The sequence below is a fragment of the Cellulomonas sp. Leaf395 genome (assembly GCF_001424125.1).
Classification (GTDB): Bacteria; Actinomycetota; Actinomycetes; order Actinomycetales; family Cellulomonadaceae; genus Cellulomonas.
In genome coordinates this window covers 740,262-855,604 of sequence record NZ_LMQI01000001.1, presented here as the reverse complement: position 1 = coordinate 855,604, position 115,343 = coordinate 740,262, and the positions used below count along the sequence as shown (strand labels likewise).

Below are 115,343 nucleotides of genomic sequence, written 5' to 3'. Positions count from 1 at the left end.
GAGCCCGACCCGCACGGGAGTCACCCCGCGAGCGCCCTCGAACAGTCCGCCGGTGGTGGTCTCACGGTCGACGTCGAGCTCTTTGCCCAGCGTGTCCGCGAGGTCGAGGGCGATCAGCGCGCCGGTGGCGGCGCTGTCGGCGACGAACAGGATCGCGTCGCCGATCGTCTTCACGACGCGCCCCCCGTTGGCGGACACGATGTCGCGGGCGGCGGCCTCGAACCGCTGGACGAACTGCGAGAGGTCGGTGGAGCCGAGCCCCGCGGTGCGACGCGTGAAGGAGACCATGTCGGCGAACCCGACCGCGCGGGCCAGGGGCAGGGCGGAGCGGTCCGGTCCGGGGCCGCGGAGCTGGCCGAACTCCCCGGCGTAACGGCCGGCGATGGCGGCGAGCTGGCGCCGGTAGGAGTGCACCAGCTGCGCCTCGAGCACGGGCGCCAGCGACGCGAGCCGGTCGAGGACGAGCAGCCGGGCCGAGGTGTCGTCGAGCTCGTACCGGCCGGCCATGTCCTCCACCAGTGCCTCGACCTGCCACAGGGCGAGCCGGTCGGAGGTGTGGCCCAGGGCGCGCGTGACCGTGATGACGGTCCGCAGGTCCAGCCCGTGCTCGCGGACCAGGGCGGCGGCGCGGTCGATGGCCTCGGCGTCTCGCTCGGTGTACACCGGCTCGTCCGGGTCGGCGTGCGGCAGGCCCATGGTGGTCCAGAAGCCGCGGACGATGTCGATGTCGATACCGGCACGCTCGGCCAGGTCGCGTGCGCTGAGGGTGCGGGGGCCGCCGAGCAGCTCGGCGTCGAGCTCCCCCACCGTCGACTCGAGGAAGTGGAGGTCCTGCGATCGGTCGTCCGGCACGGGAAGAGGGTAGTTCACCTGGCCGGGCGGACGTGGCGTACGTCACCCGCGAGCACGCGGTGGGACACCCCGTCGTCGGCGACGACCACGAGGGCGCCGTCGTCGTCGAGCCGCGCCGCCACACCGCTCACCGACGCGTCCCCCGGCAGCTCCACGCGCACGCGCGCGCCCAGGGTGCTGCACACCGCGGCGACCTCGTCGGCCAGCCCGGAACCGACGGCGTCACCACCGGACTCGCGCCAGCGCTCCGCCACCTCGAGCTGCGCGGCGACCAGCGCCACGAGCATCCCCTCGCGGTCGACGTGCTGCGCGCCGGCGAGGGCGAGCGACGTCGCGCTCGGCACCGGGAGCTCGTCGGCGCCCTGCAGCACGTTGATCCCGATGCCGATGACGACGGCAGGCGGTTGCCCGGCGGGCAGCGCGACGACCTCGGCGAGGATCCCCCCCACCTTGCGCGCCGCCCCCCAGCCCTCGACCTCGGTGTCCGCGGGCACGAGCAGGTCGTTGGGCCACTTCAGGGTCGCGGGGACGCCCGCCGTGGCCCGCAGGGCGTTCACAGCGGCAAGGCCGGTGAGCAGCCCGATCCAGCCGAACGACGCGGCCGGGACCGGCGGGCGCACGACGAAGCTGCAGGTCAACGCGGTCCCCGCCGGCGTCTCCCACGTCCGCCCGGCTCGTCCACGCCCACCCGTCTGGTGCTCCGCGACGAGCACGCTCGCGTCCGGCCAGGAGCTCGGGTCGGCGCGCAGGGCATCGGCGAGGTCGCTGTTGGTGGAGGCGGTCGCGTCGACGACCTCGACGCGGGTCAGCGGTCCGGCGGGAGCGAGCAGGAGGTCGCGGAGCTCGGCGACGCGCAGCACCGTAGGCATGGAGGGCACAGCGCCCATGATGGCGGTCCTTGTGGGAACCCGACACCCCGACGCGGGCAACACCGTGACCCGCCTGCACGTGCATGGAGGGCTCCGACAACTAGCCTCGGTCGAGTGACTGACACCCAGCAGCCCGTCGAGACGGCCCCCCGCACCACGGCCGCCAAGCTGGCCGACCTCGCCGACCGCTACGCGGCGGCCGAGGCCGCCGAGCAGGGAGCCGTCGACAAGCAGCACGCGCGCGGCAAGCGGTCCGCCCGCGAGCGCATCGAGCAGCTCCTGGACCCGGGCTCGTTCACCGAGCTCGACGCGTTCGTCCGGCACCGCTCCACCAACTTCGGCCTCGACAAGAAGCGGATCCCGGGTGACGGCGTCGTCGTCGGGCACGGCACGGTCGACGGTCGCCCGGTCTGCGTCTACTCGCAGGACTTCACGGTCTTCGGCGGGAGCCTGGGCGAGGTGCACGGCCAGAAGATCACGAAGGTGATGGACCTGGCGCTGCGCACGGGCGTCCCGCTGATCGGGATCAGCGACGGCGGTGGCGCGCGGATCCAGGAGGGTGTGGCGGGGCTGACGCAGTTCGCGGAGATCTTCCGTCGCAACGTCGCCGCGTCCGGGGTGATACCGCAGATCAGCCTCATCCTGGGCCCGTCGGCCGGCGGTGCCGTGTACTCCCCCGCGCTGACGGACTTCATCGTCATGGCCGACGGCACCTCCAACATGTTCATCACGGGTCCCGACGTCATCCGTGCGGTCACCGGTGAGGACGTCGGCTTCGAGGAGCTGGGCGGCGCGACGACGCACAACACCCGCTCCGGCGTCGCGCACTACATGGCCTCGGACGAGGACGACGCGCTCGACTACGTGCGCTCGCTGCTCACCTACCTGCCGCAGAACAACCTCACGGACCCGGTGACGTTCGACCACCACACCGACCTGGAGGTCAGCGAGGCCGACGAGGAGCTCAACTCGCTCCTGCCCGACTCAGACAACCAGCCGTACGACATGCGCACGGTCCTGGAGCACGTGCTCGACGACGGGGTCCTGCTCGAGGTCCAGCCGTTGTACGCCAAGAACGTGCTGATCGGCTTCGGGCACGTCGAGGGGCACCCCGTCGGGATCGTCGCCAACCAGCCCCTGGCGATGGCGGGCACGCTTGACATCAACGCCGCCGAGAAGGCCGCGCGGTTCGTGCGGACCTGCGACGCGTTCAACATCCCGGTGCTCACGTTCGTCGACGTCCCGGGCTTCCTGCCGGGCACGGACCAGGAGTGGAACGGCATCATCCGGCGCGGCGCCAAGCTCATCTACGCGTACGCCGAGGCCACCGTCCCGCTCGTCACCGTCATCACCCGCAAGGCGTACGGTGGCGCGTACATCGTCATGGGCTCCAAGCAGCTCGGCGCCGACGTCAACCTGGCCTGGCCCACCGCGCAGATCGCCGTGATGGGTGCCGGCGGCGCGGTGAACATCCTGCAGCGCGGCGCCCTGAAGTCCGTCGCGGCGGCGGGCGGCGACGCGGAGGCGGAACGCCGGCGGCTGACGGCCGAGTACGAGGAGGCGATCGTGAACCCGTGGGACGCGGCCGACCGCGGGTACGTGGACGCGGTCATCGCACCGGCGCAGACCCGCGCGGAGATCACCAAGGCCCTGCGGCTGCTGCGCACCAAGCGCGCCAGCCTGCCGCCCAAGAAGCACGGGAACATCCCCCTGTGAGCGAGCACGAGCACGACGAGCGCGATGAGCATGGCGGCCACGACGACCCGGCCCACGGCCCCGAGCCGCTGGTCGGGGTCGACGCGACGGACCTGCACGCGGCGGTCGCGGCCCTGGCCGACGCGTTGCACGGGTACGTCGACGCGGCAGTGGGCGTCCGCGCGGAGTTCGGGTCCAGGGAGGCCGACGAGGATCCCCGGATCCTGGTGCTCGAGTCGGAGATCGGCGGCCTCAACGCGCAGCTGTACGACCTGCTGCACGAGCGCCTGGGACTGCACGCCGACCTCACCGGGATGTCGTGGGGCGACGACCAGCACGGCGACGCGGACGCCCCGCGCAGCGACGCCGAGATCGACACGTTCCACCTCGGGTTCGTCGTCGGACCGCCGGCGGGAACGTCGGACCTGTCGCTGGAGTCCGTGCTGGACGTGGTCGAGCAAGGCGGCGCGGACCTGGCGCAGCGGCTGGTCGACGCCGGGTTCGAGGTCGGCGAGTGGGGCGCGTCCCGCGGGGCCGCGGTCGCGTTCGAGGAAGACGACGACGACGATGACGGGGACGAGGACGACGACGTGACAGGACGCTCGTGAGCGCGCGCGACCCGGACGTGCAGGTGGTCCGCGGCACCCCGGACGACCTGGAGCTGGCCGCCCTGGTGGCAGGCCTGATGGCCGCGGCCACCGAGCGCGCCCGCCTGGCCGAGGAGCAGGACCACGCGGTCGCGGCCCCCTGGGCCGACCGACGCCGGACCATGCGCGGCAGCCGCGTCGGGCTGCGACCGGGGCCGGACGCGTGGCGCTGGAGCCTGCGCGGCTGACCCGGAGGATCACCCCCGGCACTCGGGCTACTCGCGGGTAGGGTCGGGCTGGTGACGATGACGCCCACCACCCCGGACGCGCTCACTGAGCGCGCACCCTCCCCGATCGACACGATCGCCGAGGCGTACATGACCGCGTACGCGACCCTCGACCCCCTGGCAGCGACCAGCATGGGCATCGCGGGGCACGACCACGAGATGACCGACCACTCCCCGGCAGGTCTCGAGGCCCGTGCGGAGCTCACGCGAAGCACCCTGCTGTCCTTGGACGGCGCCGCCCCGACGGACGAGGTCGACCAGATCACCCTGGCCGCGATGCGCGAGCGGCTCGGCCTGGAGCTGGAGCTGCACGAGGCGGGCGAGTACCTGCGCTACCTGAACAACATCGCGTCCCCGGTCCAGAACCTGCGCGACGTCTTCGACATCATGCCGACCGACGACGTCGAGGCGTGGTCGAACATCGCGGCCCGGCTGAACGCCCTGCCGTTCGCGGTCGACGGCTACATCGAGTCGCTGCGGCTCGCCGCGAGCACCGGCGCCGTCGCCGCGGTCCGTCAGATCGAGGAGGCCGCCCGCCAGGCCGACGAGCTGGCAGACCCGGCGACGTCGTTCTTCACCACCTTCATCACCGGCGCCGGCGTGGACGCGGTGCTGGACGAGTCGGCCGCGTGCTCCCTGGTCCGCGCCGAGCTCGAGCACGGTGCCACGGCGGCTCGTGGGGCCTACGCGACGCTGGCTGCGTTCCTGCGGGACGAGCTGGCACCGCAGGCACCGCAGGCGGACGCAGCGGGCCGCGAGCGCTACGCCCTGTGGTCGCGCGCGTTCCTCGGCGCCACGGTCGACCTGGAGGAGACGTACCAGTGGGGGCTCGAGGAGCTCGCCCGGGTCGTCGCCGAGCAGGAGGCCGTCGCCGCGCAGATCGCCGGACCGGGCGCCACCGTCGCCCAGGCCATCGCGAAGCTCGACGAGGACCCCGCCGGCACCCTGCACGGCACGGCGGCGCTGCAGGCGTGGATGCAGGAGACGTCGGACGCGGCGATCGAGGCCCTGGACGGCACGCACTTCGACATCCCCGTCCCGGTGCTCGCCCTCGAGTGCCGCATCGCCCCCACGCAGAACGGTGGCATCTACTACACGGGCCCCAGCGACGACTTCAGCCGCCCCGGCCGGATGTGGTGGTCGGTGCCGCCGGAGGTCACCACCTTCAACACCTGGCGCGAGAAGACGACCGTCTACCACGAAGGCGTCCCGGGCCACCACCTGCAGATCGGTCAGGCGGTCTTCCAGCGCGCGACCCTGAACACGTGGCGCCGGCTGGCGTGCTGGACGTCGGGCTACGGCGAGGGCTGGGCGCTGTACGCCGAGCGGCTGATGGCGGACCTGGGCTTCCTCGACGACCCGGGCGACCGGTTGGGCATGCTCGACGGCCAGCGGATGCGCGCCGCCCGCGTGGTCTTCGACATCGGCGTCCACCTCGGTCTGGAGGCACCACAGGAGTGGGGCGGCGGGACTTGGGACGCCGACAAGGGCTGGGAGTTCCTCAAGGCCAACGTGAACATGCCCGAGTCGTTCATCCGGTTCGAGTGGAACCGGTACCTGGGTTGGCCGGGCCAGGCGCCCTCGTACAAGATCGGCCAGCGCCTCTGGGAGCAGACGCGGAACGCCGCGGCCGCTGAGGCCGAGGCGAAGGGCGAGGAGTTCGACCTGCGCGCCTTCCACGCCCGCGCGCTGAGCATGGGCTCCCTGCCGCTGGACGTGCTGAGGACGGCGTTCGCAGGCTGAGGACGACGACGGACCGGTGGCTCCTGCCACCGGCCCGTCGTGCGGGGGTCACGCGAGGATGATCGAGCCGTACTTCGCGAAGATCGCGACCGCGAGCAGCACGATGAGCGCGATGGTGACGAACCAGTCGTTGCCGTGGTCCACGAAGCGTCGAGCGGCGGGACCCCAGCGACCCGGGAAGTTGATCGCGCCTTCACGCACGTTCAACCGGGTCAGGCCCGCCCAGACCAGCGTCGTCGTGACCGTGATGAGCAGGCACCACGGGCACAGCGCGCCGATGACGACGTACGCCTCGTAGAACAGCCACCACGCGAACAGGAAGCCGAGCGTGTAGATCGTCTGCGCGCCGAGCATGAACCAGCGCGGGAACCGCACCCCACCGAGGACCGCGACGGCGACGGTGATCACGACCGCCTCGGCGGCGATGCCGAGGAACGCGTTGGGGAACCCGAAGAGCGAGGCCTGCCAGCTCTGCGCGACGACGCTGCAGCTGATCACCGAGTTGAGGTCGCAGCCGAACGACGCGTTCGGGTCCGCCGCGAGAGTGAGGGCCTCGATCGAGAGCACGAACGACGCGAGGAGTCCGAGCACCCCCGAGATGACCATCTCGATCGCGGTCCGCGCCCGCCACGCCTGCGACGGCGGCAGCAGCAGGTCGGGGTCCGGATCGACCTCGTCGAGCTCGTCGATGTCGTCGATGTCGTCGATGTCGTCGACGGCACCGTCGTCCGTCCCGGTCGCCGACGACCTCGTCGCGTCACCCACGGTGTCTCCTCGTCCCTCGTGACCCTCGGACCGGCGGGGTCGTCCGCCGCGCCGACCACAGCCCGCCCCATTGTGCCTTGGTGCCCTGTGCGCGGGGCACGGGTCGGAGGTCCCGACCCGTGCACGAACTAGGCTCGCCCGTCGTGACCCGTCTGCTGCTCGCCTCCGCCTCACCCGCCCGCCGCGCCACCCTCGTCGCCGCCGGGATCGAACCGCTGGTCGCCGTCTCGACGGTCGACGAGGAGGCGGTCCTGGCGTCCGCCCACGACCGGTTCGGGGCGCTGGACCCCGCGGACGCGGTGCTGCTGCTGGCCCAGTCGAAGGTGGAGGACGTCTCCCGGAACCTGCCCGCGGAGCTCGAGGACGCGGACGACCTGCTCCTGCTGGGCTGCGACTCGATGCTGGAGCTGGACGGGCAGATCTACGGGAAGCCCGTCGACGCTGCGGAGGCGACGACCCGCTGGCGCGCGATGCGCGGACGGTCAGGCGTGCTGCACACCGGGCACTGGCTGATGGACGAGCGCGGCGTGCCGGCGATGCTCGGGGCGACGTCGTCGACGACGGTCCGGTTCGCCGACCTGTCCGACGAGGAGATCGACGCGTACGTCGCGACGGGTGAGCCGCTGGCCGTGGCGGGTGCGTTCACCATCGACGGTCTCGGTGGCCCGTTCGTGGAGCGGATCGAGGGCGACCACCACGGCGTCGTCGGCCTGAGCCTGCCGCTGCTGCGCGAGCTGCTCGGCGAGGTCGGTGTGAGCATCCCGGACCTGTGGCGCAGCGTATGACCTAGGTCCCTAACGGGGGCGGCGGCGGTCGGGAACGATCATCGTGTGGGCCAGCCCGAGAGGCCCACCGGAGCCCGGGTAGGCCGGGCCCGCGCCGGGCACCCGAGGAAGAACTCATGTCCAACAACTCTGCTGTCCAGAGCAACCGCTTCGTCCGCGTCTCCGGCCTGCTGGCGATCATCGCCGGCGCCGTGTTCTTCATCGCGGGTGGCGTGACCTGGGGGGCTGTCTCCACCAACCTCAAGGCCGAGAACATCACCGTCTCGCCCGACGCGTCCGCCTTCGGCGGTCAGCTCGTGGACACCCCCTGGGAGGCGTTCTCGCAGGCGGACATCATCAAGCACCACGCGCTCGCAGCCACCGAGGGCAAGACGTATGCCGAGGTCAGCGGCGAGGCGAAGGCGCTCGGCGAGAAGCTCACGGCTGAGGGTCTGACCCCCGCCGAGATGGCTGCCGACCCCGACTACGCCAAGGTCAACGGCCAGAAGGCCACCGTCATGAACGGTTCGTTCCTGCGCGCGTCGCTGTTCACCTCGGTCGTCGCCTTCGGCGTCGCGGCCCTGGTGATGGGCATCGGCGTGGTCTTCGGCATCATCGGCTTCGCCCTGCGCCGCATCGCACCCGCGACCGTCCCCGTCGCACCGACGGCCGCTCCGGTCGAGGAGAAGGTCCTCGTCAACGCCTGACCAGCACCTTCACGAGCCCGGTCCCGCACGGGACCGGGCTCGTCGTGCTTGTGGCGACCGGACAACTCCCTCCGCGCAATCGGGTCGCCACGGGCACCGCACCTGAGGATCCCTACAAACGACCGCCCTGGACGGTTGGTCAGATCGACAGTCTTGCCGAGGCTCACGCCCTGTGCGGGGGTCCGGCACGCGCCGGGCGTTACGGTGAGCCGTGCCCGCCATCTCCAAGGTCCTCATCGCCAACCGCGGTGAGATCGCCGTCCGCATCGCCCGAGCCTGTCGCGACGCCCGGATCGGCTCCGTCGCCGTCTACGCCGACACCGACCGGGAGGCGCTGCACGTGCGCGTCGCCGACGAGGCGTTCGCGCTGGGCGGTGCCCGCGCGGCCGAGACGTACCTCGACATCCCCAAGCTGCTCGACGTCGCGCGGCGCTCCGGCGCCGACGCCGTGCATCCCGGCTACGGCTTCCTCGCCGAGAACGCCGGCTTCGCCCAGGCCGTCCTCGACGCCGGCCTGGTCTGGATCGGTCCCCCGCCCGCCGCCATCGACGCGCTCGGGGACAAGGTCAGCGCGCGCCACATCGCGCAGCGCGCCGGTGCACCGCTCGTCGCCGGCACGCCCGACCCGGTCGCCGGGGTCGAGGAGATCCACGCGTTCGTCGCGGAGCACGGGCTCCCGGTCGCCATCAAGGCGGCGTTCGGCGGCGGGGGCCGCGGCCTGAAGGTCGCGCGCGAGTCGAGCGAGATCGACGAGATGTTCGAGTCGGCGACGCGCGAGGCGGTCGCGGCGTTCGGGCGCGGCGAGTGCTTCGTCGAGCGGTACCTGGACCGGCCGCGGCACGTCGAGACGCAGTGCCTGGCGGACCAGCACGGCACGGTCGTCGTCGTGTCCACCCGTGACTGCTCCTTGCAGCGCCGGCACCAGAAGCTGGTCGAGGAGGCGCCCGCGCCCTTCCTCACCGACGAGCAGAACGCCCAGCTGGTGGAGTCGTCGAAGGCGATCCTGCGCGAGGCCGGGTACGTCGGCGCCGGGACCTGCGAGTTCCTGGTCTCCGCCGACGGCATCATCTCGTTCCTCGAGGTCAACACGCGTCTGCAGGTCGAGCACCCGGTGACCGAGGAGATCAGCGGTGTCGACCTGGTCCTCGAACAGCTGCGCATCGCGTCGGGCGAGCCGCTCGGGTACGACCACGTGGAGCCCCGCGGCCACTCGATCGAGTTCCGCATCAACGGTGAGGACCCGGGCAAGGGGTTCCTGCCGGCGCCCGGCCGCATCAGCCGGCTGCGGTTCCCGTCCGGCCCCGGGGTGCGCGTCGACTCCGGGGTGGTCGAGGGCGACAGCGTCTCCGGCCTGTTCGACTCGATGATCGCCAAGGTGATCGTCACGGGCGCCGACCGCCCGCAGGCGCTCGCGCGGGCTCGTCGCGCGCTGGCCGAGCTCGAGGTCGTCGGCATCCCGACGGTCGTCCCGTTCCACCGTGCGGTGCTCGACGCGGAGGCGTTCGCCCCCATCGACCCCGCGCAGCCGTTCTCGGTGCACACGCGCTGGATCGAGACGGAGTTCGCCGAGACCGTCGCCGCGCTCAGCGCCGCGCCCGAGGCGACGCAGGACGAGGACGACGAGCCGACCGTGCTCGAGCGAGTGGTCGTCGAGGTCGGCGGCAAGCGGCTCGAGGTCGTCCTGCCCGCCGCCCTGGCCCTGGGCCGCGGACCCGCCACCGGCGGTCGCGGCTCGGCCGGCCCGTCCGCACGCCGGCCCGTCCGCCGGGTGGCGCGCGCCGCGACCAGCGGGAACGGCACCACGCTGAGCTCGCCGATGCAGGGCACGATCGTCAAGGTCGCCGTGGCGGAGGGCGCCACCGTGGCCGAGGGCGACCTCGTCGTGGTGCTCGAGGCCATGAAGATGGAGCAGCCGCTCGTGGCGCACCGCGCCGGGACGGTCACCGCTCTGTCGGCCGGCGTCGGGTCCAGCGTGAGCGCGGGCACGGCTATCTGCGAGATCGTCGGCTGACCCCGGCGTGAGCGACGCGCCACCGTTCCACCGCCTGCGCCAGCCCGGCGACGGGTGGGTCGAGTGCGAGTGCGGTCGTCGGCACTGGGGTCTGCACGGTGCCTCGGGGCTGCTCCTGGTGCGTCGGGAGCCCGACGGCACCCCGGTCGCCGTCGTCCTGCAGCACCGGGCGTTGTGGAGCGATCAGGGCGGCACCTGGGGCGTGCCGGGCGGTGCGCGGATGCCGGGTGAGTCCCCCGAGGACGCCGCACTGCGCGAGGCCGAGGAGGAGGCCGGGATCGACCGCGTGAGCGTCCGGCTGCGCGAGTCGCGGGTGCTGCAGCACGCCGACTGGTCGTACACCACCGTGATCGCCGACGAGGTCAGTCCCGTCCACCCGACCGTCACCGACACCGAGAGCGTCGAGCTGCGCTGGGTGCCGGTCGACGAGGTCGCCGACCTCCCGCTGCTCCCCGCGTTCGCCGCCGCGTGGCCGGTGCTGCGCAACCGGATCGTGGCCCTCGGTGGTCGGTGACCCGCATCACAGGTTCACTCCGCGGATCGGGTCGCGCCCGGCTCGTCCCCGAGAGTAGTCTCCGCGAGGTGAGGTAAGGCTCGCCTCATCATTCCCCAGTCGAGAGACACTCATGGTCGCCAACTACCTGATCGGCCTGCGCGAAGGCCTCGAGGCCGCGCTGGTCGTCAGCATCCTCGTCGCCTACCTGGTCAAGACCGGTCGCCGGGACCAGCTGCCCGCCCTCTGGGCCGGCGTCGGGATCGCGGTCCTCGTCTCGCTCGGGTTCGGCGCCCTCCTCACCTTCGGCCCCTCGGGCCTGTCGTTCGAGGCGCAGGAAGCCATCGGCGGCACGCTGTCGATCATCGCCGTGGGACTCATCACCTGGATGATCTTCTGGATGGCCCGCACGGCCCGCCACCTCAAGGGCGACCTGCACCACCGGCTCGACCACACGGTCGGCCACGGGAAGCGCGCGGTGCTGGTGGTCGCGCTGCTCGCGGTCGGCCGTGAAGGCCTGGAGACCGCGCTGTTCCTGTGGGCCGGCGCGCAGGCGACCGGCGGCAACGCGGCGCCGCTGATCGGCGCAGCGCTCGGCCTCGCCACCGCGGTGCTGCTCGGCTGGCTCGTGTACCGCGGCGCGATCCGCCTCGACCTGCGTCAGTTCTTCGCGTGGACCGGTCTGTTCCTCGTGGTCGTGGCCGCGGGCGTGCTCGCGTACGGCGTCCACGACCTGCAGGAGGCCGGCATCCTGCCGGGTCTGAACAACCTGGTCTTCGACGTCTCCGCTGCCGTGCCGCCCAGCAGCTGGTACGGCTCCGTGCTCAAGGGCACCGTCAACTTCTCACCCGCCACGACCTGGCTCCAGGCGCTCGCCTGGACCGCTTACATCGTGCCGACGATGTACTTCTTCATCCGCACCACGTGGGGCTCCGCGCCCGCTCGGCCGTCTGCTCCCGCTGTCGCTCCCGCCGTGCGCGCGACCGCCGCCTGAACCCACCAGCCGCCCTCGCCTAGGAGATCCATGTCCCGCCGTCCCACGATCGCCGCCGCCCTGGCGGCGCTCGTCCTGCCGCTCGCCGCCGCGTGCGTCCCCAACGACCCGGCGGAGCCCGGTGCCTCCGGCAGCGCGGGCGCCCTCACGGTGACCTCGACGGCCGACGCGTGCGACGTGTCCGCGGTCGAGGCCGACTCCGGCACCGTGCGGTTCGCGGTCACCAACGAGGGCGACGACGTCACCGAGTTCTACCTGCTGGGCGACGACGGCCTGCGCGTGATCTCCGAGGTCGAGAACGTCGGCCCCGGCCTGACCCGTGACCTGGTCGTCCAGGTCAAGCCCGGCACGTACTACACGGCGTGCAAGCCCGGCATGGTCGGCGACGGCATCCGCGCGGAGTTCACGGTGAACGACAGCGGCGTCGAGGTGGGGCCCACGGGTGACACCGCGGACCAGCTCGCGGCCGCCGAGGCGTCCTACGTCGCGTACGTCAAGGACCAGGTGGGCTCGCTCATCTCCGGCACGGAGGCGTTCGCTGCCGCGTACACCGCGGGCGACGACGAGACCGCCCGGTCGCTGTACGCCGACACCCGCGCGCACTGGGAGCGGGTCGAGCCCGTCGCCGAGTCGTTCGGTGACCTGGACCCGCTGCTCGACCTGCGCGAGGCGGACGTCGAGGAGGGTGCCACCTGGAGCGGCTGGCACCTCATCGAGAAGGACCTGTGGCAGCCCGCGCCCGAGGCCAACGCTGGGGTGGTCTACGTGGCGCTCACGCCGGAGCAGCGGGCCGCCGCCGCGGCCGACCTGGTGACGTACACCCAGCAGCTGGTCGACGAGGTCAACTCCCCCGACTTCAGCTTCGAAGCCTTCCAGATCGCCAACGGCGCCAAGGAGCTGCTCGACGAGGTCGCCACCGGCAAGGTCACCGGCGAGGAGGAGATCTGGTCGCACACCGACCTGTGGGACTTCCAGGCCAACGTCGACGGCGCGCGCGTGGGCTACGAGGTCCTCGCAGAGGTCGTCGAGGCCGAGGACCCCGAGCTGGCCGACACCCTGGCCACCCGGTTCGAGGAGATCGACGCGCTGCTCGCCGAGCAGGGGTCGCTCGAGACGGGCTTCACCTACTACGACGAGCTGACGGATGCCGAGGTCAAGGCCCTCGCCGCCGCGGTCGACGCACTCTCCGAACCGCTGTCCCAGCTCACCACCACGGTGACCGGAGCCTGACCGAAGGAGTGCCCGTGTCCGCCCCCACGGACCCGAACGACGAGCCCGACGCCCGGGGCAGTGGCATGTCCCGGCGCGCCGTCCTCGGCCTCGGTGGCGGTCTCGCTGCCGCCGGGGTCGCGCTCGGCTTCGGCGTCGGGCGCGCGACGGCACCCGAACCGGCCGTCGCGTCCACGGCCGTCGGCACCTACCCGTTCACGGGCGTGCACCAGGCGGGCATCGTCACGCCCGCGCAGGACCGCCTGTACCTCGCGGCGTTCGACCTCACGACGACGTCCCGCGACGAGCTGGTCGCGCTGCTCCGGCGGTGGACCACGATCGCCGCGCGGCTCACCCAGGGGCTGTCGGCGGGGCCGTTCGGACCGGCGTCGGGACCTTACGACGCTCCCCCGGACGACACCGGCGAGGCCGCGGACCTCCCCCCGGCGGGCCTGACGATCACGTTCGGCTTCGGTCGGTCGATGTTCGTCGGCACCCCCAGCCCCGACGGGACGCCGGGCGAGGACCGGTTCGGCCTCGCAGACCGGCTGCCCGACGGGCTCGTCGCCCTCCCGCACTTCGCGGCCGACGACCTGGACCCCGCCCGCAGCGACGGTGACCTGGTGGTCCAGGCGTGCGCGGACGACCCGCAGGTCGCGGTGCACGCCATCCGCAACCTGTCCCGCGCCGCGTTCGGCAGCGCGACGATCCGGTGGACCCAGCTCGGGTACGGCCGCACGTCGTCCACGAGCACGGCACAGAAGACACCGCGCAACCTGTTCGGGTTCAAGGACGGCACGGCGAACGTCAAGGCCGAGGAGACCGACGCGCTGGACGAGCACATCTGGGTGCCGGCCGACTCCTCGCCCGCCTGGCTCGCCGGCGGCTCCTACCTCGTCGCGCGCCGGATCCGGATGCGCATCGAGACCTGGGACCGCACCTCGCTGCGGGAGCAGGAGAACCTCGTCGGCCGCACCAAGGGCGAGGGTGCGCCGCTCTCGGGCGGCACGGAGTTCACCGAGCCGGACTTCACCCAGGAGGGCCGCGACGGCGCACCGCTCATCGCGGTCGACTCGCACGTCCGTCTCGCGCACCCGTCGACCCACGACGGCGCACGCATGCTGCGCCGCGGCTACAACTTCACCGACGGAAACGACGCGCTCGGCAGGCTCGACGCCGGGCTGTTCTTCCTCGCGTTCGTGCGGGACCCGCGCACCCACTACATCCCCGTGCAGGCGATGCTGTCGCGCGACGACGTCCTCATGGAGTACCTGACCCACACCGGCTCCGGGCTGTTCGCGGTTCCTCCCGGCGTCCCCGACGGATCGCTGGTCACCGGCCCGGACGGCACACCGGTGACCACCGACGACAGCCCGTTCGTGGGGCAACAGCTGTTCGCCTGACCGCCCGGGGTAATCTCGCGCGCGTGACGTCCACCCCGCCCGCCGGCACGCCCGCCCGGACTCCCCCCGACGCCGGCACCCCGACGCGGGTCTGGCTCGTCGCCCTGCTGACGGTGCTGTGCGTCGAGATGATCCGCGCGAGCGGTCCGCTGCTGGACCGGGCGTTCGCCGCAGGCGTGGTGGACGCCGCGCTGACCGCGCTGGGCACGTACGCGGCCGCCGGGCTCGTCGCGGCCCTCCTGCTGCTCGCGGTCCGCCGCACGTCGGGCACGCCCGACGCCCGCACCCTGCTGGTCGGCTCCGCCGTGCTCGGGACGCTGCGCCTCGTCATCCAGGCCCTCGACGGCGGAGCGCTGTTCGTCGTCGGCCTGGTGACCGTCGCCGTGGCCGTGGGGGTGCTGACCCTGGCCGTCGCGTTCGTCGCCGGCCGCCCCGCGGGGGGCCGTCAGGCCGCCATCGGGCTGATGATCGGCTGCGGCCTGTCCGTCGGGCTCCAGCTGGTGCTGGGGACGTGGGACGCGGTGTCGCGCGACGGGTGGGGCGGCTGGGCGGTCGCCGTCGTCCTCGCGGTCGGTGTCGTCGTGACCGCCCGAGGACTGGTCGCGTTCACCGCCGCGTCGGCGGCGGAGGCGACCGGACGTCCGCGGCGGCTGTGGGTGCTCGGGCTGTTCCTGGCGCTCGCCGCGATGATCGTCGCGAACCCCGCGTTCGTGGCCTCGCAGTCGGGGGTCGCGCTCGGGTGGGCGGGGCTGGTGGTCGTCGTCGCCAACGCGCTCGGTGCCTGGACGCTGCTGCGGCCCGACCCGTGGCCGGGCGGGGTGCGCGTGGGTGCCGCGGTGCTGCTCGTCGCCGGGGTCGCGTGCGCGCTGTGGCTCACCGGGATCGCGGCGCTGGTGGCCGTGGTGGTGCTCCAGCTGACGCTCGGCATCGTGCTGTCCGCGGCGTTCAGTGCCCACCGGCCGGCGCCCCGCGGGATCGCGCGCACGGCTTCCGCGACGCTCGTGGTCGGACTGGGCACCATCGGTCCGCTGCTGCTCTACATGCTCGACTACGACGTCCCGCTGCCCGTCGACAACGTCTGGGTGATCGTCCTCGCCGCACTCGGCCTGGCGCTGTCCGGCCTGCGCCGGCGCACGCCGGGGGCGGTCCCCGCGATCACCAGCCCCGACCGGCTGCCCGCCCGCACCAGCTCGGTGCGGCTGCTGCTCCTGCCCGCGGTCGTGCTCGCGGCGATCGGGCTGGTGCCGTCGACCACGAGCACCACCGGCGCCGACGTCCCCGCGCGGGCTGCCGACGAGCCGCTGACGCTGGTCGACTGGAACCTGCACTACGGCGTCTCGCCGCTGACCGCCGTGGACCTGGAGGGCATCGCGGCGACCATCGAGGCGCAGGACCCCGACGTCGTCACGCTGCAGGAGGTCCAGCGCGGCTGGGTGTTCGGAGGCGGGTCCGACATGGCGACCTGGCTCGCGCACCGGCTGGACATGACCATCCACTTCGGCTCGGCGGCGGACCACCAGTTCGGGAACGCGGTCCTGGCGCGCTCGGAGCTCAGCCACGTCGTCGTGCACCCCCTCCCGTACGGCGCCGGACCGCAGAGCCGCAGCGCCTTGTCGACCACCCTGACCACGGCCGACGGCACCTCGCTGCGCGTCACGTCGATCCACACGCAGCACCGCGAGTCGAACACCCCGACCCGGCTGGAGCAGCTCGAGGCCCTGGCTGAGGCGGAGCCGGTGACACCGCCCGCGGTCCTGGCCGGGGACGTCAACGCGGAGCCGGGCTGGCCGGAGATCGAGCTGCTGGAGGCCGCGGGCTGGGTCCCCTCCGACTCCGAGCTGCTCACGTCCCCCGCGACCGACCCGGCCTACAAGATCGACTGGGTGTTCGGGCAGGGCGTGACGTTCGCTACGACCACCGTCCCGGCCACGACCCTCTCCGACCACCGGCCCGTCGTCGTCGAGCTCACGGTCGACTGAGACCGGCCGATGTGACCCTCCGCGCAGCCGAGGGCACACTCGACGCATGACGCCGCGCCAGCCCCTGCCCTCCCGCCCCGTCGCCGATCCCCGCGCCGTCGTCGTCGGCCCGACGTACCGCATCACGGTGCTCATGGACGGCCTGGTCCGGCTCGAGCACTCCGCGGACGGCGTCTTCGAGGACCGGGCGTCGACGTTCGCGCTCCACCGCCACCTGCCGGTGCCCGAGTTCCGGGTCATCGAGTCCGAGACCCACGTGGAGGTGGTCACCGACCGGTTCCACCTGGTCTACGACCGCCAGCCGTTCAGCACGAGCGGGCTGAGCGTCTCGGTGCTCGGCGGCATCAGCTCGTACCACTCGGTGTGGCGCTACGGCGAGGAGCCGTCCGGGCTCGGCGGAACCGCCCGCACGCTCGACCTGGCCGACGGCGCCATCCCGTTGGAGCCCGGGGTGGTGGCCCGGGAGGGGTTTGCCGTCCTCGACGACTCCGGCTCGATGGTCTTCGACGACGACGGCTGGGTCTCGCCTCGCGACGGGGCCCGCACGGACCTCTACGTCTTCGCGTACGGCCACGACTACCGGTCGGCCGTCCAGGCGTTCTACGCGGTCTCCGGCCCGACCCCCCTGCTCCCCCGGTTCGCGCTCGGCAACTGGTGGAGCCGGTTCCACCGCTACACCGCCGACAGCTACACGGCCCTGCTGGACCGGTTCAGCGCCGAGGGCCTCCCGTTCTCGGTCGCCGTGATCGACATGGACTGGCACGTCACCGACGTGGACCCGGCGCTCGGCAGCGGCTGGACGGGGTACACGTGGAACCGGGACCTGTTCCCCGACCCGGTGGCGTTCCTGGCCTCCGTGCACGAGCGCGGTCTGCGCGTGACGCTCAACGTGCACCCCGCCGACGGCGTCCGCCCCCACGAGGACGCCTTCCCGGCCATGAAGGCCGCGCTGGGCCGCACGACCGACGACGCGATCCCGTTCGACGTGACCGACCGCGCCTTCCTCGACGCCTACTTCGACGTGCTGCACCGCGGCCTGGAGGACGACGGCGTCGACTTCTGGTGGCTCGACTGGCAGTCCGGCCCGCACTCGCGCGTTGCCGGGATCGACCCGCTGTGGATGCTCAACCACTTCCACTTCCTCGACAGCGCGCGCGACGGCCGTCGGCCCCTGACGTTCTCCCGGTACGCCGGCCCCGGCAGCCACCGGTACCCCGTCGGTTTCAGCGGCGACACCGTCATCTCGTGGGCGTCGCTGGCGTTCCAGCCGTACTTCACGGCGACCGCGTCGAACATCGGCTACGGCTGGTGGAGCCACGACGTCGGCGGCCACATGTTCGGCGGCAAGGACGACGAGCTGGCCACCCGGTGGCTGCAGCTCGGGGTGTTCTCCCCGATCCTGCGCCTGCACTCGGGCGCCAACCCGTTCACGACCAAGGAGCCGTGGACGTTCGAGCCGGCCGCGCGCACGGTGATGACCGAGCACCTGCGCCTGCGGCACCGCCTGCTGCCGTACCTGCACACGATGAACCACCGGGCCGCGTCCGACGGCCGGCCCCTGGTCGAGCCGATCTACCACGAGTGGCCCGACGCGCCGGAGGCCTACGACCAGCCGAACCAGTTCCTGTTCGGCAGCGAGCTGGTGGTCGCGCCCCTGACCACCCCGGCCGACACGCACACCCGCCTCGCCGCCGTGCGCGCCTGGCTGCCGGCCGGCACCTGGGTCGACGTGTTCACGGGTCTGGTCTACGACGGTGGCCGCGAGCTCCTGCTGCACCGCGACCTGTCCAGCATCCCGGTGCTGGCGGCGGCCGGCGCGATCGTCCCGCTCGACGGCGCGACGGTGCCCGGCAACGACCCGGTGAACCCGTCGTCGCTCGAGGTCCTGGTCGTCGTCGGCGCGGACGGGTCGTTCACGCTGGTCGAGGACGACGGCACCACGGACGGGATCGCCCGCACCGTGCTGACGCTCTCCGGCGGCACCTTCACGGTGGCGCCGGCGTCCGGCCGCGTGGACGGCCTGCCCGCCACGCGCACGTGGACCGTGACGTTCCCGGCGTTCGACGGTGCACCGGTCGTCCCCGGGTTCGCCAGCCGGGTGGTGCGTCGCGACGGCGGCGTCTCGGTGACCGTCGACGACGTCCCCATCGGCGCCACGCTCACGGTCGAGCTCGGGCCGGACCCGCAGCTCGCCCCGAACGACGTGGCCGGCCGCCTGTTCGCCCTGCTGGACCGCGCCAGGATCAGCTACGACCTGAAGACCCGCATCCACCAGATCGCCACGTCGGACGCCCCCCTGTCGGTCCGCGCGTCATACCTGCAGGCGCTCCAGCTGGACGCCCCGCTGGGGGAGGCCGTCGGCGAGCTCCTGCTGGCCCGCGCGTGACCGGCTCGGTCGTGACGGTCCCGACGAGGCACGATCGCGGCACGTCGCGTCACGCTCGTCGGTGGCCGGATCAGAGACCGAGCAGTCTCCGGACGGCCTGCTCCACTCCCAGGACCACGAGCGGGTCGGCGGAGCCGAACCTCGACACGAGGCGCTCCGGCGAGACCGCCGCCGTGTCCTCGCACCGCGCGTAGCTCGTTGCCTTCAGCCCGGAGCGCCCCGGTTCGATCTCGATCCGCGTCGGCGACGCCCAGGGCGTCCTGGTGATCGGGACCACCGTGACCACGGGCGGGTTCGAGTCCAGCCACGGTTGAGCGCTGAGCACGAGGACCGGTCGGGTGCCACCCTGCTCGTGCCCGACGGGCTCTCCCAGGTCGGCGAGGTAGATGTCGCCGCGCCTCACCAGTCGCCCGCCGCGCTGATCCGGTCGTCGCTCTCGTCGGCGAGGTTCTCGCGGAGCGTGGCGATCCCCGAGTCTCGCTGGACCGCACGCTGCTCGTCCGTCAGGTCCGAGTTCGCCTGGTGCACCTGCTGCCAGAACTCCTGCTCGTCGGCCCGGTCGAGCGCGTGGGTCAGCGCGCCCGCGAGAGTCGTCCCCTCGTGGGCTGCAAGCGCCGCAATCCGGTCGCGCAGATCCTTGGGGACCTTGATGGTGGTGAAGGTCGACACGCTTCCAGAATACCTACAGGTATACCCCACTGGCTACATGAGCTGCTGCACGAGCGTGCCGGTACCCGACGAGTCGAGCGCCACCTCGGCGAGGGCGCCGTTGACCAGGGCGAGCTGGGGCGGGACGTGACCGATGTCCAGGTCGTACAGGACGGGAATGTCGAGCGGGCCGAGCGCGTGGCGCAGGGCGTCGAGGTGCGAGAAGCCTCGCGGGCCCGGCGCGCTGGTCCGGCCGACCAGGACGCCGGTCGCCCGGTCGAACCACCCGGCGAGCCGGAGATGGTGCAGCATCCGCGCGGCGGTGAACGCGTCGGCCTCGGCGACCTCGAGGTAGACGAGCAGATCGTCGCGAGCGAACGCGTCGAGGTTCCCGTACGGCGTGCCCGGCAGCATCGAGACCGTCTCCAGGCAGCCGCCGAGCAACCGCCCCCGGAGCGTCCCGACCTCGCGGTCCCCCAGCGTGCGCCAGCGCGTCGGCCGCGGGAGCACCTGTGCGCTCACCTCCGGATCGCTATGGAAATCCGGCCACTCCTCCTGGCAGTGGCTCGCCGCCCCCTGCGTCAGGGTTGCGCCTGCGGGGGCCGTCGCGACGTCCAGCCAGTGCAGGAGCGGCGACGGGACCCGGAACGGGGTGTCCATCAGCCCGGGACCGTGCAGGGTCGCCGTGCCCGTGAGCAGGGTCAGCGGGAGCAGCAGCGTGCTGGTGTCGGAGTAGCCGACGAGCCACGTCGGCTCCGCCTGCGCGATCGCGGCGAAGTCGAGCAGTGGCAGGAGGTCGATGGCCAGCTCACCGCCCCAGGGTGGGACGACCGCGCGGATGCGGGGATCGGTGAGCATCGCGGTCAGCTCGGCGGCGCGCTCGGCGGCCGGCGCGCTCGTCGGCCCCGTCCCGTCCATGCACTGGCCGACCTCGACCTCGAACCCGCGGCGGCGCAGGTCCGCGACGCAGAAGTCGAGCCGCGGCCGGAGCTCGTCGGAGACACCTGCGGACGGCGAGGTGACGCCGATGACGTCCCCCGGTCGCAGCGGGGCGGGAAAGCGCATCAGTCGCCTTTCTCGTGGTCCGCCTGATCCTCCGCTCCGCTCCGGGCGGGTGCCGCTCCGCGACCCCCACCCTGCGCTGCGCTGGGGATCAGTCGTCGATCCGATGGTGCAGGATGCGGGCCACCTCGGCGATCGTGCCGGACATCGACGGGTACACCGTCGCCGTCTCGGCCAGTTGGTCGGTGGTGAGACGGTGTGTCACGGCGAGCGTCAGCGGGTAGATCGACTCGCTCGCGCGGGGGCCCACCACCACCGCCCCCAGCACGGTCCCGGTGCCGGCGTGGGCGAAGACCTTCACGAACCCGTCTCGGACGCCGAGCATCTTGGCGCGGGGGTTGCGGGCCAGCGGCAGCATGCTCACCGAGTACTTCACGCCCTGCTCCTGCAGGTCCGCCTCGGACGGGCCGACGGTGGCGATCTCGGGTGACGTGAAGATGTTCGCCGACACCCCGCGCAGCGACAGCGGCTTCACGGCGTCGCCGAGCGCGTGGGCCATCGCGAGCCGTCCCTGCATGGCCGCGACGGACGCCAGGGGCAGCACCCCGGTCACGTCACCGGCGGCGTAGACGCCGCGCACGTTGGTGCGGGAGACCTTGTCCACCTCGATGTGCCCGGACGCGGTGAGCCGGACGCCGGCCTCCTCGAGGCCCAACCCCGCGGTGGTCGGGATCGAGCCGACCGCGAACAGGACGTGGGAACCCTCGATCACCCGGCCGTCGGCGAGGGTGACCTCGACGCCGTCGGCGGTCCGGCGGGCGCCCGCGGCGCGGGACCGGGACATGACCGTCATACCGCGGGTCTTGAACACGTCCTCGAGCAGCTGGGCGGCGTCGGCGTCCTCTCCCGGCAGCACACGATCGCGGCTGGAGACGAGGACGACGTCGGCGCCGAGCGAGACGTACGCACCGGCGAACTCGGCACCGGTCACGCCCGAGCCGACCACGATCAGCCGCTTCGGCAGGGTGTCGAGGTCGTAGAGCTGCGTCCAGGTGAGGATGCGCTCGCCGTCCGGCCGTGCCGTCTCGAGCGTGCGGGGGGTCGCGCCGGTGCAGACCAGGACCACGTCCGCGTCGAGCGTGAGGTCCTCGCCGCCGTCCTGCCGGGTCACGACCACGCGTGACGGACCGTCGAGCCGCCCGTGCCCGAGCACGATCCTCACGCCCTCGCGCTCGAGACGTCCGCGGATGTCTGCGGACTGCGCGGCCGCGAGCGCCTTGACCCGCGTGTTCACGGCGGCCAGGTCGATGCGGTGACGCAGCTCCTCGAGGGTGCCGCCCGAGAGCGGCGTGCCGTCGAGCCGGATGCCCAGCTCGGGAGCGCGGTCCGCGATCGTCATCCACTCGGCGGTGGCGATGAGCGTCTTGGAGGGGACCACGTCGGTCAGCACCGCGGCACCGCCCAGCCCGGCGGCCTCGACGACGGTGACGTCCGCCCCGAGCCGGCAGCCGACGAGGGCCGCCTCGTAGCCTCCGGGCCCACCGCCGACGATGACGACGCGGGCAGCGGGCGATTCGGGCGACTCGGTCGCAGCGGTGCTCACGACAACCCATTCTGCCGTTCTGCGGGCGGCCGGCCAGACGGACGGCGCGGGTTAGCCTCGGTCCATGAGCGACGTCACATCGGCCCCTGACCTCGACGACCCCGCGACCGACCCGTTCGACGTCGCCCGGGAGGCTGCCGCGTTCATCGCGCAGGCCACGGGCGTGGAACGCCACCACGTAGCCCTGGTGCTCGGGTCGGGCTGGGGCGGTGCCGCGGAGCTGCTGGGCGAGACGGTCGCGGAGCTGCCCAGCCACGACGTGCCGGGGTTCGCCGCACCCGCCGTCGTCGGGCATGTCGGCACCATCCGGTCCATCCGGATCGAGGGCACCGACCGCCACGCGCTCGTCCTCGGCTCCCGCACCCACCTGTACGAGGGGCGCGGGGTGCGCCGCGTGGTGCACGGGGTCCGGACCGCGGCCGCGACGGGGGCGTCGACCGTCGTCCTGACCAACGGCTGCGGCGGGCTGAACCCCCTGCGGGGTCCGGGCACCCCGGTGCTGATCACCGACCACCTCAACCTGACGGCGACCTCTCCGCTCGAGGGTGCGACCTTCGTCGACCTCACCGACCTGTACTCCAGCCGCCTGCGGGCCGTCGCGCGCGAGGTCGACCCGACGCTCGACGAGGGCGTCTACGTGCAGTTCCGCGGCCCGCACTACGAGACCCCCGCCGAGGTCAGGATGGCCGGGACGCTCGGCGGGGACCTGGTCGGCATGTCGACCACGCTGGAGGCGATCGCCGCACGGCACGCCGGGCTCGAGGTGCTCGGCATCTCGCTCGTCACCAACCTCGCCGCCGGCATCAGCCCCGAGCCGCTGTCGCACGAGGAGGTCCTCGAGGCGGGTCGCGCGGCAGGCCCGCGGATCAGCGCACTGCTCGCCCAGATCGTGCGCCGGCTGTAGGCCGGCTGTGCGACAGGGGAAACCCTTCGGTAACCGGGCGGCAGGCTGCGCGTAACGGACGCACCGCACCATCGACCGATGAGGCAGGATCTCGGGTCGCTCACGGTCGGACGGGTCCCCGACGCTGCCCGGACCGTCGCGACCCACTGCCCGTACTGCGCGCTGCAGTGCGGCATGGAGCTGTCGGTCACGCAGCGTCCAGGTCTCGAGCGGCCCGACGTGCGCCTGAGTCCGACGGACTTCCCGACGAACCGGGGCGGGCTGTGCGCGAAGGGCTGGTCGGCAGCCGACCTGCTCACCCACCCCGACCGGCTCACCGCTCCGCTGGTACGGACGGTGCCCGGTGACCGCTCGTCGCCGCTACGACCTGCGACGTGGGACGAGGCGCTCGACGCGGTGGCCGAGGCCGTCCGGGCGACGCAGCGCCGGTACGGGCGCGACGCCGTGGGCTGCTTCGGCGGCGGCGGGCTGACCAACGAGAAGGCCTACCTGCTGGGCAAGTTCGCCCGGACGGTGCTCCGCACGCGGTCGATCGACTACAACGGCCGCTGGTGCATGTCGTCGGCGGCCGCCGCGGCGACGCGCACGTTCGGGATCGACCGCGGGCTGCCGTTCCCCGTCGCGGACCTGGCGCTCGCGGACGTGCTGCTGCTGGTGGGTGCGAACCCGGCCGAGACCATGCCCCCGCTCATGCAGCACCTGGAGGCCGGCCGCGAGCGCGGCGCGCAGCACGTCGTCGTCGACCCGCGCACCACGGCGACGGCCCGCACGGCGCGCGTGCACCTGCAGCCACGACCCGGGACCGACGCCGCGCTCGCGAACGGCCTGCTGCACCTGGTGGTGCGCAGGGGGTGGGTGGACGAGGAGTACGTCGCGGCCAGGACGGTGGAGTTCGAGACGGTCCGGGAGTCCGTGACGGGCTACTGGCCGGACCGCGTCGAGCGGATCACGGGCGTCCCCGCGGCGGACCTGGAAGCCGTGGCGGAGCTGCTGGGGACGGCGTCGACGGCGATGGTGATCACGGCCCGGGGCGCCGAGCAGCACGCGTCGGGCACGGCCACCGCGCAGGCGTTCATGAACCTCGCGCTCGCGCTCGGTCTGCCGGGCCGGCCGGGCTCGGGCTACGGGACGCTCACTGGCCAGGGCAACGGCCAGGGAGGCCGGGAGCACGGGCAGAAGGCCGACCAGCTGCCCGGCTACCGCAAGATCACCGACCTCGCGGACCGTGCGCACGTCGCCGGCGTGTGGGGCGTGGACCCGACGCGGCTGCCCGGTCCAGGCGTCTCCGCCACGGAGATGCTCCGCGCCCTGGGCACCCCCGGCGGCGTGCGGACGCTGCTGCTGCTCGCGTCGAACGTCACCGTCTCCGCACCGGACGCGGGGTACGTGACGGACCGCGTCGACGCCCTCGATTTCCTGGTCGTCGCGGACCTGTTCCTCTCCGAGTCGGCCGCCCGTGCGGATGTCGTGCTACCCGTGGCGATGTGGGCCGAGGAGGAGGGCACGATGACGAACCTGGAGGGACGGGTGCTGCGCCGTCGTCGGGCGCTCGACCCGCCCGCGGGGGTGCGGACCGACCTCGACGTCCTCGCGGGCGTCGCCGACCGCCTGGGGCACGGGCACCTCATGACGACGGACGCGGGGGCCGCGTTCGACGAGCTCGGCCGGGCGAGCGCGGGCGGTGTGGCCGACTACGGGGGCATCACCTACGCCCGCATCGAGGACGAGCAGGGCGTGTTCTGGCCGTGCACGGACGCCGACGACCCGGGCACGCCGCGGCTGTTCGGAGAGCGGTTCGCCCATCCCGACGGGCTCGCCCGCTTCACCAGAGCCGAGTACCGCGAGCCCGCGGAGCGCACCGACCCGGAGTTCCCCTACGTCCTGACCACCGGACGGCTGATGCGGCAGTACCAGAGCGGCACGCAGACCCGGCGGGTCGCAGCGCTCGCCGGCGACGAGGTGGGCCCGGGCGGGACCGTCCTGCCGCACGCCGAGATGCACCCCGACCTGGCCCGCCGGTGCGACGTCGTCGACGACGAGCCGGTGCAGCTGCGCACGCGGCGGGGCGTCGCGGTGTTCCGCGCGCGGCTCACCACCGGTATCCGGACCGACACCGTGTTCGTCCCGTTCCACTGGTCGGGCGAGTCCCGCGCGAACACCCTCACGCACGACGCCCTGGACCCGGTCTCCCGCATGCCCGCGTTCAAGGCGTGCGCCGTGGCCGTCGCGCCGCTTCCCTCGACGATCCCCTCCCCCGCACGCAGCACACCACCGGCCGGCACGACTACGGAGCGCGTCCGTGCGCCGTGGCCCCCGGCCCGACCGAAGGGACTTGCCTTGGACAGTCACCCGACCTTCCTGCAGGGCGTCTACGCACTGACCGGCAAGGGCCTCGCCGCCCCGGAGCTGCTCGACCCGAGCCTGAGCTACACCGTGCCCGACGGCTCGGTGGCGCAGACGGTGTACTTCCGTGGCGGCAACAGCACCGACGAGCTCGTCGTCGTGGTGCTGGTGCGCGACGGGGTGCCGATGCGGTACTTCCCCATCGGCGCCAAGAGCGACGTCCACGTGCCGCTGCGCGTCGTCGAGGACCTGGAACCGGGCACCACGCTCGAGGTGCACGCCGCCGGTGCGGCGGGCGTCTCGGGCGTCCTGATCATCGACCTCGGTCTCGTGGAGGTGTGACGTGGCCCGCCGCGCACGCGACGCCGACGGGCGGCGCGACCTCGTCGTCGTCGGCAACGGCATGGCGGGCGCGCGCACGGTCGAGGAGATCCTCGAGCGTGGGGGCGCCGAGCAGTTCCGGATCACCATGTTCGGCGAGGAGCCGTACGGGAACTACAACCGGATCATGCTGTCCAACGTCCTGGCCGGGCTGGAGAGCGAGGAGGCCATCTTCCTCAACTCGATGGCCTGGTACCGGGAGAACGCGATCACGCTGCACGCGGGGGTGCGGGTCGGCCGCATCGACCGGCACGCGCGCACCGTGCGTGCCACCGACGGCAGCCGGACGCCCTACGACGCGCTCGTGATCGCGACCGGCAGCAGCGCGTTCGTCCCCGACATCCCGGGGATGCGCACGGTCGGGCGCGGCTTCCACCAGGGCGTGTTCCGGTTCCGGACGCTCGACGACACCCGGGCGATGATCCGGTACGCCCGCACCCACAAGCGAGCCGTGGTCATCGGCGGCGGCCTGCTCGGGCTGGAGGCGGCGCGCGGCCTGCAGACCCACGGCGTCGACGTCACCGTGGTGCACGGTCCCGGGCACCTCATGAACCAGCAGCTGGACGCCGCGGGCGGGTACGTGCTGCGGTGCGGCGTCGAGGCCCTCGGGATCGCGGTCCAGACGTCCGCCCGCACGGTCGGGGTGCTCGGCGACACGGAGATCACCGGCGTCCAGCTCGCCGACGGACGGGTCCTCCCCTGCGACATGGTCGTGGTGGCCGCGGGCATCCGGGCGAACTCGTCGGTGGCGGACACGAGCGGGTTCCTGGTCGAGCGCGGCATCGTCGTCGACGACCAGATGCACACGCTGGACGACCAGGGCACGCCCGACCCGGCGGTGTTCGCCGTCGGCGAGTGCGTACAGCACCGCGACCAGGTCTACGGGCTCGTCGCGCCGCTGTGGGAGCAGGCGCGGGTGCTCGCCGACGTGCTCACCGGCACCGACCCGTCGGCGCAGTACCACGGCTCCCGCACCGCGACGAAGCTCAAGGTCGCGGGCATCGACGTCGCGTCGATGGGCATCACGGCGCCCGAACGTCCCGACGACGACCACATCGTCATCTCCGAGCCGCGTCGCGGCCTGTACAAGAGCGTGGTGGTGCGTGACGACCGGCTCGTCGGCGCCACCCTCGTCGGTGACCTCGAGAAGGTCGCGCCGCTCATCCAGGCGTTCGACCGCGGCTCGCCGCTGCCCGAGGACCGCATCGCGCTGCTGTTCGACCTGGGCACCGCGCCCGCCGAGGTGGGCGTCGCCGAGCTGCCCGACGAGACGACCGTCTGTAACTGCAACGGCGTCAGCAAGGGGACGATCGCGGCGTGCGTCCGCGGCGGCGTCGCCTCCGTGGCGGGCGTCATGGACGCTACCCGCGCCGGCAAGGGGTGCGGGTCGTGCAAGTCCCTCGTCGCGCAGGTGGTCGAGTGGGCCGCCGACGGTGACCTGCAGGTCGACGAGTCCGCGTCCTGGTACGTGCCGGGCATCCCGTACGCCAAGCCCGAGCTCGTGGCCCTGGTCCGCGAGCACGACCTGCGGTCGGTGTCGGCGGTGTTCGCCGCCCTCGCGCCCGGCGGGGTCGAGGACGCCAGGTCGAAGATGGGGCTGACCTCGCTGCTGCGCACGATCTGGGGGTCCGACGTCGTCGACGAGCGCGACGGACGGTTCATCAACGACCGCGTGCACGCCAACATCCAGCGCGACGGGACCTTCTCCGTGGTTCCGCAGGTGCTGGGTGGCGTCACCTCCGCGGACCAGCTGCGCCGCATCGCCGACGTCGCGGACAAGCACAGCATCCCGATGATCAAGATCACGGGCGGGCAGCGCATCGACCTGCTCGGCGTGCGCAAGGAGGACCTGCCGACCGTGTGGGCGGACCTCGACATGCCGTCGGGCTACGCGTACGGCAAGTCCTTCCGGACCGTCAAGACGTGCGTCGGCACCGACTTCTGCCGGTTCGGTCTCGGCGACTCCACCGCGCTCGGCATCGCCCTCGAGACCCGGTACCAGGGTCTGGAGAGCCCGGCCAAGCTCAAGCTCGCCGTGACGGGCTGCCCCCGCAACTGCGCCGAGGCCTACGTCAAGGACATCGGGGTCGTGGCCGTCGACGGCGGACGCTGGGAGATGTACGTCGGCGGCGCCGCCGGGGCCCACATCCGCAAGGGCGACCTGCTCACCACCGTCGACACACCCGAGGAGGTCGTCATGCTGACGGGCCGGTTCATCCAGTACTACCGCGAGACGGCGAACTGGCTCGAGCGCACCTACGCGTGGGTGCCCCGGCTCGGGATCGAGCACGTCCGGGCCGTCGTCGTGGACGACGCCGAGGGTCTCGCGGCGTCGCTCGATGCCGCCGTGCAAGCCTCCGTCGACGCCTACCGGGACCCCTGGAAGGAGCGCGACGACCCGGCCGAGCCCGGCCAGTTCCGCACGGCGCTGCCCCTGACCGTCCTGCCGCAGGTCCCGGTCCGATGACGGCGGGAACCGAACGAGCGGTCGGCGTCGAGCACGTGCTGGGGCCGGTGTCCGAGATCCCGGCCGGCGAGGGCCGCGCGTACGGGGTCGCGGGCCGGCAGGTGGCCGTGTTCCGGCTCCGCGACGGAACCGTGCGAGCCCTCGACGCCGTGTGCCCGCACCGCGGAGGCCCCCTCGCCGACGGGCAGATCGACGCCGACGTGGTCGTCTGCCCGCTGCATGCCCACGTGTTCGAGCTGGGCACCGGCGTGTGCCGCACGGGGCGGAGCGACGTGGAATCCTATGCGGTGCGCGTCGAGGAGGGCCAGGTCGTCGTGTCCATCCCGTGACGGTGCGGGTCGGGCGAGCGCCGACCCGACCGGCTGAGTACGTTGGCCCCATGACCGGCGACGACGCATGGGCAGGCCTCGAGGCGCGGGTGCAGTCGTGGATCGAGGACGACCCCGACCCGCAGACGGCTGACGAGCTGCGCCGCCTGCTCGACCTGGCCCGCTCCGCACCACCGACGATCGCGCCGGGCCGCGAGCCGGACCCGACGCAGCGCCAGGCGCTCGACGCCCGCACAGCCGCCCGGGACGAGCTGGCCGACCGGTTCACCGGTCTGCTGCAGTTCGGCACCGCGGGACTGCGCGGACGGCTCGGCGGCGGCCCGCACCGGATGAACCGCGCGGTCGTCATCCGCGCCGCGTCGGGACTGGCGGACTACCTGCTGGGCGAGCTGGACGGTGTGCAGCCGCGGCCGCGCGTGGTCATCGGGTACGACGCCCGGCACAAGTCCGTCGACTTCGCGCGCGCCTCGGCGGCGGTCCTCACGGCGGTGGGCATCGAGGTGCTGGTCCTACCGTCGGCGCTGCCCACCCCCGTGCTCGCGTTCGCGGTCCGGTACCTGGGCGCCGACGCGGGGATCATGGTCACCGCGTCGCACAACCCGCCGCAGGACAACGGCTACAAGGTCTACCTGGGCGGTCGGGTGGTCACCGACTCCGGGCAGGGTGCCCAGATCGTGCCTCCCGCCGACGCGGCGATCGCCGCGGAGATCGCGCACGTGCCGTCGGTGGCGTCCGTGCCGCGGGCCGCGAGCGGGTGGACCGTGCTCGGGCCCGAGGTGCTCGACGCGTACGTGGCGTCGGTCGTCGCCCTGGCACCCACCGACGACGCCACCCGGGCCGCCGCCGAGCGCCTGCGCATCGTCCTGACGCCCCTGCACGGCGTCGGCGGTGAGGTCGCCCGACGGGTGCTCGCCGAGGCGGGCTTCACCGACGTGCTGGTGGTCCCCGAGCAGGCGGAGCCGGACGGCGACTTCCCGAGCATCGCGTTCCCCAACCCCGAGGAGCCGGGTGCGATCGACCTGGCCATCGGGCTGGCCAGCGACGAGCGCGCGGACCTGGTGATCGCCCTCGACCCCGACGCGGACCGCTGCGGGGTCGGGATCCAGGACCTGCGCCACCGCTCGTACCGCGGGCCCGACACCGCGGAGGCCGAGGGCTGGCGTATCCTGCACGGCGACGAGACCGGGTCGCTCCTGGGCAAGAGCCTGGCGGGGACGACGCCCCAGAACGGGGCCGCGTTCGCCAGCTCGATCGTCTCGTCGCGGTTGCTCGGCAAGATCGCCGCCGCCGCGGGGTACCGCCACGCGCAGACCCTCACGGGCTTCAAGTGGATCTCCCGCGTCGACGGCCTCGTGTTCGGGTACGAAGAGGCGCTCGGGTACTGCGTCGACCCCGCGCACGTGCGCGACAAGGACGGCATCTCGGCGGCGCTCCTCGTTGCCGGTCTCGCGGCGCGTCTCAAGGCGGAGGGACGGACGGTCGTCGACGCCCTCGACGACCTCGCCCGCGAGCACGGGCTGCACCTGACCGACCAGGTCTCCGCACGGTTCTCCGACCTCTCGCAGATCGGCGAGACCGTCCACCGCCTCCGCAACCGTCCGCCGAGGTCGCTGGGCGGGTCGCGCGTCAGCGAGGTGGTCGACCTGGCCACGGGGTCGGAGGACGACCGCGACGGCCTGCCACCGACCGAGGGCCTGCGGCTGCTCACCACGGACGGGACGCGCGTCATCGTGCGACCCAGCGGGACCGAGCCGAAGGTCAAGTGCTACCTCGAGGTCGTCGTCCCGCTCGATCCTGGCGCGGATCACAAGGCCGTCGGCCGGGCGCGCCACGACGCGCGCGCCCGCCTGGACGCGGTCGCGGCCGACGTGCGGGTGGCCCTGGGGATCTAGCGGGTCCGGCTGCAGCTGACCTGCGGGACCTGCACGCCCGCGTCTCCCGGCCCGGTCCCGTGGAAGCCGAACGTCGCGGTGACGCCGTCGCGCAGGCTGCCGTTGTAGCTCATGTTCTCGGCGGTCGCGGTCGAGCCGCTGGTCCCCAGCCGCGCGTTCCAAACGGCCGAGATCTGGACCCCGGGCGGCAGCGCCCACGAGACGGACCACCCGTCGACCCCGGAGCCACCCGGCGTGACGACCACCTCTGCCTGAAACCAGTTCTGCCCGTCCGACGACCAGTGGTTGACCACCGTGTACGCGGCGGAGCACGCGCTCGCCGGAATCGGCTCCGGTGGCTCGACGCCGCCCTGGGTGGGGACCTCTTCGGGGGTGGTGGTCGGCGCGGGCTCGGGCGCCGCGCTCGGCGTCGGGGTCGGTGTCGGGACCGGGGGCTGCGTGGTGGCCGACGGTTCGGGCGTCGGGGCGGCGGTGGGCACGGGCACGTTCGTGAGCAGCAGGTCCGCTGCGGCGAACGGGGTGAGGACCGTGTTGACGTCCCCCCGGGCCGGACGGCCGTCGCAGGACCGTGCCGGGTCGAACGTCGTGTAGCTGCCTGCCGCGCACGTGAAGTCGACGACGGCGTCCCCTGCCACCAGCGTGGTCCCGCTCAGGCGCGCCCCCGACCGGACGATGGCGACGTCGCGCACGATCGCCCCGCTCTCGACGACCGCCCCCGCCTCGATCCACGCCCGGCCTTCGATGCGCGCACCGCCGAGGACCCGGGCGTCCCCCCGGACCACGGCGTCGGGGCCCACGTAGGCGGTGGCGTCGACCGTCGCGGCGTCGTCCACGAACCCGCCGCCGTTGGCGTGCCGATGACCGCCCAGCTCGGTCGGGTCGACGCTGTCGTCGGCGACGGTCGCACCCGCGACCCGGAACTCGTACGGGTAGCGGTCGACCTCGCCGAAACCGTCGCCGGCGGCGTGCCGGTGGTGGACGGTGGGGGTGCCGACGACCACCAGGAACGCCTCGTCCTCACCCGTGCGCAGCGTGAGCTGGACCTGCTCGTCGATGCTCTCGGTCACGGGGCTGTAGCGCGGGACAGCCCCGTGCATCGCGACGAACCCGAAGCTCAGGCCCGCGTCGGCCGCGGCGTCGTGGCCGCGCACCCGCACGTGGATGTCCCGCACCCCGGGGTCCGGCTGGAGCCGCACGATCGTGAAGCCGTAGTCGGACGGGGCGAACGCGTCGAGCACGCGGTAGTGGCCCGGGTCTCCCTCGACGGCCTCGACAGGGGTGGTCCGGTCCGCGAGCAGGACCGCGTCGAGCCGGTCCACACCGGCGGCGATCGCGCTGCGGTCCATGAAGTCCCACGTCACCGTGCGCAGGGCGTACTCGGCGACGCGGCGGTTCAGGTCCGCCTGGCTGAGGCCGGTCAGACGCTTGTACGTGGTGAGCGGGTCCTCGCCGACCTGCGCCTCCCGCCACATGCGCCCGAGCAGCTGCTCGCCGTCGCGCTCGGCCAGGTACTGCAGCAGCAGCCAGCTGCCGTCGCCCAGGCGCGGGCTCGCCCAGTGCAGCTGCGGGCTGCGGACCAGGTCCGCGGGGTTCCCGATCCCCCCGGGTGCGGCCACGGTGGCCAGGTACGCGGCGCTGGCGGCCCAGAACGTCGCAGCGTCGTCCGAGGCGAACCCGCCGCGTTCGTCGACGACGGCGAAGCCCTGCACGACCTCGGCGAAGCCGCGCGCCAGCTCCCACGACGGGTCGAACTCGGAGCCGCCGACGAGGGCGGTCTCCTCGGTCGTCGGCGCGGACGCGGACTCGTGGCCGCGGGCGGTCAGCGCCGGGACGTCCACGCGCAGCACCCCGACCCCGTCGACGACGGAGCCGGTGGCCCCGCGCTCGGACGGCGACACCCCGCCGCTCTGGGGCACGACGACGACGCTCTCGGGCGCTCCGACGCCCTGCGACCAGGTCCCGTCGACGACGACCACGATCTTGTGCCGGGCGATCGCGCCGTCCTCGTCGACCACGTCCAGGTCGTGAACGTCGAGCGCGTACAGGGCGTCGAGCTGGGCGACGGCGCGGTCGGCATCGAAGCGCACCTCGGCGGGTGCGTGCGTGGGGTCGGCACCGGCCCGGTCACCCCAGGCCAGCACCACGTCCTGCCCCTCGCGCACGTGGGCGTCCTGCCAGGCCTGCTCCCACGCGGCGGGCACCACCACGGTCTTGGCGGCCTGAAGGTTCCGCACCGCCGCACCCGCACCGAGCCCGGCGACGAGGAACCCGAGGACGACGCCGGCGGCGACCGCGCCGCGTCCCCACCGTGCCATCCGTGCTGTCCCCTCGCCTGCCTCTCGCATGGTGCGCGCTCCGGCTCCGCCGGATGGCTGCCCCACTGTCGCCGACCGCCTTCATCGAGTCAATTACGGGCACGATCAGCGATCGGGTGACGTGCGAGCCTCCCGGACTGCGCGTGCTCATATGAGCAAAGAACGCTACGAGTGTTGCGGTGCGCCGGGACGGTGCCTACTGTGGAACGACGGGAGGAACCGCATGATCGAGTCGGACGAGCTGCTGTCCATCCGCGCCGCCGAGCTGTACTACGAGGAGGACAAGACCCAGGACGAGATCGGGTCGATCCTCGCGCTCACCCGCTGGAAGGTCGGGCGGCTGCTGGCGCAGGCCAAGGCCAGCGGCTTCATCCGCATCGAGATCGTCCATCCCCGCGCGCGTCGGCTGCCCGTCGAGCGACGCCTGCGCGAGACCTGCGGCCTGGCCGACGCGATCGTCGTGTCCACATCGGGCGTCGACGACCAGGAAGAGCTCCAGTCCCGAACTGCGCAGGCCGCCGCCGACTACCTCGCGACGCTGCGTCCCGTCCCCCGCACCCTGGGGATCAGCTGGGGGCGCACGCTGGACGACGTCTCCCGCCACCTCGAGGACGGCTGGGCGAGCGGCGTCGACGTCGTGCAGATCAACGGCGGTGTGAGCCTCAACCGACGGGCCGGCACGGCGGCCTCCACCGCGGTCACCATCGCGCAGAAGGCCGGCGGGCACGCCACGCTGCTGCCGAGCCCGGCGATCCTCGAACGGCTGGAGACCAAGCGCGCCATCGAGTCCGACCGCGCCGTCGCCGCCGTGCTCGACCTGGCGTCCGGCGCCGACGCCTACCTGTTCAGCGCCGGGACGGCCGACGCGACCTCGGTGCTGGTCGACAGCGGGTACCTCACCCCCGACGACGTCTCGGAGCTTGTCCGCCGGGGCGCGGTGGGCGACGTCGTGGGTCGGTACGTGAACAGCAACGGTGCCATCGTCGACCCACGGCTCGACGAGCGGACCATCGGCCTCCCGCTGGAGAGCCTGCGCGCGGCCCAGCTCAGCATCGCCGTCATCGCCGGGGCGGCCAAGCACGCCGTCGCACGAGCCGTCGTCGGCAGCGGTCTGTGCACCGTGCTCGTGACGGACGAGGAGACGGCACTGCACCTCATCGAGAACCACCCCACCGTCCAAGACAGCGAGGATCACGCATGACAGGCACCCAGATCGTCCCCGGGGAGCGCGCCATCGCGCTCCTGGGCGGCGAGGCGAACGACGCCAACCTGCGTCGTTACCTGCACGGCATCCCCGGGGTCGACGCCGTCGGGCTCGAACAGCGGGCGGCCGGGCTCGGCACGCGCTCGATCAAGACCACCTCGAAGGCCTGGGCGCTGGACCGCATCATCGGCCTCATCGACCTGACCACCCTCGAGGGCGCGGACACACCCGGCAAGGTGCGCTCGCTCGTCGCGAAGGCGGTCACGCCCGACGCTGCGGATCCTTCCTGCCCGCGCGTCGCGGCCGTGTGCGTCTACGGCGACATGGTGCCCTACGCCGTGCAGGCGCTGGGCACGGCCCACGGCGACCCGGACCAGGGCAAGGTCGCCGTCGCTGCGGTCGCGACCGCGTTCCCCAGCGGCCGCGCCTCGCGGTCCATCAAGCTCGAGGACACGGCCGACGCCGTCGCCGCGGGTGCCGACGAGATCGACATGGTGATCGACCGCGGCGCGTTCCTGTCCGGCCGGTACGGCCAGGTCTACGACGAGATCGTCGCCGTCAAGGAGGCCTGCCGCCGCGCGGACGGCACGTACGCCCACCTGAAGGTCATCCTCGAGACGGGTGAGCTGAACACCTACGACAACGTCCGCCGCGCCTCGTGGCTGGGCATCCTGGCCGGCGGCGACTTCATCAAGACGTCGACCGGCAAGGTCGCCCCCGCCGCGACGCTCCCCGTCACGCTGCTGATGCTGGAGGTCGTGCGCGACTGGCACCGCCTCAGCGGCGAGAAGGTCGGGGTCAAGCCGGCCGGTGGCATCCGCGCCTCGAAGGACGCGATCAAGTACCTGGTGACGGTCGCGGAGACGGTCGGTGAGGAGTGGCTGACACCGCATCTCTTCCGGTTCGGCGCCTCGAGCCTGCTCAACGACGTGCTGCTGCAGCGCCAGAAGATGACGACCGGGCACTACGCCGGCCCCGACTACGTGACGATCGACTGAAGGGCCCCAGATGTCATTCCTCGAGTACGCCCCCGCGCCCGAGTCGCAGGCGATCCTGAACCTGCGCAGCGACTACGGCCTGTTCATCGACGGCGAGTTCCGGGAGGGCCACGGCACGCCGTTCGCCTCCGTCTCGCCCGCCACCGAGAAGCACATCGCCACCATCGCGCACGCCGACGCGGCCGACGTCGACGCGGCCGTGGCCGCCGCCCGTCGGGCCTACGACCGCACCTGGTCGCGCATGTCGGGCGCCGACCGCGGCAAGTACCTGTTCCGCATCGCGCGCCTGGTCCAGGAGCGCAGCCGCGAGCTCGCCGTGGCCGAGAGCCTCGACAACGGCAAGCCCATCAAGGAGAGCCGCGACGTCGACGTCCCGCTGGTGGCGGCCTGGTTCTTCTACTACGCGGGCTGGGCGGACAAGCTGGACCACGTCGGCCTCGGCGCCGCGCCCGCTCCCCTGGGCGTCGCCGCGCAGGTGATCCCGTGGAACTTCCCGCTGCTCATGCTGGCGTGGAAGATCGCCCCCGCCCTCGCCGCCGGCAACACCGTGGTGCTCAAGCCGGCGGAGACCACGTCGCTGACCGCGCTGCTGTTCGCGGAGATCGTGCAGCAGGCCGACCTGCCCCCGGGCGTCGTCAACATCATCACCGGCGCGGGCGAGACGGGTGCCGCGCTCGTCGGCCACGGCGACGTCGACAAGGTGGCGTTCACCGGCTCGACGTCGGTCGGCCGCGAGATCGCCAGGTCGGTCGCCGGGACGAACAAGAAGCTCACGCTCGAGCTGGGCGGCAAGGCGGCGAACATCGTGTTCGACGACGCCCCCATCGACCAGGCCATCGAGGGCATCGTCAACGGCATCTTCTTCAACCAGGGCCACGTCTGCTGCGCGGGCAGCCGCCTGCTGGTCCAGGAGTCGATCCACGACGAGGTCATCGACCGGCTCAAGACGCGCCTGTCGACGCTGCGCCTGGGCGACCCCCTGGACAAGAACACCGACATCGGCGCCATCAACAGCGCCGAGCAGCTCGAGCGCATCCGGACGTTGAGCGACGTCGGTGAGGCGGAGGGCGCGCAGCGGTGGACCGCCGCATGCACCATCCCCGAGAACGGCTTCTGGTTCGCGCCGACGATCTTCACCAACGTGTCCACCAGCCACCGGATCGCCCGCGAGGAGATCTTCGGGCCGGTCCTGAGCGTGCTCACGTTCCGCACGCCCGCGGAGGCCGTCGCCAAGGCCAACAACACGCCCTACGGCCTGTCCGCGGGGATCTGGACCGACAAGGGCAGCCGCATCCTGGCCGTCGCCGACAAGCTCCGGGCCGGCGTCGTCTGGGCCAACACCTTCAACCGGTTCGACCCGTCGAGCCCGTTCGGCGGCTACAAGGAGTCCGGCTACGGCCGCGAGGGTGGCCGCCACGGCATCGCCGCGTACCTGAAGACCGCCGCACCGGCCGCTGTGCCGGCCGTCGCACCCGCGCGCAAGACCGTCACCAAGGGAGCCGCCAAGTGACCCGCCTCGCCGTCCCCAAGACCTACAAGCTGTACATCGGCGGGGCGTTCCCGCGCAGCGAGTCGGGTCGCACCTACGAGGTCGTCAGCGCCAAGGGCGCGTTCCTCGCCAACGCCGCCAAGGCGTCCCGCAAGGACGCCCGCGACGCGGTCGTCGCCGCACGCGGCGCGGTCGGCGGCTGGTCGGGTGCCACCGCGTACAACCGGGGGCAGGTGCTCTACCGGATCGCCGAGCTGCTCGAAGGGCGCCGGGCGCAGTTCGTCGCCGAGATCGTCGACGCCGAGGGCGTGACCACCGCGGTCGCGAACGCGCAGGTGGACACCGCCATCGACCGCTGGGTCTGGTACGCGGGCTGGACCGACAAGTACGCCCAGGTCGCCGGCAACGCCAACCCCGTCTCCGGGCCGTACTTCAACATCTCGGTCCCGGAGCCGACGGGCGTCGTCGCGATCATCGCGCCGCAGGACTCCTCGCTCCTCGGGCTGGTCTCCGCGGTCGCTCCCGCGCTCGTCGCCGGCAACACGGTCGTCGTGGTGGCCAGCGAGAAGCACCCGCTGTCGGCGATCAGCCTCTCCGAGGTGCTCGCGACGAGCGACGTGCCCAAGGGCGTGGTCAACGTGCTCACGGGCTCACCGGCGGAGATCGCACCCTGGCTGGCCAGTCACCAGGACGTCAACGCGCTCGACCTGGTGGGTGCCGGCGCCCTCGAGTGGGTCGACCTGCAGATCGCGGCGGCGGACACGCTCAAGCGCGTGCTACCGCCGGAGAACGGCCCAGATGCCGCCGCCCCGTCGCTGGACCGCATCACGGCGTTCGTGGAGACCAAGACCGTCTGGCACACGAAGGGCCTGATCTAGACGGACTGACGCGCAGCATCCCGCGATCTTCGCGGGTTCCGTGTGCCCGGTCTCGACGACCAGGTCGGCGCCGACCGAGACTCGGCCGCAGCCGCTCCGACGACGAGAGCGAGGACTAACCCTGCTCTACTCGATGTGCTGCACGTCCAGATACGGACCGAAGGTCTCCGGTTCCCAGCTCTGCACCAGCGTCCCGCCTGGGCTCAGGGTGAAGACGTCCGCCTGGGCCAGGGTGTCCCGGTCGTTGGCGAAGTCCGGCTCGTACGGGCCCGGCACGACTGCCCCCACCTTGACGTCGCCGGCCGGCAGCCCCGCGATGCGGTAGTAGTAGCCATCGATGTTCGCCGGCCCGGTTGTCAACGCGAGGCCGGTGACAGCGTCGTACACGGTGACGATTCCGCCCTCCACGGGGTCGAAGCCGGAGAGAACCTGGCCCTCGATCGCGGCACCCGCGTTCTCGACCAGGACCCGGTCGACGTCGTTCAGCCGGTGGCTGACGTCGCGTGCGATGAGTCGGTGCGGTCCTGTTCCGACGAGGGTCAAGCCGGTGAAGGTATGTGTCCCGCGGTCGGCCCGCGTGAAGGTGTACGCGTCCGGCAGCGTGCGCACAAGCACGTCGTCGGTGGCGAAGCGGACGGTGCCGCGATACGCCGTCGCGGGCCGGCCGGCAGCGTTGAGGGCCGTCACCGTGACGTCGAACGGGACGCCTGCGACGACTGCTGCAGGGACCCTCAAGGCCAGGGTCCGCCACCCGGTCGCGGAAGCCGGCGGCGCCGCGATGAGCCCCAGTCCGGCGACCAAGAGCACCACCACCGACCACCGCGCGATCCGACGAGCCACCGTTCGCTGTTGTGCTCGCTCTGTTGCCATGGCAGCAGCCACTCCTCGCGGGGGCGGCTGAGGCGGCGCCTCGCGGCGGCTACCCCTCTCGTACGAACTAGTCCTCACGACGCGTCCGCGCAAGGGCGCGTGGAAAAGTTCACCCACAGGTCGCACGACCCGAAGGACTCACCTCACGTCAACAAACGGGTCGTGGTCAGTACATCCAGACGAACCACGACGGCCCCTGCCCAGGTCGGGGTGGGGACCGTCGCCGTCCGTGCTACGCGCGGTGGCGCCCACCCCGCGCGGACGCGTAGGCCGGGCGGATCACCTGGTCGATCAGGGCCGACCGCTCGTCGTGGTGCAGGAACGAGTGCGCGGCCGCGGTGACCGCCACGTCCCGCAGGTCGACCAGCTCCCAGCCGGCCTCCTCGACCAGCAGCGTCAGCTCGCGCGTCATCGACGTGCCGGACTGCAGCCGGTTGTCGGTGTTGACCGTGACGGCGAAGCCGAGGTCCCGCAGGCGCGTGACGGGGTGGGTGGCCACCGACTCGGCGGCACCCGTCTGCACGTTGGACGACGGGCACAGCTCGAGCGGGATGCGCCGGTCGCGGATCCAGTGGGCGAGCGAGCCCAGCCGGTCGCCGAGCTCGTCGGTGGTGACGTCCTCGATGAGCCGCACGCCGTGCCCGATCCGGCAGGCGTGCGCCACGTGCACGGCCTCCGCGATCGACTCGAGGCCGGCCGCCTCGCCGGCGTGCACGGTGGCCGGGAAGTCGGCCTCGGCGAGGGTGGTGAACGCGGTGGCGTGACGCGACGGCGGGAACCCGTCCTCCGCACCGGCGATGTCGAAGCCGACCACGCCGTTGTCCCGGTTCTCCAGGGCGAGCGCGGCGATCTCGTCGCCGCGGTCGGCGTGCCGCATCGCGGTGATGAGGGTTCCGATCCGGATCGAGTGCCCCGCCGCCGCTGCCTCGGCGACGCCCTCGGCGAACCCGGCCTGCACGGCGTCGACCACCTGCTGCAGCGTCAGCCCCTTCTGGAGGTGCTGCTCGGGCGCGTACCGCTGCTCCGCGTAAACGACGCCGTCGGCGGCGAGGTCGACGGCGGACTCGCGGGCGACCCGGCGCAGCGCGTCCTCGGTCTGCATCACAGCGACGGTGTGGTCGAACGTCTCGAGGTAGCGCTCCAGCGTCCCGGAGCTGGCGGCCTCGACGAACCAACGGCCCAGCTCGTCGGCATCGGTCGCGGGCAGCTCGTGGCCGATCTCGGCGGCGAGCTCGATGATCGTCGCGGGGCGCAGCCCGCCGTCGAGGTGGTCGTGCAGCACGACCTTCGGGAGGCTGGGGATCAGGGCGACGAGCGCTGCCGTGGCATCAGTGGGGTCGGTGGTGGCCTCGGACGGGTCACTGGGGGCGTCAGCCACCGAGGGCTCGGAGGGGGAGGTCATGGGCTCACCGTACCGGGACGGATCGCTCGGACGAGGCTCAGGTGACAGCGTCCTCATCGTCGGACGGGACCTCGATGTCCTGCTCGACCACGTCCGCCTCGTCGGCACGGTCGTCGCGGTCCGCCCGCGCGAACCCCGGCTCGTACTCCTCGGGGTCGGCGGGACCGTCGTCGGAGTCGTCGACGAGACTGCGCGGGCCGTCGGGGTCCACCGGCGCGAGGCCGGCATCCTTCCAGGCGTCGCTCCCCGGCACGGTGCTCATGCGTCCATCGTGCCCCCGGTGGCGCGACGCCGCGAGGGTTCAGGCGTCGATGCGGTCGATCACGAGTGGCCTGACGGGCACGACGGTGCCCTCGGGTGCGACCACGACCGCGCCCGCCAGCGCGTCGAGCGCTCGCCCGAACCGGTCCGGGGTGTCGGTGTGCAGCGTCATCAGCGGCTGGCCCGCCCGCACGGTGTCACCCGGCTTGGCGTGCAGCTCGACGCCCGCACCGGCCTGCACGGGGTCCTCCTTGCGCGCGCGTCCCGCACCCAGCCGCCATGCGGCGACGCCGACCGCGTAGGCGTCCAGCTCGCTGAGCACGCCGTCCGTGTCCGCGAGCAGCTGCGACGTCTCCCGGGCCACCGGCAGCGTCGCGTCCGGGTCGCCGCCCTGGGCGGTGATCATCCGCTTCCACGCATCCATGGCCCGCCCGTCCTGCAGGGCCGCTGCGACGTCGTCGTCCGGTCGGCCGGCCGCGGTGAGCATCTCCCGGGCCAGCGCGACCGTGAGCTCGACGACGTCCGCCGGTCCCCCGCCGGCCAAGACCTCGACCGACTCCCGGACCTCGAGCGCGTTGCCCGCGGTGAGGCCGAGGGGCGTCGACATGTCGGTGAGCAGCGCCACGGTTCGCACCCCGGCGTCGGTGCCGAGCGCGACCATCGTCCGGGCCAGCTCGCGGGCGCGGTCGACGTCCTTCATGAACGCACCGGAACCCACCTTGACGTCGAGGACCAGCGCACCGGTGCCCTCCGCGATCTTCTTGCTCATGATCGAGCTCGCGATCAGCGGGATGGCCTCGACCGTGCCGGTCACGTCGCGCAGCGCGTAGAGCTTGCGGTCGGCGGGCGCGAGGCCGGACCCGGCCTGGCAGATGACCGCGCCGACGTCGTCGAGCTGCGCCATCATCTCGTCGTTGCTCAGCGCGGCCCGCCAGCCGGGGATCGACTCCAGCTTGTCCAGCGTCCCGCCCGTGTGGCCGAGGCCGCGGCCGGACAGCTGCGGGACGGCCACCCCGAACACCGCGACGAGCGGCGCCAGCGGCAGCGTGATCTTGTCGCCCACGCCGCCGGTCGAGTGCTTGTCCGCGGTCGGTCGCGACAGCCCGGAGAAGTCCATCCGCTCGCCGCTCGCGATCATCGCCGCGGTCCACCGGGCGATCTCCGCGCGGTCCATGCCGTTGAGCAGGATCGCCATGTTGAGCGCTGACATCTGTTCCTCGGCCACGGCCCCGCGCGTGTACGCGTCGATGACCCAGTCGATCTGCGCGTCGGACAGGCGGTGCCCGTCGCGCTTGGCGACGATGACGTCGACGGCGTCGAACGACTCAGTCATGCCCGTTCCTCCAGGTCAGCAGGCCCGAAGGCGTCGGGGAGCACCTCGGTCATGGGCTTGACGCCGTGCGTGGTCTCCACCAGCAGCCGGGCTCCCCCGTGCTCCCAGAGCAGCTGCCGGCACCGGCCGCAGGGCATGAGCACGTTGCCGTGCTTGTCCACGCACGTGAACGCGACCAGCCGCCCGCCGCCCGAGACGTGCAGGCCCGACACCAGCGCGCACTCGGCGCACAGCGTCACGCCGTAGGAGGCGTTCTCCACGTTGCAGCCGACGACCACGCGCCCGTCGTCGACCAGCGCGGCGGCGCCGACCGGGAAGTGCGAGTACGGCGCGTACGCCTTGCGCATGACCTCGGTGGCCGCGGAACGCAGGGCGTCCCAGTCAATCTCCACAGCGGAACTCACTTCGTGTAGGGGATGCCTTCGGCGGCCGGCGGGCGCACCCGTCCGACGAGCCCTGCGACGGCGAAGATCGTCACGATGTAGGGCGTCATCAGCATGATCTGGCTGGGGATGGGCGTCTGGATGATGCTCAGCTGGAGCTGCAGGTTGTTGGCGAACCCGAACAGCAGCGCGGCCGCCAGGGCACCCTTGGGGCTCCACCGGCCCAGGATCATCGCGGCGAGCGCGATGTACCCCTTGCCGCCGGTCATCTCCTTGCCGAACGCCAGGCCCGCCGCGACGGTGAAGAACGCCCCGCCGAGCCCGGCCACGGCGCCTCCGAGCACGGTGGCGCGCAGGCGGGTGCGGTTGACCTTGATGCCGACGGTGTCCGCCGCCTTGGGGTGCTCGCCGACGGACCGCAGGCGCAGTCCCCAGCGGGACCGGAAGACCATGATCTGCAGCAGGATCACGACGACGTACATGATGTAGACGAGCGCGGTCTGGCGGAACAGGACCGGGCCGAGGATCGGTATCTGCGAGAGCACCGGGATGCTGATGACGGGCAGGCCCGGCGGGTTGTTCCAGGTGTCCGGGTTCTCCTTGAGCACCGTCGAGAAGAGGTAGCTCGTCACGCCGATGACCAGCACGTTGAGCACGACGCCGACGATGATCTGGTTGACCACGTACTTGATCGAGAACAGCACCAGGAGCAGGCCCACGAGCGCGCCCGCGACGGGCGCGGCGATGAGGCCCGCGTACGCGCTGCCGGTCAGGGTGGCGACGACGGCCGCGAGGAACGCACCGCCCAGCAGCTGGCCCTCGATGGCGATGTTGATGATGCCGGACCGCTCGCACAGCAGACCCGCGAGAGCGCCGAACACCAGCGGGATCGCGAGGAACAGCGAGCCCTGCAGCAGCCCGGTCAGCGGCAACGCGCTGTCCTTGCCTGCGACGGCCCACACCAGGAACGCGAACACCATGAGGATCCCGTAGGTGATCGGCAGCCAGGGGCCGGCCTTCTCGCGGCGGCGGGTCTCATAGAACGACACCCCGGCGAGACCGAGCGCCGCGACGCACAGGATGATCGCCGTCAGCTTCGAGGGCACCGTGAACGGTGTGAACTGGATGAAGTCCTTCGGCGTCGAGATGGCGAACGTGCTGGTCTCACCGCTCGGCCCGAGCAGCCCGAACACGACGAGGCCGACGAGGGCGACCACCGCGTAGGCGATCGGCGCGTGCCACCGGATCGGGGGCAGGACCAGCCCGGAGGCGGGACGAGCCGGCGCTGACGCGTCGATCGTGGGGGCGCTCATGCGCTGACCTCCTTCGCTGCGACGGGGACGACCGGCTTGGGGGCTCGTGGCGTGTCCGGTGACGGCAGTCGGAACACCGACCGGACCAGCGGCGGGGCTGCGATGAACAGGACGATCAGGGACTGCACGACGAGCACGATGTCGATGGGGGTCCCGGTCCGCGCCTGCATGACGACGCCGCCCGCGCGCAGGGCACCGAACAGGATGCCCGCGAACACCGTGCCGAGCGGCTTGGACCGGCCGAGCAGGGCGACGGTGATGGCGTCGAACCCGTAGCTGGCGGCTACGCCCGCCGTGAGGACCCGTTCGGTGCCGAGCACCTGCGCCGAGCCTGCGAGCCCCGCGAACGCACCAGCGGTGAGCATGACCCACACGTAGGCGGAGTTCACCGAGATCCCCGCGGTGCGTGCGGCGTGCGGGTTGGAGCCGACCGCGCGCCACCGGAAGCCGATGGTCGAACGTTCCATGAGCCACCACGTGAACCATGCCCCGAGCAGGGCCAGCAGGAATCCGGCGTGCAGCCGATATCCCTCGCCGAGCAGCAGAGGGTAGGCCGCACTGTCCGGGATCGGCGGGCTCACAGGGTTGTTGCTGCCCGGGCGCTGGAACGCATCGAGGCTCAGCAGGTAGGCGACGAGATAGATCGCGATGTTGTTGAGCATGATCGTGACGATGACCTCGTGCGCACCGGTGCGTGCCTTGAGCACACCGGCGATCCCGGCCCACAGCGCACCACCGAGAGCGGCGCCGATGACGCAGAGCAGCATGTGGAGAGGGAACGGGAGGTCGAACGTGAACCCGATGTACCCGGCGAAGATGCCACCGAGGATGATCTGGCCCTGCGCACCGATGTTGAACAGGCCGGCCCGGAAACCGATCCCCAGGCCGAGGCCGGCGAGGATCAGTGGCGTCGCCACGGTGAGCGTCTCGGTCAGCGGGCGGATCGCCTTGGCGAACGTGTCGGCGCGCGGGTCGTAGATCGCTCCCGCGAACAGCGCCTTGTAGGCCTCCGAGACCGCCGTCCATGCCGCGGAGATCATGTCGCTGGGACGGGAGAAGAAGTACACCGCGGCGGCCTGCACCTCGGCGTCGGCGGCCGCGATGAGCAGGCCACCGAGGATCAACGCCAGCACGACCGCGAGGACCGAGACGAGCCAGCTGCTGGTCAGCATCTCGTGCAGGATGCGTCGGCCGCCGTCGGGCTCGTCGGTCGGCGCCGCGACGCCGGTCTGCCCCGGGGGCGGCACCGCGGCGTCGGGCAGCGGGACCGGCGTCTGGCTGCTCACATCTCCTCCTGGGGGAACGCCTCGGCTGCGGGCGCCGTGGTCGGCGGCTCGGCTGCGGTTGGTTCGTCGACGGCCTCGAGGTCGGCCTCACCGAGCGTGGTGTGGTGCTCGGCGGCCTGGCGCACGGCGTCCTCCAGCGGCACGCCGGCCATCATCAGGCCCAGCACGTCGCGGTCGGTCCCGCCGGGCACGTCCCCCACGATCCGTCCGCGATACATGACGAGGATGCGGTCCGCGAGCGCGAGCACCTCGTCCAGCTCGGTCGACACGATGATCACGGGGGTGCCGTTGTCGCGCTCCTGCACGATCCGCGTGTGCACGAACTCGATCGAGCCGACGTCGAGGCCACGCGTGGGCTGCGAGGCGATGAGCAGCCGCAGCGGCCGCGACAGCTCGCGCGCCAGCACGACCTTCTGCTGGTTGCCACCGGACAGGGTGCTCGCGTTCGCGTCGATGGACCCGGTGCGGACGTCGAACTCGGCGATCCGCTTCTCGGCGTTCTCGCGCACCGCGGCGGGCTTCAGCGCGACACCGCGCGAGAAGGGCTCGTGGCGGTGCAGGTCGAGGATGAGATTCTCCGCGATGGAGAAGTCCGCGATGACACCGTCGGTCGATCGGTCCTCCGGGACGAACCCGAGACCGGCGGCGAGCACGTCCTTGACCGACTTGCCCACCAGCTCGATCCCGTCGAGCTGCACCGACCCGGCGACGGGCGTCTGCAGCCCGAGCATGACCTCGGTGAGCTCGGTCTGGCCGTTGCCCTGGACTCCGGCGATCGAGACGATCTCGCCGCGGGCGACGTCGAACGAGATGTCGTCGAGCTGGCGCACCCCCGCCTCGTCGATGACGGTCAGGTGGCGGACCTGCACGGTCGCCTCGCCGGGCACCGCCGCGGCGCGCGCGACCCCCAGCGACACGGAGCGTCCGACCATGAGCGAGGCGAGCTCGGTCTCCGTGGACGTCGGCTCGGCGATGCCGACCACCTTGCCGCGCCGGATGACCGTGATCCGGTCGGCGACGGCACGGACCTCGCGCAGCTTGTGGGTGATGAAGACGATCGACGTCCCGGACTCCTTGAGCTGGCGCATGATCACGATCAGCTCGTCGGTCTCCTGCGGCGTGAGCACCGCGGTGGGCTCGTCGAGGATGAGGACCTTGGCCTGCCGGGACAGGGCCTTGATGATCTCGACCCGCTGCTGGACACCGACGGGCAGGTCCTCGATGTACGCGTCGGGGTCGACGTGGAACCCGAACCGGTCGGAGATCTCCTTGACCCGGCGACGTGCTTCGGGAAGGTCGATCAGTCCGCCGCCCCGGACGGGCTCGTGGCCGAGGACCACGTTCTCCGCGACGGTGAACACCGGGACGAGCATGAAGTGCTGGTGGACCATGCCGATGCCGGCGGCCATCGCATCGCCGGGCCCGGCGAACGTCACGGGCACGTCGTCGACGAGGATCTGGCCACCGTCGGGGTCGTACAGCCCGTAGAGCACGTTCATCAGCGTGCTCTTGCCGGCGCCGTTCTCCCCGAGCAGCGCGTGGATCTCGCCGGGCTCGACCACCAGGTCGATGTGGTCGTTGGCGACCAACGACCCGAAGGTCTTGGTGATGCCCTGCAGCTCCAGCTTCACCGGTCGTCTCCCTCGACGTCACTACTGTTCTCAGACACTATCCATCCCCCTCGCGAGGTCGGTGCCGGACAGGCCGACGGCCCGGGCACTGGGCCCGGGCCGTCGTCCTACGGTCCTGCGTCAGATCACTTCGGGGAGGCGTCGGACTCCACCGTGATGTCGCCGGAGATGATCGACGCCTTGAGCTCGTCGAGCTTGGTGACGACGTCGGCGGGAACCTTCGACTCGAAGTCGTGGAACGGCGCCAGGCCGAGGCCCTCGTTCTCCAGGGTGCCGACGTACGCGTCGGAGCTGAAGTTGTCGTCCACGGCCTCGCTGATCGTGTCGAAGACGGCCGGGCCGATCTCCTTCATGACCGAGGTGAGGATGAGAGCGCCGTACTCGGTGGTCTCGTACCAGTCGCTGTCGACGCCGATGATCGCGACGTTTCCGGCCGCCTCCGCGACGGACGCCGTGCCCAGACCGACCGGACCGGCGACGGGCATGATGATGTCCGCACCCTGGTCGATGAAGGACTGGCCGATGTTCTTGCCGTCGTCCTGGCTGTCGAAGTTGCCGGCGAAGACGCCCTGCTGCGTGGTCTTGTCCCAGCCGAGGAGCTGGACCGAGCCGCCGTTGTCCTCGTTGAACTTGGCGATGCCGTCGGCGAAGCCGTCCATGAAGATGGTGACGGACGGGATCTGGATGCCCCCGAAGGTGGCGACCTTGCCGGTCGTCGACGTCGCCGCGGCGGTGTAGCCGGCGAGGTAGGCGGCCTGCGCCGTGTCGAAGAGGATCGGCTTGCCGTTGTCCAGGGTGACGGGCGCGAAGTCCGCGTCGGAGAACGAGCTGTCGACGAGCGCGAAGTTGACGTCCGGGTTGGCCTCGGCGGCCGCCTGGATCGGGTCCTCGAGCAGGAAGCCGACGCCGATGATGAGGTCGCAGTCCTCGGCGACGAGGCTGTCGATGTTCGGCGTGTAGTCGGTGTCGGCGGCGGACTCGACGTGCGCCTCCTCGATCCCGAGCTCCTCGACGGCACGCGTGAGGCCCTCGAAACCGGACTGGTTGAACGACTTGTCGTCGAAGCCACCGGCGTCCGAGACCATGCAGGCCTTGTAGTCCACGCTGGCCGCGGTCTCGCCGCCCGTCGTCTCCTCGGTCTCCTCCGGTGCGCTGCCACACGCTGCAAGGGCGAGGGCGACGGCCCCGCCGAGCGCGGCCACTCGAATGATCTTCTTCACGCGTGTCTCCTGAATCTCGTCAGCAGCCGGTCCGGCTGGGCCGACCGTGCGGGTGGCACGACGGTGTGCCACCACACGGCCTGGTGGCTGCCCGGCATTGATTCTCGGACCATAACGATGAGGACGTGTCGCGCAGGTTACCGACGGGTATCCGCCCAGGTTCCGTTATCGACTTGGTATGTGTTCGCCCAGGTGACGGACTTTCCGTCTCAGCCCGCGAGAACAGCCGTCCGCGCGAGCAGCAGCGCGCCCACCTCGATCGCGCGCTCGTCGACGCGCAGGTCACCCTGGTGGATGTCGTACGTGTGGCCGCCGGGCGTCCGCGTGCCCAGGCGGGCCATCGCGCCGGGCACCTTGGTCAGGTACCAGGCGAAGTCCTCGCCGCCCAGCGACTGCTCGGTCAGCAGCACGGACCCGGCACCCAGGACGTCGCGCGCGGCGGCCTCCAGGATCCCCGTCGCGTGCTCGGCGTTCTCGACCGGCGGCACGCCACGGTGGTGCCGGACGTCGACCGTGACGTCGAACGGCGCGACGACCTGCTCGACCGCGGCGTGGAACACCTCCGACGCCTTCTCCCACGCCCGCACGTCGAGGCACCGCAGCGTGCCCTTGACCGTGCCCGTCGAGGGGATCGCGTTGTGCGCGGCCCCCGACTGGACGGCGCCCCAGGTGAGGTTGACGCCCGAGCGCGGGTCCAGCCGTCGGCCGAGGATCGCCGGCACCTGCGTGATGACCTGGCCGAGCGCGAAGACCACGTCGCCGGTCAGGTGCGGGCGCGACGTGTGACCGCCCGGCCCGGAGATGGTCACGGTCACCTCGTCGCTGGCGGACGTGATGGGCCCGATACGGGTCCCGACGTGCCCGACGTCCACCTTGGGGTCGCAGTGGAAGGCGTAGATCTCCGCGACGCCGTCCAGCCCGCCCGCGGCGACCACGTCGAGCGCTCCCCCGGGCTGCACCTCCTCGGCGGGCTGGAACACCAGCCGCACCCCGGTGCGGAGCTCGTCGGCGACCTGGGCGAGCGCCAGCCCGGCGCCGAGGACCGCCGCGATGTGCACGTCGTGACCGCAGGCGTGCGTGACCCCACGGACGGTCGACGCCCACGGCACGCCGCTGGTGTCCTGCACGGGCAGCGCGTCGAGGTCCGCCCGCAGCGCGATCCGCTTGCGACCGCTGGCCGCCGGGCCCGGGCCGATGTCGCAGACCAGGCCGCTGCCGGGCAGCAGGTGCGGGGCGAGCCCGGCGGCGCGCAGCCGCTCGGCCACCAGCGCGGTCGTCCGCACCTCGGCGCGGCCCAGCTCGGGGTGCGCGTGGATGTCGCGGCGGACGGCGACGAGCTCGTCTCGCAGCTCCGCGACCACGGCGGCGAGCCGGGCCGACATCGGCTCCGTCGGCTCGGGCCGGAGGGTGGTCAGCGGGGCGACGACGGGTTCGCCGTGAACGGAGGACACGGCCCCGACCCTAGTCGCGACGCTCGCGCGGGGCCGCCGGTGTCCGTGTCAGAGCAGGTCCTCGCGGTCGCGCGCCCGCCACGCGTCGACGGCAGCCTTGACGGACTGCGCGTGCGCTCGCGTGGTCACCAGCACCGCGTCGGGGGTGTCGACGACCACCGCGTCAGGCAGCCCGATGACGGACAGGGTCCTGCCGGTGCCCGGCACGACGAACGCGCCGTCGGCGCCGATCCGCAGCACGAGGCCCTCGTCGCCGAGGGTGTCGGTCGTCAGGAGCTGCGCGAGCGAGTCGAAGTCGCCGATGTCGTCCCATGTGAAGTCGCCCGGCACGACGGCCACCCCACCGGCGGCTGCCACCGGCTCCGCGATCGCGTGGTCGATCGCGATCTTGGTCAGCCCCGGCCAGACCCGGTCGAGGACCTCCACGCGGTCGGGACCGTCCCACGCGGCGGCGATCTCCTGCAGACCGACCGCGAGCGTCGGCAGCTGGGTGGCCAGGTGGTCGAGCAGCACGCGCGCCCGCACGATGAACATGCCGGCGTTCCAGCGGTACTCGCCGGTCGCCAGGTACGCGGTCGCGGTCGCGGCGTCGGGCTTCTCCGTGAAGTCGGCCGCGCGGGTCACGGTCGGGGCGTCGTCCAGACCGAGGTTCGCGCCGGAGCGGACGTACCCGAACGCCGTCGACGGGCCGGTCGCGGCGATCCCGATGGTGACGACGTGCCCGGCCCGCGCCGCCACGACGCCCTCGCGCACCGTCCGCTGGAACGCTTCGGTGCCGTCGATCACGTGATCGGCGGCGAACGACCCGAGGACCACGTCCTCGCCGTGCCGCTCGAGCAGGACCGCGGCCGCCAGGCCGATCGCCGCCATCGAGTCGCGGGCCGACGGCTCCGCGAGCACGTCGGCCTCCCCGAGCTCCGGGAGCTGCTCCGCGACCGCAGCGGAGTGACGCGTGCCCGTCACGACGAGCACGCCACCGGCGCCCGTGAGCGGGAGCAGCCGGTCGACCGTCGCCTGCAGGAGCGTGCGGCCCGATCCCGTGAGGTCGAGCAGGAACTTGGGGTGGCCCGCGCGCGACAACGGCCAGAGACGCGTGCCCGCACCGCCGGCCGGGACGACAGCGTGAAAACCGGGAATCGTGAGCGACATGGGCGCAAGGGTAGCGAGCCCCGAGATCCCGCTCCGCGCTGTGCAATACCTCACAGGAGGCCTCTGCCGACGGGTTGGGTCCTGATCGGTTCACTAGAGTTGCCGGGACAAGGACGCCGTCGTCCGAACCTCTGACTCGCCAGGGAGGGCCCCAGTGCCTGCAGCGCCTCCAGCGCCGGCCGCCCGCAAGGTGCCGGCCGGAACGCTCTACCGCGGGCGGGAAGGCATGTGGTCGTGGGTCGCCCACCGCGTGACCGGCGTCGCCATCTTCTTCTTCCTCCTCGTGCACGTGCTCGACACGTCGCTCGTGCGCATCTCGCCCGAGGCGTACAACGACGTCATCGCCACGTACAAGAACCCGATCATGGGGCTCGGTGAGGCCGGCCTCGTCGCCGCCATCGTGTTCCACGCGTTCAACGGGATCCGGATCATCCTCGTGGACTTCTGGGCCAAGGGGCCCAAGTACCAGCGCGTCATGCTCTGGGTCGTGATCGGCCTGTCCGTCGTCACCATGGCCGGGTTCCTGCCCCGGCACCTCATGCACGTGTTCGGAGGCGAGTGATGACCACGATCGCCGACCCGAAGGCCCCGCGGTCGCCCCGACCTCGCCCGTCGCGCCTGACCACGCGCGGCAACACCGAGCTCTACGGCTGGGTGTTCATGCGCGCGTCCGGCGTGATCCTCGTCGTCCTGATCTTCGGGCACCTGTTCGTCAACCTGGTCGCCGGTGAGGGCGTCTCCGCGATCGACTTCGGCTTCGTCGCCGGCAAGTGGGCGTCCCCGTTCTGGCAGGTCTGGGACCTGCTGATGCTCTGGCTCGCGATGATCCACGGCACCAACGGCGTACGGACGATCATCAACGACTACGCGGAGCGCGACGGCGTGCGGCTGGCCCTCAAGGCCTCGCTGTACCTCGCGTTCGTCATCGTGGTCGTGCTCGGCACGCTCGTCATCTTCACGTTCGACCCGTGCCCGTCGGGCTCACCGGCGGACCTGCTGCCCTCGTTCTGCACGGCCTAGCCCACGAGCACAGCGCTCGCCTCCTCGAACTCAGGAAGGCATCGACTCCGATGCAGACCCACCAGTACGACGTCGTGATCGTCGGCGCAGGCGGCGCCGGCATGCGCGCGGCCCTGGAGTCCTCGACACGCGTGCGCACGGCCGTCATCTCCAAGCTCTACCCGACGCGGTCCCACACGGGCGCGGCGCAGGGCGGCATGTGCGCCGCGCTGGCCAACGTCGAGGAGGACAACTGGGAGTGGCACACGTTCGACACCGTCAAGGGCGGTGACTACCTGGTGGACCAGGACGCCGCCGAGGTCATGGCCAAGGAGGCCATCGACGCCGTGCTCGACCTGGAGAAGATGGGCCTGCCGTTCAACCGTACCCCCGAAGGCAGGATCGACCAGCGACGGTTCGGCGGGCACACCCGCAACCACGGCGAGGCGGCTGTGCGCCGCTCCTGCTACGCCGCGGACCGCACGGGCCACATGATCCTGCAGACGCTGTACCAGCAGTGCGTGAAGAACGAGGTCGAGTTCTTCAACGAGTTCTACGTGCTCGATCTGCTCGTGGACCACGACCTCGCGGCCGGCCACGTGCCGGACGGCGAGGAGGTCAACGTCTCGGGCGTCGTCGCCTACGAGCTGGCCACGGGCGAGATACACGTCTTCCAGGCCAAGTCGGTCGTCCTGGCCACCGGCGGCGCCGGGAAGATCTACAAGACGACCTCCAACGCGCACACGCTCACGGGCGACGGCATGGCGCTGGCGTACCGCCGCGGCATCCCGCTGGAGGACATGGAGTTCTTCCAGTTCCACCCGACCGGTCTGGCCGGGCTCGGCATCCTGCTGTCGGAGGCCGCGCGCGGTGAGGGCGCCATCCTGCGCAACTCCGAGGGTGAGCGCTTCATGGAGCGCTACGCCCCGACCATCAAGGACCTGGCGCCGCGTGACATCGTCGCCCGGTCGATGGCCAACGAGGTGCGCGAGGGTCGCGGCGCGGGCCCCAACAAGGACTACGTCCTGCTCGACCTGACGCACCTGGAGCCCGCGCACATCGACGCCAAGCTCCCGGACATCACCGAGTTCGCGCGCACGTACCTCGGCATCGAGCCGTACACCGAGCCTGTGCCCGTGTACCCGACGGCCCACTACGCGATGGGGGGCATCCCCACCAACATCGAGGCCGAGGTGCTGCGCAACCAGACCGACGTCATCCGTGGCCTGTACGCGGCCGGCGAGGTGGCGTGCGTGAGCGTGCACGGCTCCAACCGCCTGGGCACCAACTCGCTGCTCGACATCAACGTGTTCGGCAAGCGCGCCGGCATCTCGGCCGCGAAGTACGCGCTGACCGCGTCGTTCGTCGAGCTCCCCGAGAACCCCGCCGCCACCGTCGTCGCCGGCCTGGAGGAGATCCGCACGCGTCCCGACGGCGACCGCGTGGCGGACATCCGCAAGGCGCTGCAGGAGACCATGGACACGAACGCCCAGGTCTTCCGCACGTCCGAGTCGCTGACCCAGGCGCTCGACGACATCAAGGCCCTGCACAAGCGGTTCCGCCGGGTGTCGGTGCAGGACAAGAGCAAGATGTTCAACACCGACCTCCTGGAGGCCGTCGAGCTGGGCTTCCTGCTCGACATCGCGGAGACCGTCGTCGTCGGCGCCCTCAACCGCGACGAGTCGCGCGGCGGCCACTTCCGCGAGGACTTCCCGGACCGCGACGACAAGAACTACATGCGCCACACCATGGCCTACCGGCGTCCGCTCCCCGTCAAGGGGCACCGCCTGTGGGGCTCGGAGGGCGACGGCGACCACAAGGGCTCCTTCGCCCACACGACGTTGTTCGAGAACTACCAGCTCGTGCTGGGCTCCAAGCCCGTCACGATGACCCGCTACCAGCCGATGGAGCGTAAGTACTGATGACTGCGACTCTCGACGCGGCACCCGAGGTCGGGGCCATCCCGTCCTTCGACGTGACCCTGAAGATCCGGCGCTACCTGCCGGACGACGGTGCCGGCGCCCCGGAGCCGTACTGGGACGAGTTCACGGTCCGCGCCCACGGCACCGACCGCGTGCTCGACGCCCTGCACAAGGTCAAGTGGGAGGAGGACGGCTCGCTCACGTTCCGTCGCTCCTGCGCGCACGGTGTCTGCGGGTCGGACGCGATGCGCATCAACGGTCGCAACCGGCTGGCCTGCAAGACGCTGCTCAAGGACCTGGACCCCAGCAAGCCGATCATCGTCGAGCCCATCAAGGGCCTCCCGGTGATCAAGGACCTGGTCGTCGACATGGAGCCGTTCTTCGCCTCCTACCGCGAGATCATGCCGTTCCTCATCACCACCGGGAACGAGCCCACCAAGGAGCGCCTGCAGAGTGCCGAGCAGCGCGAGCGGTTCGACGACACCACCAAGTGCATCCTCTGCGCTGCGTGCACCTCGTCCTGCCCGGTGTTCTGGACCGACGGGCAGTACTTCGGCCCGGCTGCGATCGTCAACGCGCACCGGTTCATCTTCGACAGCCGCGACGAGGGTGGCGCCCAGCGCCTCGAGATCCTCAACGACAAGGAGGGCGTGTGGCGCTGCCGCACGACCTTCAACTGCACCGAGGCGTGCCCGCGTGGCATCGAGGTGACGAAGGCGATCCAAGAAGTCAAGCGCGCGATGATCACACGCGCCTTCTGACCCGCCGCGACCGGCAGCCGCGAGAAGCACAGCGAAGCGCGCGATGATCACGCGCGCCTTCTGACCGCGCGAAATGCGGTCGCGGGAAGCGGCCGAGCACGCGATGATCACGCGTGCACTCTGACCCCATCGTGACGCCCGACGGCCCCGCCGACGAGATCCCGCTTCCCGGCGGGAACGTCGGCGGGGCCGTCCGCGTCGGTGACACCGTCCGACGCCCGACCGGTCCGTGGACGCCCGCGGTGCACGAGCTTCTCGACTTCCTGGCCACCACGGGCCTCCCCCGCATCCCCCGCGTCCTGGGCCTCGACGACCGCGGGCGCGAGATCCTCACGTTCCTGCCCGGGCGGGTGCTGGACATCGGCCGGGAGACGCTGAGCGACGCCCAGGTCCAGTCGGCGATGCAGTGGCTGCGCGAGTACCACGCGGTGGTTGCCGGCTTCCCCCGGGACAGCCGCCGGTGGCGGTTCGCCGAGCGGGCGCTCGCACCCGGCGAGATCGTCTGCCACCACGACAGCGCGATGTACAACATGGCGTTCGACGGTGACGAGCTGGCGGGCGTCTTCGACTGGGACGTCGCCGGCCCCGGGATCCCGCTGGACGACGTGGCGATCTTCGCGTGGAACACCGCCGTGCTGTTCCCCGACGCGGACGCGGCCGAGGTGGCGCACGTCCTGCGCACCATCGCGGACGGCTACGGCGGCCTCGACCCGCACGCGGTCCTCGACCACACGGTCGTCCGGATGACCGACGCCGCGGACCGCATCGCGGCGGCGCAGCTGGCGGGCGACCCGGGGATGCTGCGGCTGGGTGAGGTCGGCGAGCCCGCGAGCACCCGTGCACGCCTGGTCGTGCTGGCATCGCGCCTGCCCGAGCTGCACGCCGCCCTCGACTCCGCGCTCTGACGTTGGTCAGCCGGTGGACGCCTGAGGCGCGCCCAGGGGCTCGACATACGGCGGGTCCGCGGTCCAGGCGGCCGCGAGCAGGACGATCCGGGCGATCAGGTTGACCCACACCAGCAGGGTGACGAGCACAGCGACGGAGGTGAACAGCGGGTTCTTGCTCACGCTCGCCGCGACGACCGTCGTGCCGAGCATCCGCACGACCGCGAGGCCGGCCGCCGCGATCACCGCGCCCCGGAACAGGTCGGACCGCGGCGGGTTCTCGCCGGCCAGCACCTTGACGACCAGCAGGAAGAACGCGACGTCGATGACGAATGCGACGAGGATGCCGAGCGCCCGCAGCACGACCGGCGTCAGCCCGTCCCACCCGAGGACGTCGAGGATCCACGACGCCACGGTCGCCACGACCGTCGTCAGGACGGCCGACAGCAGCACCGCGAACACCATCCCGACGAACCCGCCGAGGTCGCGTGCCTTGCCGATCATCACGTTGCCGCCGAGCTCGGTCGCGAACATCGCGCGCACGGCCCGGCGCAGGGCCGTCATCGCCGCGACCGCACTGAGCAGCAGCACCACGACGGCGACGACGCCGGCCAGCGTGAGGCTGCTGGACAGCTCGAGTGACGCGGGGTCGAGCAGCCCCTGCCCGTCGCCGGTGTCCAGCAGGTAGGGGTACGACGTGTCGAGCGCGACCAGCACCCTCTCTCGCAGCTCCTCGTTGTCACCGAGGATGGCGATGAACGCCGTGTAGCTGATGGTCAGCGCGGCGAACACCGAGAACAGCGCCGCGTAGGCGATCCCGCCCGAGAGGACCCCACCGTTGCGGGCGCGGAAGCGCGCGCCCGCACGACCCGGTCGCGTGTGCTTCCACCAGATGAACGCGGCCTTGCCCCGGGCCACCAGGGACGGCCTGTCCGCGGGCCGTGCGTGAGACGCAAGGACTGCGCCGACGCCCACCCGCGCCCTCCCGGTCGCGGCCGCGGGACCTGTCTCGTGGGCTGACATGCGCTGACCCTAAGGCGGGCCGCACCCGCGGTACAGGCGCTGCGATGTAGACGCCACCCGTGTCGTGACGTCCGCACGATCGAGCGTCCTGGCGACCGACGGTGCGGACGCTGCTGCACGTCAGGTGGCGGGGGCGGGATCCTCGGTCGCCGGCTCCACGAACGGCGGGTCCGCCGTCCATGCCGCCGCGAGCAGGACGATGCGTGCGATGAGGTTGACCCAGACGAGCAGGGTGACGATCACGGCGACCGACGTGAACAGCGGGTTCTTGTTCACGCTGCCGGCCACCACCTCGGTGCCGAGGATGCGGACGACCCCGATGCCGACGGCCGCGATGACCGCGCCCCAGCGCAGGTCCCGCCACGGCGCGTGCTCCCCGGCCAGCACGGTCACGACCAGGAGGAAGATCGCGGCGTCGACGACGAACGCGACGAGGATGCCGACCACCCGCAGGACGACCGTGGTGGCGCCGCCCCAGCCGAGCGAGTCGAGGATCCACGCCGCGGCGCTGGCGACACCGGTGGTGAGCACGGCCGACAGCAGCACGGCGAACGCCATGCCGACGAACCCGCCCAGCTCCCGGGCCTTGCCGAGCACCATGTTGCCCCCCGCGCCCGCAGCGCCGTCGGAGGCGAACATGGACCGGACCGCGAGCCGCAGCGCTGCCATCGCCGCGATCGCGCTCAGCAGGAGCACGACGACCGCGACGATCCCCGTCACGGTGAGGCTGCCGCTCAGCACCAGCGAGTCGGGATCGATCATCCCGTTGCTGCCCTCGCCCGTGTCGATCAGGCCGGGAAGTGAGGCGTCGATCGCGTCCAGCACCGTCTGGCGCAGCTCGTCGTTGCTGCCCAGCACCGCCATGAAGATCGTGTAGCCGATGGTCAGCGCGGCGAACACGGAGAACAGCGCCGCGTAGGCGATGCCGCCGGTGAGCACTCCGCCGCCGCGGGCACCGAATCGCGCGATCGCCCGGGCGGGTCGGGTGTGCTGCCACCACGCGAACAGTGCCTTCGCCCGGTCCACCAGCGACCGCCGGAGCGCCGGCTCCGTCGGGTCAGGGACTGTCGTGGCGGCATGCGTGTGGGCTGCCCCTGCGCCGGCCGGCGGACGCGCGTGCGCGGGGGTGCCGTAGTCCGCCATTCCCCGACCCTAGGTCGAGGTGCGCACCCCGGCATCCGCGAGCGGTCCGGTGAGGCTGAAGTCGCGCGCGGGCCGCCACACGCAGTCGTCGCCGTGCGCGTAGCTGTGGAAGCTGTCGACGACGAACGAGGCGTCGAAGTCGGCCATACCGGCGAACGCCGCGTCGAGCTGGTCGTCCGGGACCTCGTGCGCGACGGTGACGTGCGGGTGGTAGCGGAACCGGAGCTCCTGGGCGAGCACGCCCGACCGGACGCTGCCCTCCAGGCCTTCGCACCCGGCGACGCCGTCGGCCACTTGGACGAACACGACGGGCGAGACGGGCCGGAACGTCGCGGTCCCGCGCAGTGACACGACGAAGGGTGCGTGCCGCTGCGCGACCGCCTCCAGGTGCTCGTCGACCGCGAGGATGTCGTCGTGCTCGATCACCGTCGGTCCCAGAAGGGTGATGTGCGGCGGGATGTACTCCGCCCACGGGTCCCCGAACCGGGCTCGAGCGGCCTGGAGCAGCGTGCCGTAGGGCTCGGGCACGGTGATGGCCACACCGATCCGGAGCTGGTTGCCGGATCGTGGGGGCAGCCTCACGCGCCCACCCGGGCACGCGACCGTCGAGGGAGCAGACCACTGCGCTCGTAGAGGCGCTCGAGCGTGCCGTGAGCCAGCTCCTGGGCCCGGTCGGCGCCGTCGGACAGGACGTCGTCGAGCGTCGCCGGATCGGAGAGGTACCCGTGGACGCGGGCCTGGAACGGGGTGAGGAAGTCGACCACGACGTTCGCCAGGTCGACCTTCAGGTCGCCGTAGCCCTTGCCCGCGTAGTCGGCCTCCAGCGCGGGGATGTCCCGGCCGGTCAGCGCCGAGTAGATGGTCAGCAGGTTGGAGACCCCGGGCTTGGCCTCGGGGTCGAACCGGATCTCCCGCTCCGCGTCCGTCACGGCCGACCGGATCCGCTTGGCGACGACCTTCGGGTCGTCCAGCAGCTCGATGAGACCGTTCGGGCTCTCCGCCGACTTGCTCATCTTGGCCGTCGGGTCCTGCAGGTCGTAGATCTTGGCGGTCGCCTTGACGATGTGCGGCTCGGGCACGACCACGGTGTCCGGACCGAATCGCGAGTTGATCCGCTGCGCGAGGTCGCGGGTCAGCTCCAGGTGCTGGCGCTGGTCCTCCCCCACGGGTACGAGCGTCGTGTCGTACAGCAGGATGTCCGCCGCCATCAGCACCGGGTAGGTGAACAGCCCGACCGTCGTGCCCTCGGTGCCGTGCTTGCCGGACTTGTCCTTGAACTGCGTCATCCGGTTGGCCTCACCGAACCCGGTGTGGCACGAGAGCAACCAGGCCAGCTCGGCGTGCTCGGGCACCTGCGACTGCACGAACAGGATCGAGCGGTCCGGGTCCACGCCCGCCGCCAGGTACTGCGCCGCCGTGCGGCGGGTGCGGTCCCGGAGCACCGACGGGTCAGGGCTCACCGTCAGCGCGTGCAGGTCCACGACGCAGTAGATGGCGTCGTGCTCCTCCTGGAGCGCCACCCACTGGGTCAGGGCGCCCAGGTAGTTGCCCAGCTGGAGGGAGTCGGACGTGGGCTGCATCCCCGAGAAGATGCGCGACTGGTGCGGCGCCAAGACCATCGGACCATTCTGTCAGGGCGGGAGTACCGGCGTGGCGGCGCTCCCGAGGGAGGGGGACGGGGCAGGACCGGTCAGGTGGCTTCGTCGTCGTAGGGGGTCGGAGCCGGGGTGGTGGCCGGCGCTGCAGCGGTGGCACCGCCCGTCGCCGCGCGCGCGGCAGCAGCGCCCGTGCGGGCAGCGGGCGTGCTCACGGGCCGGGGCGGCACGTCGTCCTCCAGCAGCGCGTCCCGGACGATCCGTCGTGGGTCGTACTTGCGGGGGTCCAGCGCGGCCCAGTCGACGTCGCCGACCTCCTCGCCCAGCTCCTCGTCGACACGCGCCTTCGCGTCCCTGATGAACCGGCGGCCGCGGCGCACCCACTGACCGAGCTGTTCGGCGTAGCCGGGGAGCCGCTCGGGGCCGATGACCAGCGCGGCGACGACGAGCAGCACCAGCAGCTCACCGCCGTTGATCCCGAACACCGGGTCAGAGTACCCCCCGACCCTGGGCCTCGCGGGCCGCCTGGTCAACCAGGCTCTGGCTGTGCTCTGGCTGTGCTCTGGCTGTGCTCGGGCTGTGCTCTGGGCTGCGCCGTGCGCAGCGGCGAGGTCAGTCCGTCGGCGACTCGTCGAGCTTCACGCGCACGTCGCGCTCGCTGGAGCCGCTGCGCACGTGCAGCACGATCGTGTCCCCCGGGGTGCGCGCGCGGATCGCCACGATCAGCTCGTCGGGGTCCGTCACCGGCCGTCCGTCGATGGCCAGGATGACGTCGCCGGGGTGGATCCCGGCGCGCTCGGCCGGCCCGTCGACCGTGACCGGCTGCCGCCCTTCCTGGACGTCCGTCGAGACCTGCACGCCCTCGCCGGTGTACCGCTGGTCCAGCAGCACGCCGATGATCGGGTACGTCGCCGTGCCCGTCTCGATGAGCTGGTCCGCCGTGCGACGCACCTGGTTCGACGGGATGGCGAACCCCAGGCCGATGCTCCCGCCGACCATCGACAAGGACCCCGGCGGCTGTGCGATCGCCGAGTTGATACCGATGACCTCACCGGCCGCGTTGACCAGCGGGCCGCCGGAGTTCCCGGGGTTGATCGCGGCGTCCGTCTGGATCGCGTTGATGAAGGCCTGGTCGTCCGACTCGGTGGCCTCGCCCGCCGACACCGGGCGGTTGAGCGCGCTGACGATGCCCGTCGTGACCGTCCCGGCCAGGCCCAGCGGTGCGCCGACGGCTACCACGGGGTCGCCCACGACGACCGCGTCGGAGTCGCCGAGCAGCAGCGGTGTCAGGCCCTCCGCGTCGACCTTGAGCACGGCGAGGTCGTAGTCGGCTGTCCGCCCGACGATCGTCGCGTCCTGCTCGCTGCCGTCGCCGAACGTCACGGTGATCGTCGTGGACGCTGCTCCGTCGGCCTGCGCGATCACGTGGTTGTTGGTGACGAGGTACCCATCACCCCGCAGCACGAAGCCCGACCCGGTCGCGCTGCCGCCGGGGCCGTCGACCTGGATGGACACGACGCTCGGCAGCACCCCGGCGGCGATGCCCGCCACCGAGTCCGGCGCCCGCTCCACGGGACCGGCACCGACGGGAGCGACGGGCAGACCCGCGTCCGCGAGATGGTCGTCCTCGGTGAGCCGGGATCCGAGGACGCCACCGACGGCGCCCGCGGCGAGCGCGATGACCACGAGCGGGACCACCCAGGCCGCCGAGAGCGTGCGCCGCCGCTTGCGGTGCAGGACGACGGTGTGCGACACGCCGGGCTGACCGGGCAGCGGCACGGGCTCGCCACCGGCCGTCGTGCCCGTCGTCGCGTACGGGACGCCGGCCCACGGCTCCGGGACCGGCTGCTGGACGGCCGGTCCGTGCGGGTTCGGGGGCACGGACTGCGTCGGAGGGGTGAAGCTCGGCACGGAGCCGTGAGGCACCGCCCAGTGGGCCCCCGGCGGGCGGGGCGATGCCTGCGCGACAGGCGCGACAGGTGCGGCCGAGACCGGGGCGGCCGGCGGCTGCGTGGTCCCGTCGACCTCGGAGGCCTGGGGTGTGGGCGGCAGCTCGCGGCGGCCGGACGGCGGAGCGAACGGGCTCGCGGKGGCCTGCCGCGCGTCCTCGCCGACGGGCACCGCGACCGGCTGCGCGTCGTCGGCAGGCACCGTGCCGGGCGTGGCGTCGTCGGCAGGCCCCGTGACGGGCGTGGCGTCGTCGGCGGGCGCCGCGACGGGCTGCGCGTCGTTGGGGATCGTCATGGCCGCTCGAGCGCTCCTGTCACGGTGTCCCAGCCGCGCGTGATCCGCGCGGGTACGCCGTCGTCGAAGGCGCCGCCAGGAAAGGCTCCCACAAGAGACTCGGCGGAGCCCGACGACTGCGAGCCGACCACCTGGACGACCGTGCCGTCGGCCTGCCACACGACGTGCCACGGCTCGAACGACAGCACGTACACCTGCCGCCCGCCGACCTCGCTGGTGGGGGCGCCGGCCAGGGCGGTCGTCTCGAGGCGCCCCTGCTGCTCGGTGACGACCAACGACGTCCCGTCGGCGCTCGTCACGGCGACCTCGAGCACCCGGGAGTCGTCGCCGGACCAGCGCACCGCGGTGACGGACCAACCGTCCGGGAGCTCGGCGGGGAACGTCCAGGCGTGCGCACGCAGCCACGCCACGGTCTGGTGGGAGGAGTCCGCCGTGCCGTCGGCGACGGGCCAGGGGCTGGTGTCCACCACCGGGTCCAGTGCGGCGGGGCGCTCGGCGGTCGCCTGTCCGAGCAGCCCGAGGTCGACCCCGGGGTGCACGGTGGGCACGACGTCGGGCCGCTCGCCGAGCACGAAGAGCATCGCCGCCACCGCGCCGAGACCCGCCATCGAGCCGGCGGCGATCCGGACGGACGAGCGCCGGTGACCGACGTCCCCGCGCAGCGACCCGCTCCCGCGCCACCCGCGCGATCCCAGGCCACCGCTGGCCACGCCGTACGAGGCCAGCTCGTCGCGGGTCTGCCGGACCGGCGGTGCGAAGGGGTCGCCGGCGAACGTGTCCGTGCCGGGCGAGTCCGCCGCGAGCGAGAGCAGCCGCGCGGTGAGGTCGGGATTCGGCGCGACCTCGTCGGCGGAGGCCAGGGCGTGGCGGGCGGCGCGGTGCGCGGTCAGCTCGGCGCAGCACTCGGGGCAGACGGCGACGTGGGCGAGGGCCTTCTCGGTGTCCTGCACCGAGAGCTGCCCGTCGACCAGCGCGCTGATCCGCGACCCGAGGTGGCTCATCCGAGGACCGTCAGCGGGGAGGGGTCGGCACCGGTGAACGCCGTCGGCGCGCGGTGCTCGAGGGACACACGCAGTCGCGCGCGAGCACGGTGGATGCGGGATCGGACGGTGCCCAGCTTGATGCCGAGCGTCACCGCGATCTCCTCGTAGGACAGTCCCTCGATGTCGCACAGCACCACCGCCGCGCGGTACTCCGGGGGAAGCTGGTCGAGCGCGCGCTGGATGTCGAGGTCGAGGTTGCCGTGCTCGAACGCCCGCTCCGGCGCACCAAGCTGGTCGCGGGACGCGTACCGCTCGGAGTCCTCCCCCATGGCGTCCATGCGGATGCGCTGACGGCGGCGGGCCTGGTCGAGGAAGAGGTTGGTGGTGATGCGGTGCAACCAGCCCTCGAACGTGCCGGGGGTGTACGCGTGCAGCGAGCGGAACACGCGGACGAACGTCTCCTGCGTGAGGTCCTCGGCGTCGTGCTTGTTGCCCGTGAGGCGGTACGCCAGCCGGTACACCCGCGCAGAGTGGTCGCGGACGATCTCTTCCCACGACGGAGCCTGCCAGGCGGCGGGCTGGGCGGCGGGCTGGCTGGCCACAGAACTGGTCTCCTCGGTGCGTGACATCGTGGCTCATTGTCCCAGGTCGACCTGTGAGCCTCGAACGCTAGGAACGCCCACGGCGGGCGAGAAGTTCCGCCGGTAGCGGACCGCGCGCGCCCCGCACCGCTGCGGGGGCAGCCGACTACGCTGGGAGACGACCGTTGCACCACCACGTCGTCGCGCGCCCCGGGAGGCCACCATCTCCACCGACAAGGCCCAGAGCTGGGTCTACTGCGAGGAGTTCCTGCCGGAGGACGACATCGTGCTGCGTGCCCGCGAGCGCGCCGCGCAGCTGGGGTGCACCCCGGTGCTGCCGGGGACGGGCGCAGCGCTGAGCGTGCTCGCCGCGGCGGTCGCCGCCCGCGCGGTGGTCGAGATCGGGACCGGGACGGGGGTCGGCTCGCTGTACCTGCTGCGCGGGATGCCGGCGGACGGCGTCCTGACCACGATCGACCTCGAGGTCGAGCACCAGCGTGCCGCCAAGGAGGCGTTCGCCGAGGAAGGCGTCAAGCCCACTCGCACGCGCACGATCTCGGGCACCGCGCTGGATGTCGTGCCGCGACTCACGGACGGTGGCTACGACCTGGTGTTCGTCGATGCCGACAAGGAGAACTACCGCGGCTACGTCGAGCAGGCGGTGCGCCTGCTGCGCCCCGGCGGGGTGCTCGTGGTCGACAACGCCCTGTGGCACGACCGGGTCGCCGACCCCGCACGGCGCGACGAGACCACGACGACCATCCGGGAGGTCGGTCGCATCGTGCGCGCCGACGACCGGTTGCTCCCGTCCCTCCTTCCCGTGGGCGACGGCCTGCTGGTGGCCGTCAAGCGCTGAGCCTGGGACCAGTCACACCGAGGGCGCGCCCGCTTCGGGGCGTGCGCGCAGGTCTGGTCACACGAACTCGGTCGACGACCGGCACTCGTCCCGCGGCGACCAGCTGCCGAGGGCGGGAACCGTCAGCGCAGGTCGTCGAGGTAGCGCAGCAGGAGGCGGGCGCCGAAGCCCGTCGCACCCTCGGTGATCTCGTGCTTGTCCGACGCCGCACGCGCCGGGCCGGCGATGTCGAGGTGAGCCCATCGCCGGGCACCCACGAAGTGCCGCAAGAACAGCGCCGCGGTGATCGAGCCGCCGCCGATGTGCTTGTCGACCGGTACGTGCCGGAGGTCCGCGACCTGCGATGCCACCGCGTCCTCGTACTCCTCGACCATCGGCATGTGCCACGCCAGCTCGCCGGACGCGTCGCCGGCGGCCACGAGGGCGTCGGCCAGCTCCTGGTCGCCGGAGTACAGGGCGGCGTACTGCTTGCCGAGGCCGAGCGTCGCCGCTCCGGTGAGCGTGGCGACGTCGACGAGCACGTCGGGGTCCAGGGTGGCGTCCGCCCAGGCCAGGGCGTCCGCCAGGACCAGGCGCCCCTCGGCGTCGGTGTTGGCGACCTCGACGGTGGTGCCGCCCCACATCGTGAGCACGTCGCCAGGGCGGTAGGACGCGCCCCCGACGTGGTTCTCGGCGAGCGGCAGCACGGCCGTGACCCGGTGCGCGACACCCGCAGCGGCGGCACCGAGAACCGTGGCCAGGGCGACCGCGGCGCCGGTCATGTCGGTCTTCATCGGGACCATGGCCTCGCGCGGCTTGATCGAGAGGCCACCCGTGTCGAACGTGATGCCCTTGCCGACGACGACGACGTGCCGGCCGCCCGCGGTCGGCGGCGTCCAGGAGACGGTCACGAGGCGGGGCGGCGAGGCCGAGCCTGCACCGACGGCGAGGATGCCCCCGAAGCCTTCGGCGGTGAGCTCCCTGGTGCCTCGGACGACGACCTCGAGCCCTGCCTCGGTGCCCAGCCGTGTGGCCTGGTCCGCGAGCCAGGCGGGGGTCTTGGTGCTGGAGGGCGTGGTCGCCAGGTCCCTGGCCAGCCAGGTCGCGGTCGCCGCCGTGCGGCCTTCGGAGACGGCGGCGGCGGTCCGCCTGCCGTCGCGCCCGAGCAGGACGAGCTCCGCGGCGTCGCGCGCCGGGCCGCCCGAGGTGGACGAGGTCGGCGGCACGTAGGCGGCGAGCAGGTAGCCCTCGGCGACGGCTCGCGCGGCCGTGGCTGAGGCGGAGTCGTCCTGGTGGGCCTCGGCGCCGAGCGTCGTGACCACCTGGCGCAGACCGCGGGAGGATCGGGCGAGCGCAGCACCGGCGCGCCGCAGGTCCGCAGGCCGGCCGGAGCCGACGCCGACGAGCACGAGCCGCGGCGGCAGCCCGGACCACGGCAGCGTGACGGACGAGCCGACCGGCCGGGGCAGCTGCAGCACGTAGATCTCGCCCGCCGCACCGGTCAGGCCGGCACGTTCGCCGATCTCGGCCAGGTCGACGCCGTAGCGGGCTGCAGCCTCGGCCGTGCCCCCGAGAGGGCGCAGCGCGTCATCCCCTGCGCGCGCGGGCGCCACAGGGACCGCGAGCGCGTCGGTCGACCCGTCGGTCAGCAGCGTCGTCGTCGCGATGCTGCCACCGTCGACGGTCACCTCCGGAGGGGTGCGACCGATGGGCGGCCGTGCTCGTGCAGCGCCTGACTTCGCCATCGTCAGCTGACGACGGACGTCAGAGCCTCACCCAGCTCCGCGGCCTCGGTCGCGTTGAGCTCGACCACCAGCCGTCCGCCGCCCTCGAGCGGAACGCGCATCACGATGCCGCGCCCCTCCTTCGTGACCTCGAGCGGGCCGTCACCGGTCCTCGGCTTCATCGCGGCCATGCGGGGCCTCTCCTTCGCTCGTGCGTCCGGCGCGCGGCTCGTGGGGGCGATTTCGCGCACCCCACGTCGGCCTCGTCTACCGGTTGTCCGAGGTCCATCCTAGTTCACGCGAGGCCCCCCACCTGTCCGGATACCGGTCAGACCCGCCGATCGGACGCACGTCCAACATTCGGAGTGATCACGGCGGCCAGTCCCCCGTCGGGCCCGCGTGCCACATCTGCCGGACCCACAGCACCTGCAGGCCGAGCATGAGCACGACGACGGCACCGAACCACCAGCGCCGCGCCACCGGAGGGCGCGTCACCACCCCCGCGGTCACCGCGGCGAGCGGGAACGCGAGCAGGAGGAACCGCGCCAGGCTGCTGCCCGGCTCCACCACCGCGGCGATGTACACGATGTACGCGGCAGCCCACGCGTGCAGCTCCTTGCCCAGGCGCCACGCGGCCGGCACGACGAGCACGGCGATCACGAGCGCGAAAGACAGAGACACCACCAGGACGGCTCGGGACTTGAACCAGAACTCCGGCACGTAGGACCAGCCACCGAACGGCGCGACCTCCCGGACCCCGCGCCACGCCTCCTGCGTCTGCAGGTACGCGTCCGGCACCCCCGTCACCCAGCCGCAGATCGCGGGCCACAGGAATCCGGACGCCGCGGCCAGCAGCGCCAGCCCCGCGAGGGCGGCTCCCGTGCGCCACGTGAAGGTGTCGGTCCCGCGGCGCGACGACCACCAGCGGACCGCGGCGTGCACGACGATGACGACGGCCATCGGCAGCGCCACCGCGCGGGTGAAGCCCAACGCCACGACGACGAGCGCCGTCCACCCGTAGTCGCGGCGCAGGAGCAGCAGCAGGGCGCTCGCCACGAGCAGCAGTGCCAGCGCCTCGGTGTACGCGACCTGCAGCACGGCGGCGGTGGGGAAGACGCTGACCAGGGCGACCGTCGCCAGCGGGAGACCGGGGCGGGCGGCGACCGCACGGGGGGCGCCCCGCACGACCGTCCGGTGGATGGCGAGCACCGCGCCGGCGCCCAGCACGAGGGCGAGCAGTGGCGCGACGACCTCCCACGGTGCCCGCGTGAGCACCATGAGTCCGCGCGCGAGCATCGGGAACAGCGGGAAGAAGGCCCAGGCGTTCTGCTGGACCAGCCCGTCAGCACCCACCGGCAGCTGCGCCGGGTAGCCGTTCTCGGCGACGTTCTTGTACCAGGAGCCGTCGAACATGAAGCCGACGTACGGGAAGTAGCCCGGGTGCTCGGCTGTCCACGGGTTCTGCTCCTGAACGCTCGCCACCCACAAGAACACCGCCGTGGTGAACAGCCGCGCGGCCGCGTACACGAGGAGCACCTGGACCCACCACGGACGGCTCACAGCCCAGGCCCAGAGACCGTGGCCCGGTCCGGCGTACGGCTCCGCGGACGACTCGTCGACGGAGTCGTCCACCTCCCGCACCTCGCTCACGCCAGCCCCCTGACCGTCCGAGCCGGGGGACGGTCCCCGCGGATGGTGGCGACCATATCGAGGGTGCGTCGGGTCGCGCGCACGTCGTGCGCCCGGAACACCCGTGCACCGAGCCACGCGGCGACCGCCGTCGCGGCGAGCGTGCCCTCGAGCCGCTCCTCGGCGGGCAGGTCGAGGGTCTCCCCCACGAAGTCCTTGCGGGACAGCGCCATGAGCACCGGGAAACCGAGCGCCACCAGCGCCTCGGTACGCCGGACCAGGTGCAACGAGTGCCACGTGTTCTTGCCGAAGTCGTGCGTCGGGTCCACCAGGACGCTCGCCGGGTCGATGCCAAGGGACACGGCGCGCCGCGCCGCCGCCGACACCGTGCGGACGACGTCCTCGACCACACCGTCGAGCGGGTCGTCACCGTCGAGGGCCGCGTACTCCACGCGGAACGGGTCCGTCCGTGGACGCGCGCCGCCCGTGTGGGAGCACACGATCCCGAGACCGCGCTCGGCAGCGACCTCCATCAAGGCGGGGTCGTGGCCGGCCCACGTGTCGTTGACCAGGTCCGCACCCTCGTCGGCCGCCGCCCGCGCCACCTCCGCACGCCAGGTGTCGACGCTGACCACCAGGTCCGGGTGACGCGCCCGGACCCGTCTGACCAGCGGGATCACCCGGGCGATCTCGTCGCCGACCTCGACACGCGGTCCCCGGCCGGCCCGGACCCCGCCGAGGTCGACGATGTCGGCGCCCTCGTCGACCGCCCGAGCTACGGCGTCGTCGGCGGACGCGTCGTCGAACCGCGCCGCGGCGTAGAACGAGTCCGGCGTCCGGTTGATGACGGCCATGACGACCGGGCGACCGGGCGCTATCCACCGCCCCCGCAGGCGCAGCTGTGCGCCGGCCGGCGGCGTGCTCACCGCGCCGAGCCCTCGGCAGCCTGCTGCGCCCGAGCGGTCGCGGCGGCCGCCGCCTGCTCCTCGGCACGCAGCTGAGCACCGCGTTCGAGCACCAGGTCGACGGCGTCCTGAGCGGTGTCGACCACCTTGAGCAGCTCCAGGTCTGCCGGCGAGATCATGCCGCGCGCCAGCACTGTGGTGCTCAACCAATCGATGAGGCCCTGCCAGTAGTCCCGGCCGACCAGGACGATCGGGAAGCTGATGACCTTGTGCGTCTGCACGAGGGTCATGGCCTCGAACAGCTCGTCGAACGTGCCGAAGCCGCCGGGCAGCACGACGAAGCCCTCGGAGTACTTGACGAACATGGTCTTGCGCGCGAAGAAGTACCGGAAGCTGATGCCCAGATCGACGTAGTCGTTCATACCCTGCTCGAACGGCAGCTCGATGCCCAGCCCGACCGACAGCCCACCGGCCTCCAGCGCCCCGCGGTTGGCGGCCTCCATGATCCCCGGGCCACCGCCGGTGATCACGGCGTACCCCGCCTCGACCAGCAGGCGCGCGACCTCGCGGCCGAGGGCGTAGTCGGGGTGGTCCACAGGCACCCGCGCCGAGCCGAACACGCTGACCGCCGGACCGACCTCCGCGAGCGCCCCGAACCCCTCGACGAACTCGCTCTGGATCCGCATGACCCGCCACGGGTCGCCGCGCAGCCACTCCGCGTCCCCGGGGCCGGACAGGAGCCGCTGGTCGGAGGTGGTGGTGGGGATCTGCTGACCGCGCAGCAGGACCGGACCCTTGCGGTACCCGTGGCCCGGGGCGGACACGCCGTCGTCGCTCATGGCCCCGACTCTAGGTCGACGGGGCCCGGCGAGCCGGTCTGTTCACCTCAGGCGGTCAACCAGTCCCGCAGCGCGGCGTGCACGACGGTGATCTGGCCGACGACGCACCGCTCGTCCTGCTTGTGGGCCAGCAGCGGGTCCCCGGGGCCGAAGTTCACGGCGGGGACCCCGAGCTCGGAGAACCGGGCGACGTCGGTCCAGCCGTACTTGGCCGCCGGTGCACCACCGGTGATCGTCAGCACGGCACGGGCGAACTCCTGCGCGAGCGGGTCGTCCAGCCCCGGCCGTGCACCGGGTGCGGCGTCGACGATCGCGACGTCGTACCCGTCGAAGAGCTCGCGCACGTGGGCAGAGGCCTGCTCGACGCTCGCCGAGGGCGCGAAGCGGTAGTTCACGGTGACGACGCAGGAGTCCGGGATGACGTTCGCCGCGGTCCCGCCCGAGACGAGAACCGCGTTGAGGCTCTCCCGGTAGACCAGGCCGTCGACCTCGACCTCGCGGGGCGTGTACGCCTCCAGCCGGCGCAGCACCTCGCCGGCGGCGTGGATCGCGTTGCTGCCCATCCAGGCCCGCGCCGAGTGGGCGGCGACCCCCGCGAGACGCACCTCGGCCCGCAGCGTGCCGTTGCAGCCGCCCTCGATGCCCCCGTTCGTGGGCTCGCCCAGGATCGCGAATTCACCCCTCACCCAGTCCGGGTGCTCCCGCACGATCCGGCCCAGACCGTTGAGCGTCGCGGCGACCTCCTCGTGGTCGTAGAACACCCACGTCACGTCGCGCGTCGGCTCGCTCAGCTCCGCCGCGAGCGCCAGCTGCACGGCCACGCCGGCCTTCATGTCCACGGTGCCGCGGCCCCACAGCTCGGCCTGCGCACCCTCCCCGACGAGCCGGGTGGGCAGGTTGTCGGCGATCGGCACGGTGTCGATGTGGCCGGCGATGACCACGCGGGAGGACCGACCGAGGTTCGTCCTGGCGACGATCGCGTCACCATCGCGGAGCACCTCGAGGTGGGCGTAGCGGCGCAGGGTGGTCTCGATCGCGTCGGCGAGCACCCGCTCGTCGCCGCTCACCGACGGCAGGTCGCACACCGCACGGGTGAGCGAGACGAGATCCGACGAGAGGTCCAGGGCCGTGTCCACGACGAGACCCTAGCCCGCACCCCCGGTGACCTAGGGTTGTCGCCATGACTGCACGGACGGCCTGGGGCTTCGGCCTGGCCACGGTGACCGACGACGGCACCACGCTCGACGTCTGGTACCCCGCTCCAGCCCTGGGCTCGCCCGATCCGTCCGTGGGCGCGCCCGCGTCGCTGACCGCCTCCGCGCGGGTCGACGACGCCCGCGGCGTCCGCGTGGAGGTCATCCGCACGGAGATCGACCTGGACGCGCCTCCGGCCGGCACGGCCGACGCGTACCTGCGGCTCCACCTGCTCTCGCACCGCCTGGTCCAGCCCCACGGGCAGAACCTCGAGGGGCTGTTCGGGGTGCTGCCCAACGTTGTGTGGACCGACCGCGGTCCGTGCGCCGTGGACGGCTTCGAGGAGACCCGCGGCCGCCTGCGCGCCGCGACCGGGGTCCCGGTCACCGTCTTCGGCGTCGACAAGTTCCCGCGCATGGTCGACTACGTCCTGCCGTCCGGCGTGCGGATCGCCGACGCCGACCGCGTCCGGCTCGGCGCGCACCTCGCGGCGGGGACCACCGTCATGCACGAGGGCTTCGTCAACTTCAACGCCGGGACGCTCGGCACGTCGATGGTCGAGGGTCGGGTCTCCGCCGGGGTCGTCGTCGGCGACGGGTCCGACATCGGCGGTGGCGCCTCGATCATGGGCACCCTGTCCGGCGGCGGTCGGGAGACCGTGTCCATCGGTCGCCGCACCCTGCTCGGCGCCAACGCCGGGGTCGGCATCCCGCTCGGCGACGACTGCGTGGTCGAGGCGGGGCTGTACGTCACGGCAGGCACCAAGGTCGCTCTCGTCGGCTTCGAGGACTCGCCGCGCGTCGTGAAGGCCCGTGAGCTGGCGGGACGCGACGGCGTGCTGTTCCGCCGCAACTCCCTGACCGGCGGCGTCGAGGCGGTCGCACGTGCAGGCTCCGGCGTGCAGCTGAACGCGACGCTGCACGCCAACGAGTGACCTCTCGGCGGCGAGCCCGGCGCGCCCGACGGGCCGGGTGCGCGGTCGTCGCCGCGGTCGCGGTGCTGGTCGCCGGGACCGTCGGGGTCGTCGTCGCCCTCTCACGCCTCCACCCGGCACCTCCTGCGGCGCAGCAGTGCGTCGCGGAGCTCGACGGGACCCGCTGGAAGCTGAGCCCCGACCAGGCCCAGAACGCCGCCCTCATCGCAGCCACGGGCCTCCAGCGTGGACTGCCCGCCCGCGCGGTGACGATCGCCCTGGCCACCGCGCTGCAGGAGTCCCGGTTGGTCAACGTGCCGTACGGCGACCGCGACAGCCTCGGGCTGTTCCAGCAGCGTCCGTCGCAGGGCTGGGGCACCGCGGAGCAGGTGCTGGACCCCGTGTACGCCACCAGGCGCTTCTACGACGGTCTGGTGACGATCGAGGGCTACGAGAACCTCCCGATCACCGAGGCCGCGCAGGCGGTGCAGCGGTCGGGCTTCCCTGACGCGTACGCGCAGCACGAGACGCGATCGCGCGCCTGGGCGTCGGCCCTCACGGGCTGGTCGCCCGCGACGCTCACGTGCGACCTGCACGACCCGGACCCGGCAGCAGCCTCGGCCGACGCGGTCGTCGCGCGGGTGCACCGTGACCTCGGCGGCCTGCCGGTGGTCGCGGACGACGCCGGCGCGCTGCTCGTCGACACGTCGGCCTTCGGGGCTCCCGAGGACCGCACCCGCCTCGACTGGGCGGTCGCGCAGTGGGCCGTCTCCGTCGCGGAGCCGTTGGCGATGACGTCGGTGGCCGTCGCCGACCGCACCTGGGACCGGTCGGAGGGCACGTGGGCGCCCTCGGAGGCACCCGTCCCCGCGGGGACCGTGCGGCTGACCCTCGCGGGTTAGCAAGCACTGCCCCTCGCGCGCTACCGCGCGTCGAGCTCGGTGTAGTCGCGCGTGACGGCGCCCGTGTAGATCTGCCGCGGGCGGCCGATCTTGGTCTGCGGGTCCGTCATCATCTCGCGCCACTGCGCGATCCAGCCGGGCATGCGGCCCAGCGCGAACAGCGGCGTGAACATCTCCTCCGAGAAGCCCATGGCCTTGTAGATCAGGCCCGTGTAGAAGTCGACGTTCGGGTACAGCTTGCGGGAGATGAAGTAGTCGTCGGAGAGTGCGATCTCCTCGAGGCCCATCGCGAGGTCGAGCAGCTCGTCGTTGCCGCCGAGAGCGGACAGCACCGAGTCGGCGCTCTTCTTCACGATCGCCGCGCGCGGGTCGTAGTTCTTGTAGACCCGGTGCCCGAAGCCCATGAGGCGGACCCCGGGTTCCTTGTCCTTGACGCGCTTCATGAAGTTCGTCGCGTCGCCACCGTCGGCCTGGATCTCCGTGAGCATCTTCAGCACGGCCTCGTTGGCGCCGCCGTGCAGCGGGCCGGAGAGCGCGTTGATGCCGGCCGCGACCGACGCGTAGAGGTTGGCCTGGCTGGAGCCGACGATGCGCACGGTCGACGTGGAGCAGTTCTGCTCGTGGTCAGCGTGCAGGATCAGCAGCTGGTCGAGCGCCGACACCACGACCGGGTCAGCCTCGTACTGCTGGTACGGCACGGCGAACGTCATCCGCAGGAAGTCCTCGACGTACCCGCGCGAGTAGTCCGGGTACAGCAGCGGCTCGCCCTTGGAGGCCCGGTGCACGTACGACGTGATGGTCCGCGTCTTGGCGAGGATCAGCACCGTGGCCAGCTCGACGGTCTCCGGGTCGAACGGGTCCAGCGACTCCGGGTAGAAGGTGGACAGCGCGTTGATCGCCGACGCCATGACGGCCATCGGATGCGCGTGGCGCGGGAACGTCCCCATGAACGTGCGAAAGTCCTCGTGCACCAGCGTGTGGCGGTTGACCCGCTCCTCGAACGCCTCGAGCTCGCTCTGGGTGGGCAGCGCGCCGTGGATCAGCAGGTACGCGACCTCGAGGAACGTGGAGTGCTCGGCCAGCTGCTCGATCGGGTACCCGCGGTAGCGCAGGATCCCCTGGTCGCCGTCGATGTAGGTGATCTGCGACTCGCACGAGGCGGTGTTCATGAAGCCCGGGTCCACGGTCACCATGCCCGTGTCGCGCAGCAGCGAGGAGACGACGATGCCGTCGTTGCCTTCGGTCGCGGTCACGATCGGCAGGTCCTTCGCCTGTCCCCCGACGATCAGCTGAACCGGCACAGTGGCGACGTCCGACATGGTGTTCCTCTCCTGCGACCCCGGGTGACGGGGTTGCCCCTCGGCGTCCGGTGATCGGCGACTGCGCTTGATGGGCCGGCCGGGACCTGCGCGTGCGTGCCCTCGTTGGCGTGGATCGACGGTACCCGCGCGGAACGTTCCGTGACCAATTCTCGACGAGACGTTGGTGCTGCTGTGACGACGATCACACGGGGGAAGGCTAGGCGCCGGAGAGCCTCGCGGCCGCCTCCGCTATCTGTTCGTCGGGCGCGGTCAGCGCCACACGGACGTGCTCCGCGTCGCCGTAGAACGCGCCCGGTGCCACCAGGATCCCGAGACCCGCCAGGTCCGCGACCGTGGCCCAGCTGTCCTGGTCACCGGCCTCCGGTCGCACCCAGAGGTACAGGCCGGCGTGCGAGCGGTCGATCGCGTAGCCCGCGCTCTCGAACGCCGCACGCAGCACCCGGCGCCGGCGCCCGTAGACAGCTCGCTGCGCCGCGACGTGCTCGTCGTCGCAGAGCGCTGCCACCGTCGCGGCCTGCACCGGGCCGGGGACGATCATCCCGGCGTGCTTGCGCACCTCGAGCAGCTGCGCCACGAGCACCGGGTCACCCACGACGAACGACGCGCGGTAGCCCGCGAGGTTCGACTGCTTGGACAGGGAGTACACGGCGAGCAGGCCGGTGAGGTCCCCGCCGGTCACCCGCGGGTCGAGGAGGCTCGGCACCCCGGTCGACGCCCACGGCTCGTCCCAGGCCAGCTCGGCGTAGCACTCGTCCGACGCGACGACGACAGGCTGCGCCGACGCACGGGCCGCGTCGACCACCCCACGGAGCTGCTCGACGCCGAGCACCGACCCGTCGGGGTTGCCCGGGGAGTTGAGCCACACGAGGCGCACGTCGTCGCCCTGAGCGAGCCGGGCGGCCGGGTCGTCGGTGGGCTCAGGCGTCGCGCCCGCCAGCCGCGCCCCGACGTCGTACGTCGGGTACGCGGCCGCCGGGTGCAGCACCACGTCGCCCGCGCCGAGGCCGAGGAGCGACGGCAGGAACGCGACCAGCTCCTTGGAGCCGACCGTCGGCAGGACCGCCGCGGGGTCGAGACCGCGAACACCGCGCCGGCGGGCGAACCAGTCGACCACGGCCTGGCGCAGTGCCGGTGTGCCGTGCGTCGTCGGGTAGCCCGGCGAGTCCGCCGCCGCTGCCAACGCCTCCCGCACGACCTCGGGTGTCGGGTCGACGGGCGTGCCCACGGACAGGTCGACGATGCCGCCCGGATACGCGCGGGCGCGCTGGGCGAACGGGCTCAGGGTGTCCCAGGGGAAGTCCGGCAGAGAACCGGTCAGCAAGCCCATCGGGCCGGCGTCAGTCGCCGTGCACGCGCAGCGGAAGCGTCGCGATGATCGGGTGGTCCTTGTCGATCTCACCCATCTTCGCGGCACCGCCCGGCGAGCCGAGGTCGTCGAAGAATTCGACGTTCGCCTTGTAGTACTCGGTCCACTGCTCCGGGACGTCGTCCTCGTAGTAGATGGCCTCGACCGGGCACACCGGCTCGCAGGCGCCACAGTCGACGCACTCGTCCGGGTGGATGTACAACGATCGCTTGCCCTCGTAGATGCAGTCCACGGGACATTCCTCGATGCACGCCTTGTCCTTGACGTCCACGCAAGGCTCGGCGATCACATACGTCACGGTGGGTCCTCCACAGGCCAGGGGTGCTCTTAGTATCGCTCACATGCGCAGGCACGTGACGCGGTGTCCATCACAGGCACCGTCATGACGGCCGGCGGCTGGCGAAGCTGGTCACCGGGGGTTCGCGTCGTCGTCCGTCGCCTGCGCGACGACCTGCCCGAGCCGCACCCCGAGCACCCCGACCTGCACGTCCCGCAGCACACGGACGTGCTGGGCGAGCTGATCGACGTCGACGAGGACGGTGTCCTGGTGCGGACCCGGCACGGCGACGTGCGGGTGCCCGCCGCCGACATCGTGCTCACCAAGCTGGTCCCGCCCGCGCCCGTCAGCCGACGACACCGGCCGACGGGCGCGTGACTACGGCGTCGGCGCGGGCGTCGGCGCCGCCCCGCAGATGACCTTGTTCTGCGGCTTGTAGCGCCAGGAGTTCGACTCGGTCTTCTCCAGCGCGCCGTTCAGGTACGTCTTGCGCGTCACCGTGACGGAGAAGCCCGGGTTGCCCGCCGACTGCGGCTCGCACGTGGGCGACTGCGAGTACACCGTCGTCGGAGCGACGACGCCGGAACGCCCGCTGGTGATCGACTCGACCGTCCAGTGCTTCGTCCCCCACACCCGGACGTACACGCGGCCATCGGCGACCCACGCCTGCACCAACGCCCCGTACGGCGTGTTGTTCTTCCACCGCATGTCGAGGGTGCCCGTGAAGATCGTGGCCTCCCGCCCTTCGGGGTACCGCGAGAACCACTCGCTGTGCGGACGGTGCTCGACGTCCTCGAACCCCGCCAGGAACGCCGCGTTGTAGGTGGTGGTCGACACCTGGCTCAGGCCGCCACCCCACGCGTCGACGTGCTCCCCGCTCACGATCGCGCCCGCCTCGACGTACCCGTGCGCGGCGTCGATCGGACCGAGAGCCTTCGTCAGGCTGAATATCTCCCCCGGCCGGATCAGCGTCCCGCTGATCTTGCTCGCACCGTTCGCGATGTTCGCGGTTCGGCGCGGCTCGCTGTTCAGCGGCGTCGCGAACTCCGAGACGATCTCCTTGACCCCGAGCGCCTCGAGCTCGGCCGTCGACTCCGACGGGTCCGCCTGGACGAGCTCGACCGGTGCTCCCCGGTCGCCCGACGCCGTCGCGGCAGTCACGCTCGTGGCCAGTGCCGCCGGGTCCAGCGACGTGCCCGGGATGCCCGGGACGACCACGGGGGCACCGTTGACGAACTCGAAGCGGGCGTCGGCCGACTGGGTCAGCAGGTCAGGCAGCTGCGTCAGCACGACCTGGGCCAGACCCTCGCCGTTCATCTGCAGCGACAGGTTGCCGTCCGCCGGGACGAACGACGCGTTCGCCGCCAGGGTGGGCGCGTCGATGAGTGCGGTCCGACCCCCCACCGACACCGTCACCGGCGCCGACGTCACCTGCTGCGCCTGGGCCAGCGCGGCATCCGTCTCCTCCTGCGTGATGTCGGGCTCGACCGCCGCGGTCGGCAGCTCGATCGGACGAGCAGCCACCAACCAGTCGGACGCCAGCGCGTCGGCGGCACCCGCCTGGTCGAGGTTCCAGCCGTCCACAGCAGCCGTCGACTGCGGGGTCGCGTCGACGAACACGACCGTGCCGTCCACCGGGGCGAGCGCCAACGAGGTCCCGAGGTCCCCGATCGCCGCGGACAGCGCCTCCTCGTCGACCGAGGTCACCGGGTCCTGCGCGTCGACACCGGCAAGGTGTGCCCAGAGCCGCGCCGGTTCCGCGAGGTCCATGCCCGTCAGCTCGTCGACCGTGGCCTGGGCGTCGAACGTCAGTCCGGCCGCCGTCGGGTCCAGGCTCGCCTGGACGTCGTTCGCGACCACCTCGATGGGCTGCGTCGTCGCGTCGGCCAGCTCCTGCTCCAGGAGAGCGACGGCTTCGTCGGTCGACAGCCCGCCGATGTCGACCCCTGCGACCGTCGCACCACGCGGCACGCGATCCTCCAGCGCGTACGTCGCACCGACGTACACCGCGGCCAGAGCGACGATGACGGCCGCGACGATCAGCAGGCGCTTGGGCCAGCGTCGCTTGCCGTCCTCCGCCTCGAACACGTCCAGGGGCGACTCGCTGCGCTCCGACGGCGGCACCGGGCCCGACGGGATCCGGGCCTGCGGCCGCGGCTGGGACGGAGCGGCTGCCGTCGTCGGCGTGCCGGCGGTCGGCGCTGTCGCGGTCGGTGTGACGGCGGTCTGTGCAGCCGCGGTCGGTGTGCCGGCGGTCGGCGCAGCACGCCCGGCGGACGTGGCCCCTGCGGCGACGGCTGTGGCGGCAGTGGCCGCGGCCGCTGCCGTCGGCCCGCTCGGCGGGACCGCTCCGGACTGGGTCGGCGCGCCCATCGACGGTGCAGACCCCGGCACCGTTCGGGTGACCGGGGCGGCGAGTGTCCCGACCGGCGTTGCCGACGCGGGAGCCGGAGCCTGCGGCGCGCCGACGACCGGCGCGATGACGGCCGTGGCCGCCTCCCGACCACCCGGTTGACGCTCCGGCGCCTCCGCCTTCGTCGGCTCCGTGGTCGTGGGCTCCGTCGTCCTCGGCTCCGTCGTCGTGGCCGCAGCCGCGGTCGCAGTACCAACAGCGGCCTGGACTGGTTCCGTCCCGGTGTCGTCGTCGGTGTCGGTGTCGGTGTCGGTGCGAGCGGGGTCCGCAGCGGCCTTCGGCGACTGCTCGGGTGCGTCGTCAGGGCCTGCGGGGGACACGTCCTCGTCCGTCGGCTCCGGTGCGATGTCGGAGGGGGGCTCGGAGCCGACGTGCTCGGCGGCCTCGTCCACGGCCACCTCGCCTGCGGTCGTCCCGTCGACCGGCGTCGGGTCGACGACCGGCTGGTCGGCGACGGGCTCGTCGGCACCGTCCGCACCGACGACCTCGTCCTCGGCGTCCGGCTCGTCCGTCGACGCTTCGGGACCGGCGTCGGACTCCGCAACGGCGTCGTCGGACACCGGCTCGTTCTCGGTGGCGACGGGTTCTTCGACGGAGGACGCCACGTCGACGGTCGGTGAGTCCGCGTCAGGCCCATCGGTGGCCTGCTCGGCGGTCGCCTCCTCGTCGACGACGGGTTCGGCGGTCACTTCCTCGTCGGTGGCCAGCTCGGCGGTCGACTCCTCGTCGACGACGGGTTCGGGAGGAACCTGCTCGACAGCGCCCGCCCGATCCGCGACGGCGTCGTCGGCAGTCGGCTCGTCGGCAGTCGGCTCCGTGGCGGACGGCTCGTCGGCAGTCGGCTCCGTGGCGGACGGCTCGTCGGCAGTCGGCTCCGTGGCAGCCGGCTCGCCTGCAGCGGGCTCGCCTGTACTCGGTTCGTCGGCAGTCGGCTCGGTGGCATCGCGCTCGATGGGCTCGTCGGCGCCCGGCTCGGCCGTCGACGCCTCGGGGTCGGCGTCGGGCTCCGCGGCACCGCTGCCGCCCCACACCGGCCAGACCGGGTCCGACGACGGAAGGCTGCTCTCCGCAGGACCGGAGCCCTTGGGCTCCTTCCCGCTGCGCTGTCCGGGCCCGCCGCGCTCGGTGCCTTTTGTCATCCGCTCCCCCGCTGCTGCTTCGCGCGCGCACACAACGCGTCCGCGCGAGTCTACGTGCCTGGACCAACCGATTTTGGCCGCTCCACAGCACGTGCACGACGTTCTCACCCGCCACAAACCGACGAGGCCCGGACTTCTCGTCACCGTCGTCCGCGCGGCGACCGCAGGCGCCGGTGCGGTGCGCTGTGCACCGAAGGAGACGCATGTCGGGTCTCCGTCACCGACACGGTTGCGGTGGGCTGTGCCGACGAGATGGAGCGGGCGAGAAGTGCGCTGTGATGCAGGAGCGTCAGCGGACGCGGTGCAGGCGTCCGCGCAGGTGGACGAGGCCACCCGCACCTGCGGGCCCCTGCTCGGCGACCACGACGGAGCCGACGACGACGTCGTGGTCCCCCGCCCGGTGCACCGAGTCCGTCCGGCAGTCGAACCACGCCGCAGCACCGTCGAGCCAGACGGCGTCGGCGACGGGGGCCGGTCGGTGCGGGACTCGCGCGAGCTGGTCGATAGCGGGCCGCCCCGGGGAGGCCAGCCAGTCGGCGGTCGGTGCCTGGTCGTCGGCCAGGACGCTCACGGACCAGGTGTCCACGTCGTCGAGCGCGTCGCGGAACCGGGCGTCGGTGTGCACGCAGAACAGGAGCATCGGCGGCTCGAGGGACACCGACGTGATCGCGCTGGCCGTCATGGCGTGCAGGGTGCCTCGCCAGCGCAGCGTGATGACCGCGACCCCCGCGGGAAGCCGTGCGATCGCGGCGCGGAACGTGTCCGGCTCGCTCACGGAGGGGGGTCCACGAGCTCGCGCTCTGGCTCTATGGGCGTGCGCCGCGCCCGAGGCCGGTCGTCGAATAGGGCGCGCGGCAGGACAGCGGCGATGATCACCACCGCGATGGAGCCGAGCACCCACACCCAGCCGATCGTCTGCCCGTCAGGCACGAGGGTGTCGCCGCCCGGGCCGCGCCGGGTGAGGAGCTGCACGGTGACGAAGACGCCGACCGCGTAGCCAACGAGGGGGACGAACCCCGCCCACGCCCGGACCGTGACCGCGGCGACGAACGCGAGGATGAGGCAGACGACGACCCCCCACGGCGGGATGCTGCGGTGCATCACGGTGCCGAGGGTGCCGACGAGCACCCCGAGCAGGAGTGCCGCGAGGGTCGAGGCGATCGCGCCGGCGGAGAGGCGTTGCACTCGCGTCACGTTACCGGGCGGACGCCCGCGGGCCAGACGACGTCCGCGCCCGAGCCGCCGGCCCCCCGCCGGTACGCCTCCGTGGGCAGGACCGGCGCCAGCACGCGGTTGCTGAGGGCGTAGCAGGCGACGAGGCCGCTGTCGTCGTCGACGGCCCGGATCGCCTGGACCTGTGTGAGGTGCGCGCGCAGGGCGTCCAGGACGCGGTCACGCACGGGCAGCACATCGACCTCGAGCTCGATCTCGTCGTCCGGGACGGCGACCGACGGCAGCTCCGCGGCGGGGTCCGGCAGCTCGAGGTCGTCGCGCAGCGAACCGAGCACCGCGAGGACCGCGTCGCCGCGCAGGGCGCGCAGGCCACGCTGAAGAGCGAGGCGACCCTGCACGGCCCACAGGACGACGGGCACGGCGAACGCGGGGGAGGCCTGGTCGGAGCGCGCCCCGGCGAGGTCGACCGCCCACTGCGTCACCTCGTGGGTGCGGACGTGGTCGGGGTGGCCGTAGCCGCCGCCGGGCTCGTACGTGACGACGACGTCCGGACGGCGTGCGCGGATCACGCGGGCCAGCCGCTCGGCGGCCTCCTCGAGACCGACGCCGACGAACGCGTCCGCCGGGATCTCGTCGGGAAGCCCGGCCCGACCCGTTCCCACCCATTCCATGCCGGAGTCCTCGAACCGCCGGTCGACGGAACCGGGGATCGTGTCGAGATACCCGCGGTCCCGGACCCCGAGCGCGGCCAGTGCCTTGCCCAGCTCGTGGTCGCGGTGCTCGGCGAGCGCCGGCCCGTCCCCCTCGAGGTGGGCCAGGCGCTCGCCGATGACCTCGCCGCGCTCGCCGCGCGTGCAGGTCACCACCGTGACGGGACGACCGGCGGCTGCCCACGTGGCCAGAAGCGCGCCGGTCACGAGCGACTCGTCGTCGGGGTGCGCGTGCACCGCGACGAGGCCACCCGCCGTCAGCATGGAGTGATCAGGCGCGCTTCGAGCGGGCCGTGATGCGCGCGCGCTCGGTCTGGTCGAGCACCACCTTGCGGATCCGCACCACGGTCGGCGTCACCTCGACGCACTCGTCCTCGCGGGCGAACTCGAGGGACTCCTCCAGCGTGAGGTTGCGCGGCGGGATGAGGTTCTCGAAGTTGTCGGCGGTGGCCGAGCGCATGTTGGTGAGCTTCTTCTCCTTGGTGATGTTCACGTCCATGTCCTCGTTGCGCGAGTTCTCACCGACGATCTGGCCCTCGTAGACCTCCTGCGTGGGCTGGACGAAGAACGAGCCGCGCTCCTGCAGGTTGATCATGGCGAACGGCGTGACAGGACCCGAACGGTCCGCGACGAGCGAGCCGTTGATGCGCGTCTCGATCGGGCCGGCCCACGGCTCGTAGCCCTCGGAGATCGAGGACGCGATGCCGGTGCCGCGGGTGTCCGTGAGGAACCGCGTGCGGAAGCCGATGAGGCCACGCGCGGGCACCAGGAACTCCATGCGGACCCAGCCGGTGCCGTGGTTCGACATGGTCTCCATGCGGCCCTTGCGCTGCGCGAGCAGCTGCGTCACGGCGCCGAGGTACTCCTCGGGGACGTCGATGGTCATCCGCTCGACGGGCTCGTGCGTCTTGCCGTCGACCTTCTTGGTGACGACCTGGGGCTTGCCGACGGTCAGCTCGAAGCCCTCGCGACGCATCTGCTCCACCAGGATGGCCAGCGCGAGCTCTCCGCGGCCCTGGACCTCCCAGGCGTCGGGACGCTCGGTGGGCAGGACGCGGAGCGAGACGTTGCCGACGAGCTCCTTGTCGAGGCGGTCCTTGACCTGGCGAGCGGTGACCTTGTGGCCCTTGCCGCCGCGGCCGGCCAGCGGGGACGTGTTGATCCCGATGGTCATGGAGATCGCCGGATCGTCGACCGTGATGAGCGGCAGCGGGCGCGGGTCGTCCGGGTCGGTCAGCGTCTCGCCGATGGTGATGTTCTCGATGCCCGCGACGGCGACGATGTCACCGGGGCCGGCGGAGTCCGTGCTGACGCGCTCGAGCGCCTTGGTCTCCAGCAGCTCGGTGATCTTGACGTTCGCCAGGGTGCCGTCGGCCTTGGCCCACGCGACGGTCTGACCCTTGCGGATCGTGCCGTTGAAGACTCGGAGCAGGGCGAGGCGGCCGAGGAACGGGGACGCGTCGAGGTTGGTGACGTGCGCCTGCAGCGGCGCACCCTCGGTGTAGGTGGGCGCCGGGATCCGCTCGAGGATGGTCTTGAACAGCGGCTCGAGGTTCTCCGAGTCCGGCAGTCCACCGTCGGCGGGCTGGTTCAGCGACGCGCGGCCGGCCTTGGCGGCGGCGAACACGACGGGCACGTCGAGGATCGCGTCGAGGTCCAGGTCCGGCACGTCCTCGTGCAGGTCCGAGGCCAGCCCCAGCAGCAGGTCCGTGGCCTCGTGCACGACGTCGGTGATGCGGGCGTCGGGACGGTCGGTCTTGTTCACGACGAGGATCACGGGCAGCTTGGCGACGAGCGCCTTGCGCAGCACGAAGCGCGTCTGCGGGAGGGGGCCCTCGCTCGCGTCCACCAGCAGGACGACGCCGTCGACCATCGACAGGCCGCGCTCGACCTCGCCGCCGAAGTCGGCGTGCCCGGGGGTGTCGATGACGTTGATGGTGATGCCACCGGGCTCGCCGATCTCCGCCGCCGCGGGACCCGTGTACCGGATCGCCGTGTTCTTGGCGAGGATCGTGATGCCCTTCTCGCGCTCCAGGTCGCCCGAGTCCATCGCGCGCTCGTCGACGTGGGCGTGCGAACCGAACGAGCCGGACTGCCACAGCATGGCGTCGACGAGCGTCGTCTTGCCGTGGTCGACGTGGGCGACGATGGCGACGTTGCGCAGGTCGGCGCGCACGCTCGTGCCGGAAGACGCGGCGAGCGCAGCCGGCGCAGACGTGGGCTCAGACATGGGGGAACTCATCTCAGAAGGTGGGGAGCGCGCCGGGTCGTCGGCCGCGCCGATCGATTCTACCCGCAGACCCGCACCCGGGCGTCAGAAGGTGACCAGACGCACTCAGCCGTCAGCTCGCGCCCACGCCCACCAGTCGGTCAGGTCCGCCCGGCCCAGCGCGAGCGGCTCGACATCGGGCGCCGCGGGCGTGGTCCCCGCGGTCGGTGCGGCCGAACCGCGCGTAGCGACGGCGATGGGCTGCCGCACCAGCGAGAGGACCGCGCCGCCCGCGTCGAGGCTCTCCGCGACCGCGGCCAGCTGGTCCTCGACCGCGTCCGGGTCGAGCGTCTGCGCGAGCGTCCCCGCAGCGGCGTCGGTCGCCGGGTCGGACCAGCCGGTGACGTTCGTCGCGCCCCCCGTCCGCCACCGCGAGACCACCGAGTCGAGCGGCAGGTCCGACTGCGGCACCGGCACCAGCGCCGCGTCCCACGCGTCCGGTGCCCCCACCAGGTCCGGACCGAGACCGTCGACCGGGGTGTACGGCTCGACCTCGAACCCGACGGCGGACGCCGACTCGGTGATCAGCGCAAGCATCGCGGCACGCAGCGGGTCCGTGGTGTTGACCAGCACCTGCACCGTGACGGGCCCGGCGACGCCGGCGTCGTCCAGCAGCCGGCGCGCCCCCGCGATGTCCGCCGGCCCGCTCGAGGCCACGTCACCCCCGGCATCCGGACCGACGGTGGGCAGCAGCGCCGAGGCGACGACCGCTTCCGGCCACAGCGGAGCGACCACGCTCGAGACGATGGCGTCCCGCGGCACGGTCGCCAGGAAGGCGTGGCGCACCGCCGACGCGACCGCGGCGTCACCGCCGTACGTGGCGGGGTCGAACGCGCCGGCCCCGGCTGCCTGGACCTGGAGCTGGAGCGTGCTGTCACCACCCGTGCGCACGTCCGCGCCGGTCACGTCCGCCAGGGCGTCGAGCACGTCCCGGGTGTCCGTCGGAGCAACCACGTCCACCGAGCCCGCGGCGAGCGCCTCGACCTGCTCCAACGGCTCCAGGTCGCTGCGCACCACCACGCGGTCGTAGCTCGCGGCACCGTCGCCCTCGTACTCGTCGTTGCGGACCAGCTCGACACGCTCGCCCGGCACGATGACGTCCACGGCGTACGGGCCGGTGGAGACCGCCTGGTCGACGTGCTGCGCGAGCGCGTCGGCGTCGAAGTCCGTCCGCCAGGCCGCGGAGATCGAGCTCAGCGCCTCCTTGTCCTCGTCGACGATCGCCTTGGTCACCGCCGCGGCCGCCTCCGTCGGGTCCTCGACCCCCAGCGAGGTCTGCCCCACGACGTGCGCGGGGACGTTGACGTCGAGCGCGACCTGCCAGTCCGGGACGGGCGTCGCGTAGACGAGCGTCAGTGTCGCTCCGTCCACGGTCGGCAGCTGCTGCGCCTGCACGAGCGCCGGCGAGGCCGCCGCGAACGCGACCCCCGCGTCGAGCGCGTCGTTGTTGGTGATGCCGCCCTGCGCGTCGAGCTCGGGGGTCACGTCGTCGAGCTGACCGCTGCGTGCTGCCCACTCGAGCAGCAGGTCGGCGGGGGTGACGGCCGTCCCGTCCGACCAGGTCGCCGCGGGGTCGATGGTGTACGTCACCGTCAGGGGCGAGTCGCTGACCTTCTGCACGGTGCCGAAGGTCTCGTCGAACACCGCGGCGCCGTCCTGGTCGAGCGAGACGAACCCCGCCTGCACCAAGGAACGCACCAGCGTGCTGCCGGGCGCTCGACCCTCAGCGGTCCCGCCGTTCAGCGACGTGAACGGCATCCCCACCGTCACCACCGCGGTGCCGGTCCGGTCCGGCGCAGGCGCCTCCTGCGTGCAGCCCCCGACCGCCAGGAGCGCGACCAGCGCGACGACCCCGAAACGTGACCCCTTGAACACCGCGCGCCTCCAGAGAACCGACATCATCGAGGCGGCCACCGCGCCCCGTCACCGAGGTATCGGTCGTTTCCACCAAAAGGTCAACCTGCCGGACAGATCTGCTCGAATCGGAAGAACGGAGCCGGGGCGCGCCGGATGCGCGAGCACCGCGCGCGGGCATCCCCGGGTCAGAACCCGCGGCCGGTCATCCGCTCGTTGTCGACGTCGGTGATGTCGTGCGCGTCGATGTTCTCGGCGTCGTGCGCCTTGACCAGCTCGTCGCGCTCGAGCTCGTCGCGCTGCGCCTCGAGGAGCGCGTCGCGCGCCTCACGTCGGGCCTGCTGCGCAGCGGGGTCCGGCACCGGCACCGCGGCGAGCAGCCGCTGCGTGTACGGGTCCTTCGGGTGGTTGACCACCTGCGCGGTCTCGCCCACCTCGACCAGCTTGCCGTTGTGCATGACGGCGATCCGGTCCGCGAGCATCTCCACGACGGCGAGGTCGTGGCTGATGAACAGGCACGCGAAGCCGTGCTCGCGCTGCAGGTCCTGGAAGAGCGCGAGCACGGTCGCCTGGACCGAGACGTCGAGGGCGGACGTCGGCTCGTCCGCGACCAGCAGCTGCGGCTCGAGCGCGAGCGAGCGGGCGATGCCGACGCGCTGGCGCTGACCGCCGGACAGCTCGTGCGGGTACCGGTTGCGCATCGCGCGCGGCAGCTCGACCTGGTCCAGGAGCGTCTCGACGGCCCTCGACATCTCCGCGCCCTTGAGCCCGCGGTGAAGCAGCAGCGGCTCCGCGATGGACTCGCCGATGGGCAGCCGCGGGTTGAGCGATGAGCCCGGGTCCTGGAAGACGATCCCGACCTTGGTGCGCAGCGGCTTGAGGTCCTTGTTCGACGCGCCCACCATGTCCTGGCCGACGATCCGCAGCGTGCCCGACGTGACGGGCAGCAGCCCGACGACCGCGCGACCGATCGTGGTCTTGCCCGACCCGGACTCACCGACGAGCCCGACGACCTCACCGGCGCGGATGGTCAGGTCCACCCCGTCGACGGCGCGGAAGGCCGGCGTGCGACGACGGCCGGGGTACTCGATGACCATCTGCTTCGCCTCGAGGACGACCGCGCGGTCCGACGTGGTGACCGCCGGCGCGTCCGCGACCGGGGTCGCGGTCGTCCCGGACTGCGCCGCGTCCTCCGCCTTCTGAGCCTCGGTGCTGCGCCCGAGGTGCGGGACCGCGTCGAGCAGCTTGATCGTGTACGGGTGCTGGGGGTTCGCGAACAGCTGGCGCGCCTCCCCCTGCTCGACGACCTTGCCGTCCTTCATCACGATCATCGTGTCCGCCATGTCGGCGACGACGCCCATGTCGTGCGTGATCAGCACGATGCCCGAGTCGATGCGCGAACGCAGGTCCCGCATCAGCTTGAGGATCTCGGCCTGGACGGTGACGTCGAGGGCGGTGGTCGGCTCGTCCGCGATGAGCAGCTTCGGGTCGCAGGCGAGGGCCTGGGCGATCATCGCGCGCTGTCGCTGACCGCCGGACAGCTGGTGCGGGTACGCGTCGATCCGGGTCTCGGGGTTCGGGATCTCGACGAGACGCAGGAGCTCGAGCGCCCGCACCCGGGCCTCCGCCGGACCCATCTCGAAGTGGGTCCGCAGGGTCTCGACGATCTGGAAGCCGATGGTGAAGACCGGGTTCAGCGCGGTCATCGGCTCCTGGAAGATCATCGCGATCTCCTTGCCGCGGATCCGGCGCAGCTTGTGCGCCGGCATCCCGATGAGCTCGCGGTCCCCGATCACGGCCGAGCCACGGGCCCGGCCGTTGGGCGGGAGCAGGCCCATGAGCGCCATCGACGACTGCGTCTTGCCGGAACCGGACTCGCCGACGATCGCGAGCACCTCGCCAGGGCGCACGTCGTAGTTGATGCCGGCCGCGGCCGGGTACCAGGTGCCGTCCACATAGAAGTCGACGCCGAGGTCCCGCACCTGCAGCACGGGCTGGCGGGTGTCGGTGGGCGGTGGGGCGTCCGAGATGTCGATGGCCACGGGGATCAGGATCCTTCCTGCGCACGGTGGGCGTATCCGGTCAGGATGGTCGCCACCTGCGGTTCTGCGAGCATGGGCATGTGCGTCCCACTCTGGAGTTCTCGTCGAGCTACGGCCGTGCGCTGACGGTCGCCGCGGGCGTCGTCGCCCTCGGGGCGGTGGTCGCCGTGGGTGTGCAGGACGGCCTCGATGAGGTCGTCCGCGCGCTGCCGCTGGCCGGCGCGGTCGTGCTGGGCGTGTGGGCGCTGTTCTGGCGTCCGGCTGTCGTCGTGAGCGACGGCGGCGTGCTGGTCCGCAATCCGCTGCGCAGCACCCAGGTGCCCTGGCCCACCTACCGAGGACTGACCGTCCAGTGGTCCCTGGTGCTGCACACCACCGACGGCGACGTGACCGCCTGGGCGGCGCCCCGGTCGAGCGGCACAGCGTCCCGCATGCGCCGCTCCACCGGAACCTCCGACGACGACGTGGTCCCCACGTCCACGAAGGACGCCAGGCTGCACGCCACGGCCGAGGACGTCGCCGCAGCGATCGGCGACCGCCACCGGGCCCTGGCCGACGCGGGCTTCCTGCGCGACGCGGAGCGGGCCCGCACCGCAGCCGGCATCCGCCCCGAGCGCCACTGGCACGTCGCGACGATCGCGGCGCTCCTGGTGCTCGTCGGCACGTCGGTGGCCGTGCTGGCCACCGCCTGAGCCGCACGCGCGGGTGGGCACGGTCACAGCCCAGCCAGCTTGCCGGACGAGGGCGGCAGGTTCGAGTTCAGTGCGCGCTGCGCGGAGGCGTCCGCCTCCATGGCCTTGGCCATCTTGCGCTCGGACGGGATCCGCTTCTGGCGGGGGTCGAACGCGTCCCGCAGACCATCACCGATGAAGTTGACGCTCAGCGCGATGAGCACGATGAAGATGCCGGGCCACCAGAACAGCCAGGGGCGCGTGGAGAACGCCTGCTGGTACGTCTGGATCATCTGACCCAGAGAGATCTCCGGCGCCTGGATGCCGAAGCCGAGGTACGAGAGCGCCGTCTCCAGCAGGATCGCGGAGCTCATCAGCAGCGTGGTGCTGACGATGATCGTGCCGATCGCGTTGGGCAGGATGTGCTTGAAGATGATCCGGCCACCGCTGGCACCGGCAACGCGAGCTGCGTCGACGAACTCCCGTTCGCGCAGGGCGAGGAACTCTCCGCGGACCAGCCGGGACAGCGTGGTCCACAGGATGAGGCCTAGCGCGACCGCGAAGAAGTTGCTGCTGATACCGCCCGCCATCTTGCCGATCACGGCGCCGACTACGATCGTCGGCACGGTGATGACCAGGTCGGTGAACCGCATCAGGGCGGTGTCGCGGCCACCGCGGTAGTACCCGGCGACGGCTCCCACGAGGACGCCGAGCACGCAGGCCACGATGCCGATGATGAACATGACCTTGAGCGACGTCTGCGTGCCGTGCATGACCCGAGCGAAGATGTCACGCCCGAGCTCGTCCTGGCCGAACGGGTGGATGCCGAGCGCCGGGGGGACCACAGTCATCGTCGGCGCACCGCCGGCGTTCGACATCGGGTTGCCGGTCTCGTAGCCGGTCCACATCCACCAGCCGGGGATGGGGCCGACGCCGACAGAGGTGACGGCGAGCAGGATCGTCCCGCCCAGCGCGGCGAGGCCGACGAGCGCTCCCTTGTGCCGGAAGAAGCGTCGGCGCACGATCTGCCCCTGGGACAGACCGACGACGTCCTGCAGCTCGATCGCGTTCTCGACGGTGTCGCCCGACGAGGGGGTCTCGGGGTTCGTGGAGGTGCTCATGCGTCCAACCGGATTCTCGGGTCGACCGACGCGTAGATGATGTCCGCGACGATGTTGGCGATGATGGCGAGCGTCGCCGTGATGAGGAGATAGCCCATCACCGGCTCGATCTCGGCATCGTTGAGCGAACGGACGAACAGCTGGCCCATGCCGGGCCGTGCGAACACCGCCTCGGTGATGACCGCACCGCCGATGAGCGTGATGATGTCGATCGGCACGATCGTGGCGAGCGGGATCAGGGTGTTGCGGAACCCGTGGCGGACCACGACCGCACGCTCTGGCAGGCCCTTGGCCCGGGCCGTCCGGATGTAGTCCTGGTTCATCACCTCGAGCATGCTGGAGCGCGAGTACCGCGTGTACGCGGCGAACGCGATGAGCACGAGGGTGGCCGTCGGCAGCAGCAGGTGGGTGAACGCGTCGAGCACGCCGACCCAGTAGTTGCCGCCCAGTCCCGGGGTGCGGTCACCGAACGTGGGGATGGGCCGCCCGCTCAGAGCACGGAAGTAGGGCGGCCACACCTGCATGACCTGGTCGATGAAGATGAGCCCGCCGGTGATGAACGCCACCGCGGCGCCGGTGCGTGCCGAGATGCCCCAGTCCGGCCCGCCGTAGAGCCGGCCGATGAGGAACCCGACCCCCATGGCGACCAGGGCGAGCAGGAAGATGATCCAGTTGTTCTCGTCGATCGTGTCGAAGACGACCTGCATCGGCAGGTACAGCGCAAGACCCACGCCGACCGTCGTCAGCGCGGTCCACATGGCGCGACGGTTGTGCACGCCTGCGAACACCGCGGCGATGGCGACCGCCGAGCCGCCGGCGAGGATCAGCAGCAGGAGGGGGCCGATCTGCGGACGCTCCCACCAGCCCGAGAGCTGTAGGTAGGCGAACATCGCGAAGGTCGCCGCAGCGGCGACCCCGAAGACCTGCCACCGGCGTGCGGCGCTCCCGCCGACGGCGAGCGACCAGAACAGGCCCGCGATCACCGCGATGCCCGCGATCACCGACCAGGCGATGACCGGGTCCTTGAGGAAGTCGTTGAAACCGATCGCGGCCCACTGCTTGAGCAGGACGGCGACCCAGAAGGAGGGCAGCGAGTAGAGCAGGAACGACAGGAAGATGATCCCGTAGTCGAAGCCGCTGTACTGCCGCAGCGCGCTGACGATGCCGACGGTGACACCGATGGTCAGCGACAGGACGGTCGCGGCGGTGACCAGCTGCAGGGTCGAGCCGATGGCGTGCGCGAGCAGGTCCCTGACGGGCTGCATCGAGCGCCACGCGATACCGAAGTCGCCGGTGAACAGGTTGCCGAGCCACATGAAGAACCGGACGACGACGTTGGTGTCCAGGTTGAGCATCTCGATGCGCGCGTCGATGAGCTGCTGCTTGTTCGGCGCTGTGCTCTCGCGGAGGTCCTGCAGCGGGTCGATCGCGGCGTCGACCAGGACGAACATGAGGAAGAGGGCCACGAAAAGGGTGGCCAGACCCGCCAGGATGCGGCGGAGGAGGAAGTTCAGCACGGGTGGGTTACCTCGCTGGGATCGGGCACCGCTGGTCGGGGGGATCGTATCCCTCGGGCGACCGCGGTCCGGGGTCGAACGACCACAGGCACGTCAGCGGGGCGCCGGGACCTGGTGGTGCCCGGCGCCCCGCTGACGTCTGACCGGGAGGTTCCTCCGCCAGGCTCAGTGCCCGGCGGAGGAACCGTGGATCACTCGGCCGCAGCCTCGCCCGCGGTCCACTCCCAGAAGCCGTAGAAGATCGTCGGCGCGATCGTCAGCTTCGAGACGTTGCCGATCTTGTCCGGGTTCCAGGCGGTGACGCCGGGGAACTGGAAGATCGTCACACCGAACGCGTCGTTCACGAGCTCGGTCTCGATCTGGGCCAGGAGAGGCTCCTGGTCCTCCTGCTCCGTGGCCACCTGGAGCTCGTCGAAGAGCCCATCCACCGTGGCGTTGGAGTACCCGTAGAAGTTGTTCCCTCCACCCGTGCGGTAGTTCGCGTCCGACTCGGTGACGGCGGTGGAGGTCGACTGCCAGCCGAAGAGCGCTGCGTCGTAGAAGCTCGTCGCGTTCGAGAGGTCCGTGCCCCAGTCGGTCTGGACCTGGTAGGGCACGACGTCGAAGCCGGCCTGGGCGGCCGACGCCTTGATGAGCTCGTACTCGTTCTGACGGCGCGTGTTCTCCGGGTCGAAGAGCAGGCGGACCGAGACGGCCGGCACACCGGCCTCGGCGAGCAGAGCGGTGGCGCCGGGGATGTCCAGCGCGTACGCCTCAGCCTGACCGTTGGCCTCGACGATGGGGTCGTACATCGGCGAGCCCGCGACCTGCGTGTAGGAGTTGCGGAGCTCCGCCGTCTCGTCGAGAGGCTTGATCAGGTTCTCCATGATCTGCTCACGGGGAATGGTCTTGAGGAACGCCTGGCGCACCTTCTTGGCCTTCTCCGCGTCGCCGCCGTAGGTCGCCGGGTCGAACGGACCACCGTTGGCGAACTGCAGGTCGACGTGCTCGTACGTGCCCTCGGGGCCGGACTCGACCTCGAGGCCCTCGATCGCCTCGACGGCGGTCTTGACGTCGGCCGTGGCCTGCGGGTTGATGAGGTCGACCTCACCGTTCTGCAGTGCCTGGACCTGGCCCATCGGGTCGCCGTTGTAGCGGACCGTGACCTTGTTGAAGACCGGCTTGTGGTCGCCCTCGTAGGACTCGCTGGCAGTCAGGGTGATGAACTGGTCCTGCTCGAACTCCGTGATCTGGTACGCGCCGCTCGTGACGAGGAGGTCCTCGTCGGACGGCATCGACGCGAAGTTCCAGTCGGTGCTCCACGACTTGGCGATCGGCGAGAGGTCCTCGACGTTCTCGTCCTGGATGGCCGCGATGAGCGCGTCGGTCGCCTCCTCCGCGTCCTCGATGCCGAGGGCGCGCTGCGCGACGATGTGCGCAGGCAGGTTCGACTGGATGGCCGTCGACCAGTCCGCGAACGGCTTGGTGTAGGTCAGCGTGATGGAGTTGCCGTCGATCTCGGGCGTCTCCTCGACGAGTGCCATCGCGGGCGAGGCTGCGTCGAAGTAGACACCGGCGTCCAGGGCGTCCTGGTTCGTGATGTTGCCTTCTTCGTCGTACTCCGCCTCGACGTTGTTGAACTTGCCGCTCTGCGCGGCCCACTCGAGGAGCAGGTCGGCGGGACCGGCGGGCGTGCCGTCTGACCACTTCGCGGTGTCGGCGTACGTGTACTTGACCTGCAGCGGGTCGTCGGAGACCTTCTCGTAGGTGCCGAACGACTCGTCCTGGACCAGGTTGAGGTCCGCGTCGTAGTACCAGAAGCCCGAGTTCGCGAGGTACAGGATGACGTTGTTCGCCGTGGCGTTACCCGTCGTGCTGTTTCCGTTGGCCGAGTAGAACGGCTGGTTCCAGGCGATGTTGATCGACGTCTCGGTGTTGATGCCCGCGTCGTCGGTCTCGTCGTCGCTGCCGCCGCCGCCGCTGGAGCAGGCCGCGAGGGCGAGAACGCTCGTCGCGGCGACCGCTGCGAACGCGGCCTTGCGTGTGATCCTCAATGTTCCTCCCGAGAAGGGTGGTGGGCTCTGTGGTGCGAGCCGGGAGTACCGACCAGCACGCGGTCCAGAGGTCCGCCGGGGTGTGGCGACACGGTAGTCAAGCGAATAGTGGACAAATCGGACAGTTCGCAGAGCGCAACGCGATTGTTACGCGATCGATACTGTCGGGTACGTCTCACCATCTGAAACCTGCTGTTGTGGCGCACCCGATGTTTCTGGCGCATTTCCCGGGGGCACACCACGGACAACTCCATCAGACACCCTCCGACGATGTCGTGCGATCGCAACGCCCCTCGGGCGGGGGACGTGCCGTCCCACCTGCACGTCTTCCGCGGAGGCCGTCTCCGTCGGAGACACTGGTCCGATGGGCTTCACCGCGATCGTCCGCCGGGTCGGGCGCACCCCCTGGTTCGCCCGGATCGGCCGCGCGACCTCCGGGATCGACCGACGGCTGCACAAGGCGAGCCGCGGTCGGCTGAGCGTCCTCGGCAGGCCGACGCTCCCCCACCTCATCCTCACGACGACCGGCCGGACGTCCGGCCAACCCCGCGAGGCCGTCCTCCTGTACGCCGTCGACGGCGACGGCTGGGTGCTCATCGGCTCCAACTGGGGGCAGGAACACCACCCCGCGTGGTCGGGCAACCTCCTGGCGGACCCCCACGCGACCGTCACGATCGCGGGAGTCCGCACCCGTGTCGTCGCGACGCTCGCCGCCGCGGACGAGCGCACCCGCCTGCTGCCCGCGCTGCTCGAGGTGTGGCCGGGGTACACCGACTACGCCGACCGCACCGACCGCGAGCTGCGCGTGTTCCGGCTGGCTCCCGCATGAGCCTCCCGCTGGTCCTTCCGACCCTCCTCGGCGATGCGGTCCGACTGCGCGCCTTCTCTCCCGCCGACCTCCCGCTGGTCCGTGAGGCGACGACCGACCCGCTGATCCCCCTCATCACGTCGGTGCCGGCGCACGGCGACGACGACGCCTGTCTCGAGTACCTCGCACGGCAGGCCGACCGCCTCAGGACGGGCGCCGGCTACGCGTTCGCCGTCGCGGACCGCACGACGGACCTGGCCGTGGGTCACGCCTACCTCGGGCTGCGCGACCTCGACCTCGGCCGCGCGACCGTGGGGTACTGGATCGCCGCCTCACGCCGCGGACGTGGGCTGGCCGGGGATGCGGTGCAGACCCTGGTGCGGTGGGCGGTCACCGTGCCCGGCATCCAACGGCTCGAGCTCCACGTCGAGCCCTGGAACGTGGCGTCCGCCCGCACGGCGACGAGCGCTGGGTTCGTGCGCGAAGGGCTCCTGCGATCGTGGGAGAAGGTCGGAGACGAGCGTCGGGACATGGAGATGTACGCGCTCGTCATGCCTCAGACCTGACGGGCTCGCCGCCGGTAGGCGCGGGCCTTCATCACGTCGCCGCACTCGTTCATCGAGCACCACCGCCCTGAGCGGTTTCGTGAACCGTCGTAGTACACCCACTGGCAGTCGGGGTTCGCGCATGCCTTGAGGCGTGCCCACTCGCCGTCCGCGTGAGCCCGGTGAACCTCGGCGAGCAGCCCGGTGACGACGGTGTCTGCCCCCGCCGGTGCCAGCGTGGCCGTGCCGGCACCGAACGTGACGACGAGCGGATGGGTGGCCGCGAGCGCGTCGAGACCGGCCGCGTCGCCGGACGTCAGGTACCGCCGCAGGGCGTCGCGGAGCGACACGAGGCCGACGGGTCCACCGGCCAGGTCGTCGGTGCCGTGGAACCGGTCGTCGGTGTTCAGGAGCGCCCGCACGCGCTCGAGCGCTCCCGGGGCGACCCCCGGCTCGCTCCCGAGCTCGACCCACTGCAGCAACTGGTCCGGCACGAGCACCTCCCCTTGACGTGGTCAGCGGTTCGCCACGATAGTCATCACCAGCGTACCGGTTTTACCGGTGACGCACCGGAGTTCCCGACACCGAGAGCGAGACGCACGATGAGCGCCGTCACCAGCACCGAGAAGCTCGGCTGCGACACCTCCGACATGCTCACGATCCACGCACTGTTCCGCCGCGCCTTCACCGACGCCCCGGTCCTGGTCCGCGGCGTGGCCGACGGGGACACCGCCCGGATGCTCCCCGTCGCCGACCACGTCCGCGAAGTTGCCGCGGCACTGCACCACCACCACGAGGGCGAGGACCTGCTGCTCTGGGACACCCTCGAGCTGCGCGCGCCGGCGTGCGCGCTCCACGTCGGTCTGATGCGGTCCCAGCACGCCGCCACGGCCGCACAGCTGGAGCGGCTCGACGGACTCATGGACGCGTGGGAGGAGTCGGCCGGCACGACCGAACGCGACGCCGTCGCCGCGCTGCTCGACGATGTACGGGACACGCTCCTGCAGCACCTCGGCCAGGAGGAGGCGCAGATCCTGCCGACAGCGTCCACGGTGATGTCGCAGCGGGAGTGGAACCTGCTGCACGAGCACGGCATGGCGTCGATCCCGAAGGACCGGTTGCTCCTGCAGCTGGGCTGGATCCTCGAGGTCGTGCCCGCCGACGAGCGCGCAGGCTGGCTGCGGACCAACCTGCCAGCGCCCGCCCGCGTGCTGTGGCGCCTGGTGGGCCGACGCCAGTTCGCCGCGCACCGGGCGCGGATCTACGGCTGACTGTCGCGACGCCGGGCGACGAACACCATCTCCTTGCCCGGTCGGTCGGGAGCCTCACGCACGTCGACGACGTCGAATCCCGCCTCCGCCAGAGAGCGTTCGACCGTGCTCCTGTCGCGGAACCGCAGGGTCGAGTCCGACGTCAGCACCGCACCGTCCGACGCGAACACCCACGTCGCCCGGAACGTCACGAGCTCGCCGACGACCTCCGTCACGTCGACCCACGTCTCGACCTGCCCGACCCTGTCGACGTCCGTGACCTCGTGCGTCGCCTCGCGCGTCCACTCCCGCCACGCCTCACGCTCGGGAACGCGGGTCTCGAACACCAGGTGCCCGCCCGGGACCAGCGCCGCGTGCAGCGCGGCGAGGGTTCCCGCCCACTCCGCGTCGGTCACGAAGACCTGCGCGACGTTACCGGTCATCGTCGCGACGTCGACACGCACCTCCGCCAGGGTCGTCGCGTCGCCGTGGAGCCACCGCACATCGTCGGACCCGGCCTTCCCCCGCGCCACGTCGAGCGATGCCTCCGCCGGGTCGACGCCGACGACGTCGAGGCCGCGGGCAGCGAGCAGAAGCGCGAAGGTACCGGTGCCGCAGCCGACGTCGAGCACGCTGCGCGCACCCAGCTCGTCGACGATGGCCACGTACGCATCGAGGTCGCTGCGGTCCGAGTCGAGCGAGTCGTACAGCTGCGCGAGGCGGGGGACCTCGAATCCGTCGTCGGCCATGCGAGCGACGTTAGGCAGCCGTCAGCGAGGACGTCGCCTGAATTCGGGCAGCCTTCGTTCGTGACCGCCCAGGACGGCGGCCAGAGCTGACCTCGTGCGCCGCGTCGTGTCGTGCACGTCACGCGGCGCTGCGTGCCACCTCAGCTCGGAGCGAGCTGCGGTGGGCCCGAGCGGTGCTCGTCGGACCGTGGGCTCAGCAGACCGACCTGGTGGCCGTCCGGGTCTGCGAGCACAGCGAACCGGGAGCCGAAGAACGCGTCGAACGGCCGCTGCCGGGACTTGTACCCGAGCCCTGTCATCCGCGTCCATACGGCGTCCACCTCGTCGCGGCTGCCCACCCGGATCGACAGCACGGTCGCCGCCGCGTCGTCGTCCGGGCTGCCGCTGTTCCAGAACGCGACGGACGAGTGCTCGTCGAGCTCCACGCTCAACCCCTCGAACCGGATCTCGGCGTGCGGATCGACCGGCGCACCGACGTTCCAGCCGAGATCCCGGTAGAACTCGCCGCTCCGCACGACGTCGGCGACGGCGTCCCATCCCGGCGACGTGTCCATCGCGGCCACGCACTCCGCCTTGGTCAGCACCGCGCCCGGGACGACCACCACCGCGTCGTCGCGAAGCACCCGGGCATACACGGCACCCCGACCGAGAGCGAGCTCGCGCTCGATCGCCATCAGCTCGTCGACGACAGCCATGCGTTCCACACGTGCGTGGTCAGAAGGTTACGCAGGCGAGGTAGTCGAAGCCTTCCTGGGCGGCCTCGAACGGGTCGAACGTCGGGTCGCCGAAGCGCGGGTCGTGCTCGACGACGTAGTACTTCGTGCTGCCACCCGCCGCCTCGAAGATCGACGGGAAGTCGATGATCCCGTCGCCGACGATCTCGATCCGACCGGGGAACGGACCGGCCGCCATGTCCTTGACGTGGAACAGCTGGATCCGGTTGCCGTACCGCTCGATCACGTCGATCGGGTTGGCGACACCGCCGCCGTTGGTCGCCCAGTAGAGGTCGAGCTGGAACACGACATTCTTCGGGTCCGTGTAGGCCATGAGGATGTCGAACACCGTCTGGTCGCCGAACACCTCTTCGAACTCGATGTCGTGGTTGTGCACCATGAGCGTCTGGCCGTGCTGGCGGGCGATTGCGCCGAGCGCGTCGAGGTACTCGGCGTAGGCGATCCACTCCGCCTCGGTGGTGTAGACCAGCGGGAAGATCGGGGTGGAACCGGAGCCGAAGTACTTGATCCCCAGCGTCTTGTTGTCCGCAAGGATCTGGTCGATGTCAGCCGGCGACCCCGGCCTCCCGACGTCGACGTGCCGCGCGGAGGCCTTGAGCCCGTACTCGTCGAGGAGCGCGCGGTACTGCTCTGCCGTCAGCCCGCTCAGGGTGAACGGCTCGACGTTCCGGTACCCCATCTCGCTCAGGCTCTGGAACACCTCCTCGGTCCGGGCGATGGTGCCGGCGTCGGTACCGAAGCCGATGTACTCGGCGAACGTCCAGAGCTGGACCGAGATCTTGCTCGTCGGCACTCCTCTGCCGGCGCACTCCGGGGCTGCAGCAGACGCGACGGAGGCGGTGCTGACACCGCCGGCGACGAGGCCGATCGCGACCATGGTCACGGCGACGAAGCCGCGCAGCGCTCGGGCCCAGGATCGGTACATGGTGTCCATCGGTGCCTCCGAGGTGCCACGTTCGAACGTTCGACCGGCGTCGTTGCCGCATCACGTTCGACCTACTGGCACCGTAACCGGCAGTCGCGCCGATTGGGAACCCCGTCGCGAGCGGGTGATGTGGCGCGCGGCGCGTCGGAGTAACGTTCCCATCGCGCCGCGACGCCGATGTCGATGATCGGGTGGAGGTCGGGATGGCCAAGACACTGCCTCCCCCCGGGCAGCTGCCTGCGGGGCAGCACCCCGGCTGCGACACGTCGGGGATGATCCTCGTCCATCGGATCATCCGCTGGCTGTATCGGGAGCTCCCCGAGCTGGTGCGCGAGGTCGAGCCTGGCGACACCGCCCGCTCGGCGGTCGTCGGCCGCTACGCCCACCTCGACTTCTATGCCCTGCACATGCACCACGAGACCGAGGACATGGTCCTGTGGGACAGGCTGGTCGCGCGCGAACCCGCCTGCACCCTGCACGTCGGTCAGATGCGAGCGCAGCACGCCGAGGTCGCGGTGCAGCTCGCGCGGATCGAGCCGCAGCTGGAGCCCTGGGTGGTCACCGCCGATCCCCGGCTCCGCGACGCCTTCGCGACCGACATCGAAGGTCTCCGCGACCTGCTGTCCGCGCATCTCGGGCAGGAGGAGGACGAGATCCTCCCCGTCGCGGGGGAGGTGATGTCGCAGCAGGAGTGGGACTTCATGGAGGAGCACACCCGATCCACTCTCATGGCGCACCGCAAGGAGCTCGGGAAGGACGTCATGTCGTTGCAGATCGGCCTGCTGATCGCGAGCGTCCCCGAGGCCGAGCGAGACGACTGGGTCCGCGCCAACGTGCCCGCGCCGATCCGGCTCCTGTATCTCCTCCTCATGAAGCGGAGATACGACAGCGCGATGCGGGAGCTCTACCCCGACCGACCCGTGCCGACGATGGTGTGACGCGGCGACCCCGAGGCGGAGGAACCCATGTGGCGACGCGTGACGCTCGACGTGCACCTCGATCACCCGCCGTCGCGCGTCTACCCGTACCTCGCCGACCCGGGACGGTGGCCCGAGTTCGCGCCAGCTGTCGACTCCCGCCGCCCGTTGGACAGCGGCCCGCTGCAGGTGGGGAACCGGTGGGCCGCCGTCGACCGCATCGGGCCCTTCCGGATCCATTTCACCGACGTGCTCGAGGTCGTCGAGCACGACCGCCGGGTCGTGTGGCACTCGACGTCCCCGTGGAACTCCCGCGTCGAGTACGAGTGCACGCCTGACGCCGGCGGCACGCGGATCTATGCCGACTACGGCGGCGACGTCGCCGACTGGCTCCGGCTCGTGGCGCTCCTGCCGACGTTCGTGCTGGCGCGGATCTTGCTGCGCGACTTCACGGGGCTCCGCCGCGTGCTCGACGCAGCGGACCGGGCGCGCGCCTCCGGGGCGTGACGATCGTGGCCCCGCTCTCGCGGGCTGGCCCGGCGCAACTGCTTCCGGGATGTGCGATCGGCCTCGCCGTCGCCTATCCGGCGTGGGGAAGCAGCCCGCTCAACTCGTCGGACAGACGGTCCACACCTGAACCGCGGCGGCCCGACAAGCCGACGACGCCGAACTTCGCCGAGGTCAGCGTCACCTGAAGTGTCCCGGGCGCCACCTGCGTCCACCGGGCATGGACCTTCTCGCCGACCATCAGCAGGTACTTCCCTGAGGTGAACATCGCGGTGCCCGAGTTCACGTCTCCGGCCAGGTACCGGAACCCTGTGCGCCGCGCAGCCTCCTGAAGCGCCGCGAAGACATCCGACGGCCTCGCCTGAAAGGTCATCGCCCGCGTGCCACTATCGCTCATCTACTCAGCATGACAGGCGATACCCGGTCCAGCCGCCGGCCCGCCACAGGCGCACCAGCCGGTCGCCTCTGACCTCGGCAAACGTGCTGGATCACACGTTGAAGCGGAACTCCACCACGTCGCCGTCGACCATGACGTAGTCCTTGCCCTCGATCCGGGCCTTGCCGGCAGCACGGGCGGCGGCGACCGACCCGGCGGCGACGAGGTCGTCGAACGAGATGACCTCCGCCTTGATGAAGCCCTTCTGGAAGTCCGTGTGGATCACGCCGGCGGCCTGCGGAGCGGTCCAGCCCCGGTGGATGGTCCAGGCGCGGGACTCCTTCGGGCCGGCGGTCAGGTAGGACTGCAGGCCGAGGGTGTGGAAGCCGACGCGCGCCAGCTGGTCCAGGCCGGCCTCCTCCTGGCCGTTGTCGGCGAGCATCTCGCGGGCCTCGTCAGGCTCCAGCTCCACCAGCTCGGACTCGAACTTGGCGTCGAGGAAGATGGCGTCGGCGGGGGCGACCAGCGCGCGCAGCTCGTCCTGCATCGCGGTGTCGGCCAGGCCGGCGTCGTCGGTGTTGAAGACGTAGATGAACGGCTTGCTCGTCATGAGCTGCAGCTGGTCGAGGTACTCGCGCTCGATCTTCGCGCCGCCCGAGAACAGGGTCTGACCGGTCTCGAGGATCGCGACAGCCTCCTGGGCGGCGGCCAGCAGACCGGCGTCGGCCTTCTTGGCGCGCACCTCCTTCTCGAGGCGCGGCACGGCCTTCTCGAGGGTCTGCAGGTCCGCGAGGATCAGCTCGGTGGCGATGATCTCGATGTCGTCCTTCGGGTTCACCGCACCGGAGACGTGCACGACGTCCGGGTCGGCGAACACGCGGGTGACCTGGCAGATCGCGTCGGCCTCGCGGATGTTGGCGAGGAACTTGTTGCCCAGGCCCTCACCCTCGCTGGCACCCTTGACGATGCCCGCGATGTCGACGAACGACACGGTCGCCGGCAGGATCCGCTCGGAGCCGAAGAGCTCCGCGAGCTTCTCCAGCCGCGGGTCGGGCAGCGGGACGACGCCGACGTTGGGCTCGATCGTCGCGAACGGGTAGTTCGCCGCGAGGACCTGCGCCCGGGTCAGCGCGTTGAAGAGGGTGGACTTGCCGACGTTGGGCAGGCCGACGATGCCGATGGTGAGTGCCACGTCGGGGAAGTCTACGGGGGCCTTCCGTCAGGCGAACGCCATGATCTTGCTGAGCAGGCCGGGGCCGGTGCGGTCGAGCGTCCTCCCACCGACGCGCACACCGATGGTGAGGAGCACCGCGCCGAGCACGACGCCGACGACGAGCGTCACCCACCCGAGCGCGACCGACCCGCCCCGCACGGCGAGCAGCGCGAGGATCATCTCGGGCAGGCACACCACCATGACCGCCAGCCAGCCGACCAGCTGGGAGACGACCGACGCCGTCGAGGCTCCCTGCTTCGTCTGGAACGGGCTCTCGCCCGGCAGCTGGACGGGGTAGACGACGAGCGCGGACAGGATGCTGGAGCCGCCGAGCGACGTGAGCAGCACCCCGAACGACAGTCCGAGCAGCGCGACGATGGCGTTGGCTTGGCTGGCGACGAGCGCGGAGCCGACGACGAGGATCGTGACCGCAGGCACGGCGATCGCCCCGGCGGCGATCACGCGACCCAGCCGGTCCGCGGTCCCGCGCAGGGGTGCCGCGAGGTGCGTCCAGAAGGCGGAGCCGTCGTAGGCGACGTCGGCCGAGATCCCCCAGCCCATCAGGTACGCCGCGAGAGGGCCGATCAGGAGGAGCACTCCACCCCCGGGGCTGACGATGTACAGCACGACGGCCAGCACTGGTACAACGGCCACGGCGAGCGCGTAGCGCGGGTCGCGGGCCCAGTAGGTGAGGCAGCGCGCGGTGACGGCGCCGAGCGGCGTGGCGGGCAGCCGGTCGAACCATCCGAGCCCGCGACCCTTGGACGACACCTTCTGGTGAGCGGGGTTGACCAGCGCGTGCGCGAGCGACCGGTCCCACACCACGGCCACCACGGCGAGCGTCGCCACGGCGATCACGAAGCGCGCTGTCGCCAGACCCCATTGCCCCTCGGCGACGTCCCCGGGGACTGCCCAGGCCGCGCCGAACGGGGTCCACGACAGGAGGTCAGCGACGTGCTCGAGCACGTCGGCCGTGATAGCCGCGCCCGAGGTCAGCCGACCCAGGACCGGACCCGCGACGATGACCGGCAGCACGGCGACAGCGGCCATCACCTCCCGGAACCGGCGGCCCGTGACCAGGGCGGACGCGGCGGAGGTCGTCGCCCGCGCACCGATGACGCACGTCGCCACGGCGAGGACGGAGCAGAGGAGGCCCACGACGAGGGCGGTCGGGGTACGCCACCACACGCCCGCCATCGCGAGCGCAGCGCCGACCGTGGCCACGCCCGGCACCCCGATGACCCCCGCGAGCGCCAGGCCCGTCAGCAGGGACCGTCGCGGGATGGCGAACGTGACGAACCGTGCGGGATCGATGGTCGAGTCGACGCCGAAGGCGATGAGCGGCACCACCCACCACCCGAGGATCAGCACGGAGCCGACGAGCACGGTGACGAGCCCGCGGATATCGGGCTCCTGCACGCTGAGCACGACCATCGATCCCACGACGATCGCGAGCGCGACGACGCCGTACAACGCGGCGACGACGAGGCCGACCACCTGCCAGGGGCTGCGCCGCAGAGCGTTGCGCAGCAGCGTCAGCTTCAGGCGGACGAGGTGCGCAACCACGCCAGCCCCTCCCCGCTCACGCGACCACCGACCAGGTCGACGAACCGGTCCTCGAGGCTGCCGTCACCGCGGACCTCGTCGACGGTGCCGGCGGCGAGCACGTGTCCCGCCGCGATCACCGCGACGTGGTCGCACATGCGCTGGACCAGGTCCATGACGTGCGACGAGACGATCACCGTGCCGCCCGAGCGGACGTAGGAGCGCAGGATGTCGCGGATGTTCGCCGCCGACACCGGGTCCACCGCCTCGAACGGCTCGTCCAGCACCAGCAGCCGGGGCGCGTGCACCAGCGCGCACGCCAGCGCGACCTTCTTGGTCATGCCCGCGGAGTACTCGACGACGAGCTTCGTGGCGTCCGCGGTCAGGTCCAGGGCCGACAGCAGGTCGGTCGCACGGGCGGCGACGGTCTCGCGGTCGAGCCCCTGCAGCAGGCCCGCGTACGTGATGAGCTGCTCTCCGGTCAGCCGGTCGAACAGGCGCACCCCGTCGGGCAGCACGCCGAGCATGCCCTTGACCTCGATGGGATTCACCCATAGGTCGTGCCCGTGGACGAGCACCGTGCCGAAGTCGGGTTGCAGCAGCCCCGTCGCCATCGAGAGCGTCGTCGTCTTGCCGGCCCCGTTGGGACCGACGAGGCCGTAGAACGAGCCGGCCGGGACGACGAGGTCGATGCCGGAGACGGCGATCTTGTCACCGAACTTGCGCCACAGTCCGCGCAGCTCGAGGGCGGGTGCATTCGACATCGGACCACCGTAGGCGCCGTCGACCCGCCATGGTTCTCCTTTCGGTCGGATGTCGGTGGGTGCTGGGAGCCTGCACGCATGGACACAGGACTACTGCTGGGACTCGCGATCGGCGCCGTCGTCGGCGTGCTCGCCGGCTGGCTGCTCACGTCGTCCCGCCTGCGCGCGGCTGACCTCGAGGCGGCGCGGGCACGGGCCACGCTGGAGGCGGAGCGGCACGGCGCGCAGGCCCGGCTGGCGGACTCCGACCGGCTCGCCGACCAGTTCCGTGCCCTGGCGGCCGACGCGCTGGCGACGAGCACCGACCAGTTCCTCGCGCTCGCGCACCAGCGGTTCGCCGCCGACCACCAGACGCAGGTCGGGGAGCTCGCCCAGCGCGAGCAGGCTGTGCGAGCGATGGTGGAGCCGCTGTCCCGCACGCTCGACCAGGTGCGCGTCGAGCTGTCCACCGCCGAGCAGGCACGTGCCGCCGGCCAGGCCGCCCTCGGCGAGCAGGTGCGCGCGATGCACCTGGCCTCCGAGCACCTGCGGGGCGAGACGGCGCAGCTGGTCACCGCGCTGCGCTCGTCGCAGGTGCGGGGGAAGTGGGGCGAGCTGCAGCTCAAACGCGTCGTCGAGGCCGCGGGGATGCTCGCGCACGTCGACTTCGTCGAGCAGGACCAGGTGCGCACCGACGACGGGCTGCTGCGGCCGGACATGGTCATCAAGCTCGCGGGCGGCAAGAACGTCGTCGTGGACGCCAAGGTCGCCTTCCTCGGGTTCCTCGACGCCGCCCAGGCCACCGACGAGCGCGTCCGCACCGAGCGGCTCGCGGCGCACGCCCGGCACGTCCGCGCGCACGTCGACGACCTGGCCGACAAGCGCTACTGGGACCAGTTCGCCCCGGCGCCGGAGTTCGTCGTGATGTTCGTGCCCGCCGAGTCGTTCCTGCACGCCGCCGCCGAGCAGGACCCGCTGCTGATCGAGTACGCGTTCGAGCGCAACGTCGTCATCGCGACGCCGACCACCCTGCTCGCGCTGCTGCGCACCGTGTCGTACGCCTGGCGGCAGGACGCGCTGGCCAGCAACGCGCAGGCCGTCCTGTCGCTCGGAAAGGAGCTGCACGGTCGGCTCGCAACCATGGGCTCGCACCTGGCCAAGCTGGGGCGCGCGATCGACTCCGCGGCCGGCGCCTACAACCAGACGGTGTCCTCGCTGGAGACCCGCGTCCTGGTCAGCGCCCGGCGGTTCGCGGACCTGCACGTGGTCGACGGCGACCTCCCGACGCCCGCCCCCGCGAACCCTCAGCTGTCCGCGGTCAGCGCACCCGAGCTGGTGGCGTCGGCCGACGAGCTGATCGTGATGTTCGACGGCCGCGCCGACCGCGACGAGCGCGCCCTCCGCGCAGAGCGAGCGGCCGACACCCCGGACGCCACGACGGCCTGACGACCGGTGCGGCTGGTCAGACGGGCTGGACGTCCAGGGACGTGCGGCCCTCGCGGCGCGGGACGACCGGGGCCTTGCCCGCGGCCTTGAGGTCGGCGCGGAGCTCGCGGGGCAGCGAGAACATGAGGTCCTCGGTCGCGGTGCGGACCTCCTGGACGTCGCCGAAGCCGTGCTCGGCGAGCAGGGCGAGGACGTCCTTGACCAGGATCTCCGGGACGGAGGCCCCCGACGTGACCCCGACGGTGGTGACGCCGTCGAGCCACGCGAGGTCGATCTCGGACGCCTGGTCGACGCGGTAGGACGACCGGGCGCCCGCGTCCAGGGCGACCTCGACCAGCCGGACGGAGTTCGACGAGTTCGCGGAGCCGACCGTGATGACCAGGTCGCACTCCGGCGCCAGCTTCTTCACGGCCACCTGGCGGTTCTGGGTGGCGTAGCAGATGTCGTCGCTGGGCGGGTCCTGCAGGTTGGGGAAGCGTTCGCGCAGCCGGCGGACCGTGTCCATGGTCTCGTCCACCGAGAGCGTCGTCTGTGAGATCCAGATGAGCCGGTCGGGGTCGCGGACCACCACGTCGGCCACCGCGTCCGGGGAGTTCACCACCTGGATGTGGTCGGGCGCCTCGCCGTACGTGCCCTCGACCTCCTCGTGACCGTCGTGGCCGATGAGGAGGATGTCGTAGTCCTCGGACGCGAACCGCACGGCTTCCTTGTGCACCTTGGTGACCAGCGGGCAGGTCGCGTCGATCGTCTGCAGGTTCCGCGCCGCCGCCTGCGCGTGGACCGCAGGAGAGACCCCGTGCGCGGAGAAGACGACGTGGGCACCCTCGGGCACCTCGTCGGTCTCGTCCACGAACACGGCACCGCGCGCAGCGAGCGTCTCGACGACGTAGCGGTTGTGCACGATCTCCTTGCGCACGTACACGGGGGCGCCGTAGTGCTCGAGCGCCTTCTCGACGGCGATGACCGCGCGGTCGACGCCGGCGCAGTAGCCACGGGGGGCCGCCAGCAGGACGCGCTTGGCTCCGGTGCTCGGGCCGGTGGCCGGGCCTGCGGGCGTGCCGGAGGCGGAGACGGTCGGGGAAGTCACGGTCCGAGTCTAGTTCGGCGGGCACCATCGGCCCTGCTCGGAGGGGACCTGCGAGTGTGACCTGCACCCGACCCGCACGGCCCCGTCACATGCGGCCCGGGCGGGAGATGTCGGCGCCATGAGGCAGGCTGGGTGCGTGAGCACCGGCCCCTTGAGCACCCCGGCGACGGCCGGCCCTCCTCCGCTGCGCGCGGCGGACACCACCCCTGACCGCCCCTGGCCGGTGCGGCACCTCGCGCCCAAGATCGCGGACTACATCGCGAAGATGCCCCCGGTGTGGGTCGAGGGTCAGGTGCTGAACCTGAAGAGGTGGAACACCCTCTACTTCCTCACGCTGCGGGATACCGACCTCGACATGTCCCTGTCGGTCACGGCGCCGGCCTCCGCCATCGACAGGCTGGCGGACAAGCTGGCTGACGGCGCGCACCTCGTCGTGCACGCCCGGCCGCAGTTCCACGCGAAGAAGGGGACCCTGACGTTCGCCGCCGACGACGTGCGGCTGGTCGGGCTGGGTGAGCTCCTCGCGCGGATCGAGCACCTCAAGGGCGTGCTCGGCGCCGAGGGTCTGTTCGAGCCGTCGCGCAAGCGCGCGCTGCCGTTCCTGCCGGCGGTGGTCGGGCTGATCGTCGCCCAGCAGGGCGACGCCGAGCACGACGTGGTGTCCAACGCACGCGCCCGGTGGTCGGCGGTGCAGTTCGAGATCCGCCGCGTGACCGTGCAGGGGCCGCGGGCGGTGCCCGAGGTGAGCGCGGCGATCGCGGAGCTGGACCGGGACCCGCGCGTGGACGTGATCGTCGTCGCCCGAGGCGGCGGGTCGTTTGAGGACCTGCTCCCGTTCAGCAACGAGTCCCTGGTGCGCGTGGCGGCGGCCTGCCGGACGCCGCTGGTCAGCGCGATCGGGCACCACCTGGACACGCCGCTGCTCGACCTGGTCGCGGACTTCCGTGCGTCGACGCCGACCGACGCGGCGAAGCGGATCGTGCCCGACGTCAGCGAGGAGCGCGCGCGGCTGACCCAGGCCAGGCTGCGCGCTCGTGCTGCCCTGACCATGCGGCTGACGCGGGAGCAGAGCGGGCTCGACCACTGGCGCAGCCGGCCGGTGCTCGCCAACCCGACGACGCTGGTAGACGTCCACGAGCATCGGGTCGCGGCACTCCGCGACGGTGCGCGACGGTCGCTGCACACCGCGCTGGTGCACGGGCGCGCCGAGGTGGCCGGGCTCACCGCGCAGGTCAGGGCGCTGTCGCCGGCCGCCACCCTCGAGCGCGGCTACGCGGTCGTGCAGGGGTCCGACGGGCACGTGGTGCGTGATCCGGGCGACGTCGCGCCGGACGAGGCGCTGCGTATCCGGGTCGCGCGCGGGGAGCTCGCCGCGAAGGTCGTCAAGGCCTGACCGTCGCCGCCCGCGCGACCGGCCCGTCGCCAGGCACCAGGCCCGTGCCGAAACTGTGGGCGCGTCCTGGTTGACTGTCCCCGTGCCGAAGCCGTCCCAGTCCCCCGCGCCCGCGTCGTCAGGCTCCGCGGCCCCGCCTCCCGACCCGAACGCCGACGTGGCGGCACTTGGCTACGAGGAGGCTCGTGACGAGCTCGTCGCCGTCGTCGCGCGCCTGGAGGCCGGTGCGGCCACCCTGGAGGAGTCGCTCGCGCTCTGGGAACGCGGTGAGGCGCTGGCGACGCGGTGCCAGGAGTGGCTGGACGGTGCACGCGAGCGGCTCAGTGCCGTGCGGGACGGCGGGGCACGCCCGGAGGACCGCACGAACGCGAGCACCGACGACGAGGAGACGCGATGACCACGCCGACAGCAGACCGTGCCCTCGTCATCGGCGAGGCTCTCATCGACGTCGTGTCCCGCCCGGACGGCAGTCGTACGCAGCACCCCGGGGGCAGCCCCGCGAACGTCGCCCTCGGCCTCGGCCGACTCGGCCGGCGCGTGGACCTGCTGACGTGGCTCGGTCATGACGCGGACGGCGACCTGGTCCGCCGGCACCTTCGCGGCTCGGGGGTCACCGTGCTGCACGGCAACCGGTCCGCGCTGCGCACTCCCGTCGCCACGGCACACCTCGACGCCGAGGGGACCGCGTCGTACGAGTTCGACCTCGAGTGGGACCTGCCCGAGACGTGGGACGAAGAGCCCGGCCGTCCGATCGTCGTCCACACGGGCTCGATCGCGACCGTGCTGCAGCCCGGAGGTGCCGCGGTCTCGAAGATCGTGGCCCGCAGTCGCGCGACGTCGACCATCACGTACGACCCCAATCTTCGGCCCGTGCTCATGGGCTCGCCCGCGCACGCTCTGCCCGTGGTCGACGCGCTCGTCCGGCTTGCCGACGTGGTCAAGGTCAGCGACGAGGACCTCGCGTGGCTGCACCCCGGCGTCGCACCCGCGGAGATCGCCGAGGAGTGGAGCCGGTCCGGGCCGTCGCTCGTCGTCGTGACGCACGGCGGCGAAGGGGCGTTCGCGAGCACGTCCGCCGGGGCACGGATCTCGGTCACGGCCCCGAAGGTGCAGGTCGCGGACACCGTCGGAGCCGGGGACTCGTTCATGGGCGGGCTGATCGACGGGCTCTGGTCGGCGGGGCTGCTCGGGGCCGACCGTCGACAGGCGCTGGCGGAGGTCGACGCCCCGACGGTCGAGAGCGTGCTCGAGCGGTGCGCGCGGATCGCGGCGATCACGGTGTCGCGCGCGGGCGCCAACCCGCCCCGCCTCGCTGAGCTCGGCTGACGCGCCCCGGCCCCAAGGCCGGTCAGGGGACGGACGTCAGGCGCGGGCCTTCTCGCGCGCCTGCGCGCGCTCGAGCGACGCCTTGCGGTCGGCCTCGTTCTCCTCGTCGACCGTCTTCGCGGCCTCGGCGTCCCAGGTGAGGTTCTCACCGGTCTCGGGGTCGAACACCATCATGCGCGCGGGGTCGAACCAGAGGTTCGCCTCGTCACCGTCGCGGACCTTTGTCTCGGACCCGAGCGTGACGATGAGCTGGGTGCGCAGACCTTCGCCGTCGAGGTCGCGGTCGAGCTCCTCGAGCGTCGTCGCGACGTCGGGGTTGGTCTCGAACGGGATGTAGGCGTAGAGCTCCGAGCCGAGCCACTCGCTGACGTCCACGGGCGCGGTGAAGGTGACGCCGGACGACACCTTCGACTCCTCCAGCAGGTTGGCGTCCTCGAAGTGCTCGGGGCGGATGCCGACGATGACGATGTTCTTGCCGCCGAGCTTGCGGGCGAGGTCGGCGGAGATCGGGACGTCGGCGAAGGGCAGGCGCATAGTCGACCCGTTGATCTCGCCCGGCAGGAAGTTCATGGGTGGGGAGCCGATGAAGCCGGCGACGAAGAGGTTGACGGGCTGCTCGTAGAGGCCGCGCGGGCTGGCCACCTGCTGGAGCTCGCCCTTGCGGAGCACCGCGACGCGGTCACCGAGGGTCATGGCCTCCGTCTGGTCGTGGGTGACGTAGACGGTCGTCGTGCCGAGGCGGCGCTGCATGCGGGCGATCTCGGTGCGCATCTGGCCGCGCAGCTTCGCGTCGAGGTTGGACAGGGGCTCGTCGAAGAGGAAGGCCTGGGCTTCACGGACGATGGCACGGCCCATCGCGACGCGCTGCCGCTGGCCGCCTGACAGGTTCGCGGGCTTGCGCTGGAGGTGGTCCTGCAGCTCGAGGGTCTTGGCCGCGAACTCGACCTTCGCCGTGACCTGCTCCTCGGTGAACTGCCCCTTCTGCAGGCGCAAAGGGAAGGCGATGTTCTCGAACACCGTGAGGTGCGGGTACAGGGCGTAGTTCTGGAACACCATCGCGAGCTTCCGGTCGCGGGGCGCCTTGTCGTTCACCCGCTCCCCGCCGATGGTCAGCTCGCCCGCGGTGATGTCCTCGAGGCCGACGATCATCCGCAGCAGCGTCGACTTCCCGCAGCCGGACGGGCCGACGAGGATGACGAACTCGCCGTCGGCGATGTCCAGGCTGACGCCTTTCACGGCGAGGAAGCCGTCGCCGTACTGCTTGACGATGTCCTTGAGGGTGATGGCGGCCATCGGATCTCCTTCGTGGGACGGGCTGTGCGCGGGACTCAGCCCTTGACGGCGCCCTGGGTCAGGCCGGACACGATCTGGCGTTGGAAGAGGAGCACGAGGATGACCACCGGGATGGTCACGATGATGGCGGCGGCGGAGATCGACCCCGTCGGCTCCTCGAACTGCGAGGCGCCGGTGAAGAACGCCAGCGCGGCGGGCACGGGTCGGGCGCGGTCGGTCGACGTCAGGGAGATGCCGTAGACGAAGTCGTTCCACGCGATGAAGAACGCGATCAGCGCGGTGGTGAACACGCCGGGCGCCGCGAGCGGCACGATGGCTTTGCGGAACGCCTGCCAGGTGGTCGCACCGTCCACCTGGGCGGCCTGCTCGAGCTCCCACGGGATCTGGCGGAAGAATGCCGCCAGGGTCCAGATCGAGATCGGCAACGTCAGCGAGAGGTACGGGATGATCAGCCCGAGCCAGGTGTCGTAGAGGCCGATGTTGCGCCACAGGTTGAAGAGCGGCGTGACGATCGAGATGACCGGGAAGATCGAGACGCCGAGCGCCGTGAGCAGGACCAGCCTCTTGCCGGGGAAGTCGAGCCGGGCGATCGCGTAGGCCGCGAGCGTGGCCAGGACGACGGCGATGCCCGTGGCGATCAGGCAGATGCCGATCGAGTTGCGCAGCGAGGACAGGAACAGCGTCTGCGCGGAGCCGCCTGGCGCGAGGATCTCCTCGTAGTTCACGAACGTCCAGGTCTTCGGCCAGAACAGTCCGAGGTTGAGCTGGCTCGGCAGCTTGAACGACGTCGCGAAGATCGAGACGATCGGGAAGAGGGCGTACGCCAGCACGAAGATCGTGATGAGGGCCCAGGCCCACTTGGCCCTCGTGGACAGCTGCTTCATCAGCCCGCCCCCCTCGCGCCGCCGGCTAGATCGACCTTGAAGAGCTTGACCGCGACCCAGCAGATCAGGATCACGCACAGGAAGAGGAGCACGGAGATCGCGGAGCCGAGTCCGATCTCCAGCCGTCCGATCGAGGTCCGGTAGGCGAGCAGAGACAGCACCTCGGTGCCGTTGGCCCCGTTGGTCATGATGAACACGTTGTCGAAGATGCGGAACGCGTCGAGGGCCCGGAACAGGACCGCCACCATGATCGCGGCCTTCATGTTCGGCAGCACGACGCGCGTCAGCCGCTGCCACCACGTGGCGCCGTCGACCTCCGCCGCCTCCTCGAGCTCGGTCGGCACCTGGGAGAGGCCGGCCAGCAGGAGGAGCGAGATGAACGGGGTGGTCTTCCAGATCTCCGACATGATGATGACGAAGAGGCTGGTGCCCTGCTGGGCGAACCAGTTGAGGTCCGGGCTGATGCCGGGCACCCAGTCGAACCAGTGGTTGATGTACCCCGAGTTGATGTCGAACGCGTAGAACCACGCGAAGGCCGAGACCACGGTGATGATCCCGTACGGCACCAGGATCGCCGTGCGGAGCAGACCGCGGAGCTGCGTGATGGCCCGGTGCATGACGAGCGCGAGCCCGAACCCGAGGAGCAGCTCGACGATCACCGTCGTCACCGTGATGAACACGGTGACGCCGAGCGCCTGCCAGAAGAGAGGGTCGGTGAGCACCACGGAGTAGTTGCTCAGTCCGGTGAAGCTCCTGTCGTCCGGCGCGGTGAGCCGGAAGTTGAAGAGCGAGTCGTAGAAGGCCTGCAGGATCGGGTACAGCGTGACGGCGAGCATGACGACGAACGCGGGCCCCGCGAGCAGCCACCCGAGGCGGGCTTCGGACCTCGCGCGGTCGCTGCGGCCGGCCTTCGCCGCGGCGTCGCGCAGGTCCGGCTTCTTGTCGGCGACCGTGGTCATAGCAGCTGCTCCCCTCGAAGCACGGCGGTGATCAGGTCCGTCGATTCCGCGGGCGTCGTCTCGGGGTCGACCTCGCTCGGGGGGTGCCAGGTCTGCTGCAGGCCCGTGGACACCTCGTTGTAGTACGGCGTCTGCGGTCGCGGCACAGCGAGCTCGAGCGACTCCCGGATGACGTCCGCCATGGGGAAGGCCTCGTTCACGGCGGGGTCGTCGTAGGACGTCGTGTTGGACGGCGGGTTGCCGTTCGTCGCGAAGTACTGCGCCTGGTGCTCGGGGGTGACGATGCACTCCGCGGCCTTGTAGGAGAGGTCGACGTAGTTGCTGAAGGCCCCGATGCCGAGGTTGATCCCGCCGTAGGGCGGGGCGGTCTGCTGGTCGGCGGTGACCTGCGGGTACAGCGCCCAGCCGATGTCGTCGAGCAGGGCTTGGTCGAACGTGCCGTCCTCGACGCCCGCCTTCGTGGCGGACCAGACGAACGGCCAGTTGACCATGAACGACCCCTTGTCGCCCTGGAAGATCGACAGCGAAGCCCCCTCGTCCTCCGTCGGCAGGGCCGGCCCACCGAGGTTCTCCTTGCCGATCGTGCCCATGATCGTCGCGGCGGCCTCACCCGCGGGGCTCTCCAGCCCGAGCGTGATCTCGTCCGCCGGAGCCTCGGGGTTCTCGATGATCGTCCCGCCGGCGGACGCGACGAGCGCGTTGATCCACACGGTGAGGGACTCCGCCTTGGTGCCCTGGACGCCGAGGTACTTGTCCTGGTCCTTGGACGCGGTCATGATCTGGTCCCAGGTCACCGGGGCCGTCTCCGGGTCGAGGCCCGCCGCCTTGGCGACGGACTTGCGGTACCAGAGCAGCTGCGTGTTCGCCCAGAACGGGACGGTCACGAGCTCGTCGTCCCACGTCGCCCCGGCGAGCGCCCCGGCGACGACGTTCTGCGTCACCCTCTGCGCGACATCGTCAGGCACCGGTGCCAGGAACCCCGGCTCGGCCATCTCGGCGATGAACGGCGGGTCCAGGCTCATGATGTCGATCGACGAGTCCTTGGCGGCCAGTCGTCGGGCCAGCTGCTCGCGCTGGGCGCTGGCGTCGCGCGGCAGGACCGACACCTCCAGGGAGTACTCGCCGTTCGCTGCCTCCGTGCACTGCTTGGCGATCTCGGCCTGTCCGCCGTCGTCCGGGTTGATATACCAGGTGAGCACCGGTGTTCCGGAACCGGACCCTGCGCAGGCTGCCAACGGAGCGACGAGCCCCACCCCCACAGCGAGGGCGAGCACCCGTGAGCGTCGTCGCACGGAGCACCTCCGAACCGAGGCTTCGACGCCTCACCCTCCAAGGGCTACACCCGTTTGGCGGTGGCGCGCCAGTGGAAGAGCGATACCCGTGTGCTGAACACGCGCTGCCGAGCGGGCGCCGGACCTGCGACGATGGCCTCGTGCCACGTCCCACGACACCCGCCGAAGCCTGGTCCGCCCTGCGCGAGGGGAACGAGCGATTCGTCCGCGGCGAGATGCTCCACCCCTCGCAGGGCGTCGACCACCGCTCCGAGGTGAGCGTCGCGCAGTACCCGTTCGCGGTGATCTTCGGCTGCTCGGACTCCCGGGTCGCCGCCGAGATCATCTTCGACCAAGGCCTCGGCGACGTGTTCGTGGTCCGCACCGCCGGCCACGTGCTGGACACCACGGTCATCGGGTCGATCGAGTACGGCGTCGACGTCCTCGGTGCGTCCCTGATCGTCGTGCTCGGACACGACAGCTGCGGAGCTGTCGCCGCCGCGACGGCCGCTCTGACGACGGGCGAGCTGCCCAGCGGGTTCGTGCGCGCGATCGTCGACCGAGTCATCCCGAGCATCGTCAACCTCGCCGGCGGCGGTCTGGGCGCCCTCGACACCCTCGACCCCGCGGCCCTCGGCCAGGAGCACGTGCGACACACCGTCCAGATGCTGCAGGGGTACTCGCGCTCGCTCGCGGACTCGATCAGCGACGGGCGGGTCGCGATCGTCGGGCTCGAGTACACGTTGGCGGACGGGACCGTGCACATGACGGAGTCGCTGGGGGACGTGGAGGCGTAGGCGTGCGGCAGGATGGCACGCATGACTTCTGAGTTCCGCATCGAGCACGACACGATGGGTGAGGTGCGCGTCCCGCTCGACGCCCTCTACCGCGCACAGACCCAGCGAGCGGTCGAGAACTTCCCGATCTCCGGCAACCGCCTCGAACGCAGCCACATCGAGGCGCTCGCCCGCATCAAGAAGGCCGCCGCCCGCGCGAACGCCGAGCTGGGCGTGCTGGAGCAGGACGTCGCGGACGCCATCGTCGCCGCCGCTGACGACGTCGCGAGCGGGGCCCACGACGGTGACTTCCCCATCGACGTCTACCAGACCGGCTCGGGCACCAGCTCGAACATGAACACCAACGAGGTGCTCGCCACCCTGGCGACGCGGCGCCTCGGGCGCGACGTGCACCCGAACGACCACGTCAACGCGTCCCAGTCGTCGAACGACGTGTTCCCGACGTCCGTGCACGTGGCCGCCACGGCGGGCGTCGTGCGGGACCTGATCCCCGCGCTGGGGCACCTGGCCGAGGCGCTCGAGGCGAAGTCCGTCGAGTGGGCGCAGGTGGTCAAGTCCGGCCGCACGCACCTCATGGACGCCACCCCGGTGACGCTCGGCCAGGAGTTCGGCGGCTACGCGGCCGCGGTCCGGTACGGCATCGAGCGGCTCGAGTCGGCGCTCCCCCGCGCCGCCGAGGTCCCCCTGGGCGGCACCGCGGTCGGCACCGGGATCAACACCCCAGCCGGCTTCCCGCAGCGCGTGATCGCACTGCTCCGTGAGGACACCGGGCTGCCGCTCACCGAGGCGCGCGACCACTTCGAGGCGCAGAGCTCGCGCGACGGGCTGGTCGAGATGTCGGGGGCGCTGCGCACGATCGCGGTCAGCCTCACCAAGATCTGCAACGACCTGCGCTGGATGGGCTCCGGCCCGAACACCGGCCTGGGCGAGATCGCGATCCCCGACCTGCAGCCGGGCTCGTCGATCATGCCCGGCAAGGTCAACCCGGTGATCCCCGAGGCCGTGCTCATGGTCGCCGCGCGCGTCGTCGGCAACGACGCCACCGTCGCGTGGGCCGGTGCGAGCGGGTCGTTCGAGCTCAACGTGCAGATCCCCGTGATCGCTGCCGGGGTGCTCGAGTCGGTGCGGCTGCTGGCGAGCGCGTCGCGGCTGCTCGCGGACAAGACGGTGGTCGGGCTCGTCGCCAACGTGGAGCGCGCCCGCGCGCTGGCCGAGTCGTCGCCGTCGATCGTCACGCCGCTGAACCGCGTGATCGGGTACGAGGCCGCCGCGAAGATCGCCAAGCACGCCGTCAAGCACGGGATCACGGTGCGGGCCGCGGTGATCGACCTCGGCTTCGTGGAGCGCGGCGAGGTCACGGAGGAGCAGCTGGACAGCGCGCTCGACGTGCTGAGCATGACGAGGCCGCCGCACGCCTGAGCGGACGACGAAGGCCCCGGTCGACGGACCGGGGCCTTCGTCGCGGCGGTCAGACCGTGACGGCGACCTTCTCGGGGGCGGCGTGCACCGGGCGGCCGCCCTTCATGGCCAGGCTGGAGACCAGCCCCAGCACCAGCACGACGACCGTGAGCAGCATCGTCTGCGAGACCGCGGTGGCGAACCCGGAGTGCACCGCCTGCTGCGCGACCTGCCCGATCTGCGCGGCGACGTCGGTCGGCACCGAGGACGGCAGCTGCGGGGCTGCCCCGCCGGCAAAGCTCCCCGACGCGAACCCGTCGACGAACGACTGCCGGAACTGCTCGGGCACCTGGTCGGCGGCAGCCTCGGCGGCGGCCGGGATGGTGACCGCGAGCCGCGAGGTGAGCATCGCGACGATGGCGGCGGAGCCGATGACGCCGCCGATCTGCCGGGTCGTGTTGAACGCTCCCGCGCCGGCGCCCGCGGTGCGGCCGTCCAGGCCCGAGGTGGCCAGGTTGGCCAGCGGGGAGAAGAGCGCACCGGTGCCGATGCCGAAGAGGGTCATCGGCAGGACGAGGTGCCACACCGGCGCGTCCGGCTGGACGGCGAGCGCGAGCCAGGTGATCGCGACGCAGAGGATGGCGAACCCGCTGGCGACGACCCACTTACCGGCGACCTTGTCCGACAGCCGCCCAGCGAACGGGGCGACGACGCCGGACAGCAGCGAGCCCGGCAGCCCGACGAGCGCCGCGTCCAGCGGGCTCAGGCCGAGCACCTCCTGCAGGAACAGCGTGAACGGGAAGAAGATGCCGATCATCGCGAAGGTCACCGCTCCGCCGGCCACGTTGGACAGCGAGAAGTTGCGGCTGTGGAACAGGGTCAGCGGCAGCAGCGCGTCGCTGCCGCGGTGGCGCTGCCAGAGCACGAAGCCGACGAGCACGAGCACCCCGGCGCCGACGACGCCCCACACGGTGATCGGTCCGGTGATGGTGCCCCAGTCGTACGTGGCCCCCTCCTGGATGCCGAACACGACGAGGAACATGCCGAGCACGGACAGCAGGACGCCGACACCGTCGAACGACCGGTTGGCCGTCGGCAGGGTGGGCAGGGTCCGCAGCGCGAGCACGAGCGCGACCACGCCGACGGGGATGTTGACGTAGAAGATCCACTCCCAGCCGACGGTCTGGACCAGCAGACCGCCGAGCACCGGGCCGGTGATGGTCGCGATGCCGGCGACGGCACCCCACAGCCCCATCGCCGCGCCACGCTTCTGCGGCGGGAAGACCCGCGTGATCATCGACATCGTCTGCGGCGTCATCAGCGCGGCGCCGACGCCCTGGAGCGCACGGGCGGCGATGAGCATCTCGATCGACCCCGACAGGCCGCAGAGCAGCGACGTCACGGTGAAGACGACGAGCCCGAGGACGAAGACGGGTCGCGGCCCGAACCGGTCACCCAACCGGCCGGTGACCAGCAGCAGAGTGGCGAACGTCAGCAGGTAGGCGCTGTTCACCCAGCCGACCTCGGTGAGGTCGGCGTCGAACGCCGAGACCAGCGACGGGATGGCGATGTTCACGATCGTGGTGTCGACCATGATCATGAAGAAGCCCAGGCAGAGGGCGGGCAGGATGCTCCACGGACTGCGTCCGTGCAGGTCGACGAGCGCGCGAGGCTGCTCAGAGCTCATGAGTTGTCCTTCGGGAGTGGATCGAGGGCGCGCTGTGCGCGTCTTGCGTCGTGGAACGAGTCGGGGATCGGGCTGGTCCAGTCGAGTGCGCCGGTCTGCAGCTCGGTGATGGTGCGGTCGAGCCAGTCGATCTCGGCGCGCAGGGTCGCCAGGTCGTGCTCGACGTCGAGGAGGTAGCGCCGGGGTAGGCCGAGCCGGGAGAGCGAGTCGTAGGACGCGGCGAGTCGGTCCCGGTGGGCGTCCTTGCGGTCCCGTCGACGGACCAGCTGCGCGACGACCGCGTCGGCGGGCAGCTCGTTGGCCTCGGCCAGGCCGACCGTGAAGAGCGGGTAGGCGGGGTGCTCGTCGCCGAGCAGGCTCGTGAGCCGGGTAGCGAACTCGGCGCGGCCGGCGTCGGTGATCCGGTACGTCGTGCGCTCCGGGCGCTTGCCGGTGCGGTCGGTGCCGACCACCTCGACCAGGCCGTCGCGTCCGAGCCGCTCGACGCCGTGGTAGACCGCGCCGGGGTTGACTCGGACGATCCGGGTGTCGCCGCGCTCCACCAGTGTCTGGTGCAGCTGGTACGGGTGCATCGGCTGCTCGTGCAGGAGTCCGAGCACGAGCACCGCGACAGCCGAGAGTTCGGCCACTTCTCCACCTCCAGGGCAATTATTCCGATCGGAATATACCCTTGGGAATGTGCCATGGCTAGCCCGTTCGTATCGGTTCGATCACAACTTTGGGATCGCTCCCACTCGTCCAGCGCGGCTCCCATACGATCACCGGGCCGCGCACTGCCGTCCGACATCGGTCGCGCCTGCGCTCGGGGACGAGGAGGTCAGATGGGCTGGAGCCTGCGCGTCCTGCGCCACCGCGCCACCGCGCAGCGGACGCTCCTGGCGACGGTCGTGGCCGTCGCCCTCATCGGGGCCAGCCTCCTGGGCACGTTCGCCCTCCTGCTGTTCACCAGCGAGACCCGCGCCCTCGACACCGCCCTGACCCGGGCACCGGCGACGGCCACCGACATCGACG

General features: G+C 71.9%; 105 protein-coding genes (2 of these 105 cut by a window edge). 44 read left to right on the top strand and 61 right to left on the bottom strand.

What is annotated here, in order from left to right; genetic code table 11:
- Both ASG23_RS03935 and ASG23_RS03930 read right to left on the bottom strand, forming a co-directional pair.
- On the bottom strand, positions 1-852 hold the 5' portion of the coding sequence (locus tag ASG23_RS03935) for an adenylate/guanylate cyclase domain-containing protein (RefSeq protein ID WP_157465508.1). It extends 225 nt beyond the left edge of the window; the window shows 852 of its 1,077 coding nt (coding positions 1-852); the start codon lies at positions 850-852; its stop codon lies beyond the left edge, outside the window.
- A 14-nt stretch (positions 853-866) separates the two neighbouring features.
- Entirely contained in the window at positions 867-1,721 is an 855-nt protein-coding gene (locus ASG23_RS03930; protein WP_157465526.1) for a biotin--[acetyl-CoA-carboxylase] ligase, read from the bottom strand.
- A 114-nt stretch (positions 1,722-1,835) separates the two neighbouring features.
- Here ASG23_RS03930 and ASG23_RS03925 point away from each other — a divergent pair, with 114 nt between their 5' ends.
- From ASG23_RS03925 to ASG23_RS03910, 4 genes are read left to right on the top strand one after another with little or no spacing between them, the layout of a single operon-like run.
- Positions 1,836-3,437 carry an acyl-CoA carboxylase subunit beta gene (locus ASG23_RS03925; RefSeq protein WP_056020262.1) on the top strand — a complete coding sequence of 534 codons (1,602 nt, stop codon included), beginning with the start codon at positions 1,836-1,838 and terminating at the stop codon, positions 3,435-3,437.
- On the top strand, positions 3,434-4,024 hold the full coding sequence (locus ASG23_RS03920; protein ID WP_056020259.1) for a hypothetical protein: 591 nt from the start codon (positions 3,434-3,436) through the stop codon (positions 4,022-4,024). Before ASG23_RS03925 ends, ASG23_RS03920 begins: the two co-directional genes overlap by 4 nt.
- Complete coding sequence (locus tag ASG23_RS03915) at positions 4,021-4,251, top strand: acyl-CoA carboxylase subunit epsilon (RefSeq protein ID WP_056020256.1); 231 nt, start codon at positions 4,021-4,023, stop codon at positions 4,249-4,251. Before ASG23_RS03920 ends, ASG23_RS03915 begins: the two co-directional genes overlap by 4 nt.
- A gap of 57 nt (positions 4,252-4,308) precedes the next feature.
- Complete coding sequence (locus tag ASG23_RS03910; RefSeq protein WP_056020253.1) at positions 4,309-6,033, top strand: DUF885 domain-containing protein; 1,725 nt, start codon at positions 4,309-4,311, stop codon at positions 6,031-6,033.
- Between the two features lie 48 nt (positions 6,034-6,081).
- Here the strand turns inward: ASG23_RS03910 and ASG23_RS03905 are convergent, their stop codons facing one another.
- On the bottom strand, positions 6,082-6,798 hold the full coding sequence (locus ASG23_RS03905) for a vitamin K epoxide reductase family protein (protein WP_442856802.1): 717 nt from the start codon (positions 6,796-6,798) through the stop codon (positions 6,082-6,084).
- 143 nt (positions 6,799-6,941) lie between these two features.
- On the opposite strand from ASG23_RS03905, the gene ASG23_RS03900 reads away from it, so the two are divergent.
- The 9 genes from ASG23_RS03900 to ASG23_RS03860 all read left to right on the top strand — a co-directional run bounded on the left by ASG23_RS03900 (position 6,942) and on the right by ASG23_RS03860 (position 18,744).
- The gene (locus ASG23_RS03900; RefSeq protein WP_056020250.1) at positions 6,942-7,583 is read left to right on the top strand and encodes a nucleoside triphosphate pyrophosphatase; all 642 of its coding nucleotides are present in this window, start codon (positions 6,942-6,944) and stop codon (positions 7,581-7,583) included.
- Positions 7,584-7,699: 116 nt separating this feature from the next.
- Positions 7,700-8,269 (top strand): hypothetical protein, encoded by a 570-nt coding sequence (locus ASG23_RS03895; RefSeq protein ID WP_056020248.1) that lies wholly within the window; start codon positions 7,700-7,702, stop codon positions 8,267-8,269.
- A 211-nt stretch (positions 8,270-8,480) separates the two neighbouring features.
- Positions 8,481-10,280 carry an acetyl/propionyl/methylcrotonyl-CoA carboxylase subunit alpha gene (locus ASG23_RS03890; protein ID WP_056020243.1) on the top strand — a complete coding sequence of 600 codons (1,800 nt, stop codon included), beginning with the start codon at positions 8,481-8,483 and terminating at the stop codon, positions 10,278-10,280.
- Between the two features lie 7 nt (positions 10,281-10,287).
- A complete protein-coding gene (locus tag ASG23_RS03885) occupies positions 10,288-10,794 on the top strand; it encodes an NUDIX domain-containing protein (RefSeq protein ID WP_056020240.1) in 507 nt (168 codons plus the stop codon).
- Positions 10,795-10,906: 112 nt separating this feature from the next.
- A complete protein-coding gene (gene efeU / locus ASG23_RS03880; protein WP_056020237.1) occupies positions 10,907-11,767 on the top strand; it encodes an iron uptake transporter permease EfeU in 861 nt (286 codons plus the stop codon).
- Positions 11,768-11,797: 30 nt separating this feature from the next.
- Positions 11,798-12,997, top strand: coding sequence for an iron uptake system protein EfeO (efeO, locus tag ASG23_RS03875; protein ID WP_056020234.1), 1,200 nt, complete (start codon positions 11,798-11,800; stop codon positions 12,995-12,997).
- 65 nt (positions 12,998-13,062) lie between these two features.
- Positions 13,063-14,379: an iron uptake transporter deferrochelatase/peroxidase subunit gene (gene efeB, locus ASG23_RS03870; RefSeq protein ID WP_056020799.1), complete on the top strand. Its 1,317-nt coding sequence runs from the start codon at positions 13,063-13,065 to the stop codon at positions 14,377-14,379.
- 23 nt (positions 14,380-14,402) lie between these two features.
- Complete coding sequence (locus ASG23_RS03865; RefSeq protein WP_056020231.1) at positions 14,403-16,358, top strand: endonuclease/exonuclease/phosphatase family protein; 1,956 nt, start codon at positions 14,403-14,405, stop codon at positions 16,356-16,358.
- Between the two features lie 46 nt (positions 16,359-16,404).
- Complete coding sequence (locus ASG23_RS03860; protein ID WP_056020228.1) at positions 16,405-18,744, top strand: glycoside hydrolase family 31 protein; 2,340 nt, start codon at positions 16,405-16,407, stop codon at positions 18,742-18,744.
- Between the two features lie 70 nt (positions 18,745-18,814).
- Here ASG23_RS03860 and ASG23_RS03855 read toward each other — a convergent pair whose 3' ends face one another.
- The 4 genes from ASG23_RS03855 to ASG23_RS03840 all read right to left on the bottom strand — a co-directional run bounded on the left by ASG23_RS03855 (position 18,815) and on the right by ASG23_RS03840 (position 21,997).
- A complete protein-coding gene (locus ASG23_RS03855; protein WP_056020225.1) occupies positions 18,815-19,147 on the bottom strand; it encodes a type II toxin-antitoxin system PemK/MazF family toxin in 333 nt (110 codons plus the stop codon).
- Positions 19,144-19,413: a hypothetical protein gene (locus ASG23_RS03850; protein ID WP_056020223.1), complete on the bottom strand. Its 270-nt coding sequence runs from the start codon at positions 19,411-19,413 to the stop codon at positions 19,144-19,146. Before ASG23_RS03850 ends, ASG23_RS03855 begins: the two co-directional genes overlap by 4 nt.
- A gap of 33 nt (positions 19,414-19,446) precedes the next feature.
- Positions 19,447-20,457 (bottom strand): S66 family peptidase, encoded by a 1,011-nt coding sequence (locus ASG23_RS03845; RefSeq protein ID WP_056020220.1) that lies wholly within the window; start codon positions 20,455-20,457, stop codon positions 19,447-19,449.
- An 88-nt stretch (positions 20,458-20,545) separates the two neighbouring features.
- Positions 20,546-21,997, bottom strand: a complete 1,452-nt coding sequence (locus tag ASG23_RS03840; RefSeq protein ID WP_056020217.1) for an NAD(P)H-quinone dehydrogenase — start codon at positions 21,995-21,997, stop codon at positions 20,546-20,548.
- A 64-nt stretch (positions 21,998-22,061) separates the two neighbouring features.
- Here ASG23_RS03840 and ASG23_RS03835 point away from each other — a divergent pair, with 64 nt between their 5' ends.
- From ASG23_RS03835 to ASG23_RS03815, 5 genes are all read left to right on the top strand, one after another.
- Positions 22,062-22,901, top strand: a complete 840-nt coding sequence (locus tag ASG23_RS03835; RefSeq protein ID WP_056020214.1) for a purine-nucleoside phosphorylase — start codon at positions 22,062-22,064, stop codon at positions 22,899-22,901.
- Positions 22,902-22,979: 78 nt separating this feature from the next.
- Positions 22,980-25,586, top strand: a complete 2,607-nt coding sequence (locus ASG23_RS03830; protein WP_056020211.1) for a molybdopterin oxidoreductase family protein — start codon at positions 22,980-22,982, stop codon at positions 25,584-25,586.
- Position 25,587: 1 nt separating this feature from the next.
- Positions 25,588-28,092, top strand: coding sequence for a nitrite reductase large subunit NirB (gene nirB, locus ASG23_RS03825; protein WP_082515746.1), 2,505 nt, complete (start codon positions 25,588-25,590; stop codon positions 28,090-28,092).
- Positions 28,089-28,421, top strand: coding sequence for a Rieske (2Fe-2S) protein (locus ASG23_RS03820; protein ID WP_056020207.1), 333 nt, complete (start codon positions 28,089-28,091; stop codon positions 28,419-28,421). Before nirB ends, ASG23_RS03820 begins: the two co-directional genes overlap by 4 nt.
- Positions 28,422-28,471: 50 nt before the next feature.
- Complete coding sequence (locus tag ASG23_RS03815) at positions 28,472-30,313, top strand: phospho-sugar mutase (protein WP_056020204.1); 1,842 nt, start codon at positions 28,472-28,474, stop codon at positions 30,311-30,313.
- Here the strand turns inward: ASG23_RS03815 and ASG23_RS03810 are convergent.
- Positions 30,310-32,628: a DUF6055 domain-containing protein gene (locus ASG23_RS03810; protein ID WP_056020201.1), complete on the bottom strand. Its 2,319-nt coding sequence runs from the start codon at positions 32,626-32,628 to the stop codon at positions 30,310-30,312. The two genes, ASG23_RS03815 and ASG23_RS03810, sit on opposite strands and share 4 nt — an antisense overlap.
- 223 nt (positions 32,629-32,851) lie before the next feature.
- On the opposite strand from ASG23_RS03810, the gene ASG23_RS03805 reads away from it, so the two are divergent.
- The 4 genes from ASG23_RS03805 to ASG23_RS03790 are packed head-to-tail and all read left to right on the top strand — an operon-like array spanning position 32,852 to position 37,197.
- Complete coding sequence (locus ASG23_RS03805) at positions 32,852-33,829, top strand: sugar-binding transcriptional regulator (RefSeq protein WP_056020199.1); 978 nt, start codon at positions 32,852-32,854, stop codon at positions 33,827-33,829.
- Positions 33,826-34,830, top strand: a complete 1,005-nt coding sequence (deoC, locus tag ASG23_RS03800; RefSeq protein ID WP_056020196.1) for a deoxyribose-phosphate aldolase — start codon at positions 33,826-33,828, stop codon at positions 34,828-34,830. The genes ASG23_RS03805 and deoC overlap by 4 nt, the downstream gene beginning before the upstream one ends.
- Before the next feature lie 10 nt (positions 34,831-34,840).
- Positions 34,841-36,340 carry an aldehyde dehydrogenase family protein gene (locus tag ASG23_RS03795; RefSeq protein ID WP_056020193.1) on the top strand — a complete coding sequence of 500 codons (1,500 nt, stop codon included), beginning with the start codon at positions 34,841-34,843 and terminating at the stop codon, positions 36,338-36,340.
- Complete coding sequence (locus tag ASG23_RS03790; protein ID WP_056020189.1) at positions 36,337-37,197, top strand: aldehyde dehydrogenase family protein; 861 nt, start codon at positions 36,337-36,339, stop codon at positions 37,195-37,197. The genes ASG23_RS03795 and ASG23_RS03790 overlap by 4 nt, the downstream gene beginning before the upstream one ends.
- Before the next feature lie 126 nt (positions 37,198-37,323).
- On the opposite strand, the gene ASG23_RS03785 is transcribed toward ASG23_RS03790, so the two are convergent.
- The 11 genes from ASG23_RS03785 to ASG23_RS03735 all read right to left on the bottom strand — a co-directional run bounded on the left by ASG23_RS03785 (position 37,324) and on the right by ASG23_RS03735 (position 49,496).
- Complete coding sequence (locus ASG23_RS03785; protein WP_162242656.1) at positions 37,324-38,007, bottom strand: hypothetical protein; 684 nt, start codon at positions 38,005-38,007, stop codon at positions 37,324-37,326.
- Between the two features lie 292 nt (positions 38,008-38,299).
- The gene (locus ASG23_RS03780; RefSeq protein WP_082515744.1) at positions 38,300-39,469 is read right to left on the bottom strand and encodes an adenosine deaminase; all 1,170 of its coding nucleotides are present in this window, start codon (positions 39,467-39,469) and stop codon (positions 38,300-38,302) included.
- 37 nt (positions 39,470-39,506) lie between these two features.
- A complete protein-coding gene (locus tag ASG23_RS03775) occupies positions 39,507-39,731 on the bottom strand; it encodes a hypothetical protein (protein WP_056020183.1) in 225 nt (74 codons plus the stop codon).
- Positions 39,732-39,770: 39 nt separating this feature from the next.
- Positions 39,771-41,063, bottom strand: a complete 1,293-nt coding sequence (locus ASG23_RS03770; protein WP_056020180.1) for a thymidine phosphorylase — start codon at positions 41,061-41,063, stop codon at positions 39,771-39,773.
- Complete coding sequence (locus ASG23_RS03765; protein WP_082515743.1) at positions 41,060-41,455, bottom strand: cytidine deaminase; 396 nt, start codon at positions 41,453-41,455, stop codon at positions 41,060-41,062. The genes ASG23_RS03770 and ASG23_RS03765 overlap by 4 nt, the downstream gene beginning before the upstream one ends.
- An 8-nt stretch (positions 41,456-41,463) precedes the next feature.
- Positions 41,464-42,759, bottom strand: coding sequence for an ABC transporter permease (locus tag ASG23_RS03760; RefSeq protein ID WP_056020177.1), 1,296 nt, complete (start codon positions 42,757-42,759; stop codon positions 41,464-41,466).
- Positions 42,756-44,045 carry an ABC transporter permease gene (locus ASG23_RS03755; protein ID WP_056020174.1) on the bottom strand — a complete coding sequence of 430 codons (1,290 nt, stop codon included), beginning with the start codon at positions 44,043-44,045 and terminating at the stop codon, positions 42,756-42,758. Before ASG23_RS03755 ends, ASG23_RS03760 begins: the two co-directional genes overlap by 4 nt.
- Positions 44,042-45,676: an ABC transporter ATP-binding protein gene (locus tag ASG23_RS03750; RefSeq protein ID WP_082515739.1), complete on the bottom strand. Its 1,635-nt coding sequence runs from the start codon at positions 45,674-45,676 to the stop codon at positions 44,042-44,044. The genes ASG23_RS03755 and ASG23_RS03750 overlap by 4 nt, the downstream gene beginning before the upstream one ends.
- Before the next feature lie 125 nt (positions 45,677-45,801).
- Complete coding sequence (locus tag ASG23_RS03745) at positions 45,802-46,896, bottom strand: BMP family lipoprotein (RefSeq protein ID WP_056020171.1); 1,095 nt, start codon at positions 46,894-46,896, stop codon at positions 45,802-45,804.
- 209 nt (positions 46,897-47,105) lie between these two features.
- On the bottom strand, positions 47,106-48,278 hold the full coding sequence (locus ASG23_RS03740) for an amidohydrolase (protein WP_056020788.1): 1,173 nt from the start codon (positions 48,276-48,278) through the stop codon (positions 47,106-47,108).
- Positions 48,279-48,395: 117 nt separating this feature from the next.
- Positions 48,396-49,496, bottom strand: a complete 1,101-nt coding sequence (locus ASG23_RS03735; protein ID WP_056020168.1) for a mannose-1-phosphate guanylyltransferase — start codon at positions 49,494-49,496, stop codon at positions 48,396-48,398.
- A gap of 190 nt (positions 49,497-49,686) precedes the next feature.
- Between ASG23_RS03735 and sdhC the strand changes: the two genes are divergently transcribed.
- From sdhC to ASG23_RS03710, 5 genes are all read left to right on the top strand, one after another.
- Positions 49,687-50,058, top strand: a complete 372-nt coding sequence (sdhC, locus tag ASG23_RS03730; RefSeq protein WP_442856805.1) for a succinate dehydrogenase, cytochrome b556 subunit — start codon at positions 49,687-49,689, stop codon at positions 50,056-50,058.
- The gene (gene sdhD / locus ASG23_RS03725) at positions 50,058-50,516 is read left to right on the top strand and encodes a succinate dehydrogenase, hydrophobic membrane anchor protein (protein WP_056020162.1); all 459 of its coding nucleotides are present in this window, start codon (positions 50,058-50,060) and stop codon (positions 50,514-50,516) included. Before sdhC ends, sdhD begins: the two co-directional genes overlap by 1 nt.
- Positions 50,517-50,566: 50 nt before the next feature.
- Positions 50,567-52,417, top strand: a complete 1,851-nt coding sequence (gene sdhA, locus ASG23_RS03720) for a succinate dehydrogenase flavoprotein subunit (RefSeq protein WP_056020160.1) — start codon at positions 50,567-50,569, stop codon at positions 52,415-52,417.
- Complete coding sequence (locus tag ASG23_RS03715) at positions 52,417-53,178, top strand: succinate dehydrogenase iron-sulfur subunit (protein WP_056020157.1); 762 nt, start codon at positions 52,417-52,419, stop codon at positions 53,176-53,178. The genes sdhA and ASG23_RS03715 overlap by 1 nt, the downstream gene beginning before the upstream one ends.
- Positions 53,179-53,291: 113 nt before the next feature.
- Complete coding sequence (locus ASG23_RS03710; protein ID WP_235520834.1) at positions 53,292-54,083, top strand: phosphotransferase; 792 nt, start codon at positions 53,292-53,294, stop codon at positions 54,081-54,083.
- Positions 54,084-54,089: 6 nt separating this feature from the next.
- Here ASG23_RS03710 and ASG23_RS03705 read toward each other — a convergent pair whose 3' ends face one another.
- From ASG23_RS03705 to sigE, 8 genes are all read right to left on the bottom strand, one after another.
- Positions 54,090-55,085 carry a YihY/virulence factor BrkB family protein gene (locus ASG23_RS03705; protein ID WP_056020154.1) on the bottom strand — a complete coding sequence of 332 codons (996 nt, stop codon included), beginning with the start codon at positions 55,083-55,085 and terminating at the stop codon, positions 54,090-54,092.
- A gap of 120 nt (positions 55,086-55,205) precedes the next feature.
- A complete protein-coding gene (locus ASG23_RS03700) occupies positions 55,206-56,228 on the bottom strand; it encodes a YihY/virulence factor BrkB family protein (protein ID WP_056020152.1) in 1,023 nt (340 codons plus the stop codon).
- Positions 56,229-56,237: 9 nt separating this feature from the next.
- Complete coding sequence (locus ASG23_RS03695) at positions 56,238-56,810, bottom strand: 2'-5' RNA ligase family protein (RefSeq protein ID WP_056020149.1); 573 nt, start codon at positions 56,808-56,810, stop codon at positions 56,238-56,240.
- The gene (trpS, locus tag ASG23_RS03690) at positions 56,807-57,847 is read right to left on the bottom strand and encodes a tryptophan--tRNA ligase (RefSeq protein ID WP_056020147.1); all 1,041 of its coding nucleotides are present in this window, start codon (positions 57,845-57,847) and stop codon (positions 56,807-56,809) included. The genes ASG23_RS03695 and trpS overlap by 4 nt, the downstream gene beginning before the upstream one ends.
- A gap of 71 nt (positions 57,848-57,918) precedes the next feature.
- Positions 57,919-58,308, bottom strand: coding sequence for a twin-arginine translocase TatA/TatE family subunit (locus ASG23_RS03685; protein ID WP_056020144.1), 390 nt, complete (start codon positions 58,306-58,308; stop codon positions 57,919-57,921).
- 127 nt (positions 58,309-58,435) lie between these two features.
- On the bottom strand, positions 58,436-60,067 hold the full coding sequence (locus tag ASG23_RS03680) for a S1C family serine protease (protein WP_082515732.1): 1,632 nt from the start codon (positions 60,065-60,067) through the stop codon (positions 58,436-58,438).
- On the bottom strand, positions 60,064-61,068 hold the full coding sequence (locus tag ASG23_RS03675) for a zf-HC2 domain-containing protein (protein WP_056020141.1): 1,005 nt from the start codon (positions 61,066-61,068) through the stop codon (positions 60,064-60,066). The genes ASG23_RS03680 and ASG23_RS03675 overlap by 4 nt, the downstream gene beginning before the upstream one ends.
- Complete coding sequence (gene sigE, locus ASG23_RS03670; RefSeq protein ID WP_056020138.1) at positions 61,065-61,679, bottom strand: RNA polymerase sigma factor SigE; 615 nt, start codon at positions 61,677-61,679, stop codon at positions 61,065-61,067. The genes ASG23_RS03675 and sigE overlap by 4 nt, the downstream gene beginning before the upstream one ends.
- Before the next feature lie 175 nt (positions 61,680-61,854).
- Here sigE and ASG23_RS03665 point away from each other — a divergent pair, with 175 nt between their 5' ends.
- Complete coding sequence (locus ASG23_RS03665; protein WP_056020135.1) at positions 61,855-62,487, top strand: O-methyltransferase; 633 nt, start codon at positions 61,855-61,857, stop codon at positions 62,485-62,487.
- Positions 62,488-62,609: 122 nt separating this feature from the next.
- Here ASG23_RS03665 and ASG23_RS03660 read toward each other — a convergent pair whose 3' ends face one another.
- From ASG23_RS03660 to dapE, 6 genes are all read right to left on the bottom strand, one after another.
- Positions 62,610-64,154, bottom strand: a complete 1,545-nt coding sequence (locus tag ASG23_RS03660) for a leucyl aminopeptidase family protein (protein WP_327019457.1) — start codon at positions 64,152-64,154, stop codon at positions 62,610-62,612.
- Positions 64,155-64,213: 59 nt separating this feature from the next.
- Positions 64,214-64,381, bottom strand: a complete 168-nt coding sequence (locus ASG23_RS19410; RefSeq protein WP_013772033.1) for a DUF3117 domain-containing protein — start codon at positions 64,379-64,381, stop codon at positions 64,214-64,216.
- Positions 64,382-64,559: 178 nt separating this feature from the next.
- Positions 64,560-65,840, bottom strand: a complete 1,281-nt coding sequence (locus ASG23_RS03655; protein WP_056020131.1) for a hypothetical protein — start codon at positions 65,838-65,840, stop codon at positions 64,560-64,562.
- Positions 65,837-66,745, bottom strand: a complete 909-nt coding sequence (gene folP / locus ASG23_RS03650; RefSeq protein WP_200941492.1) for a dihydropteroate synthase — start codon at positions 66,743-66,745, stop codon at positions 65,837-65,839. The genes ASG23_RS03655 and folP overlap by 4 nt, the downstream gene beginning before the upstream one ends.
- Positions 66,742-67,563: a TIGR00730 family Rossman fold protein gene (locus ASG23_RS03645; RefSeq protein ID WP_056020126.1), complete on the bottom strand. Its 822-nt coding sequence runs from the start codon at positions 67,561-67,563 to the stop codon at positions 66,742-66,744. The genes folP and ASG23_RS03645 overlap by 4 nt, the downstream gene beginning before the upstream one ends.
- 47 nt (positions 67,564-67,610) lie before the next feature.
- Complete coding sequence (dapE, locus tag ASG23_RS03640; RefSeq protein WP_056020123.1) at positions 67,611-68,699, bottom strand: succinyl-diaminopimelate desuccinylase; 1,089 nt, start codon at positions 68,697-68,699, stop codon at positions 67,611-67,613.
- 44 nt (positions 68,700-68,743) lie between these two features.
- Here dapE and dapD point away from each other — a divergent pair, with 44 nt between their 5' ends.
- Positions 68,744-69,691 carry a 2,3,4,5-tetrahydropyridine-2,6-dicarboxylate N-succinyltransferase gene (dapD, locus tag ASG23_RS03635; protein WP_056020120.1) on the top strand — a complete coding sequence of 316 codons (948 nt, stop codon included), beginning with the start codon at positions 68,744-68,746 and terminating at the stop codon, positions 69,689-69,691.
- Positions 69,688-70,572 carry a hypothetical protein gene (locus ASG23_RS03630; RefSeq protein ID WP_056020117.1) on the top strand — a complete coding sequence of 295 codons (885 nt, stop codon included), beginning with the start codon at positions 69,688-69,690 and terminating at the stop codon, positions 70,570-70,572. The genes dapD and ASG23_RS03630 overlap by 4 nt, the downstream gene beginning before the upstream one ends.
- A 20-nt stretch (positions 70,573-70,592) precedes the next feature.
- On the opposite strand, the gene ASG23_RS03625 is transcribed toward ASG23_RS03630, so the two are convergent.
- The 3 genes from ASG23_RS03625 to fdxA all read right to left on the bottom strand — a co-directional run bounded on the left by ASG23_RS03625 (position 70,593) and on the right by fdxA (position 73,558).
- The gene (locus tag ASG23_RS03625; protein WP_056020114.1) at positions 70,593-71,891 is read right to left on the bottom strand and encodes a citrate synthase; all 1,299 of its coding nucleotides are present in this window, start codon (positions 71,889-71,891) and stop codon (positions 70,593-70,595) included.
- 199 nt (positions 71,892-72,090) lie between these two features.
- Entirely contained in the window at positions 72,091-73,221 is a 1,131-nt protein-coding gene (gene dapC / locus ASG23_RS03620; RefSeq protein WP_082515731.1) for a succinyldiaminopimelate transaminase, read from the bottom strand.
- A gap of 10 nt (positions 73,222-73,231) precedes the next feature.
- Entirely contained in the window at positions 73,232-73,558 is a 327-nt protein-coding gene (gene fdxA, locus ASG23_RS03615; RefSeq protein ID WP_028050935.1) for a ferredoxin, read from the bottom strand.
- Positions 73,559-73,621: 63 nt separating this feature from the next.
- On the opposite strand from fdxA, the gene ASG23_RS03610 reads away from it, so the two are divergent.
- On the top strand, positions 73,622-73,915 hold the full coding sequence (locus ASG23_RS03610) for a hypothetical protein (RefSeq protein WP_235520832.1): 294 nt from the start codon (positions 73,622-73,624) through the stop codon (positions 73,913-73,915).
- On the opposite strand, the gene ASG23_RS03605 is transcribed toward ASG23_RS03610, so the two are convergent.
- The 7 genes from ASG23_RS03605 to ASG23_RS03575 form a co-directional block, all read right to left on the bottom strand.
- Positions 73,916-77,089 (bottom strand): VanW family protein, encoded by a 3,174-nt coding sequence (locus ASG23_RS03605; RefSeq protein ID WP_157465507.1) that lies wholly within the window; start codon positions 77,087-77,089, stop codon positions 73,916-73,918.
- A 289-nt stretch (positions 77,090-77,378) separates the two neighbouring features.
- Positions 77,379-77,864 carry a flavin reductase family protein gene (locus ASG23_RS03600; RefSeq protein WP_056020108.1) on the bottom strand — a complete coding sequence of 162 codons (486 nt, stop codon included), beginning with the start codon at positions 77,862-77,864 and terminating at the stop codon, positions 77,379-77,381.
- A complete protein-coding gene (locus ASG23_RS03595) occupies positions 77,861-78,274 on the bottom strand; it encodes a DUF6113 family protein (protein WP_056020105.1) in 414 nt (137 codons plus the stop codon). Before ASG23_RS03595 ends, ASG23_RS03600 begins: the two co-directional genes overlap by 4 nt.
- A 5-nt stretch (positions 78,275-78,279) precedes the next feature.
- On the bottom strand, positions 78,280-79,236 hold the full coding sequence (locus ASG23_RS03590; protein WP_056020102.1) for a PIG-L family deacetylase: 957 nt from the start codon (positions 79,234-79,236) through the stop codon (positions 78,280-78,282).
- Positions 79,237-79,243: 7 nt separating this feature from the next.
- Positions 79,244-81,202: a translational GTPase TypA gene (gene typA, locus ASG23_RS03585; protein WP_056020101.1), complete on the bottom strand. Its 1,959-nt coding sequence runs from the start codon at positions 81,200-81,202 to the stop codon at positions 79,244-79,246.
- Positions 81,203-81,307: 105 nt separating this feature from the next.
- Positions 81,308-83,116 (bottom strand): ABC transporter substrate-binding protein, encoded by a 1,809-nt coding sequence (locus tag ASG23_RS03580; RefSeq protein WP_162242655.1) that lies wholly within the window; start codon positions 83,114-83,116, stop codon positions 81,308-81,310.
- A 167-nt stretch (positions 83,117-83,283) separates the two neighbouring features.
- Positions 83,284-85,137: an ABC transporter ATP-binding protein gene (locus tag ASG23_RS03575; protein ID WP_056020095.1), complete on the bottom strand. Its 1,854-nt coding sequence runs from the start codon at positions 85,135-85,137 to the stop codon at positions 83,284-83,286.
- A gap of 80 nt (positions 85,138-85,217) precedes the next feature.
- On the opposite strand from ASG23_RS03575, the gene ASG23_RS03570 reads away from it, so the two are divergent.
- Positions 85,218-85,829 carry a PH domain-containing protein gene (locus tag ASG23_RS03570; RefSeq protein ID WP_056020091.1) on the top strand — a complete coding sequence of 204 codons (612 nt, stop codon included), beginning with the start codon at positions 85,218-85,220 and terminating at the stop codon, positions 85,827-85,829.
- Between the two features lie 23 nt (positions 85,830-85,852).
- Here the strand turns inward: ASG23_RS03570 and ASG23_RS03565 are convergent, their stop codons facing one another.
- The 3 genes from ASG23_RS03565 to ASG23_RS03555 form a co-directional block, all read right to left on the bottom strand.
- A complete protein-coding gene (locus ASG23_RS03565) occupies positions 85,853-86,929 on the bottom strand; it encodes an ABC transporter permease (RefSeq protein WP_056020088.1) in 1,077 nt (358 codons plus the stop codon).
- Positions 86,926-88,446 (bottom strand): ABC transporter permease, encoded by a 1,521-nt coding sequence (locus tag ASG23_RS03560; protein ID WP_056020085.1) that lies wholly within the window; start codon positions 88,444-88,446, stop codon positions 86,926-86,928. Before ASG23_RS03560 ends, ASG23_RS03565 begins: the two co-directional genes overlap by 4 nt.
- A 191-nt stretch (positions 88,447-88,637) precedes the next feature.
- Positions 88,638-90,479, bottom strand: coding sequence for an ABC transporter family substrate-binding protein (locus ASG23_RS03555; RefSeq protein ID WP_056020082.1), 1,842 nt, complete (start codon positions 90,477-90,479; stop codon positions 88,638-88,640).
- A gap of 364 nt (positions 90,480-90,843) precedes the next feature.
- On the opposite strand from ASG23_RS03555, the gene ASG23_RS03550 reads away from it, so the two are divergent.
- Both ASG23_RS03550 and ASG23_RS03545 read left to right on the top strand, forming a co-directional pair.
- Positions 90,844-91,308: a nitroreductase family deazaflavin-dependent oxidoreductase gene (locus ASG23_RS03550; RefSeq protein ID WP_056020079.1), complete on the top strand. Its 465-nt coding sequence runs from the start codon at positions 90,844-90,846 to the stop codon at positions 91,306-91,308.
- On the top strand, positions 91,305-91,853 hold the full coding sequence (locus ASG23_RS03545) for a GNAT family N-acetyltransferase (RefSeq protein WP_056020076.1): 549 nt from the start codon (positions 91,305-91,307) through the stop codon (positions 91,851-91,853). Before ASG23_RS03550 ends, ASG23_RS03545 begins: the two co-directional genes overlap by 4 nt.
- Here ASG23_RS03545 and ASG23_RS03540 read toward each other — a convergent pair.
- Positions 91,844-92,326: a CGNR zinc finger domain-containing protein gene (locus ASG23_RS03540; RefSeq protein WP_162242654.1), complete on the bottom strand. Its 483-nt coding sequence runs from the start codon at positions 92,324-92,326 to the stop codon at positions 91,844-91,846. The genes ASG23_RS03545 and ASG23_RS03540 overlap by 10 nt on opposite strands.
- A 108-nt stretch (positions 92,327-92,434) precedes the next feature.
- Between ASG23_RS03540 and ASG23_RS03535 the strand changes: the two genes are divergently transcribed.
- Positions 92,435-93,103 (top strand): hemerythrin domain-containing protein, encoded by a 669-nt coding sequence (locus tag ASG23_RS03535; RefSeq protein ID WP_056020070.1) that lies wholly within the window; start codon positions 92,435-92,437, stop codon positions 93,101-93,103.
- On the opposite strand, the gene ASG23_RS03530 is transcribed toward ASG23_RS03535, so the two are convergent.
- From ASG23_RS03530 to ASG23_RS03520, 3 genes are all read right to left on the bottom strand, one after another.
- On the bottom strand, positions 93,094-93,831 hold the full coding sequence (locus tag ASG23_RS03530) for a class I SAM-dependent methyltransferase (RefSeq protein ID WP_056020067.1): 738 nt from the start codon (positions 93,829-93,831) through the stop codon (positions 93,094-93,096). The two genes, ASG23_RS03535 and ASG23_RS03530, sit on opposite strands and share 10 nt — an antisense overlap.
- Positions 93,832-93,971: 140 nt before the next feature.
- The gene (locus ASG23_RS03525) at positions 93,972-94,526 is read right to left on the bottom strand and encodes a VOC family protein (protein ID WP_056020064.1); all 555 of its coding nucleotides are present in this window, start codon (positions 94,524-94,526) and stop codon (positions 93,972-93,974) included.
- 19 nt (positions 94,527-94,545) lie between these two features.
- Complete coding sequence (locus ASG23_RS03520) at positions 94,546-95,499, bottom strand: sugar phosphate isomerase/epimerase family protein (protein ID WP_056020061.1); 954 nt, start codon at positions 95,497-95,499, stop codon at positions 94,546-94,548.
- Between the two features lie 194 nt (positions 95,500-95,693).
- Here ASG23_RS03520 and ASG23_RS03515 point away from each other — a divergent pair, with 194 nt between their 5' ends.
- The gene (locus ASG23_RS03515) at positions 95,694-96,428 is read left to right on the top strand and encodes a hemerythrin domain-containing protein (protein ID WP_157465504.1); all 735 of its coding nucleotides are present in this window, start codon (positions 95,694-95,696) and stop codon (positions 96,426-96,428) included.
- A gap of 27 nt (positions 96,429-96,455) precedes the next feature.
- On the top strand, positions 96,456-96,914 hold the full coding sequence (locus tag ASG23_RS03510; protein WP_056020055.1) for an SRPBCC family protein: 459 nt from the start codon (positions 96,456-96,458) through the stop codon (positions 96,912-96,914).
- Between the two features lie 73 nt (positions 96,915-96,987).
- Here ASG23_RS03510 and ASG23_RS03505 read toward each other — a convergent pair whose 3' ends face one another.
- From ASG23_RS03505 to ASG23_RS03490, 4 genes are all read right to left on the bottom strand, one after another.
- The gene (locus ASG23_RS03505; protein WP_157465503.1) at positions 96,988-97,311 is read right to left on the bottom strand and encodes a hypothetical protein; all 324 of its coding nucleotides are present in this window, start codon (positions 97,309-97,311) and stop codon (positions 96,988-96,990) included.
- A gap of 91 nt (positions 97,312-97,402) precedes the next feature.
- Entirely contained in the window at positions 97,403-98,482 is a 1,080-nt protein-coding gene (gene ychF / locus ASG23_RS03500) for a redox-regulated ATPase YchF (RefSeq protein WP_056020050.1), read from the bottom strand.
- Between the two features lie 27 nt (positions 98,483-98,509).
- Positions 98,510-100,069: a hypothetical protein gene (locus ASG23_RS03495; RefSeq protein WP_056020046.1), complete on the bottom strand. Its 1,560-nt coding sequence runs from the start codon at positions 100,067-100,069 to the stop codon at positions 98,510-98,512.
- Entirely contained in the window at positions 100,045-100,812 is a 768-nt protein-coding gene (locus ASG23_RS03490; RefSeq protein ID WP_082515729.1) for an ABC transporter ATP-binding protein, read from the bottom strand. Before ASG23_RS03490 ends, ASG23_RS03495 begins: the two co-directional genes overlap by 25 nt.
- A 78-nt stretch (positions 100,813-100,890) precedes the next feature.
- Here ASG23_RS03490 and rmuC point away from each other — a divergent pair, with 78 nt between their 5' ends.
- A complete protein-coding gene (gene rmuC / locus ASG23_RS03485; protein WP_056020040.1) occupies positions 100,891-102,237 on the top strand; it encodes a DNA recombination protein RmuC in 1,347 nt (448 codons plus the stop codon).
- Between the two features lie 16 nt (positions 102,238-102,253).
- Here the strand turns inward: rmuC and ASG23_RS03480 are convergent, their stop codons facing one another.
- Positions 102,254-103,324 carry a 4-hydroxy-3-methylbut-2-enyl diphosphate reductase gene (locus ASG23_RS03480; protein ID WP_082515728.1) on the bottom strand — a complete coding sequence of 357 codons (1,071 nt, stop codon included), beginning with the start codon at positions 103,322-103,324 and terminating at the stop codon, positions 102,254-102,256.
- A gap of 136 nt (positions 103,325-103,460) precedes the next feature.
- Between ASG23_RS03480 and xseA the strand changes: the two genes are divergently transcribed.
- The 3 genes from xseA (at position 103,461) to ASG23_RS03465 (ending at position 106,043) form a co-directional block, all read left to right on the top strand.
- Positions 103,461-104,717 carry an exodeoxyribonuclease VII large subunit gene (gene xseA, locus ASG23_RS03475; RefSeq protein ID WP_056020037.1) on the top strand — a complete coding sequence of 419 codons (1,257 nt, stop codon included), beginning with the start codon at positions 103,461-103,463 and terminating at the stop codon, positions 104,715-104,717.
- Between the two features lie 82 nt (positions 104,718-104,799).
- On the top strand, positions 104,800-105,114 hold the full coding sequence (locus ASG23_RS03470) for an exodeoxyribonuclease VII small subunit (protein ID WP_082515725.1): 315 nt from the start codon (positions 104,800-104,802) through the stop codon (positions 105,112-105,114).
- Entirely contained in the window at positions 105,111-106,043 is a 933-nt protein-coding gene (locus ASG23_RS03465; RefSeq protein WP_056020034.1) for a carbohydrate kinase family protein, read from the top strand. Before ASG23_RS03470 ends, ASG23_RS03465 begins: the two co-directional genes overlap by 4 nt.
- Before the next feature lie 36 nt (positions 106,044-106,079).
- Here ASG23_RS03465 and ASG23_RS03460 read toward each other — a convergent pair whose 3' ends face one another.
- From ASG23_RS03460 to ASG23_RS03445, 4 genes are read right to left on the bottom strand one after another with little or no spacing between them, the layout of a single operon-like run.
- Positions 106,080-107,336 (bottom strand): ABC transporter ATP-binding protein, encoded by a 1,257-nt coding sequence (locus ASG23_RS03460; protein WP_056020031.1) that lies wholly within the window; start codon positions 107,334-107,336, stop codon positions 106,080-106,082.
- Positions 107,337-107,371: 35 nt separating this feature from the next.
- The gene (locus ASG23_RS03455; RefSeq protein ID WP_056020029.1) at positions 107,372-108,220 is read right to left on the bottom strand and encodes a carbohydrate ABC transporter permease; all 849 of its coding nucleotides are present in this window, start codon (positions 108,218-108,220) and stop codon (positions 107,372-107,374) included.
- Positions 108,220-109,179: a carbohydrate ABC transporter permease gene (locus ASG23_RS03450; protein WP_056020026.1), complete on the bottom strand. Its 960-nt coding sequence runs from the start codon at positions 109,177-109,179 to the stop codon at positions 108,220-108,222. The genes ASG23_RS03455 and ASG23_RS03450 overlap by 1 nt, the downstream gene beginning before the upstream one ends.
- Positions 109,176-110,471, bottom strand: a complete 1,296-nt coding sequence (locus ASG23_RS03445; protein ID WP_056020023.1) for a sugar ABC transporter substrate-binding protein — start codon at positions 110,469-110,471, stop codon at positions 109,176-109,178. The genes ASG23_RS03450 and ASG23_RS03445 overlap by 4 nt, the downstream gene beginning before the upstream one ends.
- Before the next feature lie 140 nt (positions 110,472-110,611).
- On the opposite strand from ASG23_RS03445, the gene ASG23_RS03440 reads away from it, so the two are divergent.
- Together ASG23_RS03440 and ASG23_RS03435 are read left to right on the top strand one after the other, a co-directional pair.
- Positions 110,612-111,247: a carbonic anhydrase gene (locus tag ASG23_RS03440; RefSeq protein WP_056020020.1), complete on the top strand. Its 636-nt coding sequence runs from the start codon at positions 110,612-110,614 to the stop codon at positions 111,245-111,247.
- Between the two features lie 21 nt (positions 111,248-111,268).
- Positions 111,269-112,666: a class II fumarate hydratase gene (locus ASG23_RS03435; RefSeq protein ID WP_056020017.1), complete on the top strand. Its 1,398-nt coding sequence runs from the start codon at positions 111,269-111,271 to the stop codon at positions 112,664-112,666.
- 49 nt (positions 112,667-112,715) lie between these two features.
- Here ASG23_RS03435 and ASG23_RS03430 read toward each other — a convergent pair whose 3' ends face one another.
- Positions 112,716-114,332: a DHA2 family efflux MFS transporter permease subunit gene (locus ASG23_RS03430; protein WP_082515724.1), complete on the bottom strand. Its 1,617-nt coding sequence runs from the start codon at positions 114,330-114,332 to the stop codon at positions 112,716-112,718.
- A complete protein-coding gene (locus ASG23_RS03425; RefSeq protein ID WP_082515722.1) occupies positions 114,329-114,961 on the bottom strand; it encodes a PadR family transcriptional regulator in 633 nt (210 codons plus the stop codon). Before ASG23_RS03425 ends, ASG23_RS03430 begins: the two co-directional genes overlap by 4 nt.
- Before the next feature lie 192 nt (positions 114,962-115,153).
- Here ASG23_RS03425 and ASG23_RS03420 point away from each other — a divergent pair, with 192 nt between their 5' ends.
- A protein-coding gene (locus tag ASG23_RS03420) for an ABC transporter permease (protein ID WP_056020014.1) crosses the window boundary here: on the top strand, positions 115,154-115,343 show its 5' end (the start). The gene runs 3,104 nt beyond the window's last position; 190 of the gene's 3,294 nt are visible here — the first part of the coding sequence; its start codon is at positions 115,154-115,156; its stop codon lies off the right edge, out of view.

What these genes read in the sequence shown, in the direction of transcription:
- ASG23_RS03740 (WP_056020788.1), bottom strand. Translation starts at nt 48,278, where the DNA reads ATGTCGGCCCGGCTCGCCGCCGTGGTCGCGGAGCTGCGAGACGAGCTC.
- efeB (WP_056020799.1), top strand. Translation starts at nt 13,063, where the DNA reads ATGTCCCGGCGCGCCGTCCTCGGCCTCGGTGGCGGTCTCGCTGCCGCC.
- ASG23_RS03835 (WP_056020214.1), top strand. Translation starts at nt 22,062, where the DNA reads ATGAGCGACGTCACATCGGCCCCTGACCTCGACGACCCCGCGACCGAC.
- ASG23_RS03810 (WP_056020201.1), bottom strand. Translation starts at nt 32,628, where the DNA reads ATGGCACGGTGGGGACGCGGCGCGGTCGCCGCCGGCGTCGTCCTCGGG.
- rmuC (WP_056020040.1), top strand. Translation starts at nt 100,891, where the DNA reads ATGGACACAGGACTACTGCTGGGACTCGCGATCGGCGCCGTCGTCGGC.
- ASG23_RS03770 (WP_056020180.1), bottom strand. Translation starts at nt 41,063, where the DNA reads ATGACTGAGTCGTTCGACGCCGTCGACGTCATCGTCGCCAAGCGCGAC.
- ASG23_RS03625 (WP_056020114.1), bottom strand. Translation starts at nt 71,891, where the DNA reads ATGTCGGACGTCGCCACTGTGCCGGTTCAGCTGATCGTCGGGGGACAG.
- ASG23_RS03735 (WP_056020168.1), bottom strand. Translation starts at nt 49,496, where the DNA reads ATGTCGCTCACGATTCCCGGTTTTCACGCTGTCGTCCCGGCCGGCGGT.
- ASG23_RS03465 (WP_056020034.1), top strand. Translation starts at nt 105,111, where the DNA reads ATGACCACGCCGACAGCAGACCGTGCCCTCGTCATCGGCGAGGCTCTC.
- ASG23_RS03605 (WP_157465507.1), bottom strand. Translation starts at nt 77,089, where the DNA reads ATGACAAAAGGCACCGAGCGCGGCGGGCCCGGACAGCGCAGCGGGAAG.
- ASG23_RS03505 (WP_157465503.1), bottom strand. Translation starts at nt 97,311, where the DNA reads ATGAGCGATAGTGGCACGCGGGCGATGACCTTTCAGGCGAGGCCGTCG.
- ASG23_RS03895 (WP_056020248.1), top strand. Translation starts at nt 7,700, where the DNA reads ATGTCCAACAACTCTGCTGTCCAGAGCAACCGCTTCGTCCGCGTCTCC.
- ASG23_RS03820 (WP_056020207.1), top strand. Translation starts at nt 28,089, where the DNA reads ATGACGGCGGGAACCGAACGAGCGGTCGGCGTCGAGCACGTGCTGGGG.
- ASG23_RS03525 (WP_056020064.1), bottom strand. Translation starts at nt 94,526, where the DNA reads ATGGCTGTCGTCGACGAGCTGATGGCGATCGAGCGCGAGCTCGCTCTC.
- typA (WP_056020101.1), bottom strand. Translation starts at nt 81,202, where the DNA reads ATGTCTGAGCCCACGTCTGCGCCGGCTGCGCTCGCCGCGTCTTCCGGC.
- ASG23_RS03430 (WP_082515724.1), bottom strand. Translation starts at nt 114,332, where the DNA reads ATGAGCTCTGAGCAGCCTCGCGCGCTCGTCGACCTGCACGGACGCAGT.
- ASG23_RS03545 (WP_056020076.1), top strand. Translation starts at nt 91,305, where the DNA reads ATGAGCCTCCCGCTGGTCCTTCCGACCCTCCTCGGCGATGCGGTCCGA.
- ASG23_RS03760 (WP_056020177.1), bottom strand. Translation starts at nt 42,759, where the DNA reads ATGAGCGCCCCCACGATCGACGCGTCAGCGCCGGCTCGTCCCGCCTCC.
- ASG23_RS03775 (WP_056020183.1), bottom strand. Translation starts at nt 39,731, where the DNA reads ATGAGCACCGTGCCGGGGAGCGACGCCTGGAAGGATGCCGGCCTCGCG.
- dapC (WP_082515731.1), bottom strand. Translation starts at nt 73,221, where the DNA reads ATGGGCTTGCTGACCGGTTCTCTGCCGGACTTCCCCTGGGACACCCTG.
- ASG23_RS03715 (WP_056020157.1), top strand. Translation starts at nt 52,417, where the DNA reads ATGACTGCGACTCTCGACGCGGCACCCGAGGTCGGGGCCATCCCGTCC.
- ASG23_RS03590 (WP_056020102.1), bottom strand. Translation starts at nt 79,236, where the DNA reads ATGCTGACGGCGGGTGGCCTCGTCGCGGTGCACGCGCACCCCGACGAC.
- ASG23_RS03860 (WP_056020228.1), top strand. Translation starts at nt 16,405, where the DNA reads ATGACGCCGCGCCAGCCCCTGCCCTCCCGCCCCGTCGCCGATCCCCGC.
- ASG23_RS03550 (WP_056020079.1), top strand. Translation starts at nt 90,844, where the DNA reads ATGGGCTTCACCGCGATCGTCCGCCGGGTCGGGCGCACCCCCTGGTTC.
- dapD (WP_056020120.1), top strand. Translation starts at nt 68,744, where the DNA reads ATGACTGCACGGACGGCCTGGGGCTTCGGCCTGGCCACGGTGACCGAC.
- ASG23_RS03930 (WP_157465526.1), bottom strand. Translation starts at nt 1,721, where the DNA reads ATGCCTACGGTGCTGCGCGTCGCCGAGCTCCGCGACCTCCTGCTCGCT.
- ASG23_RS03845 (WP_056020220.1), bottom strand. Translation starts at nt 20,457, where the DNA reads ATGCGCTTTCCCGCCCCGCTGCGACCGGGGGACGTCATCGGCGTCACC.
- ASG23_RS03780 (WP_082515744.1), bottom strand. Translation starts at nt 39,469, where the DNA reads ATGACCTCCCCCTCCGAGCCCTCGGTGGCTGACGCCCCCAGTGACCCG.
- ASG23_RS03830 (WP_056020211.1), top strand. Translation starts at nt 22,980, where the DNA reads ATGAGGCAGGATCTCGGGTCGCTCACGGTCGGACGGGTCCCCGACGCT.
- efeO (WP_056020234.1), top strand. Translation starts at nt 11,798, where the DNA reads ATGTCCCGCCGTCCCACGATCGCCGCCGCCCTGGCGGCGCTCGTCCTG.
- ASG23_RS03910 (WP_056020253.1), top strand. Translation starts at nt 4,309, where the DNA reads ATGACGCCCACCACCCCGGACGCGCTCACTGAGCGCGCACCCTCCCCG.
- deoC (WP_056020196.1), top strand. Translation starts at nt 33,826, where the DNA reads ATGACAGGCACCCAGATCGTCCCCGGGGAGCGCGCCATCGCGCTCCTG.
- ASG23_RS19410 (WP_013772033.1), bottom strand. Translation starts at nt 64,381, where the DNA reads ATGGCCGCGATGAAGCCGAGGACCGGTGACGGCCCGCTCGAGGTCACG.
- ASG23_RS03700 (WP_056020152.1), bottom strand. Translation starts at nt 56,228, where the DNA reads ATGGCGGACTACGGCACCCCCGCGCACGCGCGTCCGCCGGCCGGCGCA.
- sdhD (WP_056020162.1), top strand. Translation starts at nt 50,058, where the DNA reads ATGACCACGATCGCCGACCCGAAGGCCCCGCGGTCGCCCCGACCTCGC.
- ASG23_RS03535 (WP_056020070.1), top strand. Translation starts at nt 92,435, where the DNA reads ATGAGCGCCGTCACCAGCACCGAGAAGCTCGGCTGCGACACCTCCGAC.
- ASG23_RS03490 (WP_082515729.1), bottom strand. Translation starts at nt 100,812, where the DNA reads ATGTCGAATGCACCCGCCCTCGAGCTGCGCGGACTGTGGCGCAAGTTC.
- ASG23_RS03455 (WP_056020029.1), bottom strand. Translation starts at nt 108,220, where the DNA reads ATGAAGCAGCTGTCCACGAGGGCCAAGTGGGCCTGGGCCCTCATCACG.
- ASG23_RS03450 (WP_056020026.1), bottom strand. Translation starts at nt 109,179, where the DNA reads ATGACCACGGTCGCCGACAAGAAGCCGGACCTGCGCGACGCCGCGGCG.
- ASG23_RS03460 (WP_056020031.1), bottom strand. Translation starts at nt 107,336, where the DNA reads ATGGCCGCCATCACCCTCAAGGACATCGTCAAGCAGTACGGCGACGGC.
- ASG23_RS03530 (WP_056020067.1), bottom strand. Translation starts at nt 93,831, where the DNA reads ATGGCCGACGACGGATTCGAGGTCCCCCGCCTCGCGCAGCTGTACGAC.
- ASG23_RS03805 (WP_056020199.1), top strand. Translation starts at nt 32,852, where the DNA reads ATGATCGAGTCGGACGAGCTGCTGTCCATCCGCGCCGCCGAGCTGTAC.
- ASG23_RS03515 (WP_157465504.1), top strand. Translation starts at nt 95,694, where the DNA reads ATGGCCAAGACACTGCCTCCCCCCGGGCAGCTGCCTGCGGGGCAGCAC.
- ASG23_RS03645 (WP_056020126.1), bottom strand. Translation starts at nt 67,563, where the DNA reads ATGAGCGACGACGGCGTGTCCGCCCCGGGCCACGGGTACCGCAAGGGT.
- ASG23_RS03510 (WP_056020055.1), top strand. Translation starts at nt 96,456, where the DNA reads ATGTGGCGACGCGTGACGCTCGACGTGCACCTCGATCACCCGCCGTCG.
- ASG23_RS03675 (WP_056020141.1), bottom strand. Translation starts at nt 61,068, where the DNA reads ATGAGCCACCTCGGGTCGCGGATCAGCGCGCTGGTCGACGGGCAGCTC.
- ASG23_RS03795 (WP_056020193.1), top strand. Translation starts at nt 34,841, where the DNA reads ATGTCATTCCTCGAGTACGCCCCCGCGCCCGAGTCGCAGGCGATCCTG.
- ASG23_RS03520 (WP_056020061.1), bottom strand. Translation starts at nt 95,499, where the DNA reads ATGGACACCATGTACCGATCCTGGGCCCGAGCGCTGCGCGGCTTCGTC.
- ASG23_RS03705 (WP_056020154.1), bottom strand. Translation starts at nt 55,085, where the DNA reads ATGTCAGCCCACGAGACAGGTCCCGCGGCCGCGACCGGGAGGGCGCGG.
- ASG23_RS03815 (WP_056020204.1), top strand. Translation starts at nt 28,472, where the DNA reads ATGACCGGCGACGACGCATGGGCAGGCCTCGAGGCGCGGGTGCAGTCG.
- ASG23_RS03565 (WP_056020088.1), bottom strand. Translation starts at nt 86,929, where the DNA reads ATGAGCACCTCCACGAACCCCGAGACCCCCTCGTCGGGCGACACCGTC.
- sdhA (WP_056020160.1), top strand. Translation starts at nt 50,567, where the DNA reads ATGCAGACCCACCAGTACGACGTCGTGATCGTCGGCGCAGGCGGCGCC.
- trpS (WP_056020147.1), bottom strand. Translation starts at nt 57,847, where the DNA reads ATGGTCTTGGCGCCGCACCAGTCGCGCATCTTCTCGGGGATGCAGCCC.
- sigE (WP_056020138.1), bottom strand. Translation starts at nt 61,679, where the DNA reads ATGTCACGCACCGAGGAGACCAGTTCTGTGGCCAGCCAGCCCGCCGCC.
- efeU (WP_056020237.1), top strand. Translation starts at nt 10,907, where the DNA reads ATGGTCGCCAACTACCTGATCGGCCTGCGCGAAGGCCTCGAGGCCGCG.
- ASG23_RS03435 (WP_056020017.1), top strand. Translation starts at nt 111,269, where the DNA reads ATGACTTCTGAGTTCCGCATCGAGCACGACACGATGGGTGAGGTGCGC.